The following is a 114,187-nucleotide window of genomic DNA, read 5'->3' on the forward strand; positions in this document are numbered from 1 at the left end:
GGCCGCCTCAAGCAATGGCGCGGCATCGCCACCCGCTACGACAAACTCGCCCGCAACTACCGCGCAGCGATCGTCCTGGTCACAGCCCTGCTCTGGATCAACACATGATCCACCGGACAGAACCTAGCCCGCCGGATGCCGGGGCGGGGCCGGCTCGGGCTCCGCCTCCTGGGCGCGGGCGTGCCTCGGGACGTAGGACGGCGCCTCGGCGGCGGCGCGCTTGCGGGACCGGTTGCGGCGCGCGCCGTAGGGCGCCACGAGCATCCGGTAGAACGGCCGCCTGACCAGCGTCGGGACGAGGCGGTACCCGCCCCGGACGACGACGTTGCGCCAGTACTGCGGGCGCGTGATGAAGCCCTCGACGCGCATCGCGCGCTGGAGCCGCAGCTCCGAGCGCAGCAGGTCGCGGCCGCCGCGGCGCGCGTACGCGCCGTCCCCGACCCGGTAGTAGACGAGCGGCTCGGCGAGGTTCACCACCCGCGCGCCCTGCGCGATCATCCGCGCGAACAGCCAGTAGTCCTCCATCAGCGGCAGGTCGCCGTAGCCGCCGACGGCCATCACGGCGCTGCGCCGGTACACGACCGTCGGATGGTTGAACGGGTCGTGCAGCCGCGAGTACCGCGCGATGTCGGTGGGGTCGCTCGGCGGGATGCGCCGCCCGACGATGTCGGAGATGTCGGAGCCGAACTCCAGCAGGCCCGCGCCGACCAGGTCGGCGCCCGCCCGCACCAGCGGCACCTGCTCCTGGAAGCGGTGCGGCATCGCGACGTCGTCGGCGTCCATGCGGGCGACGATGTCGTGCCAGGCGGCGTTCAGGCCCGCGTCCAGCGCCGGGCCGAGGCCGCGGTTGTGCTCCAGCGCGACGAACGTCACCTCCGAGGGGCTGTCCAGGACGAGCCCCCGCAGGCAGTCGGCCAGCTCCGGCGCGACGGGGCCGTCCCGCACCAGCACGACCTGGTCGGGACGCAGCGTCTGGTGGTGGACGGCGCTGTGGAACGCCTCCCGGACATACTCCACCCGATCACCGCCGTAGACGGTCATCAACAGGGTGAAGGGCTCGGGCTGCATCGGTCCCTATCGGTCCGTTCCGGGTGGGGCGCTTTCGCCCGGCAGAGCCCGTGGCGGGGGGGCGGCTCCTGGGGCAGGGGGCTGGTTCTGTTAGGCGGTCCTGATTGGGGCGCTCTGAAGCGATCGGTGGGCCAGGGGGTGCGTCATGGGGTGGCGCGCCGCCAACATACCGGGATGTGGTGGCGACTACGTCCTGGTTGACCGGTTCTCCACGTCCGCGAAACCTGGGCGATGCGTGATGCCGTCATCACGTCCGATCGCAGATGTTCCGGTCGGCCCTGATCTCCCCGGAGACCTGGGGCATCGGCCGCTTCGCCCCGGACAGTACCGCCCCGTCCTTGCCGATGACGAGATAGACGTAGCCGGGCCTGCCGCCGGGCCACGGGCGCGGCGGATGCCCCGGCAGCGCGATCGCGAGCCGCGCCGCCTGCCGCTCGGCCCCGGCGCCGTAGAGGATCTGTGTGGGGGCGCCGGCGGGCACCGCGCGCGTGCCGACCCTGACGACCTGGAAGCCGCGTCCGGTGAGCTGGTCGGCGGTCCGCCGGCCGAGCCCCTTCAGCCTCGTCGCGTTGTAGATGGCGACGTTGACCTGCGCGGGCGGGACGGGCGGCACCGGCGGGACGCCGCTCGGCCGCTGCGCCGGGACGGGCGCGGGCGCCGCCGGCTCGGCGGGCGGCGCGTTGTCCTCGCGGATCGACCTGAACAGCGGCTCCGCCAGCGCCTGGTTGAACTGGACGCGGTTCCTGTCCGCCGGATACGGCTGCACGGGGACGGTCACGAACCGCACCTTGCCCGCGCTCATCCCGCGCAGGCTGCCCGCGAGCTTCTGCATGACCGACAGCGTGAACCGGTCGTCCGCCTTGATGGACCTGGTCGCGGCGGACAGGAACGAGAAAGTGCGCCCGGGATCGGTGAGCATGCCCTTGTCGGTGGCCTTCTTCACGACCGAGGCCATGAACGCCTGCTGCCGCTTGATCCGGTCGAGGTCGGAGCCGTCGCCGAGCACGTACCGGGTGCGGACGTAGCCGAGCGCCTGGTCGCCGCGCACGGTCTGCGGCCCGGCGCGCAGGTGCAGTTCGGCCTTCGGGTCGTCGATGCGGCGGGGCACGCAGATCTCGACGCCGTTGAGCGCGTCCACGACCCGCTTGAACCCGGCGAAGTCCACCTCGACGAAGTGGTCGATGTGGATGCGGGTGAGCGACTCGATCGTCCGCCACGTGCAGGCCGGGCCGCCGGTCGAGAACGCGGCGTTGATCATCGCGAGCTGCGGCGGCGACGACCCGCCGCCCGTCCTGCGGCAGGAGGGGAGGTTCACCATCGAGTCGCGCGGGAAGCTGATCCCGAGCGCCTGCTCGCCGCCCGGCGAGATGTGCAGCAGGATCGTGGTGTCCGAGCGCTGCCCGACCTCCTGGCCGTAGCGCGCGTTCTCCCCCGCGCGGCTGTCGGACCCGATCATCAGGATGTTCATCGAGTTGTTGAGCTTGGCCGGACGGTTCGCGCCGAGCTTGTCGTCCACGTGCTCGCGGTCGATCTGGCCGTCCAGCCGCCGCCAGAACCCGTAGGCGCTGAGGCTGCCCGCGACCAGCACCGCCGACATCGCGATCGACACCCAGCCGAGCACGCGCCACAGCCGCCCCCGCGCCGGCGGTTCCGGCGGCCGGGGGGCGTCGTCGGTGTAGTACACGTCCCGGTAGTGCGCCCGCCTGGAGGGCGCGCGGGACGGCGCGGCTCGCTGCATCCGTAACATTTCAGCACACAATGGACAAGAGCCACCGGAGTCACGGCAAAGTCATCCAGGCAAGGTCATCTCGACCTCGGATCCCCGCGACCGCCCACTAGACTCCCCCGAAGATGAGCACCGTAGACGCGCTGACCGACCAGGCGATGGTCGTGTTGCAGGACCGGCCGGTCATCCCGCTCAGCGGCTGGCTGACCAGGGCCGTCGCCGACTGCGCCGAGAGCGGCCGCACGCTGCAGCTCCTCACCCCCCTCGACTCGCGGCTGTCGCTGCCGCTGCGCACGGTCGCCGCCGGAGCCGACCTCCAGTGGGTCGTCCGCCACGGCGACGGCTACTACGAGGGCCTCACCGGACGGCCGCTCAAGTGGGACGGCGCGACGTTCGTCCCCGTCCCGGAGGCGCGCGACTACGCGCCCGGGTTCACGACCCGCCCCACCGCCGCGATCGGCTCGCAGCTCACGCTCGTCTACCGGATCAGGCACGGCGCGCAGGGTGACCTCGGCGGACCCGTCGAGCGCCTCCTGCAACTGCTCACCGGCAAGCAGCCCGCCGGGCTCGGGCCCGCCGAGCCGCTGGAGCACCCCTGGCGCGGCGACCGGCTCACCGAGTACGCGCGCGGCCGCTCCACCGCGCGGCTGCTGGTCGTCGGCGACGGCCCGCGCCCCGCCCAGGCGATCTGCGACTTCGCCACCACCGAGGGCGGCGGCGCCGCCGAGGTCACCACCGTCACCGTCGGCTACGCGCCCACCGACCCGCCGCCGCTGCGGCACCTGCCCTCGCTGGTCGGGGCGCTCGCCGCCGACCAGCCGCTGGCCTCGCTGTTCGTCCAGCTCTGCCCCGGCCGCGCCGACCTCACCACCGAGCCGCGCTGGACGGGCGCGCCCGCCCCGGTCGCGCTGGCCGTCACCGGCACCGTCACCGGCCCCGCCGACCTCCCCGGGCAGCAGGTCGGCCCGGCGCGCACCCCGATGACGCTGTTCCCGCTCGGCGACGGCCGCTCCCCCGACGGCTGGCAGCGCCACGGCCTGCTCATGCGGCACCTCCAGGCGGGCTGAGCCTCCCCCACTCGTGGTGATCACCCCGATCGGGCGATGGGGTACGGTCCTGCCCATGGAACAGGCCCCCCGGCTCGACGCGTTGGAGCGGGCCGTCGAGGGAACCCTCGCCGAGGCGGCGCTGGAGATCGACGACGACGCGGCCGTCGTGCGGATCGAGATCTCGCTCCAACTCGCCACCGCCTGGTTCGTGGCCTGCGGCATCGGCGGGATCGCCCTGCTGCTCGCGGGCGCCGTCCTGTCCCTCACCGGCATGCAGGACGCGGCGCGCTGGCCCCTCGCCCCCGGCACGGCGCTGCTCGCGCTCGTCGCCGGCTACGTGGCCGTCGTCCGCTTCACCCCGCTGGTGAGGCTGTGGCCCGTGACCGAACTGCGCTTCGCCGAGCGCGAGCTGGTGCACCGCCACACCCGCGTCCCGTTCGGCGAGCTGCGCCCCGAGCACCTCGTGTGGAAGAACGGCCGCTTCTTCCGGCGCCTGTTCGTCCGGCACCCGGCCCTGCGCACGCAGCTCGCCGGGTTCTTCGAGAGCGAGCGGCGCAAGGCCGCCGAGTTCCACGACCGGCTCTGGAAGCTGATCTCCGGCCCCGCCCTCGCCTCCGGCGACGACCTCACTCCCGTGCAGCGCTGGATCATCGGCGCGGCCGCCCCCTACGGCGCGATCAACGGCTTCCGCCTCGACCGGCTCGGCGCCGCCCCCGGCGACCCCGCCGCGGCCGCCGACCGCCGCACCGCCCTGGAGCTCCTCCAGGACCCGTGGGGCGCCTACGACCTGGAGCAGCTCCTCGGCGCCGTGAACTGGCTCGTCCAGGACGGGCACCGCGCCGACTTCACCCAGGACGCCGACCTCGCCGCCCGCGCCCCCGCCGAACGCGACGCCTACACCGCGCTGCTCCGCGAGGTCGACGGCCTCATCGCCCGCGACGCCCTGGAGCCGCCGTTCGTGGAGCGGCTGATCGAGCTGGTCCGCGTCCGCTACGGGACGGAGGGCGCCGCGTACGCGCGGCTCGTCCCGCCCCTGCTGCGCGACGAGCCGGGCGCCGACGCCAGCGAGGAGGGCGCCGGGCTCGCCCAGTTCCTGCACCGGCTGTTCAACGACCGCGACCACGCCGCCGAGGAGCTGCACCGCCTGGAGACCCTGGCGGACCCGGCGCTGCGCGCCAACGTCGGCCGCTTCCTGATCTGGGACTACGGCCGCGCGCTCATGCTCTACCGGTGGGGGCACATGGTCGGCTGGCTCACCGAGGAGTACTGCTGGGAGCGCATGCTCCCGCTCGCGCTCGACATCCAGCGCCGCTACACGTCCTGGGAGGACATGGCCACCTGCTACCTCCAGGGCCGGCTGCTGTGGTCGGGCGGCGGCGGCAGCGCGCAGCAGGAGTACGAGCGCCTCGTCGCCCGGCTCGCCGAGGACGGCGGCAGCCCCTGGAACCTCGTCCCCTGGGGCCAGGACCTCACCCGCGACTGGAACTGACGGGCGGGATCAGCCGCCGATGACGCCGTCGTGGAAGGCGGCGCCGGCGGAGGTGTCCCCGGCGGGGTCGCTCGCCTTCCAGCTCAGGGCCGGGGGCTCGATCGTCCCGTCCGGATACACCGTGCCGCCGAGCCAGTGGACGAGCGAGTCGGCGAACCTGCGCGCCACCCGCGTCGCCTCCGGGAGGTCGGCGACGGCGCGGACGTCCACCCACCAGACCGGCACCGCGACCCGCGCGGCGAACTCCGCGCCGAGCAGCCGCCCGATCTCACCCTGGACCTCGACCTGGACCGCGCCCTCGATCGAGACGAGCAGCCGGCCCTCGGCGTCGTACAGCCGGGTCGCCTCCGGCTCGCCGCCGCGCAGCTCCAGCGGCTCGCCCATCGCGATCATCCCGTCGGCGACGGCGTGCACGTCGGGACGCCGCCGCACCAGCGCGACCAGGTCACTGCTCATCAGGACATCCCAGCGGAGAGCGAACGCGAGAAGACCTCGTGCACGACCCGGATCACGGCCGCCCGCGCGGCGGCGGAGATCTTGGACATGTCCAGCGAGCCGCCGGTCGCGAGGTGCCGATCATACGGCACGGACACGACGGGCAGCCCCCACGCGGTGAGCATCTGGTGCGCCCGCTCCAGGTCGGCGCCGACCTGCGGGGCGTGCGAGACCATCGCGATCACGGTGCGCGGCAGCACGGCCTGCTGGTCGTTGCCCGCGAACCACTCCAGCGCGCCCCGCGCGCTCAGCGCCCCGTCCACCGTCCCCGGCGTCACCAGCACGAGGCCGTGCGAACCGGCGATCACGCCCCGGTTCAGCTCGGTGAGGATGCCCGCGCCGCAGTCCACCACCGTCGCGGCGACATACCGGCCGACCGCGTTGAGCGCGCTCTGGAACGTCTCCAGCGTGAACTCGCCCGCGATCCGCCCGTCCCGCGTCGAGGACAGCACGAACAGCCCGTCGGGCGTCCGCGACAGGAACTGCGCGGCCTCCTCGAACGTGCGCGGATTCTGCCCGGCCAACTCGAACAGCGAAAGCTGGGAGCGGACCCCGAGCCGCAGCGGCAGCGACCCCAACTCGGCGTCGGCGTCGGCGGCCAGCACCCGGTCGGCCCGGTGCCTCGCCAACTCGGTGGCGACCAGCGCCGCCATCGTCGTCTTCCCCGCACCGCCCCGCACGCTGGCGACCGCGATCTGCCGCGCGCCCGGGACCGAATGCCGCATCAGCTCGGCGAACGCCGCCATCTCCCGCGCGGCGCCGCCGCCACCGCCGACCACCCGGCGGACGTTCTGCCGCACCCGCCGTCCGAGGGGATCGCCGTGCTGGTTCCGCCGGACGAGGTCCTCCGCCGGCATCTGGGACGGAGGCTGCCGCGGCCCGGGCTCCGGCGCCCGGGGCTGGACGGGTCGCGGCGGCACCGGCGGCGCGTGACCGGCCCCGTCCTGCACCTCGTTCGAGGAGACCCCGGGCATCGGACTGACGGCCGACGCCCAGTCGAAGTCGGGATGCATGAGCGGCTCAACGGCCGGCTGCTCAGGCGGCTCGGCCGGCTGCCAAGCCTCAACGGCCGGCTGCTCAAAGGAAGGGGGCACGGGCGCCGGCGGCAACTCCGCACCCCCACCCGGGAACACAGGCGCTGAGGGAATCTCCTCCGGAGCAACCGGCGGAGGCTGAGGCGCCGCAGGCGCGGGATCCGCGACCGTATGCGACAGAGAAGGCGAAGACGGCGCCGACTCACCCACCGGTTCCTCAAAAGAAGGCGGCACAGGCGCCGGCGGCAACTCCGCACCCTCCGCCGCAGGCGCAGGATCCGCGACCGTATGCGACAGAGAAGGCGAAGACGGCGCCGACTCACCCACCGGTTCCTCAAAAGAAGGCGGCACAGGCGCCGGAGGCAACTCCGCACCCTCCGCCGCAGGCGCAGGATCCGCAACCGTATGCGACAGAGAAGGCGAAGACGGCTGCGACTCACCCACCGGCCGCTCAAAAGAAGGCGGCACAGGAGGCGGAGGCAGCTCCGCGCCCCCACCATCCGCAGCGGGCGCGGGATCCGCAACCGTATGCGGCAAAGAGGGCGAGGGCGGGTGCGAGACGGGTTGCACGGGAGCGGGCGGCGCGGGTGCGGGCGGCGCCGGAGCCGCCGCCTCGACCTCGGGAGCCCGCGGGACGGCCTCCACCACAGGCGGCTCGACGGGCGGCTGCTCAGGGGCGGGCAGCGGTGGCGCCTCGGCCCCCCACCCTCCCTGGGGCGGGGCGGGCTCGGCCTCCAGCGTCTGGAATCCCCGCTGCGGAACGCCGATCTCTCGCAGGACGGCCTGCTGCCAACTGGAGTCGGACACCTGCCTCCCCTCTTCCTTTAAAGCGTACGAGACACCGGTCGCCCCGTGCACCGTCGATGGGTCTCCAGAACGATTCCGGAAGCGAGAAGGGCGCTCCACAACGGCCCGACCGGCGCAGACGTGCCATACCCGATGAAATCAACACGGGACGCCCGCTAGTCTGGCCGGATCTCAATCGGCACCCCGCACGCGAACAGCCCGGAGCTCTTATGAACCCCCCTGAATGGCCTGGTCAGCCGCCCGGCCAGCCGGGATACCCGCCTCCTGCCGCCCCCGCCGGACCGCCTCCCGCGCCCCCGCGGGCCCCGATCGGCGGGCCGATGCCCGGCCCCCCGATGCCCGGCCCGCCCATGCCGGGACCGCCCATGCCCGGCGGTTTCCCGCCCCCGCCCCGCCGTAGCGGCGGCGGCGCGGCGGTCCCGCTGCTCATCGTCGGCGGGATGGTCCTGCTGGCCCTCATCGGCGTCGGCGCCTTCGTCGTGCTGAACAGCGGCGACGACAAGGACGACCCTCCCGCGATCACGTTCCCCTCGGCCCGGCCGACCTACACGCCTCCCTCCACCGGCTCGATCGAGCCGAGCCCGACGACCTCCCTCGGCGGTGGCGGCTCCGACCCGACGAGCCTGCTCTCGGCGACCGTCCGCACGGCGAAGGGCAACACCTTCACCCGCGCCGGAACCCGCACGGAGTCCTGCATCACCCGCGCCAACACCAAGCTGCTGTCGAGGCTGCGCACCGACCCGTGCATCGGAAGCATGTACTCGGCCGTCTACGCCAACCCGTCCCGGACGATCATCACGTCGGTCTCGATCGCGAAGTTCGCCACCCCCTCGGCGGCGAGCCGCATCGGCAACGCGACCGACGCCCAGGGCTGGCCGAAGCTGCTCACCCCGTCCGACGCCAGCGGCCTCCCGCAGCCCCGCGCCAACCCGGCGTACTGGACCCGCACCTGGACCCGCGGATCCAGCGTGATCTACGCCCAGTCCTACTGGACGCACGGCGGCGCCACCGGCGGCCGCACCGGCTCGGTGTTCGCCACCGCCGGAGAACTCGGCGTCGAGATCACCAACGCCCTCCTCTTCACCAACTGACGCCTCCCCACGGGCATGGGCGGCAACCCGCCCATGCCCGAACGGCGCATCAGCGAGGCGTCGGCGGCCCACCACCCTGAGGCGGCCCCGGCGGCTGGTACTGGCCGGGGGGCTGACCAGGTTGAACCGGCGGCTGGAAACCGGGTCGCCCAGACTGGCCGAACCCCGGAGGCACACCCGGTCCGGCACCGGGGCCGAACGGAGGCGGGCCGGGCGGCGGGCCGCCCTTCCCCCTCCGGCGCCGCGCGATGACGAACACGATCACCAGCACCACGAGCCAGAAGGCGCCGATGGCGCCGAAGCCGATGATGGTGCCGGTGCTCATCCCGTCGTCCGAGTCCTTTTCGGCCTTCGGCCGGGCGCTGGGCCTGTGCCGCTTGGCCCACCGGTCGTAGTCCTCGAAGACGGGATTCGCCGAGCCCTGCGGCGCCTTCTGGGCGAGCAGGCGATAGGGCCGGACCATTCCGTATCCCGTTCGGTCGTCCTGCCCTTTGTCGGAGACGTCCTTCGCGGAGGCGATGAGCTGCCGAACCAGCTCCCGGTTCTTCATCTCGGGGAACTTGGCGCGCACCAGGGCGATCGCCCCTGACGTCAGCGCGGACGCGGCGCTCGTGCCGCTGCCGCTGATCAACTTCCCGCTCTTGACGACGACGGGGGCCCTGACGCCGGGGCCCGCCACGGTCACATACGGCTGGCGTTGCGTCTTCTCCCAGGGCCGCAGTTGCGCGTCAACGGCCCCTACCGCGAGAACGCCCTTGCAGTTGGCCGGAGAGTTGGAAGCGTTGCCTCCGGCACCGTCATTGCCCGCGCCCGCGACGATCACGACGTCCTTGTCCAGCGCATAGGCGATGGATTCCTGCAGGTTCGCCGGACAGGCGCCGGGCACGGCCTGGGACAGATTGACTACTTTCGCGCCATGGTCGGTCGCGTAGCGGATTCCCTTGGCGTAGGCGTCCGTGCTCTGCCCCACGATGGGGAGGATCTTCGCCTCGGGCGCGACACCGACGAGTCCGGTCCCGGTGCCCTGTGCGGCGATCAGCGACGCCATGGCCGTACCGTGGCCGTGGAGTTCACCGGTATCGCCATCGGTGCGGCCGTCGCCGCTTCCGCTCTCGGCGTCCATGCCGGGAAGAACCGCGTTCCGCAGATCCGGCACATTCGACTGAACGCCGGTATCGATGACCGCGACCGTCACACCGGCGCCCTTGGAGATCGGCCACAGGAGGTCGTCCACTCCCCAAGCCGGAAACCACCATTCCTGGGCGAGCGGTTTCGGTGCCGCCGCAGCGGATCCTGGCAAAACGACCGCTGCCGACAGGAGCAGCGCCAAGACCAAGCCGACCAGTTTTCGACCTCGCTGCAGCATCGGTACTCCTCGTCTACAGCAACTGAATTATAAAAGGATAGGTAGATCAGGTTGGACCTGATCTACCTATCCCATCGCCTCTGTCACCACTATGGCACGAACATCAGCCGATCACGGGCGGGGCGGTGTCGTCGTTGCCGCCCCAGATGTCCTCGTCCTCGGTGAGCCACGTGCTGCGCTCGCGCTCCTCGCCGTCGCCGCCGCCGTGGCCGCCGGCTCCCATGGGCATTCCCATGCCGGACATGCCGCCCTTGCCGAGCGCGCCGGCGCCCATCAGGCCGCCGGGTCCGCCGAGTCCGCCGCCGGGGCCGCCACCGGGACCACCGCCGAGAGCGCCGGGGCCGCCGCCGAGACCGCCGGGGCCCAGACCACCGCCGCCGGGACCACCTCCGGGGCCGCCACCGGGCATGCCGCCGAGACCGGTGTCCGGTCCACCGCCGCCCGGCAGGCTCGCCAGGTCGGTGCCGGGGCCGCCACCGGGGCCGTTGCCGATGCCGCCGGGACCGCCGCCAGGGCCGCCGCCGGGGCCTCCGCCCGGGAGGTCGGGACCGCCCCCGGGGCCACCGCCCGGCATGTGCGGCGGTCCTCCCGGGCCTCCGCCGGGACCGCCACCGGGCCCACCGGGGTTGTCGGGAGGCTTGGGCAGGTCGGGACCGCCACCGGGCCCCTTGGGCAGGTCGGGACCACCGCCGGGGCCGCCCCCGGGGCCGCCGCCCGGCATCTTGGGCGACTTGGGGCCACCGCCGGGGGGAGTGCCCGGCGGGTCGGTGTCCAGGACGTTGGGATCGGCCTCGGGCATGTCCTGGCGGATATCGGCCGGGAAGTTGTTGTAGGTGCCCTTGGTGCCGTTGTTGATGGCATTCATGGCGTCTTTGGCGCCGAAGTTGTTGCCGATCAGGCCCGTGATGGCGGCCGGGGCGGTGGCGGGGTTGATCGCCATCGCGCGCTGGCCCCAGTTCACGACGTCCTTGACCCAGCTGTCGTTCGCGCTGCCGGAGCCGTAGGAGTGCTTCCACTGCCGCTGCTGCTTGGCGTGCGCCGTCAGGGCGGTGCCCGTGGTGGACGCCTTGGTCTTGATCTCCTGGGCCTGCCGGTAGGCCTTGTTCATCTGCTCCATGGCCTTTTCGGCGTCGTCACCGCCCCAGGCCTCGACCAGCCGCTGCGCCTGCTTGTAGATGAGATCGACGGAGTCGTTCATCCGGGTCGACAGGTTGGTGTAGGTGGTCGCACCCGTGTCGATCTGCTCCGGGTGCATGCTGTCGACGACCTTTTTGACCTTGTCGAACTGGTCTTCCCAGACCTTGAGCATCCCCCAGCCGCCGGTGCCCTCACCGCCGGTCTGGAAGCCCTCCTGCCTGATCTTCTGCGTGCTCTTCGTCACCTACGATCACCCTCCTCGTCGCGTGCGTTCCGCTCACACGCTGCTGTGCGGACTGGCGGCATTCTGAACGCCTTGCTTGGACTTGTCGTCGGCGTTGCGATGGGTCTGCTCGGAGGCCCGGAGGGCTTTGATCACGTTTTCGTACGCGGTGACGAACTGCGTGTAGGTGTTGCCGATCTGCGTCTGCGCGGCCGAAACGGTGTTGTAAAGGCTGCGGCCCGCCGTGTAGTTGCCGAGTGAGGACTCGGTCGGCGAGTCGTCCTCAAGCTTGTTGTCATAGCGCAGGCTTTTGAGGGCCCGCAGGTCCTTTTCGAGCTTGTCCGCGATGTCCTTGACGGTGTCGTGGTGAATGCCGATTTCTTTGCCGCCGGCCGTCGGCAGGCTCTTCGGGGGTTCTGGGGGTGCCATCTCTGCTTACCTCCTGTCAGCCTCTTGCCCCCTGAGCGGCTGTCTGGGAGACAAGACGGAACAGACCTGGGTTCGGTACGGGCGAAGTGGGCCCCGGCCGTTCGCACGGCCAGGGCCACTTCACAGCTGCGTCCAGCGGACGGGGGTTGAACCTGCGGTCAGCCCCAGATCCCGGAGTTGGACCGCTCGGCCTGCTGGTAGTTGTCGTGCGCGTCGCGGATCGCGAGACCGAGCTGCGCCACGACGTTCTGCATGTCCTTGGCGGCGCCGTCCCACTGCTTCTGGAAGACCCAGTAGGCCTCCTGGGCGGAGCCCTCCCACTGGTTGAGCTTCGTCCGGAGCTTGCCCTCCAGGTCGTTCAGCTCGTCCATCAGGGCGCGCGCGGCCTGGCTGAACTGCGCCTCACCCTCGGTCAGGCCGCCGAAATTGGCCCTCGTGTAGCTCATGATTCTCCTTTTCCAGCCGTCGTCACCTGGTTGTGAGGTTCGCTCAGGTAGAGCCGTTGAGCAGGGCCTGAACCTTGTTCACGGCCTGCTCGGACATCTCTTCCTTGGACTCATAGGTGATCTTGGTCTGGACGAGGCTCTGGTGCATGCCCTCCAGGGCCCGCAGCACCTTGCCGAAGTCCTCGTTGAACCGGTTGAAGACCGTCTCGAAGGCCATGGAGGCGTTGCCCTCCCAGGCCCCGCGGACCTGCTGCTTGTGGCCCTCAAGCTGCGTCTGCAGCCCCTTGATGATGTTCGCGGACGCGTCGATGTCATCCGCGGCCTGCTTCATGGATGCTCTGTCGACTGCCGACTGCTGCCCCATGAGTCACCTCCAGTGATTCGTACCGTGACCCGCGATCGTGAACTGGGCATAGACGCCGGGCCAACGCCGTAAGCCCCCGTTTCGGCAGCGCAAAGGACCCTGAGGCCGGTGATGGCGGGGGGTTGCACCGCAGAGTGATCATTACTTTAGGTGCTTTACTCCATGCTGTCCATCCGCTTCACATGATGTTTAGACGCATTGGCCCCCTTTACGGTTCGGGTCGTGGCCGAAGTCCGCACAATCAGTTCCCCGGCGGGGTGTTGGCCGGAGGCGTGGTGGAGACGGCGGCCGGGTCGAGCACCGGCCCCTGGGCGATCAGGTCCAGGACGCCCGCCGGAACCTTCGAGGCATCGCCCGGCAGAGAGTAGCCGAGCTTCTCGGCCGTCTCATTGTCTTTGATGGGGAATCTCTTTCCCTCGGCCACAAGGTAATAAGTGCTGACCTCATTCGCCTTTCCCGGGCTTGGTACCCGGCCCGCGAGCGCCGCGCTCCCAGGTGGGAAGGCCAATTGGTCCGCGCCGTTCGGCTGCGGGCCGCCGGGCGGCGCGGGCAGCCTCCCGTCGAGGGTGAGGGTCGCGTCGGAGTTGCCGCTCGGGTCGGCGTAGACCGCGCACAGCGGGCTCGTCTCCCGGTAGGCGACGATGCTCGGCGCCTTGCCTTCGAGCTGCTGGGCGCGGACCGTCCGCGCGGACTGCCGGGTCGAGTTCACCCGTCCGGCGTCCACCGGGAGGGGACGGACGGGCTGGTTCCCGTACGCCTGCCGGGTCAGCGGGTCGGCGACCAGCAGGTCCCGCTGGAGCGCGGAGATCGGCGCCAGGCCGTCCGCGAGCAGCACGAACGAGGACGAGGATCCGGAGGCGGTGTCGACGCCGAAGATCTGGCCGACCTTCGCCGGCCCGAGCGGCCCGGTGACCGCACGTCCGAGGCCCGGGATCTGCGGCGCGGCGAAGTCGGGGCCCTGGGTGACGGAGTTGAGCCACTTGCCGGCGATCGGGACGGCGCTCGCGCCGAGCGTCGTCAGCGCGTAGGGCGGCATCCGCATGCGGGTGTTGCGCCAGAGCAGCCAGTTCTGCCCGTCCGCCTTGACGACCACGGCCTGGTCGGGACGCAGCGCGGTGCCCCCGACCTCGCGTCCGGCGGTGAGCGTGACCAGCGACCGGCGGCCGAGCGAGGTGCTCTCGGACGCCCGCACGCACACCGCCCACGGCGCCTTGGTCAGCTTCTTGGCGTCGGGGAGCGTGTTCGGCGCGCCCGGGATGCCGATCGCCGGTCCGCGCTCGTACTTGGTGAGCGAGTTGCTGGAGACCGTCCGGCGGCTCTTGGAGTCCGCCCCGGCGACGAGCCGCGCCGAGACGTAGTTGGCGACCGGGCAGAGCTTGCCGTTCTCGCACCACACGTAGCGGGCGCCGGTGTCCTTCTCCACGAGCAGCATCCCGGCCTTCTCCAGGCCGGTGGCGCCGCCGGGGCGGATGACGCCGAAGATGCCGAACGCCGCCATGACGAGGATGCCGATCATGATTCCGCTGAACGCGCTGATGTTCATCCGGCGCAGCGGCAGCTCGGGGTTGTCGGGCTCGCCCGAGACCAGCGCGAGCGAGGCGCGCTGGCTCATCAGGCGGTGTGCCTGCAGCAGGTCCTTGCGCGTCTGCATGCGGCGCTCCTAACCGGCGAGCCCGCGCATGTACGCGAACAGCCCGCATTCTCCGAGGGCCATCGGGATGAGGGCGATCAGCAGGAACATCTCCAGGATGTCGCCCGCGCGGTTCCAGAACGGCGAGGGCCGGTGGCCCGGGAGCCACAGCCCCACCCCGACCACGACCGAGGTCGCCACGACCAGCGGGAGGAGCGCTCCGGCGGCCATCGTCAGCGGCGAGGCGTCCCAGGAGATGGCGATCGCCAGCGTCCCGAGGCCGAGCATGCCGGGCACCAGCATCGCCAGCCGCTGCACCCGGCCGCGGAACAGCCGGGAGCGCAGCAGGAGGAGGACGGAGATGACGGCGGCGGTGACCGGGCCGAGCCATCCGTCGCGGAACGCCGACGGGATCAGCCCGAGGATGCCCACGAGCCCGAGGCCGACCGTGAAGCCGGTGATGAAGCGGTCGGCCCGGCCGGTGCGGGTCAGCACCTGCTGGCCGTCCACCATGATCGTGTCGCGCCGCAGGTCGTCGGCGCTCTGCGGCACCGGCGGCAGCGTGACCTTGGAGAAGCGGAAGGCGAGCGTGGGGGTCAGCGGGGTCAGCATCATCGCGACCACGACCGTGATCGCCGCGATCCCGGCCGCCGACAGGTCCTCGAAGGCCAGCGCGGCCCCGGAGCCCGCGGCGCCGAGGACGCCGCCGATGACCGAGCCCCAGAAGATCGAGGCGCCGTCGGTGACGCCCACGGCCGCGATCACCGCGACCAGGACCAGGACGCCGAACCCGGCCAGCGTGTTCAGCGCGTCCAGCTCGCCGAAGCCGTGGTCGCGGGCGGGGCCGAGCAGGCCCGCGAGGAAGGCGTGCGGGAGCGCGGCGAAGGCGAGCACCGTGCCCGCCCTGGCGTCGCCCGCGGCGCGCGAGGCGACCACCGCGCCGATGACGAGCAGCAGGGCGACCACCCCGGCGGCCGCGGCCGGGACGACCCAGGACGGTCCGGCGAGCAGCACCACGACGGCGGCGACCGCCGAGCCGCCCGCGCCGACCCCGAGGGAGAAGGCGCGGGTCCATTCGGGCCGCCAGCGGTCGCGCCGGTCCTTGACCGCGGTCGCGACGACGTCGGCGACGTCGTCGAAGGCCAGTTCGGGAAGCTGCGACATCCCCGGACGCAGGTAGAGGATCTCGCCGTCGCGCAGCCCCGCCTGCGCGGGGGTGGCCCCGCCGTCGAAGGGCGCCTCGTCCAGCCGCTGCAGGACCCAGCCGCCGTGGGCGAGCCCGGCGTCGGCCATCTGGCTGCCGGAGTAGTGCAGGATCGCCGGGAAGAACTGGGCGAAGGGGACGTGGGCGGGGAGCGAGATGTCGATGCGGCGCTTGGGGGCCACCACCGTGACCCTGCACAGCTCCGCCCCGGTGACTGAAGCCACTGAACTTCCTCACATGTAGGCACGGCCCCACAGGGAGCACCCGAACACCGGCGAGAACCGTAACAACATAGACCTCCCGGCCCGCCCTCTGCGACCGGCTGAGATGCCCCACTTCGATGCGGTAACGCCCGCCCCGGTTCCGTCCGGCGCGGACCTTGGACGTCCGCGATGCCTTGCCCGCATGGCTTTTTCGCGCCTGCCGCTTTCGTTCCCCCTTCGTGACCGGCGGCGCAGATGAATCCTGGTGGAATGTTTCGCTTTCCCCCGAATCGAAGGCGGCGCCCGCCGAGCGCCTGTCGCAGGCCGCACTCCGTTACCGAGCGCATCCGGATGATCAAAGGATTATGCGGACCCGTACCCGTATGATGCTGGGCTGCGACATTGATGCCCAGAAGGGGGAGCCAGTCCAGTGAGCACCGTTCTGGTCCGGCGGAAGGAACGCCGCAAGCCCCCCGAGATGCCGCGGGGCGAGGTCCTGCTGGAGTCGCCGCCCGAGCTTCCCGAGGTCACCACCGACGGCTTCCGCAACGTGCTGACGTTCCTGCCGATGGCGGCCGGGTCCGGCTCGATGGCGTTCATGTTCCTGAACCCCAACTCCAACCCGCTCCAGATGGTGGCGGGCGGGATGATGGGCCTGTCGATGTTCGGCATGATGTTCAGCCAGGTCGGGCAGCGCAGCGGCGAGCGCAAGTCCAAGCTGAACGGCGAGCGCCGCGACTACCTGCGCTACCTCGGCCAGGTCCGGGCGAAGGTCCGCAAGGCCGCCGCCCAGCAGCGCGAGGCGCTGGAGTGGTACAACCCCGACCCGACCCGGCTGTGGTCGATCGCGATGAGCTCGCGGCTGTGGGAGCGGCGCGCCGACGACTCCGACTTCGGCCAGGTGCGGGTGGGCACCGGGCCGCAGAAGCTGGCCGTCCAGCTGATCGCGCCGGAGACCAAGCCGGTCGAGGACCTGGAACCGATGAGCGCGGGCGCGCTGCGCCGGTTCGTCCGGACGCACTCGACCGTCCCCGCCCTGCCGGTCGCCATCAACCTCCGCTCGTTCTCACGGATCTTCCTGCTCGGGGACGTGGAGGCCGCGCGGGCGATGCTGCGCGCCATGCTCATGCAGGCGGCCTCGTTCCACACCCCCGACGACGTGCGCATCAGCGTCTGCACCTCGCAGGAGCGGCTGCCCTACTGGGACTGGGTGAAGTGGCTGCCGCACGCCCTGCACCCCACCGAGCACGACGCCGCCGGGCAGGTCCGGCTGATCGCGCCGACGATGACCGAGCTGGAGGTGCTGCTCGGCCAGGAGATCAAGGACCGCGCCCGGTTCGTCTCCGGCCGCCCGTCCGGCGACCTGCCGCTGCACGTGATCGTGGTGGACGGCGGCATGGCCGCCTACGACTCGCAGATCGCCGCCGACGGCATCGAGGGCGTCTGCGTCATCGACCTCTCCCAGACCGTCGGCTACACGACCGAGGCCGGGACGCTGCGGCTGAACGTCACGCCCGACAAGGTCCACATGCTGCGCAAGGACCGGGCGGGCAAGGACGTCCCGACCCCGATCGGCGCGCCCGACAAGGTCACCGTCCCGCAGGCCGAGAGCCTGGCCCGCCAGCTCGCGCCGTTCCGGTCCAGCGCGAACGACGCCGTGGACGAGGAGGACGTGCTGGCGAACAACATGACGCTGACGTCCCTGCTCGGCGTCGAGAACGCCTACGCGGTGGACCCCGCGCGGGTGTGGCGGCCGCGCGCCCAGCGCAACCGGTTCCGGGTGCCGATCGGCCTGGACGCCGACGGCCGTCCGATCGAACTCGACATCAAGGAGTCCGCCCAGGGCGGCATGGGCCCGCACGGCCTGTGCATCGGCGCGACCGGGTCCGGCAAGTCCGAGCTGCTGCGCACGCTCGTCCTCGGCCTGGCGATGACGCACGCGCCGGACATCCTCAACTTCGTCCTGGTCGACTTCAAGGGCGGCGCGACGTTCCTCGGGATGGACGGCCTGGAGCACGTCTCGGCCATCATCACCAACCTGGAGGACGAGCTCCCGCTGGTCGACCGCATGTACGACGCGCTGCACGGCGAGATGGTGCGCCGCCAGGAGTACCTGCGGGCCATGGGCAACTACGCCTCGCTGCGCGACTACGAGAAGGCCCGGCTGGACGGCGCGAACCTGCCGCCGATGCCGACGCTGTTCCTCGTCCTGGACGAGTTCTCCGAGCTGCTGTCCGCCAAGCCCGACTTCGCCGAGCTCTTCGTCATGATCGGACGGCTCGGCCGGTCGCTGGGCGTCCACCTCCTGCTGGCCTCGCAGCGCCTGGAGGAGGGCAAGCTGCGCGGCCTGGACACCCACCTGTCCTACCGGATCGGCCTCCGCACGTTCTCCGCGATGGAGTCGCGCGTCGTCCTCGGCGTCCCGGACGCATACGAACTGCCTCCCGCCCCCGGTAACGGATACCTGAAGTTCGCCACCGAACCGATGGTCCGCTTCAAGGCGGCCTACGTCTCGGGGCCCGTGGACGAGCAGCCGAAGCAGAACGACGACAGGCAGGGCAGCCAGATCGCGGCCCAGATCGTCCCGTACCTGCCGGGCTACATACGCCCGCAGGTCATCGAGGACCGGTCCGAGGAGGAGCCCGAGCCCGAGGAGAAGAAGAACCAGGCGTCCCTGTTCGACGTCGTGGTCGGGCAGCTCGCCGGGCACGGCGCGCAGGCGCACCAGATCTGGCTCCCCCCGCTGGACGAGCCGCCCGCGCTGAACGAGATGCTCCCCCCGCTCCAGGTCACCCAGGAACACGGCCTCACCACCGCGGGCTGGGACGGCCGCGGCAAGCTGTACGCGATGGCGGGCATCGTCGACAAGCCGTTCCACCAGCGGCGCGACCCGTACTGGCTGGAGCTGTCGGGCGCCGCGGGCCACGTCGGCATCGCGGGCGGCCCGCAGAGCGGCAAGTCGACCCTGATCAGGACGCTGATCGCCTCCCTCGCGCTCACCCACACCCCCGCCGAGGTGCAGTTCTACTGCCTGGACTTCGGCGGCGGCGCCCTCGCCGCGCTGGCCGACCTGCCGCACATCGGCGGCATCGCCACCCGCCTGGACGCCGACCGCGTCCGGCGGACGGTCGCCGAGGTCAGCGGCCTGCTGGAGCAGCGCGAACGCGAGTTCGCCGAGCGGGGCATCGACGGCATCGCGACCTACCGCCGCATGCGCGCGTCCGGCGAGCACCCCGGCGACGGCTACGGCGACGTCTTCCTCGTCGTGGACAACTGGCTGACCCTGCGCCAGGACTACGAGGCGATCCAGGACACCATCACCCAACTCGCCGCGCGCGGCCTCGGCTACGGCATCCACGTCATCGCCGCGACCAACAAGTGGACGGAGTTCCGCACCAACGTCCGCGACCTGCTGGGCACCAAGCTGGAACTGCGCCTCGGCGACCCCTACGAATCGGAGATCGACCGCAAGCTCGCCGACAACGTCCCCGAGGGCCGCCCCGGCCGCGGGCTCTCCCGCGACGGATTCCACTTCCTCACCGCCGTCCCCCGCATCGACGGCGGCGGCGCCGACGAGTCGCTGAACGACGGCGTCCTCAAAATGGTCCGGGCGGCGTCCGAGGCGTGGCACGGCCAGCGCGCCCCGCAGGTCCGCATGCTGCCCGACGTCCTGCCGCTCTCCTCGCTGCCGACCCCCGCCGAGACCGGCATGCGCATCCCGATCGGAATCGACGAGGAGTCGCTCTCCCCGGTCTACCTGGATTTCGCCCAGGACCCGCACTTCCTGATGCTCGGCGACGCCGAATGCGGCAAGTCCAACCTGCTCCGGCACATCACCACCGGCATCACCTCCCGCTACACCCCCGAGCAGGCCCGGATCATCTTCATCGACTACAGCCGCTCGCTGCTGGACGTCGCCGACACCGAGCACCAGATCGGCTTCGGCGCCTCGGCCCCGGCCGCGACGTCCCTGGTCAACGACATCCGCGGCGCGATGATGCAGCGCCTCCCCCCGGCCGACCTCACCCCCGACCAACTCCGCTCCCGCTCCTGGTGGACGGGCTCGGACCTCTTCCTCATCGTCGACGACTACGAGATGGTCGCCACCTCCGACAACCCGCTGCGCCCCCTTGTCGAACTGCTCCCCCAGGCCCGCGACATCGGCCTCCACCTCATCGTCGCCCGCGCCATGGGCGGCGCGGGCCGCGGCATGTTCGACCCGGCCATCACCCGCATCAAGGAAATGGCCTCCCCCGGCCTCCTGATGTCCGGCAACAAGGACGAGGGCATCCTGCTGGGCAACGTGAAACCCCACAAACTCCCCCCGGGCCGGGGCTACCACATCGACCGCCGCACCGGCACGCGCCTGATCCAGACCGTCATCCGCGAAGACACCCCCCAGTGATGACCGCAGCCGGGCCGGCCGCCGCCGTCGCGGGCGCCCGGATCCACTGAGGAGAAGCAGTGGCCAAGAATCAACCCGTGCCCATTCACAACGCGCTCCCCGAGACGCGTGCCCACGCCATGAAACTGGTCGCCGACGGCAAGCCGGTGGCGGCGGTCCGCCTCGTCCGCAAGGCCACCGGCGCCGACCTGCTGTCCGCGAAGGTGTACGTCGACGGGCTCAAGGTGGAGTTCCTGGCGGGGCGCGTCCCCGCCGAGGTCGAGGCGCGGGCGCGCGCGCTGGTGGCGGAGGGCAAGCCGAGAGAGGCGGTCAAACACCTCGTCCGGACCGCGGGGCTCGGCCTCAAGGACGGCAAGCAGTATGTGGACGCCCTGAGGGACGGCCGACTGCCCGGAGCGGCCGCCGCCGGCCCGCTCTCAGAACGGGTACGCGCCTTCGTGGCCTCCGGCGACCGCCGCTCGGCCGTCGCCCTGGTCAGCGCCGAAACGGGGATGACCCCCGAAGAGGCCGACCGCTTCGTGGACGCTCTGGACTGACGTGGTCAGGCGCCGGGGCGCCAGTTGCGGCGGCGGCCGGCGGGGGTGATCAGCGCGGCCGTGCCGATGGCCGCGGCGGCCGTGAGGGCCGCGGCGGTGAAGGACAGGGCCAGCACCTTGCCCAGGTGGTCTTCGGGCGGGGGCTGGTCGATCGATACCCGGTGGGCGCCGGCGGGGGCCGCCGGCGCCGCGCCGGTCGAGACCGTGGTCACCGCGCGGAGCGGATTCACCACGCCCGACCCCGTGCCCTGGACCTGGGCGCCGTCGGCGGTCCTCTCGATGCGCTCCTTGACCTGGAGGTAGGTGAGCCTCGGGTTGAAGGAGCGGATCAGCGCCGCGGTGCCGGCGACGTAGGGGGCGGCGAGGCTGGTGCCGTCGTCGGCCTTGTAGGCGTCGCGCGGCCAGGTGCTGACGACCGCCTGGCCGGGCGCGGTCACGGTGACCGGCGTGACGGTGTTGGAGAAGCCCGCCAGCTTGCCGTCCTTGGAGAGCGCGCCGACCGAGATCACGCCCGGGTAGCTCGCCGGATAGGACTTCTCGGGGGTCTGCTTCTGCTCGTCGGTGAGGTTGCCGGCGACCGAGACGATCACGACGTCGTGCCGCTGGGCGTAGGCCACGGCCCGGCGCAGGTCGGGCAGGTCCGGGGACTGGGACGAGATGTTGATGACCTTGGCGCCCAGGTCGACGGCCTTGCGGATCGCCAGCGGCGTCCAGCGGGAGTCGTTGCCCTGCGACTTCACGGCCATCTTCACCGAGATGAGCTGCGCCTCGGGGGCGACGCCGAAGAACGAGATGCCCTGGGCGCGCAGGTCCCGGCCGCCGATGATGCCCGCGACCTGGGTGCCGTGGCCCACGCAGTCCTGGAGGCCGGACCTGGTCACGTCGTAGGGGGCGACGCGTCCGCGCAGCTGGGGGTGCGAGGTGTCCACGCCGCTGTCGACGATGGCGACCTTCACCCCCTTGCCGCGGGTGTGGGTCCAGGCGTCCACGTAGTTCAGCCTCTCCTCCGGCCAGAGCTGCCGGGGGAGCTGGTTCGCGGGGCTGCCGTAGACCAGGGGCTCCTCGCAGGGCGCGGCCAGGGCGGGGGACGCGAAAAGGGGAGGCGCGAGCACGCCGCCGAACGCGGTGGCCGCCATGAGCGCGATCGCTTTGCGTCGTCGCACCAGCCCTCCCGGCGATGACCGAACCATGAGCAGTGAGCACATTACCGAGATTCGGGCGGACGTCGATCCGCGCCGCTCCTATTCGGCCGGTGGCTCGACTTGCGCGTCGTCCCATTCCCAGCCGAGTGTGCGGGCGGCCGCGGCGAGGGCGTCGCGGGTCCTGGCGCTGATGGTCACCGGGAAGTCGCAGGCGTTCTCGCGGTCGTGGTGCACGATCACGTCGGGGCCGCCGTAGGCCAGGCTGTGGACGCCGAGTTCGCGCCAGGGCTCGAATCCCATCGGACGGTACGCCGCGTCCAGGCGCTCGCCCACCGGGGCGCCCGGGAAGTCGCCGGCGTCCAGGCGCAGGCACCAGCCGAGGCTCGCCGGGAGGCGCTGCACGGCGAGCTGGACGAAGAACTCCGAGATCGACCGGGCCTGCGGAACCCATTCGTCATCGGAGATCGTGACGAGCACGCGGGGGTCGTCCTGGCCCGCCTCGGCGGCGAGGTAGCCCCATTCGTTGCAGTACTCGTATTCGGCCTTGAAGACGCAGACGCGCAGGTCGTCGTCCGGGCCGACGTACGGGTTGTCCTTGGGCAGCCCCTCGGCGACGCCGTACCCGGACGGGTCGGGCCGGACGGTCGGCGGGTAGACGGGATTGGTCCAGTACAGGCGCGGCGAGTGGGTGAAGGAATTGAAGGGGAGTTCCCACCACTCGTCCAGGGCCTGGGGGACGGCGAGGGAGAAGTCGACGCCCTCGAACTCGTCGTCCTCCTCGCCCGTCCATTCTCCTTTGAGGCGCCGTATATACGTCTGGTGCTCGTCCTCCGACCATTTGGCCCAGGGGGTCGCGTCGGCGGGCACCGCGTATCCCCACTCCTCCTGGAACTCGCGCAGCAGGTCCCAGCGGGGGCGGGGCGGGGCGAGCCGGTCGGCGAAACGCCCGTAGTCGATCATCTCCGTCACGGGGTGAAGGGTAATGGCGTATTACCATCTGGCGGGTGCAATCCACCGCACCGGTCCCTCCGAGTCCCGGCGAGCGCGCGTCGCGGCGCCGGCTGGTGCCCGTGTGCGCGCTCGCGGTGGCCGCCGTCCTGGTTCCCGTGCTGTGGACGGCGGGCGGGTTCGCGGCGCGGCCGCGCGAGCCCGCGACCGCGCCGGGGAAGGCGGTCGACCTCGGCCTGTTCAAGGTCGTCGTGCGGGACGCGCGGATCGGCACGGCGAACGCCGACCTCGGCTCCGGACGGCAGCGGTTCGTGATCGTCCGGCTGTGGGTGCTCAACCAGGGCGAGGAGACCGTCTCGCTGGGCTTCGGCGGGCTGCGCGACGGCCTCGCCGCCCGCACCAAGGCGGGCAAATGGGTCAAGCCCGACCAGGTGGAGGGCATCGCCGGGGGCGCGAAGACCGGCACGACGCAGCCGGGGCTGCCGGTCGAGGTCTCGGCGATGTGGAAGACGGGCCCGGCGGACGCGCCCCGCCGGTTCACCGTGGGCCTGCGCGAATGGGAGTACGACCACGGGTTCACCGATGACACCTACGCCTGGCGGGTCGATCTGGAGGACGGCTCGCTCGCCGGGCGGCTGACCCTCCCCGTCGCCGCCCCGAGGGTGCGGCCGCGGTGAACGTCCGGAGACTGCTGACGCAGGGCGGCGCGGGGGTCGGCGGGACGGCCCTGCTCGCCGGAGCGATGTGGCTGCATTCGATCGGCCCGCACGTCCGGGCGCGGGCGCTCGAACCGATCCGCGACGGCGGCGGAATCGGGCAGGTGGTCGGCAACCGCGTGTTCAGCGTGCGGGTCGACCGGGTGGAGGCGGCGCGGTCGCTGGCGCCGGGCCTGTCGCTGGGCGATCCGCCGCCCGTGGGCACCGAGGGCGTCTACCTGGTCGTGCGGCTGTGGGCGAAAGCCGAACGCGAGCCGCTGAAGCTGGCGGCGGCGAAGCTGGAGACGTCCGGGGGCCTGTCGTTCCGGGACGGTCCGCGGCCGGGCGCGGGCGAGGTCGTCCAGCCGCTGTTCCAGCCGATGATCTGGACGCCGACCGCGTTCGTGTTCGAGCTGCCCAAGGAGCGGGTGGCGGGCGCGCACCTGGTGGTGGGGACCGGCGGGCTGCTGCCGCAGCTGTCCGCCGAGGCCGACATCGACCTCGGGCTCACCAGGGCCCGCGCCGCCGAGCTGATCCGCGCCGCGCCCGAACGCTACGACGTGCGGGGACGCCGATGACCGGCGACCCGGCGCAGACCCGGCCCGACCTCCCGGCCCAGACCGGGGCGGGGCCGCGGATGCGGCCCCGCGACCGGCGGGTCGTGCAGGCGATCGCGCTCGCCACCCTGCTGCCCGCGCTGCTCACCGTCCACTGGCTGGACGAGACCCGCGACGTCCGCAGCAATCTGAAGCCGGAAGAGAAGGTCACGACGGTCCCGCGCGGGGCGGCCGGGGAACTGGCCGGAGCGCGCTGGCAGGTCGTCGACCGGCGGACCGCCGCGCCCCTGCTCAGGCCCGCGTCCGGCGCCCCGCCGGGGTCGGCCGAGGTGGCCGAGGTCCGGGTGACGCTCGCCGTCGTCGCGAAGGACGCGGCGGCCGCCAAGGCCGTCGGCGCGTACGGGATCGTCTACCGGCTCCGCGACGGCGACGGCCGCGCGTGGGCCGCGACCGGCCTCGGCACCGGCGCGGCCCGGCCGGGCGTCCCGGTCCGGATCACGGTCCGGGGGACGGTGCCCCGGGCCAAGGCCGACCTGCTGGTGCTGGAGGTGCGGCCCCCGGCGTACTCACGGCCGAAGGGACCACTGCCTTCGCTGCGGTTCGCGCCGTGACCCGCGCCATGACCAGGTTGAACGCCGCCGCGAGCAGGCAGATCCGCAGGATCTGGAAGACCAGCGCCGTCCCGAACCCGACGAGCGGCAGCCTCGGCATCCACCACGTGACCTCGTGCGGGCCGAGCAGTTCGTAGACCAGCCGCCGCGAGGCGTCCTCCGCGACGTCCAGGCCGGTGAACAGCAGGCAGAACGTCGCGAACGGCAGCACCCCCGACCGGCGGACGAGCCGCAGCCCGTACCAGGCGGGCAGCCACATCTCGCGGAAGCCCCGGGTCAGGATCTCGCGCGGGCTGTTGACGCGGTCCAGGCCGCCGGCGCGTGCCAGCCGCTCCGCCGCCCGGCTCCGGCCGAGCACGACCTGCTCGTCGCGCGCGTCCAGGCCGAGGATGACCCCGGCGATGACGAGCCAGATCAGCGCGCCGAGCACCGCGTCCTTGAACGGCGGCCACTGGTCGAGGACGGGCCCGGCCACGTCGGTGACCCACCCCCACGCCCGCCGCCGGGTGAACCAGTCGACGCCCTCGCCCCGCAGGTGGTCGATCGTGAAGATGCCGAACAGCGCGAAGTTGATCTCCAGGAAGGCGATGAGCGCGCCGAACGAGCGCTGCGACCGCTCCTCCAGCAGCCACTCGACCAGGAGCCGGACGACGAAGAACCCGACGGTCAGCCCGATCGCCAGCGGAACGTGCTCCTCCAGCGAGACGAGCATGCCGACGCCCTTGATCTGCCCCTCGAACCCGTTCTCGGCGAAGCCGCGGCTCGCCGCCTCGTCCGCGAACGCGCGGGCGTCCTCGCTCTGGAGCCCCCAGCCGAGGTAGAAGATCACGAAGGGGAGCGCGGCGCGGCCCATCGCACCGGCGACCGGCTCCTCGTTGCCGACGGCCCAGGCCGTCAGGCCGCCGCCGGACTCGCGGGCGTGCACGACGTCCAGCCCCTCGCGGACGCAGTGCACCATCGCGACCGCGACCGCCAGCGTGACCATCACGAGGACGCCGACGGTCAGCAGCGGCGCCACGGCCGCCGCCGTGCCCTTCATCTCGCCGAGCCGGTACCCGCCGTACATCGCGCCGTACCGCAGCAGCTCGCCCAGCGTGAACCACAGGCTCAGCGGCAGCGCGAACCGCCCCGCGAGCCGGAGTGCGGCCCAGGGCAGGATCAGCGGCGAGCGCGCGGACGGTCGGGACATCGCGCCGATGCTATCCAGCCCACCGGACCGGGCGCGGACACGACCGGGCCCCGCCGTCCCGCGTGCGGCGGAACGGCGGGGCCCGAAGGATTGCCCGCGAAGGCTCTGCTCAGATCGCGACCTCAAGCGCGGCGACCTCGCCGATCTTGGCCGTGACGGCGTTGTCGACGCTCACGCCGCCCGCGGCGAGAACGCGCACGGTCCAGTCGCCGTCGGCGGCGAAGAACCGGAACACGCCCTCGTCGCCGGTGACCACCTCGGCGGTGAACTCGCCGGTCGAGTCGAGAAGGCGCGCGTAGGCGCTGGACACCGGGGCGCCGTCACGGGTGACGGTCCCCTGGATGACGGCCTCGTTGTCGAGGTCGACGGTCGCCGGAAGGTGCGCCGTCTGCGCGGGCGCTGCGCAGCCCTGGGTCATTGCTCCTCCATCTCCGTGCACACGGGAAGGTCTACGGAAGGTCTGGCTGGACTTACTTGGGCTCGCCGAGCTCGATCGGGACGCCGACGAGCGAGCCGTACTCGGTCCAGGAGCCGTCGTAGTTCTTGACGTCCTGGAGGCCGAGCAGCTCGCGGAGCGCGAACCAGGTGTGGGACGAGCGCTCGCCGATGCGGCAGTAGGCGATGGTGGACTTGCTCAGGTCCACCCCGGCCGCGCCGTAGATCTCGCGGAGCTCCTCGTCGGACTTGAACGTGCCGTCGTCGTTGGCCGCCTTCGACCACGGGATGCTGCGCGCGGTCGGGACGTGCCCGGCCCGCTGCGCCTGCTCCTGCGGCAGGTGCGCCGGGGCGAGCAGCTTGCCGCTGAACTCGTCCGGCGAGCGGACGTCGATCAGGTTCTTGGTGCCGATCGCGTCCACGACCTCCTCGCGGAAGGCGCGGATCGACAGGTCCTGGTCCTTGGCCTTGTACTCGGTGGCCGGACGGGACGGGACGTCGGTGACCAGCTCGCGGGAGTCCAGCTCCCACTTCTTGCGGCCGCCGTCGAGAAGCTGCACCTTCTCGTGCCCGTACAGCTTGAAGTACCAGTACGCGTACGCGGCGAACCAGTTGTTGTTGCCGCCGTAGAGGATCACCAGGTCGTCGTTGGCGATGCCCTTGGAGGACAGCAGCTGCTCGAAGCCGGTCTTGTCGACGAAGTCGCGGCGGACCGGGTCCTGCAGCTCCGTCTTCCAGTCGATCTTGACAGCGCCACGGATGTGGCCCTTGTCATAGGCGGACACGTCCTCGTCGACCTCGACGAGAACGAGACCGGGCGAGTCGAGGTTGGACTCGACCCATTCGGCGTCCACCAGGACGTCGGAACGGCTCATGCGGGTACCTCCCTGTCGGAGCGAATCTTCGCGGTTGTGCTGTGGTGCCGGGTCTTGCGGTGGTGCGGGTGGTGCTGATGGTGCGGGTGCCGCGCGGATCAGTGCCGCTGGGGCGAGGGCGCCCCCTCACCTCCTCCGAGCCGCGCGGCGACGCGCCGGACGAGCAGATACATCTCGCAGCCGAGGCAGAACCCGAACGCGGCGTTCAGGAAGGCCGCTCCCAGCGCGAGGGCGGTGGCACCGATACCGAGCCATGTGGTCCCCGTCGCGTATCCGACGGTTCCGACCAGGGCGAACACGAGGCCGACGCCCTGCGCGAAGCGGGGCGGCGCCGCGTCCTCAAGCTCCCTGGGCGGGGCCAGACGGGGACGGATCAGCACTGCGAAGAGCAGTCCGTACGGGGCGTACCGAAGGCCGAGGATGGTCGCGAGCGCGAACACGACGGCCTGGGCGGCGAGCAGGGCCCCGCTTCCCCATACCAGGACCGCGACCAGTACCACCGTCGTGGCGGCCGCCGCGAAGCGCTGCCCACGAGGATCGACCTGCATCGGGGTGCTCCAGAGTGGAGGAAACGTGCGTACGAGCTGGAAACGGAGTGCTCGGGGCGAACGGGCTCGATGCCTCAGGCCATGCGACAGAGCGAGGCGGCCACGCGGCAGAAATCCACCGCGCGGCGCTTCGTGAGCATCTGCTCTGTCCAGTAACGCACGGACACGATGGTAAGCCGACAATCGACGCCCTGTCACATCCGTCTCGCCTTGCGAGACAGTTACATTCGTCTTCCCGCAGGTCAACAACGGGGACGGCGGAGCCCGGAGGGGGCTCACGCGTCGGGTATCGCCAGGCCCAGCGCGGCGATGACGTCGGCCTTGCGGGGGGTTCCGGACGCGCGCCGGACGACGCGCCCGGCCGCGTCCAGAACCAGGATGGTGGGGGTCCGAATCACGTTGAGCCTGCGGACCAGCTCCAGGTGCGACTCCGCGTCCAGCTCGACGTGGGAGACGCCCTCGACCATGCCCGCGACGTCCCCGAGGACGCGGCGGGTCGCGCGGCAGGGCGCGCAGAACGCGCTGGAGAACTGGACGAGGGTGGCCTTCGCCCCAAGGTCGGCGCCCAGCTCGTCCGGGTTCAGGGTGTGCACGCCGCCGCCCTCCCGCACGCGGGAGGACGCGCGCAGCACTCCGTCGCGGCGCCGCCTGAGCAGGCCGAACAACGTGGCCGCCGCGAGGACCGCGGCGGCGACCAGTACGCCTTCCATCCCCGTGGACAACCCGCGCGTGCCCGGGATTCTTCCGGGGGACGCGGGATCAGGTGGGGATCGTGAGGAGAGGCGTGCCGTCCAGGCCCACGATCTCCAGGGAGAACAGCGCGCCCCGGGGGAACATCGTCGAGCCGTAGTAGCGGCCGTAGCCCTTGTCGTAGGGGACGTACCAGCTCCCGAGCGCGTCCCGCCGGCCGTCGCGGGCGATCACCAGCAGCCGGCACCGCGACCCCTTCGGGACGCCCGACACATACAGCTCGACCTCGGTGCCCCACTTCTTCTTGCGGAGCATCACGAAGCCCTTGACCTTGCTGTTGGGGCTCTCGGCCGCGATCCGCTCCCCCGTACTGGTCGGCGACGGCGGGCCCGGCGACACCGAGGTGCCGGGCGGCGCGGCCCGCTGGTCTCCGCCGGAGGAGGGGAACACCATGCCGCCGAACAGCGCACCGGCGAGCACCAGCAGGCACGCGGCGACGGCGAGCGGAGCCCACGCGAGACGCGGGCCCCGCTCGCCCGACCACCGCCGTAGCGGGCCGAGCCATCCCCTCCGTCGCTCGGCCGCGCGGGCCAGCAGGCCGTCCAGGAGTTCGGGTGGCGGGCCGGTGATCTGGCTGAGCTGCGCCTCGTCCACCCGGCCGAGCAGCGCGGGCATCCCGGCGAGCCCGGCCAGCTCGTCCCGGCAGGCGGGGCAGCGCTCCAGGTGCGCCTCCACCTGGCCGCGCTCGACCGGGTCGATCGCGCCCAGCACGTACACCCCCAGGGAGGTGCGGACCTCCGTGCAGTCGTTCATGGCGCGAGCCCCCGCTCCTCCAACGCGAGCTTGAGCGCCCGCAGCGCGTAGTACGTGCGGGACTTCACCGTGCCGGGCGGGATGCCCAGCGTCTTGGACGCCTCGGCCACCGACCGGCCCCGGTAGTAGGTCTCCACCAGCACGGCGCGGTGCGGCGGCGACAGCTGGGCCAGCGCCTCGGCCACCGTCCAGGACTCCAGCGCCCGGTCGATGTCGTCCGAACCCGACTCCGTCATCAGGACCTGCTCGTCGATGCCGGTCTCGGGCGGCCGCGCGCGCCTGGCCCGGTGCGCGTCCACCACGAGGTTGCGCGCGACGGTGAACAGCCACGGCCGCACCGGACGTCCCGCGAGCGCCTCAGGATGCTTCCAGGCGCGCAGGAGCGTCTCCTGCACGACGTCCTCCGCCTGGGTGCGGTCCCCGCCGGTCAGGCGCAGGACGTAGCCGAGTAGGGGACCGCCGTGCTCGCTGTACAGGACGCGCAGCAAACGCTCATCCGCGGTTGGACCCACACCACTGACACGTACGCCCTCCCCGCCCGGTTCACAACCCGGCGGGCCTATTTCAGCCGCTGCGACCGCTCCGGGTCGTTCAGCCGGACGTCGGTCGCGGTCGCCTCGACCCGCAGCCCCGCCTCGGTGGGCTCCAGCTTGCTGATCCGCGATCCGACGGGCAGCTCCGGGATCGGGACGACCCAGGTCAGCGGCCCGCGCACCAGCGCCATCGGCACCTGCGCGCCCGCCCTCGACGTGAAGGAGACCGGGGTGACGGCGATGCCCTTGGCCGTCGGCTTCGCCGAGACGACCGCGGTGCCCGCGACCGGGATGCCCGACATCGTCCCGGTCATCTCCAGCTCCAGGTCGTCGCCCTTCGGCTTGATGCTCTTGACCTGCCTCGGCGCCTGCTTCTGGACGGCCTCGTAGGGGACGACGGCGGACGCGGTGGCCTTGCCAGCGACCACGTTGGCCGTGCCGCCCGACAGGACGTCGGGGAGCGGCGCCTTCACGTCCCGCATGTCGACCTTGACGTCGTTGACGGTGACGCCCTCGCTCGTCCAGACGCCGATCTTCACGTCGATGTGGCCGTAGTCACCGCCGATCGCCTGGGTCAGGAACGGGATGCCGTGGATCGTGACGTCCGGCCGCTCGGGGAGGTTGTACTCGGCGGCGACCTGCTTGCCGATCTCGTCCTGCGCGACGCGGACGCCGATCCGGTCGGCGGCGGCCACGCCGACGACCAGCAGGATCAGCAGCACCAGCAGTACTTTCCGCATGTCACTCCTTCAGGCGACGGCACGCGATCGGCCCACACGATAGTGCGCGGACCACACCAAAAGGGTCGCGCCGCAGAATGAGATCGCCGGGGCCGCCCGTAGGTTCGGAGCATGACCCGCGTAGTCCCGTGAGCTGGGCGCGGGGCGCGCGCGGCCCGGCGGTCAGCCGCCCGCTCAGCCGCCCGCTCAGCCGCCCGCTCAGCCGCCCCCTCAGCCGCCCGCTCAGCCGCCCGCTCAGCCGCCCCCTCAGCCGCCCGCGAAGGGCGGCAGCACCTCGACGACGCCGCCCTCGGGCAGCGCCACGGACGCGTGCGGGCGGGTGCCGACCGGGTCGCCGTCCACGAGGAACGAGCTGCGGCCGACGACGCGGCGGAACTCCTCGCCGCGGCCGTCCCGCGCGAGCGCCGCCGACACGGCGTCCGCGAGCGTCACCGCGTCGTAGGGCTCCTCGTGGACGCCCGCCGCGGCCTTCGCCGCCGCCCAGTACCGGATCGTTCCCGTGGCCATGAGGACAGCGTCTCATCCCGGTTCCGGCACCGCCGCTCCGCCTGCCGTGAGACCGCCTCGGATATGCTCACCGGGAGGGATCCGGGCGACGAGGCCATGGAGTTCATCAGAGCCTTCATGGTCACCTCGTCTTCGAGCCGCCGACCGTGCCGGGGCTCAGACGATGAGCCGCCTGGGTCCTACGCCTTTTGGGACGAGGAGGCGGCACGTGAGCAGCTTGCTCCTGCTGACCAGCGCACTGGAGCCCTCCGAGGAGATCCTGCCCGCGCTCGGGCTGCTGCTGCACCCGGTGCGCGTCGCGCCCGCCGAGGCGTCCGCGCTCATCGACGCGCCGCCCGCCGACGTCGTCCTGGTGGACGCGCGGCGCGACCTCGTCCAGGCCAAGAGCCTGTGCCGGCTGCTGCGCACCACGGGCCTGGACGCCCCGCTGTTCGGCGTCGTGACCGAGGGCGGCCTCGCGGCGCTCAGCAGCGAGTGGGGCCTGGACGACCTGCTCCTGCAGACCGCCGGGCCCGCCGAGGTCGAGGCCCGCCTCCGCCTCGCCGCCGGACGCGCCGCCGCCGCCGGCGAGGACGACGACGCCCCCGGCGAGATCCGCAGCGGCGAGCTGACCATCGACGAGGCCACCTACACCGCCCGGCTGCGCCGCCGCGTCCTCGACCTCACGTTCAAGGAGTTCGAGCTGCTGAAGTACCTCGCCCAGCACCCCGGGCGGGTCTTCACCCGCGCCCAGCTCCTCCAGGAGGTGTGGGGCTACGACTACTTCGGCGGCACCCGCACCGTCGACGTCCACGTCCGCCGCCTCCGCGCGAAGCTGGGCGCCGAGTACGAGTCCCTCATCGGGACCGTCCGCAACGTCGGCTACCGCTTCGTCCCCGAACACGACCCGGGCGACACCGAGGAGAACACCCACGCCCCCGCCTGACCCCGGCAACTCCCGCGGCCGCCGAGGACCCCGGCACCGCGATCGCGTCCGAAGGCGGATGCGAGCGAAGCAGGCATCTGATCGCGAAGCGAGCCGCCAGGCGAGTTCGGAGCGATGCCGGCGATCGCCGCGGTGCCCGCCGAAGGAGGGCGCCCAGCGCCCGACGCCAAGGGCGATGCCATGAACGCAGCTATCCGAACCTGCCCGTGATGTAGTCCTCGGTGGCCTTCTGCTCCGGGTTGGTGAAGATCTTGCTGGTGTCGTCGATCTCGATGAGCTTGCCGGGTTGGCCCGTTCCCGCGATGTTGAAGAAGGCGGTGCGGTCGCTGACGCGGGCCGCCTGCTGCATGTTGTGGGTGACGATGACGATCGTGTACTGGCTCTTCAGCTTGCCGATGAGGTCCTCGATGGCCAGCGTGGAGATGGGGTCGAGCGCCGAGCAGGGCTCGTCCATCAGCATGACCTGCGGCTGGACGGCAATGGCGCGGGCGATGCACAGGCGCTGCTGCTGACCGCCCGACAGGCCCGCCCCGGGCTTGCCCAGCCGGTCCTTGACCTCGTTCCACAGGTTGGCGCCCTGCAGCGACTCCTCGACGATCTCGTCGAGCTGGCTCTTGCGGCGGACGCCGTTGAGCTTCAGCCCGGCGGCGACGTTGTCGTAGATCGACATGGTCGGGAACGGGTTCGGGCGCTGGAAGACCATGCCGACGACGCGGCGCACGGCGACCGGGTCGACCGAGGACGCGTACAGGTCCTCGTCGTCCAGCATGACCTTGCCCTCGACGCGGGCGCCCGGGATGACCTCGTGCATCCGGTTGAGGGTGCGCAGGAACGTCGACTTGCCGCAGCCCGACGGCCCGATGAACGCCGTCACCGAGCGCGGCTCGATCGTCATCGAGATGTCCTCGATGGCGTGGACGCCGCCGTAGTAGGCGTGCAGTCCGGACACTTCGATCCGCTTGGCCATGGGGTGAATGCTCCTTGTCGGGTGGGTCAGGCCAGGTCGTGCCAGTTGTGCTGGGGGGGGTCAGCGGCCGGTGGGGGCGCGCCGTCCGGCGATGATGCGGGCGACCAGGTTCAGCAGCATGATGATGAGGATCAGGACGAGGGCGCCGGTCCAGGCGCGGTCGATCGAGTTCTGGCTCGGGTCCTTCGCCTGCTCCCAGATGAAGGTGGGCAGCGAGCCCTGCGGCCCGGAGAGCGGGTCGGTGTTGATCGCCTTGGTGAAGAAGATCGTGAGCAGCAGCGGGGCGGTCTCGCCCATGACCCGCGCCACCGCCAGCATGATGCCGGTGATCATGCCGGTGAGCGCGGTCGGGACGACGACGAACAGGATCGTCCGCCAGCGCGGGACGCCCAGCGCGTAGGACGCCTCGCGCAGCTCGTTCGGCACCAGCTTGAGCATCTCCTCCGTCGCCCGGACCACCGTCGGGATCATCAGGATCGTCAGCGACAGCGCGCCCGCGAGGCCGGAGAAGCCGAAGTCGAGCGTGAGCAGCCACAGCGCGAGGACGAACAGGCCCGCGACGATCGAGGGGATGCCGGTCATGACGTCGACGAAGAAGCTGACCACGCGGGCCAGCCGCCCGTTCGCGCCGTACTCGACCAGGTAGATCGCCGTCAGCACCGCGATCGGCACCGCGATCAGGCTGGCGATCGCGACCTGTTCGAGGGTGCCGATGATGGCGTGGTAGGCGCCGCCGCCGGTGTCGCGCCCGCTCACCCCGTTCATGGAGTGGTTGAGGAAGTCGGCGTCCAGGCGCTTGGCGCCGTTGCCGACGACCGTCCACAGCACCGACACCAGCGGGATCAGCGCGAGCGCGAAGGCCAGGTAGACCAGGCCCTGGACGGCCCTGTCCTTGATCTTGCGGCCGAGCGAGACCGAGCCGAGCGAGGCCGCGCGGGAGGGGGTGGTCAGGGAACTCACACGAACTCCTTGCGCCGGGCGACGACGGCCCGGGCGACCATGTTGATGACGAGCGTGATCGCGAACAGCACGAGACCGGAGGCGATCAGCGCGCCGCGTCCGGTGGCCGTGGCCTCGTCGAAGCTGTTGGCGATGTTGGAGGCGAACGTCGCGCCGCCGTTCTCCAGCAGGTGGATGTTGATGCCGGGCACGTAGGTCAGCACCATCGCGACCGCGATCGTCTCGCCCATCGCGCGGCCGAGGCCGAGCATCGAGGCGCCGATCATGCCGGAGCGGCCGTAGGGCAGCACCGCGAGCCGGATCGTCTCCCAGCGGGTGGCGCCGAGCGCGAGCGCGGCCTCCACGTTGGCCCGCGGGACCTGGAGGAACACCTCGCGGGTGATCGAGGAGATGATCGGCAGGATCATGATCGCCAGCACCACCGAGGCGGTGAAGATCGAGTTCTTGCCGGGCGAGTCGCCGCCGAACAGCGGGATCCAGCCGAGCACGTCGTTGAGGAACGTGCTGATGCCGTCCATGTGCTTGGACAGGAAGGCGAGGCCCCACAGCCCGTACACGATGCTCGGCACGGCGGCGAGCAGGTCGACGACGTAGCCGAGCGCGGAGGCCAGCCTGCGCGGCGAGTAGAACGAGATGAACAGCGCGATGCCGATCGCGATCGGCGTCGCGATGAGCATCGCCAGCAGCGACGACACGATCGTGCCGAACGCGAGCTGCGCGATGCCGAACCTCGGCTCGGTCGCGTTGGGGTTCCACTCCTCGGCGGTGAGGAAGTTCGCCTTGTTGTCCTGAAGCGCCGGGATCGCCTTCCAGACGAGGAAGACCGCGATCGCGGCCATGATCGCCAGCACGACGATGCCCGAGCCCCGGGCCGCCGAGACGAAGATCTTGTCACCGGCGCGGCCGGTGCTCATCCGCAGGCTTGTGGCGCCGCGGTGCCTTGCGCCGGCGGTCGCCTCGACGCCGGTCTCGCTGGTCACGGGGGGTCCTCCCTGGATCACATCGGCGGAACCCAGACCGGCCCCGCCGCCGAGCTCCTCGGCGGCGGGGCTGCTGGTGTCGTCATCGGTCGTCAGGACGGCTGCCTCAGGCCAGGGCCTTCACGGACGCCTGGACCTTGGTCAGGACGCTGTCCGGGACGGGGGCGTAGCCGAGGCCCGTCAGGACCTTCTGGCCGTCGGCGCTGGAGGTGTAGGTGAGGAAGGACTTGACGAACTTGGACTGCTCGGCCGGCAGGCCCTTCTCGCACGCGATCTCGTAGGTCACCAGGACGATCGGGTAGGCCCCGGGCTCCTTGGTGGTGTAGTCGATCTTCAGCGCGACGTCGTTGCCGGTGCCGACGACCTTGGCGCCGGTGACGGCCTTGGACGCGCTCTCCGGCGACAGCGTGGTGTACTCACCGGCGCCGTTCTTCACCTGCGCGGTCTGGAGCTTGTTGTTGGTCGCGTACGACAGCTCGACGTAGGAGATCGCGCCGGCGGTGTTCTTGACCTGGCTGGTCACGCCGTCGGACTTCGGCGCGCCCTGGCCGACCGAGTTCGGCCACTTCTTGGCCTTCTCCCACGTCCAGATCTTCGGCGCGGTGGTGTGCAGGTAGTTCGTGAAGTTGTCGGTGGTGCCCGACTCGTCCGAGCGGTAGATCGTCTTGATGTCCGAGGAGGGGAGCTTGGCGCCCCCGTTCTCCTTGGCGATGCCCGGGTCGTTCCACTTCTTGATCTTGCCGGCGAAGATGTTCGCGATCGTCTCGGGCGACAGCTTCAGCCCGTCCACGCCCTGGACGTTGTAGACGACGGCGACCGGGCCGACGACCATCGGCAGGTTGAGGGCGTTGGAGCCCTGGCAGCGCTGCTTGGCCGGGCCGACCTCCTCGGGCTTGAGCGCCGAGTCGGAGCCGGCGAAGGCCACCTGGCCCGCGGTGAACGCCTGGATGCCGGAGCCCGAACCGTTCGGGTTGTAGTTGAGGTTGGCACCCTTGCACTGCTGTGCGTAGATCTTGGTCCATTCCTCGATGGCGTTCTTCTGGGCGCTGGACCCGGCCGCGTTCGCGCTGCTCTTCGCACAGTCGATCTGGCTGGACGGCGCGTTGCTGCTGCTGGCCTCGGTCGTGTTGTCGTCACTTCCGCAGGCCGACAGGGCCAGCGCCCCCGCGACGACCACACCGCCAAGGGCGGCGAGTCGAGAACCGTTCTTCACCGGAGGGTCTCCTCATCAGATTTCGTCGGGCAGGTTCCCCCGACCGTCACGCTGGCGCGGTTCGGCCAGGTGGCGGGGTTGCCGTCGGAAGTGACGCTAAGCAGGGCAGGTGACCAGCCACCCCGATCCAGGTGAACGAATCATGAACGCCGCCGGGCAGAGCTACGAAGAATGTCCCGATTTGCCGTGACCAGGGGGTTAACACCGCAGCTCACGGGCTCCAAAGGGTCGCCCGGATTCGGCAAACCAGGTTTGACTGGCCGCCGTCGTGGGGAACGCGCACGCGCCCGACGATCGTTCCGCAAGCAGGAGTCTGACCTGCGTCGGAACGGCGGCCGCCGCCGGGCGGAGCCCTGTCAGGCGTCCTTGACCGCGGTCAGGCCGGTGTGATCAGGTCAGGCGTACATGACATCGACGGTGTGGGGCGTGAAGCCCAGCGACTCGTACATGCGGACGGCGGCGGTGTTCGACTCGTCCACATAGAGCATGAAGCGGGGCAGACCTTGGGCGCGCAGATGGTGCAGGCCGGTGAGCGTGAGGGCGCGGCCCAGCCCGAGCCCCTGCGCGGACGGGTCGACGCCCACGACGTAGACCTCGCCGAGGCCGTCCGGCTGCACCTTCGTCCAGTGGAAGCCGACGAGGTCGCCGTCGCGCTCGGCGAGGAAGAATCCGGCCGGGTCGAACCACGGCTCGGACTCGCGCTCGCGGAGGTCGTCGATCGTCCAGGCGCCCTGTTCGGGGTGGGACGCGAACGCGCGGGCGTTCACCCGGAGCCAGGCGTCCTCGTCCTGGCCGGGCCGGAAGGTGCGGAGGGTGACGCCGTCCGCGACCCGGGGCTCGGGAAGCGGTCCCCCGGCGGGGCGGCGCATCTGGAACAGGGCCCGCGCGCGGGCCATGCCCTCGGCGGACGCCAGCGCGGCGGCGGCGGGCAGGTCACCGTGCGCCCAGACGCGCAGGGGCCCGCCGGCCCGCTCGCGGAGCGCGCGCAGCAGCCCGCGCCCGTGCCCCCGGCGCCGGTGGTCGGGATGGACGAACAGCTCCGCCGACGCGGGCTCGTCGCCGGTCGCCGGGTCGAGGCGGCCGTAGCCGACGACGGCGCCGCCCTCGGCCACGACCAGGCCGGGACGCCCGGCGCGCACCGCGAGCAGCGCGTGCTCCGACAGCGGGGCGACGCCGTCGGCGCCGGCCGCGGCCCTGGCTGCGGCGAGCACGCCGTCGGTCTCGTTCACGGCCACCAGCCTAGGCGTCCGGCGGGGGCGGACCGTCCGCCTGATCCTGATGAAAACGTCACAAAACTGTCATTGGGTCGCCGGGGCGCGTATGCCGGGCCGTCCTAGCGTGCGGAAAATGACTCGACGACGCACCATCCTGGCCTGCGCCGCCGCCACCGTGACGGTCGTCGCGGTGGCGGCGCAGCCGGCCGCCGCGCGGCCCGCGCCCACCGCGGCAGTGCGGCTGCTCTCGCTGAACGACTTCCACGGCAACCTGGAGGCGCCGACCGGAAGCTCGGGCACCGCGATCGACGAGAACGGCAACGCCGTTCCAGCGGGTGGCGCCACCTACGTGGCGACCCACCTCAAGCGCCTGGCCGACCGGCACACGCTGACGGTCGCGCAGGGCGACCTGATCGGCGCGTCGCCGCTGATCTCCGCCGCCTACCACGACGAGCCCTCGGTGCGGTTCCTCGGGGACGTCGGCGTGACGGCCTCCGCCGTCGGCAACCACGAGTTCGACGAGGGCTACCAGGAGCTCCAGCGCATCCAGGACGGCGGCTGCCACCCCACCGACGGGTGCTCGCCCGCCGGGCGCTGGCGCGGCGCGGAGTACGACTACCTCGCCGCCAACGTGATCCTGGAGAAGCGGAACAAGCCCGTCCTGAAGCCCTGGACGATCCGCCGGGTCAACGGCGTGAAGGTCGGCTTCATCGGCGTCGTCACCAAGACCACCCCGTCCATCGTCACCGCCGACGGCATCAAGGGCCTGCGGTTCGACGACGAGGTCGCGGCGGCCGACCGGTCGGCGCGCGAGCTGAAGCGGCGCGGCGTCCGGGCGATCGTGCTGCTCGTGCACGAGGGCGACCAGGTCAAATCGGGTTCGCGGCCGGACGAGTGCGGCGTCGTCCCCGGCGCCGGCACCCGCATCGCGCGCGACGCCGACCCCGAGATCGACGTCGTGCTGTCCGGCCACACCCACCAGCAGTACGTGTGCTCGGTCCCGGACCCGAAGGGTCAGCCCCGGCTGTACTCCTCCGGCTCCTCGTTCGGACGGGTGATCACGCAGGTCGACTTCCAGGTGAACAAGCGGACGGGCGACATCGTCCGCTCCTCGCTCAGGGGCGACAACCACGTGGTGACGCGGGACGTCCCGGAGGACCCGGCGACGGTGAGGTTCGTCCAGACTTGGAAGGACCGCGTCTCCGCGATCGCGAACAAGCCGATCGGCAAGATCACCGCCGACCTGACCCGCGCCCCCTCCCCCGCCGGTGAGACCGCCCTCGGCGACGTCGTCGCCGACGCGCAGCTCGCCTCGATGAAGGACAAGGGCGCCCAGGTCGCGCTGATGAACCCCGGAGGCGTCCGGACCGACCTCACCTACAAGGCGAGCGGCTCGGAGGGCGACGGCGTCGTGACCTACGGGGAGGCGTTCGCCGTCCAGCCGTTCAGCAACGTGATGGGCCAGACCTCGCTGACCGGCGCGCAGCTCGACGCGCTGCTGGAGCAGCAGTGGACGCCCACGACCGAGAAGATCCTCCAGCCCTCGTCCGGCCTGCACTTCACGATCGACCGCTCGAAGCCGATCGGCGACCGCGTCTCGGCCATCACGATCGACGGGAAGCCGGTCGACCCGGCCGCCGCCTACAAGGTGTCGGCGAACAACTTCCTGCTCGGCGGCGGCGACGGCTTCAGCGTCTTCACCCAGGGCAAGGACCAGGTCCTCGGCCCGATCGACCTGGACGGCCTCGTCTCCTACCTGGGCGCCCAGGGCACCATCGCGCCCCCGCCCCTGAACCGCATCTCCGGGAAGTAGGCGACCCGGGTGGGCCCGCCGTTCCCCGTGGGGGGCGGCGGGCCACCAGGGGTCAGGCGCCGAAGAAGTGGACGATGCCGTAGACGAGGGCGGCGACGGCGGCGGCCGCGGGCATCGTGAGGACCCAGGCGAGGACGATGTTGCCCGCCATGCCCCACCGCACCGCCGACAGCCGCTTGGTCGCGCCGGCGCCCATGATGGCCGAGGTGATCGTGTGGGTGGTCGAGATTGGAGCGTGCCAGAAATACGCGGTCACGTACAGGACGACGGAGGCGGTCGCTTCCGCGGCGAAGCCCTTCGGCGGATCCACCTCGATGACCTTGCGGCCGAGCGTCCGCATGATCCGCCAGCCGCCCGCGTAGGTGCCGAGCGACAGCGCGCCGGCGCACGACACGATCACCCAGGTCGGGACCGAGTTCCCGTCGGAGTGGTCGGTGACGACCAGGGCGAGCACGATGATGCCCATGGTCTTCTGCGCGTCCTGGAGGCCGTGCCCGAGCGCGAGGGACGCCGCCGACAGCGTCTGCGCGATGCGGAAGCGGCGGCCGACCCGTCCCGGGTGCGCGTGCCGGAAGATCCACAGGATCGCGATCATCACCAGGTAGGCGAGCAGGAAGCCGACGACCGGCGACACCACCATCGGGATCGCGACCTTGTCGACGACGCTCGACCAGTTCACCGTCGAGGCGGAGGCGATGCCCGCCCCGACGACCCCGCCGATCAGCGCGTGCGAGGACGAGGACGGCAGCCCGAAGTACCAGGTGATCAGGTTCCAGGTGATCGCGCCGAGCACGCCGGCCGCGATGACCGTGAGGCCGTGCAGGTCGTCCGGCGGGGTGATGACCTCGCTGATCGTCTTGGCGACCTCCACGCCGAGCAGCGCGCCCAGCATGTTCATCACCGCGGCCATCAGCAGCGCGACCCGCGGGGTCAGCGCGCGGGTGGAGACGGCGGTGGCGATCGCGTTGGCGGCGTCGTGGAAGCCGTTGGTGTAGTCGAAGACGAGGGAGACCACGACGACCAGGACGAGCACCGCCGCCTGCGCGTCCGAGCGCAGCCCGACCGCCCCCGCGGCCGTGACCAGCGCGACGCCCGCGAGCAGCAGCAGCCAGGCGCGGCCGGAGACCCGCCGGGTGGCCTGCTCGCCGAGCGTGGCGCCCTCCCCGGCCGACGGCTCCCGCACGAGCGTCGAGCCGTCCCCCGGCGTGCTCATGATTCCTTGACCGCGATGGTCTCGACCGTGTTGGCGACGTGCTCGAAGGCGTCGGCCGCCTCCTCCAACCGGTCGATGACCTGCTTCATCTTCAGCACGGTGAGGGTGTCGTACTCGCCGCTGAACAGGTGCGCCAGCAGCTTGCGGTACACCTGGTCGCCCTGGTTCTCCAGGCGGTTGATCTCGATCCAGTACTCGTTGAGCTCCTTCATCGACCGCAGCCTCGGCATCGCCTCGGCGGTGAGTTCGGCCGCGCGCTCCAGCACCTCCACCATGTGGACGATGCCCTTCGGAAACTCCTCGATCTTGTAGAGAACGACGAGGTCGGCCGCCTCCTCCATCTCGTCCATCACGTCGTCGATCGTCGAGGCCAGCCGGTAGATGTCCTCCCGGTCGAACGGCGTGATGAACGTTTCGTTCAGCCGCCGCATGATCGCATGAGTGCATTCGTCGCCCGCGTGCTCGCAGGCGCGCATCTTCTCGGCGATCGCGGGCCGGTCGGCGCCGTCGCTGATGAGCTCCACGAGCAGCCTGGCGCCGGTGACCAGGTTGTTCGCCGAGTCGGCGAACATGTCGTAGAAGCTGTCCTCACGCGGCGTGAGACGCAAGCGCACGTCGTTCTCCTGATGTGCCGGAACAGTCCGCAGAGGATCGTAGGCGCAACCAGCCGTAAAAAGAACCTTTGCCCCAGCTTCGGCCGGTGTCCTCCATCCTCTCACCTACAAGATTGCCCTAGATCACCAGGTACATACCTGTGAGAGGGCCCCCTATCTGCGGCGATGGCGGGGATCCGGCGGCCGCGTGGGCATGCCACGGAGAGTGACCGCGATGGCGAGTGAGATTACTAACAGCCCGGCGGGCGGTGGCGCGGGGGCGGCGTCCCGTCCGAGGTCGCGGGGGTGGCGGCCTCCGTTTCACCGGGCCGGGGACCCCCGATCGGATGATCACTGTGCGTGGCAATGGCCCCGGAGCCGGGGCGCGCGGGACCGAACGCGGCCGGGCCGGTGGTGGGGTGGCGGGCCGCGGCCGCCTTTCCACGCGCCGTGGAACGGGCCAACCGAACGTTGCGGAAGCGGTCGAGGCCGATGTCGGACTTTCCGAAAAGCGGGCTGAGGGGTGGGCCCTAACGCGAACCGGGGACGCCCGTAATTCGGCGTCCCCGGTGCTCTCGCTGCCTGCTGCCTGCGCGGCGTCGGCCGGGGGGCTAGCCCGTTGCTAGTCCCATGGCTAGTCTTGCGGCGTCAGCTCGCGACGACCGGATTCGTCGGACCGTACTCCGAGCACCATGTCGATCTCCGCGACGGACAGCGGCTCCTTGGCCGCCGCCACGGCGCTGAGCATCTCGGCATAGAGTTCGATCTCGTCCAGCGCAACACGGTCGTGGACGCGCAGGTCGAGGTATTGGCGCACCGCGTCCACCTCCGTTCGTTCCCCCCACACCCGGGTTCGAGGCTACGCGTCCCGCCCCGACGGGCACATGACCCAAGAGGGCCATTCGGGGGCCACTCTCCTTGCTGGTCTTCCCGGGTGGGCCGGGAATGATGCGAAAGTCCCGGCCATGAAAGGACACGCGGGCATGATCGCCCTCCCGCGGGGCCGGGCCGCCGACCTGCGACGGAGGGGCAAAATCCCAGGTCAGCCGCCTGGACGGAAGTCGCCGAGCATCTGCTCCAGCGCCGACTCGGGCAGGTCGCGCGGGGTGAGGCGGGCGACGGTCGCGGCGTTGACGTCGGCGCCCGCGAGCCGCGCGGCCTGCCGCGCGACCGTCTGCTCGAACAGCGCGCGGACGGTGCGCGCGTAGGCGAACGCCGGGTCCTCGCGCAGCCGCGCGAAGCGGTTCAGCAGTTCGACGCGCAGTTCCTCGTCGAGCATGTAGAGGTCGCGTTCCGCATAGTTCTGAAAGAGCTGCACCAGTTCCCTGTCGGCCATTCCGGTGAACTCGACGACGCGTCCGAACTCGCCCCGGAACCCGGGGTTGCCCGCGAGGAACCCCTCCATCTCCGGTCCCTGGCTCGAACAGATCACGACGAACCGTCCGCCGCGGTCGTGCATGGCCCGCCGCAGCTCGCTCACCACGGCCGGGCTCCGGTCGAGCCGGTGCGCCTCCTGGATCAGCAGCACGCCGCCGAGCGCCTGCTCGATCATGCTCGCGACCCGGTTCTCGGTGTCGACCTGGTCGCGTCCGGCCAGGTGGACGGGACGGCACGCCACCACGTGCCCGGCCTCCAGCAGCCCGAGCGCCGCGTAGATGCCGCCGACCAGGCCCGCGACCGTCGTCTTGCCCGTCCCGGCCGGGCCGGTGAAGATCAGGTGCCGGCCGGTCTCGGAGGTCACGCCGTAGCGCGCCCGGTCGGCCGCGAGCCCCGCCTCCTCGGCCAGTTCGCGGACGGTCTCCTTCACCGCGTCCAGCCCCATGAGCTGGTCGAGGCGGCGCAGGTAGCCGCCGATGTCGCCGGGCGGGCGCAGCGCGGGCTCGATGCCCTCGGCGACGCCCGCGAGGTCGTCGGGGGTCAGCACGAGCCGGTCGCGGGAGGCCCCGGCGCGCTCCAGGTGCCGCTGGCACGCCTGGTCGAGGTAGGTCTCCACGAGGCGGGCGTTGACGAGGTCGCCGGGGCCGCGCAGGCGCTCCAGGTCCTCGCGGGCGACCTCCAGCGCGGACGCCCCGATCGTGACGCGGCGCTCCTCGGCGAGCAGGTGCAGCAGCGTCATGCGGTTGTCGAGGTCGCCGAGGTCGGGCATCCGGTGGACGCGGAACACCTGCACCAGCTTGGGATGGTCCTGGACGAGCCGCTTGTAGGCGCGCGGCTCGCACGTCGCGATCACCGGGGTCGCGTTGACCGGGTCGCGGCGGGCCCTGCGGACCGCGCCGACGACGGCCGCGGGGTCGAGCGCCGAGGTGATCGCCACGTCCAGCCGCTCGAACAGGATCGCCGGGCCCGGCTGCGTGAGCAGGCGCGCCATCCGCTCGGCCGGGGCGTCGCGGACGTCCTCGGCGTCGTGCGCGCGGATCGCCCCGTCGCCGACGCCCGCGTCGGCGAGCATCAGCGCGATCATCCGGGCCAGCCGGCGCTGCCCCGAGTGGGGCTGCCCGACCAGCAGCACGCCGGGGACCCCGGGCCGGATCGAGCTGGGCGCGCCGTCCACCCGCGTCCGCTCGGCGCCCGAGTCGGACGGCGCGTTCCACTCCTCGACCTGCGCGCGCAGGTCGTCCAGGAGCTTGGCCGCGTCGTGCTCGCCGGAGACGTAGCCGATCCCGAACCGCTCCAGCGTGCGGCGCCGGCCGCGGTCCTCCGGCGGCGGGATCTCGTGGACGGGCCGCTCCGGTGAGGGCGTGTCGTCCAGGAAGCCGAAGTCGCCGACCATCGTCTCGGACATGACGCGCGTCCCCGGGCCGACACCGGGGGCCTCGCCGCCCTGCCCGCCGCCCTGCCCGCCGTCCGGGTCGCCGCCCTGCCCGCCCCCCAGGTCGGTGGGGCCGAGCACGCGCGTGCCGGGCGGGCCGGCGGGCGGCCCTGCCTGGGCGGGCTGGGGGGCGGGGCCCTCCAGGCGGGTGGCGTACGGGTCGAACGTCCCCTGAGGCTGCGCCTGCGGCTGCGGAGGTCGGGGTTGTCGCTGAGGCTGGGGCGGCGGCGGGCTCGCCATCGCGGCCGCCGGGACGTTCGCGCCCGGAGGAAGGCCCTGCGCGGGCGGCCCCTCGCCCGGCCGCTGGTAGCCCAGCTGCGTGTAGGGCGGCGCGAAGTTCTCCTCTGGGTGGTCGGGCTCCTGCTCCGGCGGCTGGTAGAGGTTCTGCGGCGGCTCGGGGGGCGGCGCGTACGACGGCCGCGGCGGCTCGGGCGCGTTGTAGGGCGCCGGAGGCTGGACCTGGTTCTGCCCCGGCACGGGTGCCCCGGGCATGCCGAAGGCGGCCTGCGCCCCCGGCATCGGTGCGCCCGGCATGGGATTCGGTACCTGGTTCGGCATGGGCGCGGCAGGCGCGCCGGGGCGCTGGAAGCCGAGTTCGGTGTAGGGCGGCGCGACGCTCGCCTCGTCCTGCTCCTCCTCCCCGGGCATGGGCGAGGCCGCCATCGGGTCAGGCGGAGCGAACGCGGCCTGCTGCCCGCCGTGCGCCATGGGCCCGGGGGCGTTCTCCCATCCCGGCTGCGCGGGCGGCTGGACGAACGGGCGGTCGGGCTGCGCGGGCACGCCGGGAGGCTGCGGGGACGCGCCGGGCGCGAGCCCGGGTTGGCTCTGCATGCCGAACGGCGACGGCTGCGAGGGCGCCGGGCTGGGCGGGGGCGTGGCCGGCGCCTGCGTCGGGGACGCGGCCGTGGCGCGGGCGCGGTTGCGTCCGATGATGCCCGCGACGATCGCCGTCGGGACGGGGAATCCGCGCGGCCGCGCGGGCATGCCGCCGAGGCGGCACCAGGCGAGGTCCACCTCGTACATCGCGGCCAGCAGCGTCTCCGCGCCGGGCCCGGACCCGGCGGCGGACCGCAGCGGCTCGGGCAGCCGCATGTCGACGGGCCACAGGCGGCGCAGCGGGTGCCCCTTCTGCTCGGAGACCGCCTGCACGGTGTAGCGGATCTCCGGGTCGAGCCAGGGGACGATGGAGCCCGCCATGTCCTTGCGGACGACCTCCAGGTCGGCGGCCAGCAGCGCGGCGGCGACCAGGCGCGGTTCCACGTACGCGGGGTCGGCGGGGTCACCGGACAGGTCGGCGATGGCCTCGCTCAGCGTGTAGAAGGCGTGCCGGAAGTTGTCTCCGGGGGAGCTCTCGTTCCGCAGCGCGGGCACCAGGTTGGGCGGGCACCGCGTCAGCCACTGCTGGACGAGGGCCTGGTCTCCGTACGGGAGCGCCCCGTAGTCGACGGTCGGGTTGCTCAGCGTCGTCCCGAGGATGGCGAGCAGCGCGTCCGCGCGGGTCTGGAAGCGGGGGTCGTCGCGGAGCGCGCTCGCGACCGCCCACATCGTCCGCAGGACGACCACCGCCGCGTCCACCCGGCTCGCGCGCAGGCGCTCGGAGTAGAGCCCGACGAGCGTCTCCAGCGCGGGCGGGGTGAGCCAGCGCGGGCCGTCGACGTCCGGGAGGGGCTTGGCGCGGTAGGGCTTCCAGAGGTCGAGCATCTGCGCGTCCAGCCGCGCGTCGAAGGCGGGCGCGGACGCGCACCACAGCATCACGCCCCACGCGACCGCCACGGTGGACGGCGTCTCCGGCGTGAACTGCGACCACCAGTGCGGATACTCGGGCGCGGCCAGCGCGGCGGCCGACTCCACCGTCGCGCGGACGCGCGCGGTCAACTCCGTCGCGAACCCGTGCCCGAAGAACGGCAGCCCGGCGGGCGGCGCGAAGGAGAAGTCGGGCCCGGCCGGGACCACGTGCGGCGGCAGGTTCGGGACCTGCGCGACCCCCTGCCCGGGACGGGCGGCCATGCGGACCGCGGGCGTGCGCGGCGGCGGGCACAGGTACCACTGGCCGTCGGAGGGGTGCAGCCGGTACCAGCGCGCCCACGCTCCGAACAGCCACCAGGTGCCGTCGGGGAGGACGAGCACGCGTCCGCCGATGGCGTGCTGGCGCTGCTGAGGAGGCGCCGACGGCCACCACGCCGCGGACACCATCGCCCTCGTGTCGCGCTCTGCCTCCGCGAACGGATCCTGCCCCATCTGGGGGCTGGGCGGCGGAGCGCTGCCATAGCCCGGTCCCCACACCACGCACGTCATGGTAGTCAGCCGATTGCGGCAGGGGATCCGCCGACAGCGGCGAACCCGCGTCCCCGCAGGTCACAGGCTCAGCATTCGCCGGAGCCGGACAGCGCCGGCCCCCGGCACACTACTCCCAGTCGGCCGCGCGGTGCCGCGCCGCCTTCGCCGTGTAGATCGGCGGGGTCTGCTCCAGGACGAGCCGGTCGCCGTCCCGCAGCTCCCGGACGATCTTCGCGGGCGTCCCGGCGACGAGCACCCCGGAGGGGATCTTCTTGCCCGGCGGCACCAGCGCGCCCGCCGCGACCAGCGTGCCCGCGCCGATCCGCGCGCCGTTCAGCACGATCGCGCCGATGCCGATCAGCGAGCCGGTCTCGACGTGCGCGCCGTGCACCATCGCCTTGTGGCCGAGGCTGACCCGGTCCTCCAGGACGGCGGGCATCCCCGGGTCGCAGTGCAGGCAGCACAGGTCCTGGATGTTGCACTCCTCGCCGACGACGACCTCCTCGTCCTCGCCGCGCAGCACCGAGCCGTACCAGACGCTGGACGCGCGGCCCAGGCTCACGCGGCCCACCACGACCGCGCCGGGCGCCACCCACGCCTCCGGATGGATCTTCGGCCGGTCCTCGCCCAACGCACCCACGTAGTTCATGCGCCGATGCTAGGACGGCACCGGGACGCCCCCGCCCGCCGGGTCCGGGCGGGTGGGGTTCGGGTGGGGTTCGGGCGAGGTTCGGGTGGGCCGGACTCCGCGACACAGCCGCCCGGATAGCGCGAATTTTCCTGACTTTGGATAGTTTGTCGGACCAGCCGGATGAAGAAACCGATGAAGAAACCGCAGCGAGAAGCGCGTTCCGGTTGCGCGAATGGGGTGGACCGGACAAGAGTCGTCCTGACGTTTCTAATGTGGGCCCGCTCACAGGCGGGTGAGGATCGCATCCGACCCTGACGGGGTGATGACCCCCGCCAACGACCCCCCAAGGCACCATGAGCAACGAAGCCGAAATCCTGCCGAACCTCCTCCAAGAAGAGTCCTTCGAGATCGTCATGCGCGGCTACAACCGCCGCCAGGTCGACGACTACATCGCCCGCGCGCAGCAGAAGCACCGCGAACTGGAGGCCCGGCTCGCCCGCGCCCAGGACGACGCCGAGCGCATCCGCCGCGAGATGGCCGAGGTCCGGGAGGCCCGCAAGCCGACCGGGGACGACCTGAGCGACCGGCTCCGCCAGATCATCAACCTCGCCGAGGACGAGGCCAGCGACAAGGTCGCCGAGGCCGAGGCGGCGGGCGCGGAGATCCGCGAGGACGCCGAGCGCGAGTCCAAGCGCATCATCGACGACGCGCGCTCGCACGCCGAGAAGAACCTGGCCCAGGCCCAGGAGAAGGCCGAGAACGTGCTCGCCTCGGCCAAGAAGGAGTCCGACAGCGTGCTGTCCGCCGCCAAGCAGGAGGCGGAGCAGACGGTGACCAGCGCCAGGATCGAGGCCGAGCGCACGCTCACCGCGTCCGAGCGCCGCGCCAGCGTGATCAACGAGGGCGCGACGCAGCGGCTGACCTCGCTCACCAAGAACCACACCCAGGCCCTCCAGCGCCTCACCGAGATCAGCGAGACGCTGCACCGGCTGCTGACCGCCGAGAACGAGGCGGGGCCGCTGGAGAAGATGGTCGAGGACGCCGTCCGGCAGTCGCCGCCGCGCAAGCAGCCGGCCGCCGCGCCCCCGGCGTCCCCTTCGGCGTCCCACTCCGCCTCGGCGCCGAAGCCGGTGAGCGCCGTCCCGGCGACGCCCGCGACGCCGGTGGCACCGGCCGCCCCGGCGAAGCCCGCCCCGGCGCCGGTCGCCGCCAAGCCGTCGTCCCCGCCGTCCTCGTCGACGTCGGCGACGCCGCTGCCGTCCGGCCCGTCCGGCCCGTCGCTGAGCAAGGCCGACCCGGAGCCGGCGTCCGCCGACGCCCCGGCCGCGCAGGTGCCCCCGCAGGCCCCGCGCTCGCCGCAGCCGCCGCGCCCGCAGGAGGACGACGGCCCGCTGTCGCCGCGCGGCCCCGCCGACCTGGGCTGATTTCGGCTCCGCCGCACGCACGCGGGCGGCGCGTCCCCGGCCTCCGGCCCGGGGCGCGCCGCCCGCCGCGTTCCGGCGGTTCCGAGGTCTCGTAGGATCTCGGGGTGAGCAAGAAGACCGCCGCGCACGCCGACCGCCGGGGACGGCGCCGCGGGACCCCCCGTCCGATCAGGCTCCTCGGGGACCCCGTCCTGCGCACCGGGTGCGACCCCGTGACCAGGTTCGACGAGTCGCTGGAACGCCTGGTCGACGACATGTTCATCACCATGTACGACGAGGACGGCGCGGGCGTGGCCGCCAACCAGGTCGGCGTCCCGCTCCGCGCGTTCGTCTACGACTGCAAGGACGACCGCGACCGCCGCCACGTCGGCCACGTCGTCAACCCGGTGCTGGTCGCCGCCGACGGCGAGCCGCTCGTCGAGCGCGAGGGCTGCCTGTCGCTGCCCGGCATGAACTTCCCGACCCCCCGCTTCCCCCACGCGGTCGTCGAGGGCGTGGACGTGAAGGGCAGGCCCGTCCGCGTCGAGGGCACCGGCTACTTCGCGCGGTGCCTCCAGCACGAGTGCGGCCACCTCGACGGCGAGGTCTACGTGGACGTCCTGTCCGGCGACACGCGCCGCGAGGCGATGCGCGCGATCCGCGCGCTCAACCGCTGAATTCCGCGCGCCCGCCGCCGATCCTCCGCGCGCGGACGGGTGACGTTCAGGTCGCTTTCAGGTTCGGATGCCACCCTCTGCCATGATTGGTGGAGGGGGGCCACACGTGTCACTGGTTGAGCGGACGGCGAACGGCGGCGGCAGGGCGGCCGAGGCGACGCTGCTCGTCGTCGAGGACGAGCCGAACATCCTGGAGCTGCTCTCGGGCAGCCTGCGCTTCACCGGCTTCGAGGTCGTCACCGCGACCAACGGCGCCGACGCCGTGCAGGCCGCCCGGCGGCACCGCCCCGACCTGATCGTGCTGGACGTGATGCTGCCCGACATCGACGGGTTCGACGTCGCGCGGCGGCTGCGGTCGGGCGGCGACCACACGCCGGTGCTGTTCCTCACCGCGCGCGACGCCGTCCAGGACCGCGTCAAGGGCCTGACGATCGGCGGCGACGACTACGTCACCAAGCCGTTCAGCCTGGAGGAGGTCATCGCCCGCATCCGCGCCGTGCTCCGCCGGTTCCGCGGCGGGGTGGCCGAGGCGACGCCGCGGATGGTCTTCGCCGACGTCGAGCTCGACGAGGACAGCCACGAGGTCTGGCGCGACGGCCGGCCCGTCCAGCTCTCGCCGACCGAGTTCAAGCTGCTGCGCTACTTCATGGCCAACGCGGGGCGCGTGCTGTCGAAGGCGCAGATCCTCGACCACGTGTGGAACTACGACTTCCGGGGCGACGCGGGGATCGTCGAGTCCTACGTCTCCGCGCTGCGCCGCAAGGTCGACAACGTCGAGCCGCGGCTGATCCACACGTTGCGCGGCGTGGGATACGTGCTGCGCGAGCCCCCCGCCCCGGGCTGATGGCCACGCGGGCCCCCGCGCTCGATCCCGCCGGTCCCGGCACCGCGCGGCCCACCTGGCGGCTCGGCTCCTTCTGGGGGCGGACGACGCTGCGCGTGAAGCTGGTGGCGGGGATGCTCGTCCTCGTCACGCTCGGGATGACCGCGATGAGCGCGGCGAGCACGTCCGTCCTGCGCGAGTACCTGGTGACGCGGGCCGACGACCAGCTGCGGGGCTGGGTGCAGCGCTCGCTGACGCAGGTCGTCCCGCAGTTGCAGACCGGACGCGCGCAGATCGACGTGCGCATCCCGAGCGAGATGAACGTGCAGATCCGCGACGAGGCCGGACGGCCCGTCCAGCAGAACAGCCCGTGGGGCGTGGAGGGCTACCCGAGGCTCCCGAAGAACCTCGACCGGCACCTCTACGAGCCGTTCACGGTGAGCGGCGGCGGCCCCGGCTCGCCGTGGCGCGTGCTCGCCGAGCCGATCCCGGGCGGCGGCGTGATCATCCTCGGGCTCAGCATGGACGAGATCGAGCGCACGGTCGGGCGGCTCGTCGCGATCGACGTGATCGTGGGGCTGCTCGTGCTCGCGGTGCTGGTCGTCCTCGGCGTGTGGGTGGTGCGGGCCTCGCTGCGCCCGCTGCGGGCGGTGGAGGAGACCGCCGGGGCGATCGCGGCCGGCGACCTGTCCAGACGCGTGCCCGAGGACGATCCGGCCACCGAGATGGGACGGCTCGGCCGCTCGCTGAACGTGATGCTCAGCCAGATCGAGTCGGCGTTCGGCGCCCGCGCGCAGTCCGAGGCCGCCGCGCGCCGGTCGGAGGACGCGGCCCGCCACTCCGAGGAGCGCATGCGGCGGTTCGTCGCCGACGCGGGCCACGAGCTGCGCACCCCGCTCACCGCGATCCGCGGTTTCGCCGAGTTCTACCGGCAGGGCGCCGCCCGGGACCCGGCCGACGTCGCCCGGCTCATCGGGCGCATCGAGGAGACCGCGTCCCGGATGGGCCTGCTCGTCGAGGACCTGCTGCTGCTCGCCCGCCTCGACCGCGAGCGCCCGATCGAGCGGCGCCCGGTGGACCTGCTCGCGGTCGCCGCCGACTCCGTCCAGGAGGCGCGGGTCCTCGCGCCCGCGCGGACGGTCGAGCTGTCGGTCGAGGGCGGCATGGCCTACCAGGTGCGCGGGGACGAGCCGCGGCTGCGGCAGGTGCTCGGCAACCTGCTGACCAACGCGATCCGGCACACCCCCGAGGGCACGCCGGTCGAGGTGCGGCTGTCGCCCGGCACGCTGCGCGGCGCGCCCGCCGCGATCGTCGAGGTCGCCGACGAGGGGCCGGGGCTGTCCCCCGAGCAGGCCGAGCGCGTCTTCGAGCGGTTCTACCGCGCCGACCCGTCCCGCTCCCGGGAGGACGGCGGCACCGGCCTCGGCCTCGCCATCGTCGCCGCGCTCGTCGCCGCGCACAACGGGCTCGTGGAGGCCGACTCCACCCCGGGCGAGGGCGCGCTGTTCCGGGTCGTCCTCCCCCTGGATCCGGACTGATCTTTTTCCCGGGTGATCTTCAGGCTCCTTTCAGGAAGGTGCGCTTGGGTGAGTGATCACAGGGCGCGGCCCGATCCCGGCGGGACCGGGGGAGACGCGCCCTGGCCAACGTCACGGCACCGTGGCCGAGGGGGCGCACGCCGCACACCCCCTCGGCCACGGTTTTTTGTGGCGTCTCCCCGTTCAGCACACTTTCAGGTTGGCTCCAGGCGGGATGCAGGCCCGGGACGCAGGCTCATGGGTGACGAGACAGGGAGAAGACATGAGCGCCGACCAACCGCGGCAGCCTTGGGAGCCGCAACGACCGGACCTCGCTCCGCACGGCCCGACCTGGCAGCGGCCCGGTGGACCCGGAGCGCCGTCCCACCCGACAGCCCCGACCGACCCGCCCTTCCACACCGACCCGCCCGCCCCGCCCTACCAGGCCGGGCCACAGGGCGGCCCGCACTTCCCGCCCTACCAGACCGTCACCGACCCGATCGCGCCGCAGCGGCCCGGGTTGTGGACGGCCCGCCGCAAGCTCGCCGCGTTCGGCGCCGCCGCGCTGATCGCGGTGGGCGCGGGCGGCACCGGAGCGGCCCTGGCGATGGCCGTGACGGACGGCACGACCGCCTCCTCCAGCCCCACGGCCGTCGCCGGGGCGTCCACGAAGGCGGGCACGATCGCGCAGGTCGCCAAGGCGGTGCAGCCGAGCGTGGTGTCGATCCAGGCGCAGACCGCGCAGGGCACCTCGGGCGGCTCCGGCGTGATCCTGCGCGCGGACGGCATGATCATGACGAACGCGCACGTCGTCTCCGGCGTCCGCCAGGCGCAGGTCAAGCTCAGCGACGGCCGCACCGCTCCCGCGCGCGTGCTGGGCGCCGACACCCGCAACGACATCGCCGTGATCAAGGCCGAGGGCCTGTCCGGCCTGAAGCCCGCCACGCTCGGCGACAGCGCGGCGCTCGCGGTCGGCGACCAGGTCCTCGCCGTCGGCAGCCCGCTCGGCCTGGACGGCTCGGTCACCTCCGGCATCGTCAGCGCCCTCGGCCGCCAGATCCAGGAGGGCGGCGGAGGTGGTGAGCAGAACCTGCCGCCCGGCATGCGCGGGCAGCTGTCCCAGCAGCAGCAGACGGTGATCGAGAACGCGATCCAGACCGACGCCGCGATCAACCCCGGCAACTCCGGCGGCGCGCTCGTCAACGCGGCCGGGCAGGTGATCGGCGTCAACACCGCCATCGCGACCTCCGGCGGCAGCGGCGGCAACATCGGCGTCGGCTTCGCGATCCCCTCCAACACCGCCAAGAAGGTGGTGCAGCAGATCATCGACGGTCCGCAGACCTGACCTGGGACGGCCGCCCGTTCAAGCTCTGGGGGGAGCGGGAGGACGGACGGCCGCCCCAGGTCAACAGGGCCTCTCCCGGGCCGGGGAGAGGCCCGAGAACGGCCGCGTGCCCTGGGGACACGCGGCCGTTCTCGCATTCCCGGCAGGAAAACCGGACGACAAGCCTTCGCCCGTCCGGGGATAATCGACGACATGTCCGAGGAGCTGCACGTCCGCGGCTCGGTCTCCGTGCCGGAGTCCGAGCTGCGCTGGCGCTTCTCCCGGTCCTCCGGCCCCGGCGGGCAGCACGTCAACACCAGCGCGACCGCCGCCGAGCTCTCCTACGACGTCGCCGCCTCGTCCCTGCCCGAGCCCTACAAGGCCCGCGCGCTGGAGCGGCTGGCCGGGCGCCTCGTCCGCGGCGTCCTCACGATCCGCGCCGAGGAGTTCCGCTCCCAGCTCCGCAACCGCGACGCCGCCCGCGCGCGGCTGGCCGCGATCCTCGCCGAGGCCATCGCCCCGCCGCCGAAGAAGCGCGTGCCCAAGAAGATCCCGCGCGGCATCAACGAGCGCCGCCTGGAGAACAAGAAGCGCCGCTCCAACGTGAAGCGCTCCCGCTCCCGCCGCTGGGACTAGCCGGGGGGGTTCATTTCGATCCTGTACGGGCGCGGAATCGCTTCGCGGTCTTCGCGGTGGCTGAGGTCGCTGCCCTAAGCGGCCGCGCGTTCGGCCACGGGCTGCGCGTCCACCGCTTCTTCATGGGACGGCCCGGTGGGGCGCGTCGCCCGGATCAGGAGCGCGAGGGCCGCGAAGATCACGGCGGAGACGGCGCCGGTGATGTTCAGCCCGACGGTGAACGCGTCGTGGGCGGTGCGCAGCAGCGCCTCGGCCTGGTCGCCCGGCAGGTCGCGGGCGGCCGCGTCGGCGCCCGCGAGCGTCTGGCGCGCGGCGGCGGGCGCGTCCGCCATCCGGGACCGGTAGACGGCGGCGCCGACCACCCCGAGCGCCGCCATGCCGAGCGAGGAGCCGAAGTAGTTGCTGGTCTCCGACATCGCGGCCGCCGCGCCCGCGCGCCGCGGCGGCACCGAGCCGACGACCAGGCCGGTGCCGAGCGCGAACAGCGGCCCGGTGCCGAGCGCGAGCACGGTGACCCCGGCGATCAGCCACGGGAGGCCGTCCGCGCCGTCCACCCGGGTCAGCAGGACGCAGCCGGCGACCGACAGGCAGAGCCCGGCGGCGATCGCCGAGGCCGGACGCGTCCGCCGCGCCAGCAGGGGTGCGGTCATCGTCCCGGCCGCGACGCCCAGGCCCATCGGCGCGAACAGCACCGCCGAGGCCAGCGGCGAGTGCCCCAGCACGCCCTGGAGGTACTGCGTGGCCATCAGCCCCGTCCCGGCCATGGCGACCCCCGCGAACACCAGACCCACCAGGACGGCGGCGAACGAGCGGTTCCGCAGCAACCGCAGATCCAGCAGCGGCTCCCCCAGCGTGAGCTGCCGCCGGACGAACACCACGCCCACGACCACGCCGCCCACGATCGCGGCGACCGGAACGGGCGTCCCGGCCGAGGCGTCGACGGCGAGCCGCTTGAGCCCGTAGACGACGGGCAGCACCGCCGCCAGCGACAGCCCGACGCTGAGCAGGTCGAGCCGTCCGCGCGCGGGGGCGCGGAACTCGGGCAGCAGCACCGGCCCGAGCACCAGCAGGCCGACCATGACCGGCACCGCGACCAGGAACACCGACCCCCACCAGAACCACCGCAGCAGCAGCCCCGCCAGCACGGGCCCGAGGGCTCCCCCGGCGAACTGGCAGGTCGCCCAGATCGCGATGGCCCGGCCGCGCCGCCGCTCGTCGCGGAACATGTTGGTGATCAGCGCGAGCGTCGAGGGCATCAGCGTCGCCCCCGCGACCCCGAGCAGCGCCCTGGCGGCGATCAGCATCTGCGGGTTCACCGCGTACGCGGACACCACCGACAGGACCGCGAACGCCGTGCCGCCGACCAGCAGCAGCCGGCGGCGCCCGATCCGGTCACCGAGCGTCCCCATCGTGATCACGAACCCGGCCATCAGGAACCCGTAGCCGTCGGTGATCCACAACTGCTCGGTGCCGCTCGCGCCGAGATCCTCGCTGATCTGCGGCAACGCCAGGAACAGCGACGTGATGTCCATCGCGACCAGCAGCGTCGGCAGGACGAGCACCGCCAGCCCGAGCCATGCGCGCCGGGGCGCGATCTCCTGTGTCATGTCGGTCTCCTCTTCCGGAGGGGGCACGTTCACGACTGGGTCGGAGCCGCGGACCGGATCTCGACAACACCTTGACGTGAAGATCGCGTCAGGATCTCCTTGACGCATGAGCGAATCCGCGGAGTTGAACCGCGCGTCCCGGATCCGGGTGGCGCTGAGCGAGGCCGCCGCCCAACTGGCCGACCGCGCCGCCGTCCTCGTCCGCACCGGGTCCGACGGGCTCCCGGGCGACCTCACCGACGAGGCGCGGCGGCTCCTCGCGCAGGCCGAGCAGGTCCTGGAGCTGGCGGTGCTGTGCGACCGCAGGCGCGGCGCGCCGTGGGCGGCCATCGGCGAGGCCCTCGGCGACGTCTCGAAGCAGACCGCGCACGAACGCTACGCCGAGGCCGACCGGCGGCTCGACGAGGCGCTCATCGAGCACTGGCTGACCGGCGAGTCCCCCGCCGCCGACCTGCCGCCCGGCGCCGACGCGTCCGTCCGCACCCTCGTCCGGCTGGACGAGTGGGCCGCGACCCGCAACCGCGTCGCCACCGTCCCCGACGAGGACCCCGAACGCCAGGTGACCTCCGGCCTCGCACCGATGACGACCGCCGAGCACGGCGCCCTGCTCACCGCCGCCGAGGCCCTGATCGGCACGATCACCGACACCGTCCGCCGCCACGCCCTGGAGGAGGGCCACGCCAACCGCGCCGTCCAGTGGCACGAACGCCGCCTCGCGGACGAGCTGGCCGCCCCCGGCAGCACCGGAACCCCGGTAGAGGAACTCCGCGAACACCTGACCAAGGCCCGCACCCGCCTAACCGACCTCTAGCCCGGAAAGCACGCGGCGACCCCGCACCTCCCCGCGACACCCGCGGCCGTTACGGGTGTGCGGAAGGTAGGCCTCACCGTTGCGTGCGGTGCGTCCCCTCACTCGCCAGTGTAACTTTTAGTAGTCGATTGAGTTCGAGGAGTAGTTGTGAAAGATGTTCCGGTCGCCCTGCGCGTTCTCGCCGCCGCGCCGGATGCGGTCCGGCGTGCGGGGGCGGCGTGAGAGGGATTCCTCGCCGTTCGGTTACGGGGTGATCTATCTCAGGAAATGAGTCGCATTGGTGAGGGGCCGCGTCGAGGGTCCGCGCATATCGCCGTGCCGGGTTTCATTGGGGTCCCCTTCGCGAGAAGAGCTCGTCCGGTGAACTCTGCTCTTGTGGACGGGGCCTCGACGCATGGGTGCCGGCCTTGCCGTGGCGTCCGTTCGGGCCGGGCCGAGCGATAAGTGCCGCTGCCGCGTGCCCGCGGTGTGACACTCATAGGTGCCTGGCGGCGTCCTCACGGGCGCTCGCGCCCGGACGCCCGGGCACCGGCGAGGTTCGTCTAGCTGAAAGTTAGTCCTCGTCACACAGGGCGACAAGAACCGGGGGCAGAGGGCGCTTCTCACCGGGCGGCCATGGCACCCTCACCACCTGGGCCATGGACGCGCCCCGTCGAGCGGGAGTGACCTTCTTGATCGAGAAAGCACGGAACAGGAGAGGGAGCGATGGTGCGCACGAACCCCGAGCGTCGGGAGGCCCTGCTGGACGCGGCGATCGAACTGCTCGCCCAGCGCGGAGCCCGCGGGGTCACCTACCGCGCACTCGACACCCAGGCCGGGGTCCCCACCGGCACCTCTCTGCACTACTTCCGCAACCGCGAAGAGCTGCTCAAACAGCTCGCCTACCGCGTCCTGAAACGCTACAAGCAGCGTGAGGACAGGAACCGCGACGCCGTCGCCGCCCCGCTCGACCGCGAGGCCCTCACGACGTTGTTCCAGCAGAGCGTCCGCCAGGCCATCGCCGACTCCACCCTCCAGACCGCCTCGATCGAGCTGGCGCTGGAGGCGTCCCGCAGCCCCGACCTTCAGCCGATCATGGTCGAGATGACCCGCACCGGGATCAGCGACGACTTCTCCGACCTGGCCGCCCGCCAGGGGGCGGACGGCACCAACGACCTCACCATGCTCTACATGGCCCTGCACTCGCTGGTCACCCACATGGTGCTCATTCCGGGCGCCCTACCGGTGACCGACATCGACGAACTCGTCGCCCATTTCATCCACCGCCTGCTCCCAGAACAGGAACCCGACACCTCCTGACCCCGAGCACCCCTCCTCCCGGGCCGGGACCGGCGCCGTCGCGCTTGCAGCATATTGCTCATGATATATACCATCAGCGATATGTTCGCGATCGAGTTGGAACCCGAGGTCGTCACCTGGCTCGACGCCCTGACCTTCACGCAGTACCAGCGCGTCATGCGCAACGTGGACGACTATCTCGTCGAACGCGGTGACATCCTGGACGGGAACCACACCAGGGCGCTCCGTGAGGGGGTTCGGGAGTTACGTCTCTTCTTGCGGGAAACCACATGGAGGATCACCTATTGGCTCCCCACCGGGCGCGGACGCGTGGTCGTCCTGCTGACCGTGTTTCAGAAAGTCCGTAACGATATGCAGATCCGGGACATTGAACGGGCGGTCAAGATGCGGCATGTCTGCGAAGCGTCTCACACCGGCCCGGCAGGCCATGTCTACGAGAGGAACGGATGATGGCCGGTCACAGCAGCTGGAAGGTCTACCGCGAGCAGCGGCTGCGCGAAGGGGTGGACGCGCATCCGGAGTACGACCAGGCCGGGCTGGATCTGCGGCTCGGCGACATGGTTCGCGAACGGCGCTTGGAATTGGGGCTCACGCAGCGGGAGGTGGCGGAACGGACCGGCATCAGCCAGCCCGCGTTGTCCCGCATCGAGGGCGGCGGAGGAATCCCCACCCTGGCGATGCTGGATCGAATCGCCAAGGCCATGAAGACCACTTTCACCATCACCGTTGGCGATATCGCGGCGGGTTGAGCTCCGCGGTGCGTGTGGTTCGAGCGGGGCCGGCCCCGGTGGTCGAGCGGGCGGGGGTTGCGCGCTCGGGGCCGGCCTCCGCGCAGGGGTGGCGCCGCGGTGCTCTGGGGAGAGCAGAGCACCGCGGCGTCGGGGAGGGGGGCTCGGGTCAGGCGACCTGCTCCCAGAGGGCCGGGACGGCGGCGGGCGTCCAGCCCGGCTGGGCGGTGTGGGGCTGGAGGCAGCGGTACTTCACGCCTTCGAAGGTGACGACGTCACCGGCCTTGTAGTCGGTGCCGGCGGCCCAGCTGGTGTCGCCCGGGTTGCCGGGGCCCGGGTCGTCGGGGCCGGAGCGCGCACCGACCTTGACGCCGGCCCACGCGTCGGCCACCGCCTTGTACTCGGGGCTGTCCGCGCCGTACAGCTTGGAGGCCGCCGCGAGCGTGCCGCGGCGCGCGTCCTTGTAGTCGGTGTTCGCGCGGAACTCCTCGGTGAGGGCCTTGTACCAGATGGCCGTGGCCTTCTCGCGCCCGATGCCGGTGACCGGCTTGTTGTCGGCGGTCGGGGAGTTGTAGCTGACGCCGTTGATGACCTTCGACCCGCTGCCCTCGGAGAGCAGGTAGTAGAAGTGGTTGGCGATGCCGGAGGAGTAGTGGACGTCCACGCCGCCCGCGTTCGGCCCCCAGTTGTCCAGCGACGAGCCGTCCTTGCTCGGACGGTCCATGTACCGCAGCGGCGACCCGTTGCCGGAGATGTTGATCTTCTCGCCGATGAGGTAGTCGCCGACGTCGCTGGAGTTGTTGGCCCAGAACTCGATGGCCGTGGCCATGATGTCGGAGGTGGCCTCGTTCAGCCCGCCGGACTCGCCCTCGTAGATGAGGCCCGCCGTGTTGGCGGTGACGCCGTGGGTCATCTCGTGGCCCGCGACGTCCAGCTCGGTCAGCGGCTTGCTGTTGCCCTGGCCGTCGCCGTAGGTCATGCAGAAGCAGCTGTCCTCCCAGAAGGCGTTGACGTAGCTCCTGCCGTAGTGGACGCGGGAGTACGCGCCGACGCCGTCGCCGCGGATGCCCGCGCGGCCGAAGACGGTCTTGTAGAAGTCCCAGGTCTCGCCCGCGCCGTAGGCGGCGTCCACGGCGGCGGTCTGGGCGTTGCTCGGCGTGCCGTCGCCCCACTGGTCGTCGGCGTCGGTGAACAGCGTGCCCCGGCCGGAGGTGCCGCCGTTCAGGTTGGTCGTGTCGTGGTTGCCGCGGCCGGTGTCGCGCAGGGAGTAGCTGCCCCCGGAGCCGCTCGTGCCGAGCTGGACCGTCCCGGAGTACTGGCTGCGGCCGGTGCCGGTCTGGACGCCCTGCCACTGGATGATCTTCTTGCCGGTGGTGGCGTCGGTGAGGACGTGCAGGCGGTTCGGCGTGCCGTCCCGCTGCGTCCCGCCGACGACGGTCTCCCAGGCCAGCACGGCCTCGCCGTCGCGTCCCATCCAGACGACCTTGCGCGGCGCGACGCTGCCCTCGGCCTTCGGGGTGGCGGGCTTGGTGGAGGCCAGGGCCGAGGGGGCGGTGTTCAGCTTGAGCTGGTGGGTGTCGGCGCGCGAGACCCGCTCCAGCTTGCCGGACGCGGCGCGGTGCACGATGAGGTCGCCGCCGATGACGGGCAGGCCGTCATAGGTGCGCGTGTAGTGGGTGTGGGTGGTGCCGTCCTGGTCCTTGACGACGGTCTTGGTCTGCAACGCGACCTTGTCGCCGAGGTTCAGCTCGGACGCGGTCGCGCCCTGCTGGGACTGCGCCTTGCCGATGAGCGCCCGGTACTCCTGGGGGCTCACCTTGGCGGGCATCTGGCCGGCACCGGCGGCGGGCTTGGCGGGTGTGGCGGCGGCGGGTCCCGCCTGCATGCCGATGGCCGCCATGGCGGCGACGGCGACCAGCGCACTGCTCGTGCTGACGCGCCGGCGGGCGCGTCCGGGGGTAGTGGATGTCACGCGGAACTCCTTGTCTGAGACCGCCTCGGGGGGACGACCGAGGGGGGAGCGTTCCAGGGCGCTGGTGAGTACCCGGGAACTTCGGAGTGTCGAAGGGGTGGTTGACGGGGGAACAATCCCACGCATTTAGGTGCATGTCACCGGAAAGTTCGGCGCTGGACGCATCCATAGGGAGATCGGTTCCGCCGCAAGGGGAATCCCTACGCGCCCGAGGGTCTAACGAGGGTCTCCTAATCAATAGGAAGGTTTCCTAAGCAAGGGAAACGCCCTAGCCGGAAGGGGTCCGGACGGCGGGCGCCGAACCGGGGACAGTCCCGGGTTCGAGGGCCCGCGGACCCGCCGCGAGCGCACGGCAGCGTATCGAGACGATCAGCCGGACGGGCCGCCGTGCCCGATCGGCGGCGGGGGGTCAGCCGGGGAGGGAGGCGCCGGGGCCGTCCAGGCCGCCGCCCAGGAAGGAGCCCAGTTGCGCGCGGGAGCGTATGCCGAGCTTGCGGTAGATGCGAGTGAGGGACGCCTCGACGGTCTTCACGCTGAGGAACAGCCGGTTCGCGACCTGCTGGTTGGTGGCGCCCTGCCCGACCAGCAGCGCGATCCGCTGCTCGCCCTCGGTCAGGGACGCGCGGGCCGTCGCGCCGAGCGGCGCCGATCCGTCCCGCAGGCCCATGTCCAGGCGCGCGAGCCGGTGCCGCGCCTGCTCGGCCCAGGGGCGCGCCCCGCAGCGCAGGAAGATCTCCAGCGCGTCGGACGCGGCGTGGCGGGCGGGCCCGGCGCGCCGTCTTCGGCGTTCGATGCGGGCCTGTTCGAGCAGGCAGTGGCCGACTTCGAGGGGCTGGCCCAGCCGTTCGAACAGCGCGGCGGCCTTCAGCAGCTGCGCGACCGCCGCGTCGTGCTCGCCGCGCGCGGCGAGCACGGCGGCCTCGGCGCGGTCGAGCCGTCCGGTGACGCCGATGCCCCGGGCGCGGTCGCCGACGGCGGCGCGGGTCGCGGTGATGACGCCCTCCGCCAGTTCGACGTCGCCGAGCTGCGCGAGGCCCTGCGCGAGGTCACCGTGCCAGCGCAGCACCAGCGGGGACGGGACGCCGCGTCCCTCGCCGAGCGCGTCGATGCGCCACAGCGTCTCGACCCCGGCGCGGATGTCGCCGCCGCGCATCCGGGCGAGGCCCAGCACGTGCAGCAGCCGGCTCTGGAAGATGACGTCGTTCTCCTGCTCGGACGCCCGCAGCCCGCGCTCGGCGAGCGCGATCGCGCGGCGGACGCTGCCGCCCGCGAGTTCGGCGAGCGCCCCGTGGTACCAGGCCGGCCCCGGGCTGAGCGCCGCCTCCTCGGTGATGCGCATGGCGCGGTCGGCGAAGTCGAGGGCCTCCCGGCAGCGCCCCGTCCGGACGGCGACCTCGGACAGGTTGCGCAGCACGTGCACGACCTCCTCGCCCGACCCGCGCTCCACCAGGGCCAGCATCCGCAGGAGTTCGTCGCGGGCCTCCGCCAGCCGGTCCTCGACGACGGCGCAGTACGCCGCGATGTAGCGGGGCGTGGTGTGCATCTGGCCGTCGAGCGGAAGCTCCGGCAGCCGCCGCGCGCGCCTGAGGTCGCTGGCGTAGTCGCCGCGTCCCTCGATCAGCGAGATGTTGGCCCGGACGGCGAGCACCTTCGCCTCCAGCGCGGTGTCGCCGGTCTCGCGCGCGTGCGCGAGCGCGAGGTCGGCCTCCTGCTCGGCGCGCTCGGACGCGCCGTTCAGCAGTGCGCCGAGCGCCATCCGCAACCGCAGCGGGCCGAGCAGGGACGGGTCTCCCTCCGCGTCCACCAGGGCGGCGGCGAACACCTCGCCCATCTCGGCGAGCCCCTGCCCGGACAGGTCCAGGATCGCGAGCCTGACCCGCACCCGCTGCGCGCGGGTCGCGTCGGCGGCGAGGACGGCCTCGGCCGAGCGGTGCACGAGGTCGGGCAGCCCTCCGTTCGCGCCGGTCTCGGCCGCCGCGACCAGCCATTCCAGGCGTTCGGCGGCGGGCTCGGCGGGCGAGCGGTCGGCGGCGAGCCGGTACAGCTCGGCGGCCATCCGGTGCGAGCCCTGCCGGACGGCCTGCTCGGCGGCCGTGACCAGCGAGTGCGCCAGCTCGGCGTTCGGGCCCGGGTCGGCGAGGGCGCGGTGCCGGGCGCGGCCCGCCGCGTCCGGCACGACGGCGGCCAGCGCCCGGTGCACCCGCGCGAGGTGCGCGGCCTCGGCGGACTCGGCGAGGACGGTGCCGACGGCGGGCGGAGTGAACCGGATCCCGCCGCCCTCGGTGATCAGCAGCCCGAGCACCGCCGCCTCCCGGATCTCGCGCGCGGCCTCGGCGCGCCCGGCGCGGCGCAGCAGGTCGGTCGTCGGACGGATCGCCAGCGCCGCCATCAGCAGCGTCTCGCGCGCCTCCGCCGACAGCCGCGCCAGCCGCTCGACGATCACCGCCTGGACGCGCTGCGGCAGCGGGGCCGGACGCCAGTGCCGGGGGATCCGGTCGGTGAACGCGCCGCCGAGCGCGAGCGCGAGGAACGGGTTGCCGCCGGAGTCGGAGTGCAGCGTGTTCACCACGCGGACGGGCAGCCCGTAGCTGTCGAACAGCTCGGCCAGCTCGTCGGGCTCCAGGGGCGGGACGGGGAGGTGGAGCGCGTCGGGCGCGGGGCTCCAGGTCGCCCCGGCGGCCTCGCCCGGGGCGAACCCGTCCGGCCAGCGTCCCGCGACCACGGCCCGCACGCCCCGGGCGCCGAGCCGCCGCACCGTGTAGCGGATGGCGTTGACCGACTCGGTGTCGAGCCACTGGGCGTCGTCGATGAGCAGCAGCACCGGCCGTTCCTCCGCGCACCGGGCGAGCAGCCCGCGGAACGTCAGCCTGCATGCGAGGTGGTCCATGGGAGACCGGTCGGTGGAGGAGCGTCCGATCGGGCCCGCGTCGTCGTGCTCGTCGCCGGACGCCGCGCCGGACGCCTCTCCGGACGCCGCGCCGCCGCCCTCCTCGCCCGCGGCGGCGAGGTCGCCGGGCGCGGCCGAGTGCGGCTCGGGCAGCCCGGTCAGCCGCTCGCGCGGAAGCTGCGCGGTCAGCGTGCCGGGGAGCTGGTCGAGGAGTTCGGCGAGCCCCGAGCAGGGCACCCAGCGCTCGGTCTCGGTCCCGGCGACGCGCAGGACGAGTTCGCCCCGGGCGGCGGCCGCGGCGCCGACGGCTTCGAGCAGCGCCGTCTTCCCGATGCCGCTCGGACCCGTCAGCACGGCGCTGCCGTCCGCGGCGAGGCGGGCCTCCACGGACGTGAGCAGTGCGGATCGGCCCACCAGCGAGGGCGGCGTTCCCTTCCGGACAGCCGGCTGCGCGGCCCGAACGTCCATGGCTCGTTCCCTTCAGGAGGAATCCGGCGCCGCGCCGACAATAACCACGAGCCGGGACACTCACAACGCCCCTGACCGGCCCGAGCGCCGCCGGTTCGGACGGCGCCGCCCGTCGGCGCAGGTCACCGCCTCGGGCGCGACCGTATACGATCTTGATTCCGTCCCCTGACAGATCGCGGGCGGCGCCGAGTCAGGGCCCGTGCCGCAGCCCGCCCGCGCCCGGTGATCATTTCCCGGGCGAACCCGGAAGCAGCAAATCCCGGCGCCGTGCGTGTAAGAGGCGTGAGAACCACAGCGGCAAGAGCGACGCGCCCTCCCAGCGCGGACGATCCCGTCGAGGACGCCATCACGGAGAGAACGGCGCACACTATGGAGGACGCCGTCGAGGACACCGCCGGAGCCTGGCAGCGGGAGGCGGCGGGAGAGGCGGCGGGAGAGGCGGCGGGAGAGGCGGCGAAGGACACGGCACGCGAGGAGACCCGTGTCGCGGAGGCCAAGCTGGCGCTGGTGACGCTGTTCCGCGAGCACCAGTTGAGCCTCACCCGGACCGCGCTGATGATCGTCGGTGACCGGCCCACCGCCGAGGACGTCGTGCAGGACGCCTTCGTCGAGATGCACCGCCGGATCGACAGGATCACCGACCACGACCGGATGCTGCCCTACGTCCGCGCCGCCGTGGTGAACCGGTGCCGGTCGGTGCTGCGCCGCCGCAGGCTCGCGCCGCGGCTGTGGCGGACCTACGAGCCGCCGGTCTGGTCGGCCGAGTCGGCGGCGCTGATCGGCGAGGACCGCGCCGCCGTCTTCCACGCGCTGCGCCGGCTGCCGGAGCGGCAGCGCGAGGCGCTGGTGCTGCGCTACTACCTGGACCTGGACGAGCCCGAGATCGCCGAGGTGATGGGGATCAGCCGCAGCACCGTCCGGTCCGCCACCTCGCGGGCGCTCGCCGCGCTCGCCCGTGACCTGGGGGAGGAATCATGACCGGGACGGAACGGCGGCTGCGGGAGGCCTTCGGCTCCGCCGCCGACACCATCGACGCCGACTCGCTGAAGCCGCTCGTCCTGCCCACGCGCGGGCGAGGCTGGGCCGTCCCGTCGCTGATGGCGGGGGCGCTGGCGGTGACGCTGGTCGGCGGCGCCGCCGTCGGCGGGCAGCTCTTCCGGTCCCCGTCCTCCTCCTCGCCGGCGCTCGCGGGCGGCGGGGAGCGCCTCGTCGCGATCCGCGGCGGAGGGGCGGTGGTCGAGGACGGCTCGGGGCGCCTCGTCGCGAGGATCCCCGGCCGCTACGTCGCCGTGGCAGCCGCCGCGGACGCGCCGTCCGCCTCCGCCCCGCCTTCCTCCTCCGCGCCGAACGAGGCGTTGAGCAGCCTGGCCACCGCCACCTCGGCCGCCGCCAGCGGCACCTTCACCGACCCCACCAGCCCGGCTCCGAGCGGGAAGCCCGATCCGGTGTCGAGCGAGGGGCGCGTGTTCTTCCTGGCCTCGGAGGCGGGCCGCGGCGCCCTCGCCTTCTACCGGGTCACGCTGGACGACCCGTCCGCCCCGAAGCGGGTGCCCGGCGGGACGGTGCGGACCTCCGGGGCGGACGGCGCGGCGAACCGGTTCGCCGTCAGCGACGACGGCTCGAAGCTCGCCGTCGTCGGCAACACCGGCGACCGCGCCGAGGTGGTCGTGCTCGACGTCCGCACCGGCGCCCGCCGGACGTGGACCGCCCGCGGCGACCGTCCCGTCACGAGCGCTACCTGGTCCCCCGACAACCGCACGCTCGGTTTCATCTGGCCGGACAAGGACGGCGAACCCGGCCTGCGCGCCCTCGACACCGGCGGCGCCTCGTCCGACCTGGCCTCCGCGCGGCCGATCGGCGCGGCCGCGTTCCCCTCGAACGCCGTGGTGAACGCCTTCGCCTACGACCCGGACGGGCGGACGCTCACGGCGGCGGTCCAGGGCGAGAAGCACGGCGACGACGACGAGGCCGAGTACACCATGACCCGCCTGGACGCGCGGACGGGCAGGCCGGCGGGCTGGAGGGTCGTCCTGCCCACCGACTCCTTCTCGTTCAGGCCCGACGCGTCCGGCGGCCACTTCCTCCACGTCATCGACGGCCGCCTCGGCCGCGTGGACGGCGGCGCCTTCACCTGGGTGACGCGGCGCTACTCCGAATACCGGGACGCCGCCTGGTAAGCGGTGCTCCGCGGTGAGCGCGGCGGCCGCATGTGGACGGTGGACGCCCGGGGCCCGCGGGTCCCGGGCGTCCGGCGCTACTCGCCCGTCCAGACCGGCTTGCGCTTCTCGGCGAACGCGGCCGGGCCCTCCTGCGCGTCCTTGGACGCGTAGACGGGCAGGGTCACCTCGCCCTGCTTCGCCCACGCCTCCTCGGCCGTCCAGTCGGCGGACTCGACGATGACCCGCTTGGTGGCCGCGAGCGCGAGCGGCGCGTTCTCGGCGACCTTGAGCGCCAGCTCCCTGGCGGCGCCGAGGGCGCCGCCCGGCTCGGCGAGCCGGTTGACGAAGCCCAGCTCGGCCATCCGCTCGGCCGGGTACTTGTCGCCGGTGAGCGCGATCTCCATCGCGATGTGGAACGGGATGCGGCGCGGCAGCCGCAGCAGCGCGCCGCCCGCCGCGACCAGGCCGCGCTTCGGCTCGGGCAGCCCGAACAGCGCGTCCCGCGCGGCGACGACCATGTCGCACGACAGCGCGACCTCGCAGCCGCCGGCGAGCGCGTAGCCCTCGACGGCGGCGATCAGCGGCTTGGCGGGCGGCCGCTCCACGATGCCGGCGAACCCGCGCCCGTCCACGACGGGGTTGTCGCCGGTCAGGAAGCCCTTGAGGTCCATGCCCGCGCAGAACGTGCCGCCCGCGCCGGTGATGACGCCGACCGACAGGTCCTTGCGCGCGTCCAGCTCGTCCAGCGCCGCCGCGATCCCCTGCGCCACCGCGCCGTTGACGGCGTTGCGCGAGGCCGGACGGTTGATCGTGATGGTGAGGACGGCGCCGTCCTCCTCGGTGAGAACTTCGGTCATCGCTGGTGCCTCACTTCGGCTGGAAGCGGATGCCGCCGTCGAAGCGGATCGTCTCGCCGTTCATGTAGTCGTTCTCGATGAGGGCCTTGACCAGGTGCGCGAACTCCGACGCGCGGCCCATCCGCTTCGGGAACGGGACGGGCGCGTACAGCTTCGCCTTGAACTCCTCGGCGGCCTCGCCCTCGCCGTAGATGGGGGTGTCGATGATCCCCGGGCAGATCGTGTTGACCCGGACGCCGATCGCGGCGAGGTCGCGGGCGGCGGGCAGCGTCATGCCGATGATGCCGCCCTTGGACGCGGAGTAGGCGACCTGCCCGGTCTGCCCCTCGATGCCGGCGACGGAGGCGGTGTTGACGACGACGCCGCGCAGGCCGTCCTCGTCGACGGGCTCGGTCCTGGCGATCGCGGCGGCGCCGATGCGCATCAGGTTGAAGGTGCCGATGAGGTTGACCCGGATGACGGTCTCGTACTGGCCGAGGTCGTGCGGGCTGCCGTCGCGGTTGACGGTGCGCGACGCCCAGCCGATGCCCGCGCTGTTGACGATGACGCGCAGCGGCGCGCCGGTGTCGACGGCGGCCTGGACGGCGGCGGCCACCTGCGCCTCGTCCGACACGTCGGTCTTGGCGAAGGCGCCGCCGACCTCGTCGGCGACGGCCTTGCCCTTGTCCTCGTTCAGGTCGGCGACGACCACCGTGGCGCCCTCGGCGGCCAGCGCGCGGACGGTGGCCTCGCCGAGGCCGCTCGCGCCGCCGGATACGACGGCGGAAACTCCGTTCAGGTCCATGGACAGCACCTTACGTGAGGGACCGAATGTGGTTCGGGACGATGGTATCCAGACGCGACCGCGCCATCCCGCACCTACCCGCCGAGGGGGTGCCGCCCCGGGCCCTCGCCGGATGGCCTGCGGCGGGTCGCGGTCATGGGACGCCGCACGACCACGACCCGCCGCAGGCGGACCTCACCCTGTGATGGTCAGCAGTCGACCAGCTCCGGCGACTGGTTGAGGAGCTGGGCGCGCGGCGAGACGAACCGCTCGTGCCGCTCGGCGACGCCGTCGACGGCGAGGTCGAACGCGGCGACGCGATGGCAGTTCTGGAACGCCAGCCGGACGCCGAAGTGCCGCTCCAGCGCCCCGCGCATCGAGTCGCTGGCGAGGACGCGCAGCAACTGGCCGCGGGCCTGCTCGTCCGGCGGCGGGGTCTGGTTGTCGGCGAACCCGGCACCGCCGTCGCGCATCCGGGTGATGACGTCGCTGATGACCTGCCACGCGTACGGCAGCGAGTCGCGGACGCACGCCACGAACGACGCGTCGTCCACCTCGCCCTGCCGCGCCTTCTCCAGCAGCCGATCGTCGACAGTCAGGGACATGACCGAACTCCCCTCTCACCGTGTCTGGGACAGGGTTCAGCGTCGCATGGAAATGATTTTCGTTCCATACCCTGGAAGCGGGAGTGTTCTCTCATCCCGGACATCAACCAGTGATCGCGGAGGCACCGGACGGGGTGCGATACGGCACGCTCGAAGATCCCTGACGCGGGCGTGACGCGTCCGTGATGGGCGTTGCACCGGGCGCCGTCCGGATGTGGACGGCCCGCCCCCGCGGCTGTGGCACATATCACGCCCGAATAAAGAACAACTCGCTCGCCGGGGTCGCCATTCACCTCTCACCGGCCGGTCACATTTCCTTGATCGAGCGCCCGCGCACCCTCCCCCGGACGGTTGATCGCGACACCTTCCCGCCCCCGCCAACCCCGTGATCTGGGCACGCATTTCTCAAGAATGGCTCGTCACGCGACGCGCCGGACACTTCACGATCCGTTCGCGACCGGACTTGCGAATCGGTTTCGCCAGCAGGTGTGACTCACCTCACAATGGACGAAATTCGGGCGCGGTAACCCCTGGCAGCACGGTGATCGCCACTCTCCGTCAAGATCTGTTCCAATGTGTGAATCGTCCAGGCATTTGCCACGGCGGCCGGAATCTGGCTACGTTCCTGCCCGGTTCATGCGGCACAGACGCCGCCCAGATAACAGAACACGCAAACCGACGAGCGGTTGCGGTACCGCCTCGGGCCTTTCCCCCCCTCAGGTCCGAGGACCGTCCTCCCGGCGGCGCGGGTCCATGCCAGGGCCCGGCGCGCGTCCCGGGGACGGGGTCGCCGCAGTGGAGCCGCCGTCGAGAGCCGAGTCCGTGCAGCCATGAGGCACGGAGCCGGAATGCGGCCACGTCCGCGGCGATCAGACGACGCCCGGAACCCCCTCACGACGTCGAGCGACGTCCGGAAGGCGGAGTGGCCGCGGCAGCCCGAGACCCCCAGCGGTAGCACCGCCGAGGGTGACGGCTGCCCGGTAGGCATGGTCCGCGAAATCTGGAGTCATCCTGCATACCCCCCGATTCCCCCTGAAGTCCGCCATCACCCGCAGGTCGCTCACCGGCGGCCTGGTCCTCACCTCGGCGACCGCGCTCGGCGCGTCGCTGCTGGTGGCGGCACCGGCGGAGGCCGCGAACGCGCGGACGGCGTCATCCACCACGTCGGCGCGCACGGCGGCCGCCGCGAGCGTCTCGGCGGCCAGGATCTCCGCCTCGCGGAAGGCCCGGCAGAAGAAGCGCGCCGACTACGCCGTCAAATACGCTTACAAGCAGATCGGCGACCGGTACCGCTACGGTGGCACCGGCCCCGGCTCGTGGGACTGCTCCGGGCTGGCGGGAGGCTCGTGGCGCAAGGCCGGGGTGAAGCTGCCCCGCACCACGCAGCAGATCTACCGCGCGGTGAAGTACAAGGTCTCGTGGAAGGGCGCGGTCAAGGGCGACCTGCTCTTCTTCTACGGCGGCAGGTCCCACATGGGCATCTACGTCGGCAAGGGATACATGATCCACGCGCCCAGCTCGGGCAAGCGGGTCAAGAAGGTCAAGCTCAACGGCTACTACAAGCGCAACTTCCACGGCGCGGTCCGTCCCGGCTACTGATCCGGGTCATCCTCTGACGACATTCCGGGGTCCACCTGTGCCCTCGGTCTGTCCAGGGACGGCCATGGAAGCGCGGCAGGCCCCGCACCGTCCCGGTGCGGGGCCTCCGCCGCTTCCACAGGTCAGGACGTCAGGGCCGGGTAGTCGGTGTAGCCGCGGTGGTCGCCGCCGTAGAAGGTCTCCGGGTCGGCCGCGTTGTAGGGCCCTCCGGCCCTGATGCGCACGGGCAGGTCCGGGTTGGCGAGCCACATCTCCCCGAACGCGACCGCGTCGGCCACGCCCTCGCGCAGCGCCTCCAGGCCGTGCTCCGGCGTGGACGGGAAGGACTCGGGCGTGGGGTGCGCGTTGAGGATCAGCGCGCCCGGCCAGGCGGCGCGGAGCTTGCGCGTCGTCCCCCGGTCCCCCAGTTCCAGAATGTGCAGGTAGGCCGGGCCGAGCGGCGCCAGGGCGGCGAGCAGCCCGGTGTACAGCTCGATGGTGTCGCTCTCGCTGACGCCGTTGGACGTGCTCCCCGGCGAGATCCGGAAGCCCAGGCGCTCCGCGCCGATCGCGTCCGCGACCGCCCGCGCGACCTCCACGCCGAACCTGATGCGGTTCTCCACCGTGCCGCCGTAGGAGTCGGTGCGCTCGTTGCTGCCGTCGGTGAGGAACTGGTGGATCAGGTAGCCGTTCGCGCCGTGCAGCTCCACCCCGTCGAAACCGGCGTCGATCGCGTTGCGCGCCGCGTCCGCGAACTCCTGGACGGCCTGGGCGATGTCGTCCCGCGTCATCTCGCGCGGCTCGGGGTGGTCGAGCATCCCGTCGGGCGTGAAGAGCTGCTCGCCGCTGGCGAGCGGCGACGGGGCGAGCGGCAGCGCGCCGTCCGGGTACAGGTAGGGATGCCCCACGCGGCCCGTGTGCATGAGCTGCGCGAAGATCCGTCCACCCTCGGCGTGCACCGCGCCCGTGACGGCCCGCCACGCCTCCACCTGGTCGCCCGCGTGCAGGCCCGGCGTCCAGATGTAGCCCTGCCCGAGGACGCTCGGCTGCGTGCCCTCGGTGATGATCAGCCCGGCGCCGGCGCGCTGGGTGTAGTACTCGGCGGTCAACTCGGTCACCTTGCCGTCCCGCACGGCCCTGCTCCGCGTCATCGGCGACATCACCAGCCGGTTGGGCAGTTCCAGGTTCCCGACCGACAGCGGCTCGAACAGTTCCTTCATGACATCCTCCGCAGTGCGTTCTCGATGCCCTGAAGCTAGGGACGGCCGGGTACCGGGCGAATCCGTACGGTTTCGGTAGTCAAGCCCGTAGTTTGGATGCGTGCTCTACGGGCGGAACACCGAACAGGCGCGGATCGCCGCGCTGCTCTCCGAGGCGCGCGACGGCAGGGACGCCGCGACGGGGAGCGGCGGCGGTCGGCGCAGCGGCGCGCTCGTCCTGCGCGGCGAGGCCGGAATAGGCAAGTCGGCCCTGCTGGAGGACGCGGCGGACGGCGTCCCCCGCGTCCTGCGCGCGGTCGGGATCGAGGCGGAGTCGGAGATCGCGTTCGCCGGACTCAACCAGCTCCTGTGGCCGGTCCGCGACCGCGTCGACTCGCTGCCCGGCCCGCAGGCCAGGGCGCTGCGCGCGGCGCTCGCCGGTTCCGGCGAGCACCCGGGCGACCCCGACTCCCGCGACCGCTTCACCACGGGCCTGGCGCTGCTGACACTGCTGGCCGACCTGGCCGAGGCCGACGCCCCCATGCCCGGTGAGGGGACGATCCCCCACACCCCCCGGAACGATCAGCCTCCCGGTGGGGGGGCGACCCCCCACACCCCCCGGAACGGCCCTTTGCTCTGCCTGCTGGACGACGCGCAATGGTTCGACGTCGAGACCTCCGAGGCGCTGCTGTTCGCGGCGCGGCGGCTCGCGGCCGAGGGCGTGGTGATGCTCTTCGCCGCGCGGGACGAGGCGTTCGCCGGGACCGGCCTGCCCGAACTGCACCTCGACCGGCTCGACCGCGACGCCGCCGAGCGGCTGCTCTCGACGCGGCGCCTGCCGCCGCTGACGCGCGCGCGGATCGTCCGGGAGTCGGAGGGCAACCCGCTCGCCCTGCTGGAGTTCGGCTCCGTGCGGTTCCCGGTGCCGGACGGCGCGCGGCCCCTGCCGGTCACCGACCGGGTCATCGCCGCGTTCCGCGACCAGATCGGCGGGCTCCCGGAAGCGACTCAGACGATGCTGCTCATCGCGGCGGCCGAGGGGCGCGGGCACATGCCGAGCCAGCTCGCGGCGGCGCGCGCTCTGGGCGTCGGCCTGGCCGACCTGGAGGAGGCCGAGCGCGCCCGCCTCGTCGAGGTGACCGGGCGGACGATCGTGTTCCGCCATCCCCTCATCCGCGCCGCGTCCTACCACGGGGCGGTGGCGGCGCAGCGGCTCGCCGTCCACCGCGCCCTCGCGGACGCGGCGGACGACCTGGACTGCCGCGCACGCCACCTCGCGTCCGCCGCGATGGCCCCGGACGAGGACGTCGCCAGCGAACTCCAGCAGGCGGCGGAGCGCGCGCGGGGCCGATGCGGTTACGCGACCGCCGCGGCCCTTTACCGGCAGGCGGCGGAACTGACGCCTGTTCCGCATGCGCGGGCGGTCCGGTTGAGGTCGGCGGCGGAGCTGACCCTCCAGGCGGGGCAGCCCGACGAGGCCGAGTCCCTCGCGGCGGACGCCGAGAAGTTCACCGCGGACACCGCCGAGCACGCGCGCCTCGGCCGCGTCCGCGCGTCCGTCGAGTTCGAGCGCGGCGACCCGGCGACCGCCGCGCGGATGATGGTGGAGCACGCCGAGCACGCCGCCCCGGACGACCGGGCCGAGATGCTGCGCACCGGCGCCACCTACGCGTGGAGGTCCGGCGAGGCCCCCGCCGTACTGCGCGCCGCCCGCCTCCTGCCCGCCGACCGGACGATCCAGGGCCTCGCGCACCTGGTCGAGGGCGATGTCGGGCGGGGGCTCCCCGTCCTGGCGGCGCTGGTGTCGCAGGCCCGCGCCACCGAGCCGGCCGGACGGCTCCGGGCGGCGCGGCTCGCGCTCATCGTCGGCGACGACGCGGCGGCGCTCGACCTCACCACCGCCGAGACGGCGTTCTCCCGGGGGCACGGCCTGATCGGCTCGCTCCCCGACGTCCTGCGGACGCAGGCGCAGGCCAGGATCGCGGCGGGCCTGCACGGCGACGCGGAGCACAGCGTCGCGGAGGCGGTCGCGCTCGCCCGCGACATCGGCCTGCCGGTCCGCGAGGGACGGTTCCGCGCCGTCCTCGCGCGGATCCCGGCGATCGAGGGCGACGAGGCGCGGCTGACCGAACTGATGGACGACACACCGCAAAGCGGACTCACGGGCCTGCTCCACCTCGGTCTCGGACGCTACGACGACGCGCTCCGCCACCTGGAAGGCGCCGCGCACGGCCCACGCCGATACAGCGCGGGCGTCATGGTGTCTTCCGCGGACCTGGTGGAAGCAGCGGTCCGTTCCGGCGATCCCGACCGCGCGCGCCCAGCGTTCGACCGTTTTCATGCATGGGCGCACGCAGGAGGACAGCCCTGGGCACTCGCCGTGGCGTCCCGCTGCAAGGCTCTCCTAGAGGACGCGGAAGAGCATTACGCTCAGGCCATTTCCCTGCACGAACGATCAACGCGACCGTTCGAGCGGGCCCGCACAGAACTTCTGTATGGCGAATGGCTTCGGCGCGCCCGCCGCCGCTCGGACGCCCGCCACCCGCTCCGCTCGGCGGTGGAGATCTTCGAACGCCTCCGCGCGGCACCCTGGCTCGACCGCGCACGCGCCGAACTGCGGGCGACCGGCGTGCCCGGCGCCGCGTCCGTTCCCACGGCCCCGGACCTCTTCGACCGCCTCACCCCGCAGGAACTCCAGGTCGTCCGCCTGGCGGCCGAGGGCACGAGCAGCCGCGACATCGCCGCACAACTGTTCCTCAGCCCGCGAACGGTCGAATACCACCTTTACAAGGCGTATCCCAAGCTCGGCATCTCCTCGCGCAAGGAACTGTCGCGGCTCACCCTTGAGCCGGCTCATTCCTGAGAGTGCGCGCGAGGAACTCCTCCGCGAGCCGCCACGCCTTTTCCGCCGGTTCGGGCTGGTGGAACATGGGCGCCTTGCGGTTGTGGAACGCGTGCCCGCCGTCCTCCTGGACGTGGATCTCCATGTTCTCCCGCCCCTCGACCGCGCGCTCGACGGCCGCCACGTCCTCGCGGGGGATGTAGGGGTCGGAACCACCGAAGTGGAACTGCGCGGGCGCCTTGATTCGCTCGATCTCCCCGAGCGCTCCCGGAACCCCGGGACCCATAGAACGACACCAGGGCATCAACGTCCGCCCGCGCGGCCAGCAGATAGGCCAGCGTCCCGCCGAAACAGAACCCGAGCACGCCCACCGGCCCCGACACCTCCGGAAGCCCCCGCACATGTCCGAGCGCGGCCTCCAGATCCTCCGGCCCCTTCTCCCAGTCGAACCGCGAGACCATCGACGCCGCCTTCGGCAACGCCTTCTCGTCATGCCGGACGGACCATTCCGGCTCGATCCGCCAGAACATGTCGGGCGCCGCCACGACATATCCCAGCGCCACGAGATCCCGCGCCACGGCCTCCATGTAGTCGCCGACCCCGAAGATCTCCTGGACCAGCAGGATTCCCGGCCCCGGTTTCTCCGGGGCCCACACGTGCAGGGCGAACTCGCCGTCCGCGACACGCACTCGCTCGATACGCATCAGCCCATGATCGCGTAGACGGCACTCGCGTGCGCGACCACGGCGGAGTCCCCGTCCAGGGTCAGGGTCACATCGGCGAACGCGAGCGTCCGCCCGAGCTTGCTCAACCGCACGGCGACGAGCACGTCCCGCCCGACCACGGGCCGCTGGAAGGACGTGTTGAGCTGGACGGTCGTCATCGGCGCATAGCCGCCCTTGGCCCCCGCGACCGCCACCACGACCCCGGTGTCGGCCGCCGCCATCATCGCCTGCCCCGACAGCGCGCCGCCCTCCCGGGCGAGCCGCTCCGACCACGGCAGCCGCAGCACCGCCGTCCCGTCCCCCACCTCCTCCACGACGAGCCCCAGGTCGAGCACCCAGGGCGCGAAGTTCTCACGCAGGATCTTGTCGCCGTCCACGGGCTGCAACGTCACACCGCCATGATGCACTCTGAAGGCATGCACGAGGAGATCTTCCTGCCCTCGACCTACGCGGCCGGGGTCCCCTACGCCGCCTTCCGGAAGCTGCGCGCCGAGTCACCCGTCGCCTGGATACCGGAACCCGCCGTCGGCCCCTGGCCCCCCGGCACCGGATACTGGGCGGTCTTCTCCCACGCCGACGTGAAACACGTCCTGCGCTCCCCCGACCTCTTCTCCTCCCACCTCGGCGCCACCCAGATCCGCGACCCCGACACACCCGAGGACCTCGACTTCGTCCGCGCGATGATGCTCAACCAGGACCCCCCGTCCCACTCCCGCCTCCGCCGCATCGTCGCCGCCGCGTTCACCCCCCGCGCCGTCCGCGCGCTGGAGCAGACAATAGAAACGCGGGCGCGTACCCTCATCGCCTCCGCCGTCGGCCACGACACCGACTTCGTCGAGCTCGCCGCCGACCTCCCCGTCTGGACGCTCGCGCACATCATGGGCGTCCCCGAGACCGACCGCCGCCTCCTCTACGACTGGGCGTCCCGCGTCATCGGCTACCAGGACGACGAGTACGCCGACCTCTCCACCACCACGTCCATGAGCCCCATGGCCCGCGAGGCGACGCGCCGCAAACCGTCCACCACCACCCACCCGGACGGCCGCCCGGTCAACCCCCGCTCCGCCGCCGCCCTCGCCGACATGTTCGCCTACGCCCACGCCCTGGCGGCCGTCAAGAAGAAGCGCCCGACCGACGACATCATGTCCCGCATGCTCGAAGGCGGCCTCACCGGCCACGAGTTCGAGAACATGTTCTTCCTGTTCGCCGTCGCCGGAAACGAGACCCTGCGCAACGGCATCCCCGGCGGCCTGCTCACCCTCCTCGACCACCCTGCCGAACTGGCCCGCCTCCGCGCCGACCCGTCCCTCCTCCCGTCCGCCGTCGAGGAGATGCTCCGCTTCTGGCCCCCGGTCATGGACTTCCGCCGCACCGCCACCACCGACCTCACCCTCTCCGGCCGCCCCATCCGCGCGGGCCAGAAGGTCGTCGTCTACCACGCCTCCGCCAACCGGGACGAAACCGTCTTCCCCGACCCGGACCGCTTCGACATCACCCGCGCCCCCAACGACCACGTCAGCTTCGGCTTCGGCCCCCACTACTGCCTGGGCGCCCACCTGGCCCGCGCCCAGATGCGCGCCCTCTTCCGCGCCCTCCTCCCCCACCCCGTCGAACGCACCGGCACCCCCGTCCGCCTGGCCTCCAACTTCCAGAACGGCCTGAAGCACCTCCCCGTCCGCCTGACCCCCACCCCCTAACCCCGTCGCGAACCCGTCCCCGATCTCGGTACGCTTGCAACGAGGGTCGCTAGCTCAATTGGCAGAGCTCCGGACTTTTAATCCGTAGGTTGTGGGTTCGAGTCCCACGCGACCCACCCAGCTTGACCAGGGCAAACACGAGATTGCCCGGCTTGTCCATCGCCCGACATGCCCCGGTTCGTCCCCGTGGCGGCTCGATGGCGGCTCGGCGGCTCGATCCGGGCTCCGCGTCCACCCTGGTAGCGCCTCGAAAGCCGGTACTCTTCGCGCGCTCAAGCCGATCATGTCGCCCACAGAACCGGCCGCGATGGCAGTTGCCAACGTACTTTCGCAGGCGTAAATCCGCAGGCCCGTATCCCAGCGGCCGCGCTAGGGTTTGTGTGGTTTCAAGGTGCACTCTGAGTAAGGATAGTGGTTGTGGCATTCAAGCAGGTCGGGGTAGAGAAGGCGTCGTATGAGACGCCAGAGGCGCTCTACCGTGATCTTCCGCGGACACCTGACGCCGTCCCGGGCCTCCTGACCCACCAGGGTGATCTGCTGCGTCTCTATGCCGCCCGAAGCACCTCGGGGCGCGGGACATTGCCCTGGAGTTGCCGACTGGGACGGGCAAAACCATCCCGGCGCTATTGATCAGCGAGTGGTGGCGGCAGACGAAGCGCGCGCGGGTTGCATACGCCTGCCCGACCGATCAGCTCGCCCGGCAGGTCGCCGCGACCGCGAGCCGGGAAGGCGTCCCGGCGGTGGTCCTCACCGGCGACCACAAGAAGTGGCTGCTGGATGACCTGACCCGCTACGACTCGGGTGAGGTGATCGTCATCACGACCTACAGCACCATCTTTAACAGCTCTCCCAAGCTCGATCCGCACCCGGACTTGCTGGTCTTCGACGACGCCCACAACGGCGAGCAGTACGTAGCCGAGCAGTACTGCGTGAAGGTGAACCGGACCGGCGACGAGTTCTCCGACATCGAGCTGTTCAACGAACTCCTCGACATCCTGGCGCCCGGGCTGAACGACCTGTCGCTACGGCGGCTGCGGGAAACCGACGCTGAGGTCGGCGCGCACGAGAAGGTCGAGTTGGTGATCCCCGCGCAGCACAACGGGATGGCCGAGCGGCTCGCCGCCCTCCTGTCCGGTTTGGATCGGCCGTGGGTGTTCCGCTACGCGATGATCAGCAAGGTGCTGGCGTCCTGCCTCGTCTACCTCACCCACTCGGGCATCCAGATCCGACCGCTCATCCCACACACCGAAGACAACCGGGCCTTCACCGACGCGAAACAGCGCCTCTACCTGTCGGCGACCCTCGGCGACGCCGGTGACCTTGAGCGTTCCTTCGGACGTTCCGGAATCCTGCGGATCTCGCTGCCCGAGCCCCGCTCTGGCCAGCGGTTCATGGTGTTCCCCGACCTCATCTCCCAAGACAACGCCGACGACCTCACCGAGGAGATCACCCGCCGGGCGGGCAAGGCCTTGGTCCTGGCCCCCGACACGGCGACCGCGCGGGCCACCGCCGACGCGATTGCCCAGCCCGGATGGCCCGTGCTCACCAAGGACGATGTGAAGCATGGAATGGACCCCTTTTCCGCCCTCCCCGAGGGAGTGTGCGCGCTGGCCAGCCGCTACGACGGCCTCGACCTGCCGCACGACGCGTGCAGGCTCGTTGTCATCGAAAGCGTCCCCGATCGCGACCAACTCCAAGAGCGGTTTCTGTCCCGACAAGTCCGCGCCGGCGCCGCCCTCAGCGAGCGCGTCCGCACACGCGTCGTCCAAGGACTGGGCCGCTGCACCCGCGCCGCCAACGACTGGGCGCTCGTCGTCGTCCGCGGCCAGGAGCTGACCCGCTACCTGCTCCGCCCAGAGATCCAATCTGCGCTGTCTCCCGACCTGCAAGCCGAGATCCGCTTCGGGACAGAGAACAGCCGACAGACCACCACCGACATCCTGGAGAACGTCCAAGTATTCCTCGATCAAGAGTCCTCCCCGGTCTGGCGCGAGCAGGCTGTCCCGAACCTCAACACCCTACGCGCCTCCCTCCAGCGGACGCCGCCAGCCGGGAGCGACGCACTGGCCGCCTCGGCCGCCGCCGAGATCGAAGCATGCGCCCTGGCCGGGCACAGCAAGTGGTCCGAGGCCAGTTCGCAGGCCAACCGGGTCGCAAACCTGCTGTCCCAAGGCGGCGACGCCACCGTCGGCTACCGGGCCTTCTGGATCCTGCTCGCCGGAATGTGGGCCTACCGGGCCGCGGCCGAGGGCGACACCTCGATGCTCGCTACCGCCCACCAGTTGGTGTTCAACGCCGACCGCACCGCGCGTGGCTCGTGGGTTCGGGCGCTACCGTCCCTGCCCCAAGCACCGCCCACCGACATGCCGCCTCAGGACGACGTCGCCGTTGCCGAGGCGGCCCGCCAGATCCTCAACCAGTCGCCCGGCAAGCTCGGCAAGCGGCTCACCGCGATGGTTGCTGGCCTCACCGAGGTCTCCCACACGAAGTACGAGCCCGCGCTGACCGAGCTCGGGTTCTTCCTCGGCGCCGAGGCCGCCAAGCCCCAGGGCAGCGGACGTTCGGACTCCAACTGGTGCTGGGGCAGCCACATGTGGTTCGCGCTTGAGGCCAAGAGCGAGCACACTAAGCCCGAAGGCCTTGTTCCGCACAACGACATACGTCAGGTCAACGATCAGCTCAAGCTCCTGGCCTCCGACCGCGACCACGACGGCATCCCGGCTGGCAGCATCACCGCGATCATTTCACCGCGGGTAGCCGTCGACCCCACCGGCGCAATCGGCGCCGCCGAGCACTCTCACCTCGTCCACCCCGACACCATCCTCGGCCTAGCCCGCGAGGTCGACCACGCCTGGACCGACCTCATCGGCAAGCGCACCGGCCAAGCCCCCGCCCAGTTCCAGCGGCTCGTCGCCACTGTCTTCGCCCAGCACGGCATCCTCCCCAGCCAAGTCCGCGACCGCCTCACCGAACACCACGTCACTAACCTGAGAACGACCTGAACACCGGGCAGAGGACTGCACGCAAGGAGCGGGACCGTTCAGGTGTGGCCGGCCGTGATGTAATCTTGATGCGTCTGGCCTGGAGGAGTTGTCGCGTGATGAGCTGATCGCTCTCGCGCGGGGTCTACTGGCCGAGAACGCCGAGTTACGGGATGAGCAACCACGCGACCCTCGCCCGGACGGCGTCGCGCACGACATCGCAGGCGAAGCTGATCGGTTCGCTCACGCTCGATAATCAAAGGCGGGCTGTCGGCACAGAGGTTATCCTGATCGGCAGAGTAAATAGGACCCCGGACGCGGCCCGCCGTCCCTGTCGTACGTCCGGCGTAGCGTTGCGCACGGAGGCTGATATGCCGCGAAAGGTCACCCCGGCCCAGTACAAACGCATGGTCGACGCCTACAACCGTAAGCAGAAGCAGGCCGTAGACAAGTACAACCGCGAAGTAAAGGCGCACAACCGCAAGGTGGACCGCGCTATCAACGACTACAACCGCGAGGAACGCACGCACAACGCGCGCGTGCGTTCCAATCAAAAGCGACTCAACGCCGAGATCGCGCGACTCAACCGCCAGCGTTCGACAACCCGCTACGTCACGGTGCAGACCTCCACCATCGCGCTGCACACCGCGTACTCCCACGTCGACGAACAGTCCGAATTGTGGAACGAGCGCGGGCAAGAGCTAGCCGAGTTGGCGGAAGCCGAGACGGCCAACAGCGCCCACGTCGCCAACACCCTCCTAGGCGAGACATCCGCTGCGGAGGAGATCGAGGAAACGTCGCTCACCGACGAGCTGTCCGCTCTGTCACTAGACCTGCACAACCGCTGGGAGGGCGCCCTCTTCGCGATCAATCCGCGAAATCCGGACGCTGCGCGACATTTCTGCACCAGTGCCCGCGAGGTCATCGTAGAACTGATTAACATGAAGGCTCCCGATGCCGCGGTGCTGCAAGCCAAGCCGAACTGCAAGCGAGGACCGGACGGCAAGGCGGTCGCGCGGCGGGAAAAGATCGGCTACCTGCTCGATTTGAACGGTGCCGACTACGAGGCTCTGGGCGACTTCGTAGAGACCAACGTCAACGACGTGATGAACCTGTTCTCCCAGTTCAACAGGGGCACACATGGCACGGCAGGACGCTTCGACGTCCCCACCCTCCGCACGATCAAGCATCGTGTCGAGGACTCGATTCGATTCCTATCCACGCTCGTCCAAGGCTCCAGCCGCTGACCCAGGCCGCTCAACGGTAATGCTGGTCGAAAAGAGCTCGAAGAGCTGGCCCGCTGGGAGAGCGTGACCGCGCCGAGCTGATTCAGGGCGAGCTGCGTGTCCTTCACCTCGCGCGTCGCGTCGTCGTAGCGGTCGTGATGCCAGAGCGACTTGGCGAGGATCACCCGGGCGCGGTGCGCGTCCACCGTCATCCCGGCCGCCGTCAGGCTGGACACCGCCCGCTCCGCGCTCGGCAGCGCCGCCTCCGGCTCGGTCGCGAGCAGCGCCTCGGCCTGCGCGAGCATGGCCAGACCGTTCCGGCCCTGCTGGTCGAGGAGCGTGGCGGCGCTCGTCGCCGCCTCGGCCCACTTGGTCGCGGCCTCCGCCCGGCCGAGTGCCAGCTCCGCCCGGGTGAGCAGCTCATACCAGGCCATCCGGGAACAGGCGTCGGTTGCGGGCAGCTCGGCGCCGCCGACCGCGGGCAGCAGGGCCAGGCACCCCTCGGGGTCACCCGCCAGCAGCTTGGCCTCGGCGAGCATCCGCAGCGCCAGCGCCTCGAACCCGCCGACCTCGCCGCGGACGTGGTCGGTGGCGACCAGGATGCTCTCCAGCCCCCGGTCCATGCGTCCCATGATGACGTCCGTCCACGCGAGCATGGAGTAGGCGCTGATCATCTGATCGGGACTGCGGGACTGCTGCGCGAGATACACCGCGTTCTCCGCGGCGGCCTGGGCCTCCGCGAGCCTGCCGGTGTTGTAGAGGGCGAACACCTGTCCGACGAGCAGGTGCGGCAGGGCGAGCTGGCGGCCCGTCCGCGTCGCGAACTCGACGGCCTTGCCGAAATGCCGGAGCGCGTCGTCCCAGCGCTCCAGCAGCGCGTCGCTCCAGCCGACCCACACGACGGCGTCCAGGCTGTAGGTGAAGTCACCGTCGAGCATGCCGTCGAGAATCGCCGTGGCCCGCCCGAGATGATCGGCCGCGGCCTCCAGCATCCCGCCGCTGACGCACGCCTTGGCCAGGAGCCCATGACAGGCGAGCTGCCGGGAGCGGCTGCCGCACTCCTCGGCGAGCCGCAGTGCCTGCCGCGCGACCCTGGAGCAGGCCGACCAGCCGCCACCGCCGTGGAGTTCGCGCGCGGCGAGCTCGAACATCAGCGCGGCGCGGCCCGCGGGGTCGTTGTCGCCGAGCGTCTCGATCTCGGCGCGGAGCAGCGCCGCCGTCTCGGCGTGCGAGCCCAGCAGCCGCTGCACCGTCGCGGTGAAGGCCACCGCCTTCGCATGCTCGCCCAACGGTTCGCGGGGCAGGACGCGCAGCACCTCGTGCATGAGATCGCGGCACTCGCGCAGCTCCCCGGCCGCCCCCCGCGCCTTCGCGAGGCGCAGCAGCAACCGGGTCTGGCGCGCCTCGTGGCAGGGCTGGTGCGGCAGCAGCCGCCACGCCGCCGACAGCCAGGACGCGGCCGTCACCGGCTGCGTCCCGCTGACCGCCTGCGACGCCTCCTCAAGCACGTCCACCGCGGCGAGGTCTCCATGGCCGGCCCACTGCTCGACGTGCGGCGCCCGGACCACGGCGGCCGCGCCGCGCTCCGCGAGGACTTCGTCGGCCCTGACGTGCAGGCACACCCGCACGCTCAGTTCGCTTCCGTAGTAGACGGCTCGGTGGACCACCGGATGGCGGAACGCGAAATAGGGGCCGCGCGCCACCGAGCGGACCAGATCGCGGCCCAGGAGATCCCCGATGGCGTCGAAGATCTCTGACTCCGGACGGTCCAGCATCCGGGCGACCAGCTCGGCGTCGAAGTCGGCGCCGACGACGGCCGCCGCCTCGGCGACCGTCCTCGCCCACTCGCTCATGCCGTCGAGTTCGCGCAGAAAGACGGCGTAGCTCCCGGCCCGCGCGAGCGGCTCCATCCCCGTCTCGGCCGGTGGATCATGTGTTGGGCTGCGACCAGAACGATCGCCGCGCGGCAGTCGCGGACGAGTTCGTCGTAGCGGGTGGCGATGCCGCGCCCCTGCTTGAGGCGCCCGATGCAGCGCTCGACCACGTCGCGGCGCTTGTAGAGGGTCGGATCGAAGGCCGGCGGCCGACCACCGCGCGAGCCGCGCCGGCCCCTCCCGGCCTTTTGCTCAAGGCGTTCGGAGATGGTCGCGGCGACCCCCCGCACCCGCAACGACCGGCGGATCGCCGCCGGGCCGGCACCGAGGCCGACCCGAACCGTGCCGCAGCACGGCGAAGGCGGTCCAGTCATTGACGTTCCCGGCGGTGACCACGATCGACAGCGGCAGGCCGCGCCCGTCCACGGCCAAGTGGACCTTGGTGGTCAACCCGCCCAACGCCTGACCGGATGCCCGGTTCGTCCCACCCGGTTCCTCTTTTCGCGGGCCCCGGCGGCGTGCTGATGAGCGCGCCCGATGGTGGAATCGACGCTCCCGGTCCAACCGATGCGCCCCTCCGACACGGACTCCGGGCGACCTGTCCGCCGACGCGGCGTTCCCCGCGGACGCCGAGCGCCGCCTCGGCCGGCTGAACGGCGTCCGGGCCGCCGGGGTCTTCTGGACGGTCGGGACGGGCGATGTCATGGTGCGGCGCACACCCGAACGGCACGCGCGCGGCGACAACGAGGAGGGCGTCAGCCTGGTCGCCTCCCGGCTCGGCATTACCAGCGCCCGGAACCAGCCCGCCGTGTTCATCGGCGACACCGCATTCACGGTCATCGGCATCATCGACGATGCACCGGAGCGGCCAGCACATCAGACCTGCTGTAACCCCCCGCATTATCCCTTGGTGGACACGATCGTCCTATGCCAATCCTCTGAGGGGACAGCATGCGGAAAAGAACGATTCCCTTCCTGGCACTGGCCGCCGCGGGCCTGCTTCTGGCGAATACCGCCGCAGCGGACGCGAGCGCCTCGATCTTCCGGGTGGTGCCCAGTGTTGACACCGCCACGGCGCCGATCTCCAACGACCTCCTGACCTCGACGGCGAGCATTTCGCCGCAGGACGGATGGGCGGTCGGTTTCGTCTCGCACCCCGACACCACCGAACACACCCTGGCGGAGCACTGGAACGGGACACGCTGGTCGGCCACGCCATCCCCGGACGGCACGTCGGGAAGTCAGCTCGCCGCCGTCGCGGCCGTGTCGTCGAAGGACGTCTGGGCGGTCGGCCGCCAGAACTCCAACCTGTCCATCGAGGCCAGCACCACGCTGATCGAGCACTGGAACGGCACCGCGTGGTCGATAGTGCCGAGTCCGAACGCGGGCACGGAGGGCGCCCAGTTGACCGGCGTCGCCGCGGTGTCGACCAGTGACGTGTGGGCGACCGGCTATTTCTCGACCACCACCCAGATCCTTCCGCTGTTCGAGCACTGGAACGGTACGGCGTGGAGCGTCGTTTCGGTGCCGGACGTCCCGAACGGAGTGAACTTCGTCAGGGCTATTTCGGCGGCGTCCACGAAGGACGTATGGGCCGTCGGCTCCGACGTCGACTCGCACAGCGGCAACACCGACGAACTGATCCTGCACTGGAACGGCACCCAGTGGTCCGTCCTGCCGACCCTGCCCATCGGGCAGAACTCTCTGGAAGCGGTACACGCCGTGTCCTCCAGCGACGTCTGGGCCGTGGGCCGGTCACTCGGCGACAAGGGCGGAGAGTCGCGCAATCTCGCACTGCACTGGAACGGCACGGCGTGGAGCAAGGTGCCGGTGCCCAATGTCGGCAACAGCGTCAATCCCAATTTCCTTACCGGCATCACCGCGCTGTCCTCGCATGACGTGTGGGCGGTGGGCGCGGCCACCGGGGGCGCCGACGGCGTCAACCAGTCGCTGATCGAGCACTGGAACGGCAGCGCATGGAGCATCGTGCCCAGCCCCAGCAACCCGAACGGCTCGAACTCCACCACCCTGGGCGGGGTCGCCGCGATCGCACCTGGAAACGTCACGGCGGTCGGCAGCTGGAACAGCACGCAGCAGGGCAATCCCGGCCTGCGCACCCTCGTCGTCACGACGTCGCGCGGCTAAGGATCAGCGCCAACAAGTGATCGTGCCACTCCGGAAGACGTCCCTTAGAGCAACGACTCCCGGAGTGGCACTGATCGCGGCGAGAGCACGATCGAAGCCCGCCTCTCTCGTGTGCCTCTGGGAGACGATTGCCACCAAGGCCGCATGGGCGACTGGCCAGGTCTGGTCGCCGATGCCGCAGAAGAGCGCCGCGACCGTGAGCAGAAGCCCCTTCTGCTCACGGTCGTTGACGATCGTGGCCGGCATCCGCACGACACCAGCAGCGGCTCCGGATATCGACTCAATGATCGGCACAGCTCCTCTTCGGAAATGGCGGCGAGGGACGGCGCTAGAGCAGTTAATCAAGCTGCTTCGTCGCCGCGAGTCTCGTCCTCTTCGGAGGCGCCCCGGCGATGCTCCGAGCGATAGGTGCTACCGGCAGGAAGGTCCTCCCCCGTCGCTTCCCTGTACGCCGCCCTGCGCTGCTCGCTAGCTTGCTGTCCAGCGGGGAGCTTCACCACGCTCGCGGGTACGTTGTGTCCCTTGCGTTTCGGAGTGGCCGAGAGTTCAGAGGTAGGGGGCGGCGCGGAATCTTCGGCGTCCCACGCCTTGGTATTGCTCCTTTCGGCGAGGTGGGCGATCACCCCCAAGCCCGCGATCAGAGTCACTGCGCCGACTGCGCGGATCTTCGTTTTGTGCTTCTGGTACCAGTTCTTCGCGTTCTCCGCAAAGGAGGTGGGCTCGCTATCCTCGGGGGGCGTGGGATCGGTCACGCGCTCACATCTATCGGACCCTCCCCTCAGCTGTCAGGCAATCGCCGGACATCATCTGATCGGGCTCTGGGAGGCAGCGGCGGTACCGGGCTCATGCCGGGCAGGGCGGCGGTAGGGTGCACAATGCTCTGCACGATCATCTCGTTCCGGCCGGCCGGTACTCGTCATTCCCGTGGGTGTGAACATGGACGCTGAGAAGCAAGGGGCCCCGGTTCAGCCTGGCCAGCTGGCGAACCTCCGTTCGAGGCTCCGCGACGGGCAGGACCGTCCGCCTACCTCGGTGTTCGTCGTCGGCACGCTGTTCTCGGGCTCGACCCTGCTCGGGCGCGACATGACCACTCGGATCCGGAGCGCCCACTACGTCGGTGAGCTGAACAACTTCACGCAGATGCCCGGGTACAGCCACAAGGACGCCGGTCAAGAGTGCGGGCCCTGCTCACTGCTCGGCAAGGAGTGCCGACACTTCACGGCCGCGCTCCGGGAGCGGGCTTCCTATGACGACATCCTCGGCATGCACCGGCACTTCGCCCGGTCACTGGGCGTTTCGGTGGTCGTCGACGGAAGCAAGTACGTCACCTGGCTCCGGCGGGCCATCGAGCAGCAGTCCGCCGACCCGACGCACCGTGCACCGGTGAACGTGATCGTCACGGCGCGGAACCCGATCGCCTTCGCGATCAGCCACCGGAACCGGACGGGGGAGCCGCTGTGGCGGGGCGCGGGCATCTGGCGGGACACGTACGTGGACGCGCTCCGCACCGTCAACACGTACGGTCTGCCGCACATGGTCGTCCGCTACGAGGATTACATGGCGCGCCCGGAACGGTCATTGGAGCGGCTGGCCGGCTTCCTGCACCTTCCGCTTGACTCGCAATCCGATACCACGAGGATCCACGACACCGGCGGCAATTGGAGCTCTTTCGTCCCGTACGTGGGGAAGGAGCAACTGGAGGGGTACATCCGGCGCCTCGACGGCCCCGGGCGTGCGGAGGCGGAGGACTTCATAAGGCATGCCCGGGCATATTGGAACGACGAGAAGCCCCGGGAGGACACCCGCTGGCGAGGCGGCTTGGAGGCCGGTGAGGTCAACGCGGTCCTCAGCACTCCGGGGCTGACCGACCTGGCCAGCGTCCTCGGCTACAACGTCGCGGAGGTCGTCCATGCCGCCGTCCGGGACGAACCGGCGAAGCCCCGCGAACCCATGCCCGCCACCGAGCAGTGATACTCGCCGCCGCGACGGCCATGTCGGCTCGTTGCCTGCTCGGCGGCCCCGGCACTGCAGTGAGCAGCACTCTCACCCTGTTCGACGGAGCCTCCCATTACGATCACACCCGTGACAGTTGGTAGTCGACGATTGCGTTGGCTGGAAAGCTGCTCCGAGCGATTCTTGCTCGCAACAACCGCAGGGCAGTCGACGCCTCGATGGGTATGAAGCTGGATCGTCTCGATTGCCAGTGGCTGGTTCGAGGCGGCTGTGAGTGCTGTGTCGCTTTGCTGGTGTTCAGTCTCTCCAGGCCCAGACCTGTTTCTTCTCGATGAAGTCGATCTGGACTGTCCGGCGCTCAATGTGCCAGAAGCCGCCCTCCCGGCGGTAGGCGTCGCTGTAGCGGAGATGCCAGGCGAAGTCGGTGGGCTTTCCCGGCTCCTCTTCGTTGAGATGGTGCGCGACGCAGGCGATCTGTCCTGTCGCCGTCGCGTTCTCGCGTCCCGGATCGAATACCTGGCCCACGATCTCGTGCGACGTGCGCGGGAACCTCTCCAGGGATCGGAACGCCTTGCCGATCTCGTCTCGTCCCGTGAGGGTACGGACGGGTTCGAGCTGCTCCGGAGGGTCCGGCAGGACCAGCACGGCGTCGTCGGCGAAGAGACCCACGAGACCGGTGTACCTGAGGTGGTCGGCGTAGAGCGCGTACCTGGCGACGAGGTCGGCGAGCGCGATCCGGTCGCGGTGGTCGAGCACCCTCATGAGAGCCCCATGCGTTCGGCGCCGAGCCTCTCCGGCGGCCAGGGAATCTCGTCGTAGCGCGACCTGAAAAGCCCAAGATCCAGCGACATGTCCGGAGCATACAGCGGGCCCGAGAGGCGCTCTGCGACCAACGAGCGTGGAGGTGGGCTCGACCAGCCCTTGTGAGACGCACCGCGCTCGTCCCCCCTTGGAGCATTTCGCTTTCAAGGGCAGAGCGAAACGGCGGGGGGCGGGATGGCGCTGGTGGGTGGGGTGGGTGGGGGTAGCTGTTTGCCTGGTGTTAGGCGGCGGCCGCTTGGTGGTTGGTTTCGGGCAAGCTGCGGACCCTTTGATGATCGCGCCGATTCTGTTTTGCCTGATCAGAGAGGTTCTCATGCGTCCCAAACCCCTCCCGGCCCTGGCAGCGGTCGTGACCGTGCTGGCCGTGAGCATGCCCGTCGCGGCGTCCGCTCGGACCGCGCCCATTCCAGAGGGGGCTCAGGCCGCGCCCGGGTCCTTCTTCGGGGGCAGGCTTCCGCTGAGCGGGCGGCCGGTGACCACCGAGGTGGCGCGTGGAGTGACGCTGACCACGATGTCGCTCGGCGCCAAGGACGCCGACGACTACTGGACCGTCCACGTGTACCTGCCGGCCACGATCGACGGGCCGCTGAACAAGGCCGGGACGGCGCTGGGGTCGGAGGAGATCGCGCGCCGGGTGGCCGAGGCGGTGCGGGGCAAGGGGTTCGAGCCGCGGTTGGAGCGGGTCTCCTCGCCCGCGTTCGCCGACCGTCCCGCGGGGACACTCGGGTGGACGGTGCGGGTCGGCCGGTACGCCACCGACGCCGAGGCGTCGGCCGCGCTCGCCACGGTCAGGGCGGCGGGGTTCGCGGGCGGTACGCGCTACACCGCTCAGGACGGCACCGACCCGGGCGCGCCCCAGAAGGTGCACATGATCAGCGTCGACTTCCGCAAGTTCCGCGGGTCGGTCGGCACCGACTTCGGTCCGACCCTGAACGGCACCGAGAAGCTGACCGACCTGGTCGCCGCGAACCGCGCGGTCGCGGGGATCAACGCGCAGTGGTTCTACAACAGCGCGCCCGGCGGCATGTACGTCAAGGACGGCAAGCTGATCGGCGGGGCCACGCAGGGCCGCGGCGGCATCAAGCTCACCAAGGACGGGCGGCGGGCCGAGGTGGACGCCTACACCGCCCACGTCACGATGCGGGTCGGCAAGACCACCGTCGAACTCGACGGCGTCAACCGGGTGCCGGGTGAGATCTGGAACTGCGGCGGGGTGGGCGGCGACCAGCCGACCGAGAAGCCGCAGCACGACCTGAAGTGCACCGACGACAGCGAGCTGGTGCGGTTCACGCCCGAGTGGGGCGTCCCGCCGAAGGGCGCGGGTGCCGAGGCCGTCCTGGACGAGCGCGGCAGGGTGACGGCGGTGAACGGCTCGCGCGGCGCGGCCGTGCCCGCCGGGGGTTCCACCATCCAGGCGACGGGCGAGAGCGCTTCCTGGCTGCTCGACCGGGTCAAGGCCGGCGACCGGCTGAAGGTGCGCGAGCGGGTCGAGGACGGCCGGGGCCACCGCGTGTCGCTGAAGCGCGGCACCACGATCCTCCAGGTCGGCCCCACCCTGGTCAGGGACGGGCGCGTCTCGGTGAACGCCCAGGCCGACGGGCTGATCCGCGAGGGCGACGACCAGACCTTCACCTACAACTGGACGCTGCGCGCCAACCCGCGCTCGATGATCGGGATGGACCGGGACGGACGGCTCATGCTGGTCGTCGTCGACGGCCGCCGGGACGGCTACAGCGAGGGGCTCGGGATCGCCCAGACCGGCGAGCTCATGAAGCTGCTCGGCGCCGAGGAGGCGATGAACCTCGACGGCGGCGGCTCCAGCGTCCTCGTCACGCGGGACGGCGGCATCGTGAACCGGCCGTCCGACGCGACGGGCCAGCGCTCGCTCGGCAACGTCATCCTCGTCCGCCCGTAGCCATGGGCATGCCCACCGTGCGGCGGGGGCCGCACGGTGGGAGACCCCGCGCACCAAGATCCTCGACAGGTGATCATTTTCGCCTCCGTCGTATAGCGTCCGAGTCGTTCGGACATCTGATCTTCTGGAGGCGGGCATGACGGCAGTGAGCCGGCGGGACTTCGGACGGGTGGCGGGGCTGGCGGGCCTCGGCGTCGGCGCGGCCGCGCTGCCGGCGGGCCGCGCGTCGGCACGGGCGGCCGCCCGTTCCTGGCAGGCGACCGGACCGCTGCCGGCGGCTCTCGCGGGATTCGACTCGACGATGAAGGGCTTCATGCAGGCCCGCGACATCCCGGCGGGCCAGCTCGCCGTGGTCAAGGACGGCAGGCTGGTCCTCGCCCGCGGCTACACCTGGAGCGCGGACACGGCCTCCCCCACCCAGCCGACCTCGCTGTTCCGCATCGCCAGCATCAGCAAGCCGCTGACGGCGACGGCGGTGCTGCGGCTCGTCCAGGACGGGCGGCTGAAGCTCACCGACCGCGCCGCCTCCCTGCTCGGGCTCTCGACGGCCGCCGACTCCCGGCTCGCGGACGTCACCGTGCTGCGCCTGCTCCAGCATCTCGGCGGCTGGGACGGCTCCGTCTCACCGGATCCCATGTTCCAGGACGCGACGATCGCCAAGGCGCTCGGCGTTCCCCTGCCGGTCTCGCAGGCCGCCATCATGAAGTACGTATCGGACCGCAGGCTCGACCACGCGCCGGGCACGAAATACGCGTACTCCAATTACGGGTTCCTGCTGCTCGGGCGCATCATCGAGAAGGTCACCGGGCAGAGTTACGGCTCCTATGTCCAGCAGGCCGTCCTCACCCCGCGTGCCATCAAGCGGCTGAAGCTCGGGCACTCCCGCACCAGTGAGAGCGGCGAGGTCCGCTACTACTCCGGTTACACCGGCCCGACCGTGTTCGACAACAGCGGGACGACGGTCGCCTATCCGTATGGCGCGTTCAACCTGGAGAACATGGACTCGCACGGCGGCTGGCTCGCCACCGCCCTGGACCTGACCCGGTTCGCGGGCATCTACGACGGCGGGACGACCGTGCTGAACTCCGCGTCGATCCAGCGCGCGTTCGCCGAGCCGGAGACCGGGATCAGTGACGGCTACTACTACGGCTGCGGGTGGCAGGTCCGTCCCGTCGGCGGCGGGACCGGCATGAACACCTGGCACACCGGTTCCCTGGCCGGGACGTTCACCCTCCTCGTCCGCCGGTACGACGGGCTCGCCTGGGCGGCCCTGTTCGACCAGCGGCAGGAGGGAGACGCGCCCGGCTACGGCGACATCGACCCGGCCTTGCACGACGCCGCCGACGCCGTGAAGACCTGGCCGACGGGAGACCTCTCGTCCCGCTACTTCTGAGACGCGCCGCAGCTCGGATGGCGGAGGCCGGCTTCAGCCCAGGACCGCGAGGACGGCCTCGGCCACGCCGCGGGCCGAGGCGGGGTTCTGTCCGGTGACCAGGCGCCCGTCGACGACCACCTGGGAGGTGAAGTTCTCGGCCGGCACGTGCGCGGCGCCCTGCGCCACCAGGCGGTCGGCCAGCAGGAACGGCACCACCTCGGCCAGGCCGACCGCGGTCTCCTCGGCGTTGGTGAACGCGGCGACCTTCTTGCCCGCCACCAGGTAGGTGCCGTCGGAGAGGGTGAGGCCGACCAGGGCGGCCGGGCCGTGGCAGACGGCGGCGACCACGCCGCCCCGCTCGAACAGCGTGCGGGCCAGCCGCGCCAGGCCCGGGTTGTCGGGGAAGTCCCACATGCTGCCGTGCCCGCCGGCGAACAGGATCGCGTCGTAGCCGTCGGCGTCGATCCGGTCGGGGGTGGTGGTGTCGGCCAGTTGCGCGGCGATGTGCTCGTCCGCCAGGAAGCGGCGCTGGACCGGGTCGGAGCGGTCCTCGCCGTCGCGCGGCGGGACGCCTCCGGCGACGCTGACCAGGTCCACCCGGTGGCCGGCGGCGGTGAACACCTCCCACGGCACCGCCGCCTCGTCGACGTAGAAGCCGGTCTTGCGCCCGGTCGAGCCGAGGGCGGCGTGGCTGGTCAGGGCGATGAGGATCCGCTTGGACATGGCGATGGTTCTCCCTACGGGATCGAGTGGCCGTCGAGACGCCCCGGTCCCCGTGCGGGGCCGAGGCGGCGACGACTTGATCATCAGCCGTCCCCGGCATCGAAATCCAATAGGACGTCACGCGTGCTGCTATCGGTTTTCTGATACAAGGGGCGGGTGCGCGACGTCTCGTTCGATCTCTTGCGGACCTTCGTGGCGGTCTACCGGACCGGTTCGGTGTCCCGTGCGGCCGACCTGCGGGGCCTGTCCCAGCCGACCGTCACCGCCCACGTCAAGACGCTGGAGTCCGACCTGGACCGGCCGCTGTTCGACCGCGTCCCGCGCGGCATGGCCCCCACCCCGGCCGCCGACCACCTGGCCGCGCGGATCGCCCCGGCGATCGACAGCCTTGAGGACTGGGCCCACACCGACCTGGATCGCTCCGCCGACCCCTTCGGGCGCGCCGTCCACCTCGGCGGGCCGGCCGAACTGCTGTGCGCGCGCGTGCTGCCGTCGCTGGCCCACCTGATCGCCCGGGGACTACAGGTGCGGACCCGGTTCGGGATGCCCGACGACCTGCTGGCCGATCTCTCCGGGGGCGGGCTGGACCTGGTCGTCTCCACCGTCCGTCCACGGCGGCGGGGGCTGGACGTCGAGGTGCTGACCGACGAGGAGTTCGTCCTGGTCGCCGCCCCCGTCTGGGCCGCCGAGGACATCGACCGCGCCCCGCTGATCACCTACGCCGAGAACCTGCCGATCCTGCGGCGCTACTGGCGCACCGTCTTCGACACCCGCCTCACCCGCAGCCCCGCCGTCGTCGTCCCCGACCTGCGCGGCGTGCTGGCCACGGTGATCGCGGGCGCCGGAATCACCGTCCTGCCGGCCTACCTGTGCGCCGCCGAGCTGGCGGACGGCCGCCTGCGCCTGCTCCACCAGCCCGAGGTGCCGCCGATCAACACGCTGTTCCTGGCCGGACGCGCCGGAGCCGCCCACCCGGCCGCCACCGCCGTCCGCGGCCGGCTGCTCCACCAGGGCCGCGTATGGACGGCGGAGGTCACCTGACCGGCGAACCCCGGTTCACCTGCGCAGTGCGGCGAGCACCCGCAGCGTCACCGGCACGAGGGCGTACACGACGCTGGGCACGACGATGGCCGTCACCACGAGGGTTCTGACCGGCAGGGCCAGCGCTCCGAGCAGGGGCCCGAGCAGCACCTGGGTGACCATGATCATGGCGTAGACGGCCAGCCACGTGATCACCGCCCGCAGGTGGATCGACGGGGCGACCGGGTTGGTGGACCGAGTGCGTACCGATGCCATGACGTCTCCCTGATACCTCTGGACGCGAGGGAAATTCCAACTCGCTGGTTGGAGTTTGGCACGGCGATCCCCAGATGTCCAACCAGCGAGTTGGAGTTGGCGGTATGCTCGACTCATGGCTTGGGACACAGAGCGGACCAAACGGCTCATCCTGGACGCCGCGATCGGCGAGTTCGCCACCCACGGCCCCGAGGCGGCGCGCATGGATCGCATCGCCGCCACGGCCGGGGTGAACAAGGAGCGCATCTACTCCTACTTCGGCAACAAGCAGCGCGTGTTCGCCGTCGTCCTCACCGCGGAGCTGGAACGCCTGGCCGAGGCCGTCCCCATGGACTCCGAGGCGGCCGCCGACCTCGGCGAGTACGCCGGGCGCGTCTTCGACTACCACCGCGCCCACCCGCACTTCATCCGCCTGCTGCACTGGGAGGGCCTCCACTCCGGCAAGGACGAACCGGTGGCGGCGCAGGCCGAGCGGACCGCGCACTACGCTCAGAAGATCGCCGCCCTCGCGGACGCCCAGCGATCCGGGCATCTCAACCCCGACGTGCCGCCCGAAGAGCTGATGTACGCCGTCATCGCCCTGGCGGGCTGGTGGTTCGCGACCCCCCAGTTCCAGCGCATGCTCATGCCGGACCTCAACGACGACCCGGACGGCCAGCGCCTCGCCCTCGTCCGCCTCGTCCGCCTCCTCGGCAAGCAAACCTGAGGGGAGATACGGCGTTGACAGGGGTGTCGCTTGACCGCAGAGTCTTGGCGGGAAGGGCTACCACGGCGGTAGGGGGCGCGGGTGGACGTCAGGACGGGGCTCATCGGGACGGGTTCGGACGCCGATCCCTATCCGGCGTACGCGCGGCTTCGTGAGGAGCGGCCGGTCTGCCGGGTGCGTCTGCGCGACAATGTGCATTGCTGGGTCGTGTCACGTTATGAGGACGCGCGGTCCGCGTTCGCCGATCCGCGGCTCAGCCGGGACCCCCGGGCGGCCGGGCCAGCGTGGCGCGAGGCCGACCGCGGCCGTCCGCTGGAGGACGGCGCGGGCCTGGGCGTGCACCTTCTGACCCGGGAGCCGCCGGACCACGAGCGGTTGCGCCGCCTGGTCTCCGCCGTCTTCACCAAGGCCCGGACCGAGGCCCTGCGCGAGCGGGTGGAGCAGGTCGCCGACTCGCTCATCGACGCCTTCGAGGAACGCGGTGAGGCCGAACTCATCGCCGAGTTCGCCTATCCGCTGCCCATCACCGTCATCTGCGAAATCCTCGGTATACCGGCGGAGGACCGGAGCCTTTTCCGGCAGTGGACCTCCAATGCCGTCGCGACCGAATCCGGGGACGTCGACGGGCGCGTGAACGGCGTCCAGCCTCCGGGCGAGTATCTTCGAGCGCTCGTCGCGGCCAAGCGGGACGCCCCGGGCGACGATCTGATCAGCGCGCTCGTCGCCGACCAGGGGCAGGGCCGGCTCAGCGAGTCCGAGCTGCTTTCGATGATCTTCCTGCTGGTGATCGCCGGGCACGAGAACACCGCCGGGCTCATCGGCAACGGCCTCGTCGCGCTGCTGCGCTCCCCCGAGCAGTTGGCGCTTCTGCGGGAACGGCCCGAACTGGCGGACGCCGTCGTGGAGGAGGTCCTGCGGTACGACGGGCCGATGGAGCTGGCGGCGTGGCGCTGGACCACCGAGCCGGTGGAGATCGGCGGAACGCTGATCCCGGCCGGTGAACCGGTGCTCATCGCGCTGGCCGGCGCCCACCGCGACCCCGCGCGGTTCACCGAGCCCGACCGGTTCGACGTGGAACGCCCCGACAACGCCCACCTGGGGTTCGGGCACGGGCGGCACCACTGCCTCGGGGCTCCGCTCGGCCGGTTGGAGGGCGCGGTGGGGCTGCGTGCGCTCGTCCGGCGTCTCCCCGACCTGGCGCTGGCCGTGCCGCAGGAGCGGCTTCGCCGCCAGCCGAGTTCCATCGTTCGCGCGCTGCATGAGCTCCCGGTCGTGTTCACTCCCGTGCGCGGGCCGGGCGAGGCCGCCGGTCCGCCGGCACGGCGACGATAGGCGCGGATGTCGCGTCCGACGCTCTTGCGAATGCGTAAGCGACTTACGGTTGTGCAGCGACTTACTTTTCCTTAGTATCGGCGTGTGGACATCACCGACACCGCGTTCTGCCCGCGCTACCACCGCGCCGTCGAGGTCATCGGCAAGCGGTGGACCGGTGCGATCGTGCGGGCCCTGCTCCTCGACGTCAACCGGTTCGCCGACCTGCGGGTGGTCGTTCCCGGGCTGAGCGACCGCATGCTGACCGAGCGCCTGAAGGAACTCCAGGACGAGGGCATCGTGGAGCGGATCGTCCACGACGAGACCCCCGTGCGGATCGAGTACAAGCTCACCCAGAAGGGCCTGGAGCTGCACGACGCGGTCTACGCGCTGAGCCGCTGGGCCGATCGCTGGGTCCCCCTCGACGCGACCACCTGACCCCGGCGCACGCCGGACACCAACCCCATAGCGACCTCCCCCGACGAGCCGAGCAGGGCCCGCCGCGGGACGCCCCTTCCCTTTTGTTCGCCGGGCCTCCCGCCCGCTCGCGACGCGACGCGCGCTGCCCGGACTCCCCCCACCTGGAGGTCACCGTGCCCTTGCCCGACTCGCCACCGCGGGACGCCGAGCGGACGACACCGCGGATGTGGCTCGGCGTGCTCACCGTCTCGCTGGGCATCTTCTCGATGATCACCGCGGAGCAGCTCCCGGTCGGGCTGCTCCCCTCGATGTCCGAGCAGCTCGGCGTCGCGGTGGGGACGGCGGGCCTCACGGTCACGGTGCCCGGCGTCGTCGCGGCGTTCTCCTCGATCGGGCTGCCGCTCGCGGTGGGCAGGCTCGACCGGCGGGCGCTGCTGGCCGTGCTGCTCGCCGTGATGGCCGTGGCCAGCACCGTCTCGGCGCTGGCCACGAACTTCGGGGTGCTGCTCGCGTCCCGGCTGCTGGTCGGGGTCACGATCGGCGGGTTCTGGGCGATCGCCGGCAGCCTCGCGGTGCGGCTCGTGCCCGGGCCGTCCGTCCCCCGCGCGCTGGTGCTGATCTTCGGCGGGGTCGGCGCCGCCGCCGTGCTCGGCGTGCCGGTCGGGACGATGATCGGCGAGCTGCTGGGGTGGCGCGGCGCGTTCTGGTCGCTCACCGGGCTGAGCCTCGCCGTCCTGGCCGCCGCGCTCGTCCTCCTCCCCCCGCTTCCGGCGGCCGAGCCGGTGCGCCTGCGGGCCCTTCGCGCGCAGACGCGCAACCCCGTCCTGATGGCCGGGATCGCCGCGACCGCCCTGCTGATCGCCGGGCACTACGGCGCCTACATCTTCGTCAGCCCGGCGCTCCGGGACGTCGCAGGAGTCGGCGCCGCCGCCGTCGGGCCGCTGCTGCTCGGCTACGGGATCCTCGGCATGATCGGCAACGCGGCCGCCGGAAGCCGCGCGTCCCGGGCCCCGGGCCGCACGCTGGCCTCCATCGTCGTCGTGCTCGCCGCCGCGCTCGTCCTGTTCCCGCTGCTGGGCACGACGCCCTGGACCGGCGCCGCGCTGCTGCTCCTCTGGGGCCTGGCCTACGGCGCGGCGCCCGTCGCGCTCCAGACCTGGATCCTCGGCGCCGCGCCGGACGAGGCGGAGGCGGCGACGGCGATCTACTGCTTCGTGTTCAACCTCGCCATCGCGCTCGGCGCGCTCGCCAGCGGCCTGGTGGTCGACGCCACCGGCGTCCGGAGCGTGTTCTGGATCGCCGCCGCGCTCGTCCTCCTCGTCCTGCTGACGGTGCGCCGCGCCCCGGCGACCCGCCCGTCGGCCGACTCGCGGTCGCCTGTGGTGGAAGCACCGGCCCAGGAGCGGACAGCGCGCCAGTAGCGGGCTCGATCCGCCGCCGCGGAACGGCCCCGGCCGTTCCGCGGCGGCTCACCCGTGCACGGGCTTGACCTTGTCGTCGGTGTCAGGCCCTACGGTGGACCGCCTATGACCCAGGACGCCCTGCTCCAGCACGACCGGCTCTTCTTCCAAGCGCTGATGAAGGGCGACGCCGCCCGCCTGGACGCGCTCCTCGCCGAGGACTTCCTCCTGGTGGGCGTCGAGGACGGCGCGGTCGTCGGCAAGGCCGCCCTGCTCGCCCTGGTCTCCGGCGGCGACCTGCGCTTCCCGGCGATCGACTCCTTTCCTGAGGAGGCCGTCGTCCGCAGGGTCGGTGACGTCGGTCTGGTCGTCGGCCGGACCAGCATGACCTTCGAGAACCCGGACGGGACGGCGTTCAGCGCGGGCAGCCGCTACACCCACGTTTTCGCCGCCGAGTCCCCCGGTGAGTGGCGCCTGCTCTCGGCCCAGGGCACGACCATCAAGCCCTGAGGCGTGAAGTGGGCGGGGCGCGGATGGCAATACACAGGTGACAGGAATCCGCACCCGCTCGAAGGGCCGGAGATGACCACGAAAGTGCCGCCGTACCGCCTGTGGCGGCGGCGATGACGTCCGAGCCGGTGACCACGGCCGGGCGGAGACCGCGTGAGGGCGACGAGAGGATCGTCGCGGTGTCGCTCACGGAGCCGGAGACGTTCGGTGTGCTGTTCGACCGGTACTACGACGCGCTGCGGCGGTACGTCGCGCGCCGGCTCGGTCCGGAGGCCGCCGACGACGTCGCCGGTGAGACGTTCCTGGTCGCGTTCCGGGAGCGCGGCCGCTACGACCCCGCGCGAGGCGGGGTCCGGCCGTGGCTCTTCGGTATCGCGACCCATCTGATATCGCGGCACCGCAGGTTGGAGGCCACCCGCTACAGGACGCTCGCCCGGACGCCGGTGGAGGCCGACGACGACGCCCTCGGCCGGGTGGACGACAAGGTGAGCGCCGAGGCGGCCCGGCCCGCGCTGGCCGGGGCGCTGGCCGCGCTGGCGCGGCGCGACCGGCATGCCCTGCTGCTGGTGGTGTGGGCCGGGCTCTCCTACCAGGAGGCGGGCGAGGCGCTCGGCGTCCCCACCGGCACGGTGGCCTCCCGCGTGAACCGCGCCCGCCGCAAGGTCCGCCAGGCACTCGGCGGACGCGACCCCCTGCGTGATGACCGACTCGACGCGGAAGGTGATCGAGATGAATGACCTGACCGAGCTGGGCCGAAGCCTGGACGAGCCCGTCGACCCCATCGCCCGGCAACGCCGGCGCGTGGCGTTGATGCGCGAGGCCGAGGCCGGGACGCGGGTCCGCGCGGCATGGAGCCGCCGGTGGGCGGGCCGGCGGCTCGCGCTGGCGGCCGCCGCGGGAAGCGTTGTCGCCGCCGGTGCCGTGTTCACCATGGTGGCGACCGAGTCCCAGGGCAGCCCCGCCTATGCCGCCGAAAGGCTCCCGGACGGCACGATCAAGGTCACCATCCGCGAGTTCCGGGACGCCCCCGGGCTCGAACGACGGCTCCGGAAACTCGGCGTGCGAGCCGTGATCACGTATCTGCCGCCCGAGAAGCGGTGCGTGCACGGGCCGGGATGGGAAAAGCGGCTCATCAGCCAACGGCGACAGGTGTTCGAGCTCGTCAACGTGCTCAACAAGGACCGTGTACCGGTGGACTACAAAGAGGCGATCGTCCACCCCGACCGCATTCCCGCCGGATACACCATCTATGTCGACGTCCTCTACAGCCCGGCGCAGAAGGGCGACAAGAGCCTTTGGAGGGGCGAGGTCATCGGAACGATGGAGGCGCTCGCCTCGGGGCCGGCGGATCGCTGCGTTCCCACCCCATGGCCGCCGCCGCACAAGCCCGGTACCGGAGGACCCGCCAACTGAACCGGTCCGATCCGCGATGCGGGGCCGCCGCCCGGGGGAGGCGGCGGACCCGCATCGTCCGCCTAGGCCGTGGGCGGGTAGCGCACGGGGGTCTCGGAGGTGATCTTTCCGTTGGTGACGGTCATCAGGCGGGTCGCCGCCGCGATCCGCTCCGGCGGCATCGTCAGCGGGTTCTCCTTGAGGACGACGAGGTCGGCGTACCTGCCGGGCGACACCGTGCCGCGCTGCCGCTCCTCATACGAGGCGAAGGCCGCCTTCGAGGTGATCAGGCGCAGCGCGGCGGGGACGTCGAGGCGCTGGTCCGGCATCCAGCCGCCGGGCGGCGTGCCGTCGAACTCGGTGCGGGTCACCACGCGTTGCAGGCCCCACAGCGGGTCGAGGACCTCGTTGCCGAAGTCGCTGCCGCCGACCATCGGCATCCTCGCCCTCAGCATGTCGCGCCAGCGGTAGGCGTACCGGAGCCGCTTCTCTCCCAGGGCGTCCCCGGCGAAGCGCTGGTCGGTCGTCGCGAAGCTCAGCTGGATGCTCGCGATCACGCCGCGCCGGATCATCCGCTCCAGCAGGTCGTCCTCGGCGACCTGCACGTGCTCGACCGCCCAGCGGTCGCGCGGTGAGACCCCCGCGCGCTCGTAGGCGTTCAGCGTCACCTTCAGCCCGCGGTCGCCGATGGCGTGCGTGGTGACGTTGAAGCCCAGTTCCCGGGCGCGGGCGACGTCGCGGTCGGCGCGTTCCTGTTCCAGGAAGAGGACTCCCTCGCGCGGGAAGCCGTAGGGGTCGTCGGTGTAGGGACGGCGCAGCGCGGCGGTGCGCGGGCCCAGCCAACCGTCCGAATACAGCTTCACTCCCAGGACTTTCACCCACTCGTTGCCGACACCGGTTCGCAGCCCCATCCGGGCCGCCTCCTCCAGGCAGCCCCACCCCACCCGCACCAGGAAGCGGACCTTCAGCCTGCCCTCGTCGGCGAGCTGGAACAGGGCGTCCAGCGCGCCGAGATCCCGCAGCCCCGCCTCCACCACCGTGCTGATGCCCTGCCTGGCCACCTCCTCCTGCATGACCAGCAGGTCGTTCTTCATCTTCTCGGTGACCGGGCTGCGGGTGCAGTTGTCCACGGGCGTTTCGCCGCGCGCGTGGATCTCCAGGTGCCGCTTCCCGTTCCGCCTGCGCGACTCGAACGCCTCGCCCTCGTCGTAGGGCTTCCACACCGGACGGTAGGTCTCCGCTCCCGCGCCGGTCAGCGCCGTCTGGACGAGGTGCGTGTGCTGGTCGCGGAATCCAGGGCCGACGAAGGCGCCCCGCAGGTCCACCCGGCGCGTGCGGTCCCCCGCCCATTCGAGGACGTGCTCGTCGGAGCCGACGGCCACGATCCGCATTCCCTTCACGGCCACCGCCCGGGCCGTGCCGTTCCCGGTCCACACGGTTCCCGAATGGAGCACCAGGTCGGCGTGCTCCCGGGGGCGGCCCGCGGCCACGCCTCCCACGGCCGCGCCGGTCAGGACGAGAGCCGATCGACGCGATACCGAAGACTCCATGGCGCACTCCTCACATGATCAGGTACATCCTGATCGCTTGGCTCGCCACCAATCTGACCGGAATCACATCAGAGCGCAAGCCATGGAGAAAATCGACAATCAAATTCCTTCGATCTCGACCATTCAAAACGCCCCAGAATATCCCTTGCCAACCCTTATTGATTCGCACGGAACAGGGAGGATGCGGCTTACCGGCGTCGTTTCAGGCGACGGCGGATCCCATGGCATCCCCGGCCGATGGCCCCAGCTCGCGGCCGTGGGACGGTCGGCGCCGCGCCGCATCCCGGGACTCCGCCGGGTGACCACCTCATTGCGACGTTCCACTGACCGCCGCCCAGCCAGGTCCACAGCCCCCGGACCTATTCAGTCGGCCACGGAATTGATATGATAAATGAATCTCAGAAAGGATCACCATGACTTCTGCCGCGCCTTCGGCTGCCGACGTCTACGCGTCCTGGATCGACGGATCATGGCGCGAAAGCGACACCCGTTACCCCGCGATCAACCCGACCACAGGACGGCCGTTCGCCGATGTGGCGGCGGCCTCGACGGGCGATGTGGACGCCGCGGTCGCCAGTGCCGAGGCGGCCTTCCGCAAGACACGTTCCGCACGTCCCGCCACCCGCGCCGCGTGGTGCCGGTCAGCCGCCCAAGTGCTGCTCGCCTCGCATGAGGAACTCGCCGAGGTGCTCTCCACCGAGCACGGCAAGCCGGTCGCCGAGGCCCGCGGCGAGATATTGTTCGCGGTTCGCGGGCTGGAGATGGCCGCGGAATCCGTTCTCGCGATGAGCGGGGAAACGCCGCACGTGGAGGACCCGAACAAGCGGGTGATCGTACGCCGTGAAGGGCTCGGCGTATGGGCGGTCATCACCCCGTGGAACTTCCCGGTGAACATTCCGGTCGAATATCTCGGCCCGGCCCTCGCGTCCGGTAACGCCGTGGTGTGGAAGCCGGCCCCCACCACCGCCGTCGTGGCGGCGAAGTTCCGGGAGATCCTGCTCGCCGCGGACTTCCCGCAGGAACTGCTGCAATTGGTGGTCACGAACGAGGTCGCGGTCGCCGAGCATCTGGTCACGCACCCGGGAATCGTCGCCGTCGGTTTCACCGGTGGCAGCGGGACCGGTCAGTCCATCGCGAAATCCGCCTGGGACAAAAAGCTCCTGCTCGAACTGGGCGGGAACTCCCCCATCGTGGTGCTCGGTGACGCCGATCTCGACATCGCCACGGCGGCCATCTCGAACGCGGCGTTCTGGAACGCCGGCCAGGTGTGCAGCGCCGCGGGCAAGGTGCTGGTGGCGGCGTCGTGCGCGGACGAGTTCACCCGGCTGCTCGCGAAACGAGCCGAGGACACGGTGCTGGGGTCCCCGCTGGATCCGGAGGTCACGATGGGACCGGTCCACCTGGAATCGGGCATCGCCCGGTACGACCGGTTGATCGCGGACGCCCGGGCGCACGGCGCCGACGTCGTGACCGGCGGTGAGCGCGTCCAGGACAAGGACGGGTTCTTCTTCCCCCCGACGGTCGTCACCTCCGTCGGTTCCGACGCCGCCCTCTTCACCGAGGAGACGTTCGGCCCGATCGCCTCGCTGTCGGTCTTCGACGACGAGGAGGACATCGTCGCGGCCGCGAACTCCGGCGACTTCGGGCTCGTCGGCGCGCTGTTCACCTCCGACGTCTCGAAGGCGTTCCGGATCGGCGAGCGCATCGACTGCGGGCTGGTGGTGGTCAACGACTCCTCCAACTACTGGGAGTACAGCCTGCCCTTCGGCGGCGCGGCCGGGCGGCGGTCCGGCCGGGGCCGGCTCGGCGGCCACTGGGTGATCGACGAGTTCAGCCAGATCAAGACCCTGGCGATCGACGTCCGGTGACCCGGTCGGCGAGCGGGGCGGCGGCCGGTCCGGCCGGGCCCCGCTCGCCGTCGTCCACCCGAAGGGCCGGCGAGCGTTTCGTGATTCACCGATTCACGCGAATGCCCGGGGGCGGAGGATCCGCCCCCCGATTCTCATGAAGACGGATTTCCGCTGGTGAGGCTCGGGCCCGCGAGCACCGTCTCCTGGTGCTCCCCGAGGCCCGGTGCCGGAGCCGGGTCCGGCGGGGTGTGGCCGTGCAGCGTGAGCGGGAATCCCTTGCGGCGGGTCGCGCCGTCCCCCAGGAAGACCCTCCGCTCGCTGAAGCGCGGTTCGCGCCCGCGTTCGGACGCCGTGAGCACCGGCGCGCCGGCCACTCCCGCCCCGGCCAGGGCGTCGAGGCATTCCGCCCGCGAACGGGCGCGGGTCCATGCCCCGATCAGCTCGTCCACGCGCCCCTCGTGCGCCCACCACCACTTCTCGGACCGCTCCGCCAGCTCCTCCGGCGCGACGAGGGCTGCGAGCGCGTCCCGTTCGGCCTGGGTGTGGCAGGCGATCGCGACCCACCGGCCCTCACCCGCGCAGGGGTAGACGTCGTGGGGCGTGGCGCCGGGGCGCCGGTTGCCGGTGGGCGCGGGAAGCGCGCCCGTGCAGGTGTGCTCGGCGATGCGGTCGGCGAGGGTCCAGCTGATGAGCTCGCGCTGCGAGACGTCCAGGTGGACGCCCCGGACGTCGCGCTCCAGGCAGTACGCGACGAGGCCCGCGCCGAAGAGGGACGCCACCTGGTCGGGGTAGTTGACCTCGGCGGAGGACCACATCGGCCCGCCGTCCAGGTAGCCCGTCACCGAGGCCAGCCCCGACAGCAGGTCGAGCGTCGAGCCGTAGGACCTGCGGCCGGACTCCGGGCCGTCCTGCCCCTGGCTCGACAACGACAGGTAGACCAGCCGCGGGTTGACCGCGCGCAGGGTCTCGAAGTCGGCCCCGAGCCGCCGGGTCACGCCCACGGTGAAGTTCTCGATCACGACGTCCGCGCGGGCGGCCAGCCGGTACAGCTCCGCGCGACCGGTCTCGGTCTTGAGGTCCAGCACCACGCCCAGCTTGCCCGCGTTGTTGGACTCGAACATGGGCGAGAGGGTGCCCTCGGCCGGGGGGCTGCCCGCCACCGGCCACTGCCGGAACGGGTCCGGGTGGCTCGCCGACTCGACCTTGATCACCGTGGCGCCGTAGTCGGCGAGCAGCCGTCCGGTGGCCGCGCCCGCCGTGATCGTCCCGAGGTCCAGGACGGTCACGCCCGCGAGCGGCGCCTCCCCCTCACCGGACGACCCCCGGGGCGCCGGGACGGGCGCCCCCGCGGCCTGGGCGCCGTCGCCGGGTTCCGGCGGCGGGCCCGAGCGCCACGGCAGTCCCGCGGCGCGGGCCGGAGGGCCGACGGGCGCGATCGTCCTGCCGTCCCGCCGCGGCCCGCGGAAGAAGCCGCGCGCCTCGTACTGCGGGTCGCCGAGGAGGTCGCCCAGGTCGGCGCTGAAGCCGACGGCCAGGCCGAGCGCCTGCGCGCGCTCGTAGACCGTCCGCTTGGGCAGTCGCGCCGCCCACCGCTCGATCAGCGCCCACCCCCGCTCCGGGTCGTCGGACGGCGCCGGCGCGGTCCCGCCGGCGAGTTCGACCAGCAGGTCCCACTGCGCGGGCTGGAAGATCACGCCGACCCAGCCGTCGGCCGCGCGGACGATCCGCCACTGCCCCGCCGTGGCCCCTGTGCGCGTCGGGGCGGTGGCGGCGACGTGGGTCTCGATGTCGCTCTTCCAGTCGATGTACGCCGCGACGTCGCACAGGGCCACGTCGACGACGTCGCCCGTCGCGGCGTGCGCGCGGCGGCGCAGCGCGAGCATGCCCCCGAGGAAGCCCGCGAACGCGGCGGCGTGCGCCGCCTGCTCCCCGCCGAGGCTCAGCGGGGCGCGGTCCGGCTCGCCGATCATCGAGGCGAGGCCGCCGTGGGCCTCGGCGAGCAGGCTGTCGCCGGGGTGGTCCGAGCGCGGGTCGTCCAGGCCCGCCGCCGTGACGCTCACGGCGACGAGGCCCGGCCAGGCGCGGCGGATCTCCGCCGCGGTCAGGCCGAGCGCCCGCGCCCGGGTGGGGCCGAGGTCGGTGATCAGGACGTCGGCACGTTCCAACAGGTGGTGCAGCGCCGCCCGGCCGTCCGCCGAGTCCAGGTCGAGGACCACGCTGCGCTTGTCGGCGTCGAGGCTGGAGAAGGTGAGGCCGACGCCGTGCCCGTCCAGCGGGGCCCGCGTCCGCAGCGGGTCCCCGCCGGGCGGCTCGCACAGGAGCACGTCGTGTCCCAGCCCGGCCAGCAGGCGCCCGCAGACCTTCGCGGCCACCCCGCCGGACAGTTCCACGACCCGCAGCACCGCGCCGGCGTCGCCGTCCCGCTTCTCCTCTGAAGGTGCCACCGGCTCAGCGCGCCGTGTCGGCGGCACCCGGTCCGGTGCGCTCCCACTCCCAGCCCTCCGCGGGACGGGGCCAGTTCAGCACCGTGGCCGCCGTCCGGCCGAGCATCCAGACCTTGTCCTCCTCGCTGAGGAAGTCGAGCGTGTAGCGGACGTGGTCGAGGTTCTCCCGCCACGTCGCGCCGCGCACGCGCGTGGTGTCCGAGGCCCACATGAGCCGCTGGGGCCCGTAGGCGTCGTAGACGCGCTTCAGCGTCGGGGTCAGCGACGGGTAGGGGTAGGGCTCGTTCGTGTAGTCGGGGATCGCGGAGTACTTCATGTAGACGTTCGGGTACTTCACGAGCGGGAAGATGTCGTCGATGTGCGCCCAGAGGTCCTGGGTGTCCGGGTCGCCGATGATCAGGCCCATGTGGTCGACGATCAGCTTGAGGTCCGGGTGCCGCTCGGCGATCGCGGCGACCTTGCGGACCTCGGGGCCGTAGATCAGCAGCATCAGCGGGATGCCGAGCCGTTCCGCGGCCTCCCAGAACCACGGGAACGTGTCGACGTCGATCCACTCGCGTCCGCGGAAGTCCGGGTAGCTCATCCGGATGCCGCGCATGTACGGGTTGTCGAACCACCGCTCGATGCGCTCGCGGTCGGGGTCCCAGAGGTTGAACCGGCCCATCACGCCGAACCGGCCGGGATGCTCCGCGGCCCAGCCGAGCGCGGGCCCGTTGTCGTCGCCCGCCCAGATCGCCGGGACGATCGCCACGGCGTCGATGCCGAGCTCGTCCATCCTCGGCAGGATCTGCTTCGGCGTCGACTCCGGCTTGCCGGAGTAGCTCTCACCGATGTCCGGCCAGGGCCGTTCCGGTGTGTTGGGCAGGAACATGTGGATCTGGGTGTCGAGAATGAACACGCCTCCCCCTCCTCAAGGTTGCCGGACGGTCGCTTGGTCCGGCGACGTCGCCCGTGGAATGACCGCGATGTGCCGGTACCAGAGCCGCCACGGCGTCGTCTTCCTGGTCCAGGACGCGGGGCCCGGCGTCCAGCCGTCCGAGTCGATCAAGGTGCGCAGCGTCGCGCGGGCCTGCTCGTCGCTGCCGTCCGCCTGCTCGTAGACCGCGAGGAAGCGCGGGCAGCCGGGGGCCGGGTGCTCCAGCTCGCGCCGCAGCGTGTACCTGCTCCCCCGGCTGAAGCCCCCGATGGCCACCGCCTCGGGCAGGTGGACGCCGGTGTAGAACTCGTCGAACTCGGCCAGCTCGTCACCGACGTCCGCGGGCGGCTCGATCCCGATGATGTAGATCGAGCCGGGGTCGCCCGTCGAGGGCCCGGTCTCCGAGACCTTCTCGTAGACGACGCGCCAGCGGTGGGTGAGCAGATCCGGCCAGAGCGGCGGGTCGTCGCTGTAGGGGGGACGGGTGCCCCCCGGGGCCGTCGTTCCCGCGATGTACTTCTCGACCGCCTGCTCGTCCTCGACCTCGTAGGCCGCCAGGTACCCCCCGCCGAAGTCGCCCCGCGGGTCGGGGATCTGGAGGGAGAAGCGGTGCGCGACCCGGAAGCCCGGGTACCGCGAGAGGACCTCCGGGACGTGCGTCTCGTTGTAGAAGCGCTCGAAGCGCGCGAGGTCCGCCGGTTCCGAGCCGGCGAAGTCGAGCGAGATCCAGTACAGGAACTCGCTGGTGAAGGGCGGCGGCGCCGCGCCGGCCGGCGCCGTCATCGCTCGCCGTTCCCGCCCGCGGCTCCGATCTCGCCCGCCGCCTCGTTCCTGCCCGCGGCCTCGTTCTTGCCCACGGCCCGGCGGTAGGTCTTCGCGCCGTCGGACAGGACGTCGCTGCGGGCCTGGATCTGCGCGCGGACGTCCTCGCCGTAGCGCAGCGCCGTCGTCCAGTCGGAGATGTGCTGGGGGATCTCGTGCAGCGCCCGCTTCGACCAGTCGAGGCTGACCGGGTCGAACCGCGCGATGTCGCGGGCCAGTTCCAGGGCGGCGTCGGCGAGGTCGGCGAGCGGGACCGCCTCGTTGACCAGGCCCCACTCGGCGGCGGTGGTGCCGCTGATGCGCTTGGTGGTCAGCACCATCCAGGCCGCCCGCTTCGGCGAGAGCCGCAGCTGGGTCGAGGGCCCGGCGAGCCCCGGGTACAGGCCGAACCCCAGCTCGGGCATGCCGAGCCGGGCCTCGTGCGCGGCGATGGCGAGGTCGGCGGAGTTGGCCAGCGTGACGCCGCCGCCGAGCGCGAACCCGTTGACCGCCGCGATGACGATCGCGGGGTGGCGCCGGATCTTCTCCTGGACGGTGTGCCAGCTCGTCCGCCTGCCCTCGACGGTGTCGTCGGCGCCGGGGCCCTCCTCGCCGGCCTCCTTGAGGTCGACGCCGGAGCAGAACGCGGTGCCGGCGCCGGTCAGGATGATGACCCTCGCCGTCCCGTGGCAGCGGTCCAGGGCCTCCAGCAGCGCCGACCGCGCGGCGCGGCTCATCGCGTTGCGCTTCTCCGGCCGGTTGAGGGTGATCCGGGCGACGCCGTCGCCGAGGTCCTCGTGCAGGACGAGCTGCTCACTCGACTGGGCGCTCACGCCGCGTCCTCCGGGGTCTCGATCGCGAACTTGAGGATCGTGCGCTCGCTCAGGCCGGGCTCGAACACGGCCCGGACGGGCAGGTCGAATTCGAGGTCGTCCGGCACGTCCACGAGCGTGCTGATGATGGGCGGGCCCTCGTCGAGCTTGATGTAGGCCACCAGGTACGGCCTGACCTCGTCGAAGGCGCTGAGGTAGCGCTGGTGCATCCGGATCCAGGACCACAGCCGTCCCTTGCCGCTGACCGCGCGCCAGCCGAACGAGCCGGACAGGCAGCGCGGGCACACCTCGCTGTCGGGGAAGCGGTACTCGCCGCACGCGTCGCAGCACTGGAGCCGCAGCTCGCCTTCGGCGAGGCCGTCCCAGTACGGGCGGTTCTCCGGGGTGATCTCCGGCAGCAGCCGGTCGTAGCTCTCGGCGATGCTCTGGGTGTCGTTCTGGACGCTCATCGGGTGACCGCCTCGTCATTGGTGAGGATGTGCGAGGTGACGATCGGCGACGCGCACATGTACTGCACCGTCGAACATCCGGGCACCTGCCTGCCGCCCGCCTCGCCGCGCAGCTGGCGCACCGCCTCGACGTGGTGCGCCCAGCCCTGCATGTAGCTCTCGCTGGTGTGCCCGCCCGCCGTGTTCAGCGGCCGCGGGCCGTCGTGGCGGATCTTCTCCTCGTCCACCCAGCGCCATGCCTCGCCCTGCGGCGCGTGGTTGAAGCCCTCAAGGGTGAACAGGATCGTGGGCGTGAAGTTGTCGTAGATCTGCAAGCAGTCGACCTCCTCCGGCGCGATGCCGGTCTGCTCGTAGAGCCGGCTCGCCACGTCCTGGCAGGCGGAGTAGAAGAAGTCCTCCGCCGTGTAGTAGTTGCCGATGTGCCCCAGGCCCGCCGTCCCGGCGACGCGGACCGGCGCCTTGCGCAGCGACCGCGCGCGGTCCATCGAGGTGACGATGAAGGCGACGGCGCCGTCGTTGATGAGGCAGTAGTCGAGCAGCCGCAGCGGTTCGGCGATGTACCGGGAGCTCAGGTACTCCTCGCGGGTGAACTCCTTCTGGAGGACGGCGACCGGGTTGAGCGCGGCGTGCCGGCGGTTGTTGATCGCCAGCGGCGCCAGCGCGTCCTCGCCCGCCCCGTACATGCCCCGGTAGCGCTGGTACATCATGCCGACGTAGGCGCCCGGCGAGGTCATGCCGTACATCTCGTCGTAGGCGGTGGTCGGCCCCGCGCCCTCGCCGCCGTACTTCACCTTCGCCGACCGGCCGTTGTTGCCGTAGACGCAGGCGACGACGTCGGCCACGCCGCTGGAGATCAGCGCGGCGGCCTCCTGGAGGGCGATGCCGCTCATCCGGCCCGTCCCCTCCAGGTCGTGGACGAAGCGGGGGCTGCTCAGGCCGGTCACGGTGGCCAGCCGGTCGTAGGGCACACGGCAACTGAGCAGGCCGTCGATCTCGTCCTTGTCGATCCCGCAGTCCTCGATCGCCTCCCGGAGGGCGGCGGCGGCCAGCCCGAAGGCGTCCCTGGGCCGGTCGGTGGGGGCGTAGAGCGCGCGGAAGTCCGACTGCCCCACGCCCACGATCGCGATATCAGCTAGCTCATGCTGCATGAGTCTCTCCGGTCGGTAGGCCATTGCTCGCCCGTCCGAGTCGGGCACGACTTTCTCCGGGCACGCCGCCTTCAGGGGCATGCCGCTGTTTCCGTGTACGCCGTTGTCACGGGGTGAACCGCTCTTCTCGGTTACGCCGCCGCGCGGTCCGGGGTCTCGGAGTCGCCGCCGCGCGGTCGGGGCGGGCGCGCGGTGGAACCGGCGCCCGGCGCGGTCACGCTCCCGAGGCTCGTTCTTCTTCCAGCTTCGCGATGGCCGCCAGTGCCGCCTCCTTCGCGGCGTCCACGTGGACACGGGCGAGTTGGGCGGCGCGGTCGGCGGCCCGGTCGGTGATCGCGGCGACGAGGTCGCGGTACTCCTGGTCGGATTTCTCCCGGCGCCCGGGGGTGCTGAGCGACAGGCGACGTAGCGCGTGGATGCGAGCGTGCAGCGGCGCGAGGGTGGACTCCAGGAGGGCGTTGCGCGCCCCCGCCATCAGCAGCTCGTCGAAGTGGTATATCGCCGTGAGCTGGTCGTCGTCGCTCTTGCCCGGTCGGGTGAGCTTGACCAGCTCCAGGACCTCGCTGTCGGTGGCGCGCTGGACGAAGAGCGAGGCGGCCTCGGACTCCAGCGCCGCGCGCACCTCGTAGACCTGCCGTATGTCGTCGCTGCTGAGCACCGCCACCCGGACGCCCCTGCCGCCCGACGTCTCGACGAGGCCCAGCGTCTGGAGATGGAGGACGGCCTCGCGGATCGAGGTGCGGCTCACGCCGGTGAGCTCCATGAGCTCACGCTCGGTGAGCCGGCGCCCCGGCAGCAGCGCGCCTTCCAGGATGGCCTGCCGAACCCTGCGCACGACCAACTGCGGGACCGTCTCCGCAGGACGGTCGATCCGCAGGTCCGGTCCGGTCTCTGGCATCCCATCTCCTCACACTTTGTATGACGTAATATAGTCGTACCCAAAGACAAGGTCAACCTCCAGCGGGCGCCCCCGCGCGGGACCTGGGCGGCAGCCCTCCAGCCCGACCTTGACCGCTTGTCAGCAGCGACAACGCCATCTTGTCGGCAAACTTCATGTGATTTTCGATGTTGACGCCACCTGGGGTGTCTGATTTAGTACGTCATACAAAGTGCCAAGTAGCCAGACTCGGTCGGACAGGATGACCTCTTGTTCGCGCACGTTTGCGGAGCACGGCAGCCAAGGACACCGACCGATCTCGTTCCGGGCAAGAGCTCCCATCGCACCCACAGCGTCTTTCTAAGGAGGAAGGATGTTGAGTCGAATGGTCGGCAAGGGGTACAGGAGACATCCCCGGATGCTCGCGCCCATGGTGGCCTCCGCCATGGCCCTCAGCCTCGCGGCCGCATGCTCTTCAGACTCGTCGGAGGGGCAGGGGGGTGCGTCAGGGGGGATGCTCCGCGTTGGCGTGGTCGCCAGCACGATCTCCACTATCGACGCGTACTCCAACCTGCGATCACAGGACTTCTACGTCCGCAACGCCTCGTTGTTCGAGCCGCTCGCCCACCGGACCAAGGACGGCGGCTTCCAGTGGGCACTCGCCACCGGCATCACGCACAACAAGGACAACACCGAGTGGACGGTCAAGCTCCGTCCGAACGTCAAGTTCCACGACGGCAGCGCGTTCAGCGCGGACGACGTGATCGCGGTGTTCCAGCGGATCCTCGACAAGAAGAACACGCTCATCGAGCGCAACTACATCGACTTCATGGACCCCAAGGGGATCGAGAAGGTCGATGACCTGACCGTGAAGTTCAAGCTGGCCAAGCCCTACGGGCCGTTCGACTTCGCCGTCACCAACAGCAACATCATCTTCTACAAGAAGGGCTCCAAGCCCGAGCAGGCGATGGGGACGGGCCCGTTCAGCCTCGTCTCCTTCACCCCCGGGCGGGAGACCGTCGTCAAGCGGAACGACACCTACTGGGGCACCAAGCCCAAGCTCGACAAGGTCAAGCTGATCAGCTTCAAGACCGCGGAGGCATCGACCAACGCGCTGATCGGCGGGCAGATCGACGCGAGCTCCAACATCCTCCAGACCTCGCTTCCGACGATCGAGAAGACGCCGGGCAAGAAGGTCATGAAGAGCGATGTGAACCTGAAGGTCAGCATCGGCATGCGCGCCGACGTCGCGCCCTTCAACGACGTGCGCGTCCGCCAGGCGATGCGGCTGATCATCAACCGCAAGCTCGCGCTCACCAACGCCTTCGACGGCCTCGGGGAGCTGGCGAACGACTACTCGGGCTTCGACAAGTGCGTCCCGGAGGTCCCCCAGCGAGACCAGGACCTCAACCAGGCGAAGAAGCTGCTCGCGGACGCCGGCAAGTCGAACCTCAGCATCGACCTGGAGACCGCCGCGAACAAGCCGGGTATGCTCCAGCTCACCCAGATCCTCGCCGAGGACGCCAAGAAGATCGGCGTCAACATCAAGGTGCAGAAGATGGAGCTGGGCGCCTACCTCGAAAAGTGGGGTAAGCGGACGTTCTACACCGGGTACGACACGCGCCCCTACCTGGAGGGCGTGCCGGAAATGATCAGCAAGGACGACACGCTCAACCACACGCACTGGCACGACCCGGAGTTCGAGTCGCTTTCCAAGAAGCTCTACGAGACCTCCGACCCGCAGCAGCAGTGCGATATCTCCAAGCAGATGAAGAAGATCGAGTACGAGCGGGGAGCGTCCATTCTCGCCGCGACCAACCCCACGGTGAGCGTGTACTCCTCGAAGGTGCACGGCCTCGTTCCGGACTACCCCTCGGGGAACCTGTACGACTTCACCAAGGTCAGCATCAACAACTGAGCAGGTAGGGCGGTGTCGCGCGAACCGGAGTTCGCCCTCCTCGGGTCCAGGCCTTCGTGGGCCTGGGCCCGGCGAGGGGGCGGCTCCGTGTTCCGCAAGCACGGAGTCGTGGCCAGGAGGTGTCCGCTTGTGGCGTTCCGACCCGAGCGGTGCCAAGGCTACAAGCCGACCGCGCCGGCGGAGGCGATCGCAGAAGGCTTTCTCGTGAACATCGCGGAAGATTCTCCCGCGAGCGTCGCGGAGGGCTTTACCGCGAACATCTCGGGGGCCATTCTCCCGAACAGCCCGGGGGAATTCCTCCCGAACGCCGACAACGGCGCCAGCGCCTGCCCTGGGCACCGCTCGGACCGGAAGGTCACCAGCGGACGCCCCCTGGCCCAAACGACGACCGGACACGTTGAACGGGATTGTTGCAATGGCTATTGAGACGACGACCGCCATCGCGGTCAAGGCCGCCCCGCCCCGGCGCCGTTCCCGAAAGGCCACGCTCGCGTGGCAGATCGGGGTACGCGTGCTGATGGGCCTGGTGACCTTGTGGTGCATCTCCGTCATCGTCTTCGTGGCGACGCAGGCGATGCCCGGCGACGTCGCGAAGATCATCCTCGGCCCGAGCGCGACCAGCGAGCAGGTCGCCCAGATGAACGAGAACCTGGGCCTCAACCAGCCGCTGATCAGCCAGTACTGGGACTGGCTGAGCAACGTCCTCACCGGGAACATGGGCGACTCGCTGGTCAGCGGCCAGCCCGTGTCGGAGCTGCTGTCCGAACGGATCTTCAACTCCGCGACGCTGACCGTGATCGCGATGGTGCTGATCCTCCCGCTGTCGCTCCTGGTCGGCCTGATCGCGGCCGTCTTCCGCGACAAGTTCGTCGACCGCTCCTACCTCGGCGCCTCGCTCGTCGTGACGGCCACCCCGGACTTCGTCCTCGGCAGCCTCGTGATCGCGCTGTTCGGCACCGTCGTGTTCAAGGTCCTCCCGCCGGTGTCGCTGATCCCCCCGGGTGAGGCGCCCTGGGAGCACCCGCGGCAGCTGATCATGCCGCTCGCCGTCATGACGGTCGTCGGGGTCACCTACCTCTCGCGCCTCGTGCGCGTGTCCTTCATCGACGTGCTGGAGAGCGAGTACGTGCAGCTCGCGACGATCAAGGGCCTGTCCACGCGGCGGATCCTGTTCCGGCACGCGCTGCCGAACGCGCTCGCGCCCAGCATCCCCGCGGCGAGCATCATGGCCGCCTACACCATCGCGGGCTCGGTCGTGATCGAGTACCTGTTCGCCTACCCGGGCATCGGCTCCGCGCTCGTGGACTCGGTCGCCGGCCACGACCTGCCGATGATCCAGGCGATCATCATGCTGATGGCGACCGCGTTCTTCTGCTTCAACCAACTCGCCGACGTACTCGGAACCCTGAACAAGTCCCGCTGACAGACGAAGGAGCGTGCGGCCATGATCCGAACGCGACCCAAGGAGCAGGGGGACCAGGCTCCGCCCAGGACTCTCACCCACCGCGTCCTGACCGCCCGGCAGACCCGGCTCGGCCTGATCATGATGCTCGTCATGATCGTCTTCGCGCTCGCCGGCCCGTTCTTCGCGCCGCACTCGCCGACCGCGGTCCTCGCCAAGCCCTACGCCGACCCCGGCGACGGCCTGGTGCTCGGCGCCGACTCGCTCGGCCGGGACATCCTCTCGCGCATCCTCAGCGGTGGCGCCAACCTGACCTGGATGGCCTTCGCCGCCACCTTCATCGGCGTGACGCTCGGGACCACGATCGGGCTGGTCGCGGCCTTCAAGGGCGGGATCGTCGAGGCGCTGCTCATGCGGCTCGTCGACATCATGCTGACGTTCCCGACGATCATCATGGCGATCCTGTTCATCTCGATGGTCGGGCCGAGCCGGGTGATCCTCGTGGTCCTCGTGGCGATCGGCCTCACCCCCGGGATGGCGCGCGTGATGCGCGGCGCGGCGCGTCCGGTGATGCGGCGCGAGCACGTCATGTGGGCCCGGACGATCGGACTCTCCTCCCGCCACATCCTCATGCGCGAGGTGCTGCCGAGCGTCACCTCCCCGCTCATGGTGGAGATCGGGCTCCGGCTCATGTGGTCGGTCGTCGGCCTCGCCTCGCTGAGCTTCCTCGGCTTCGGCGTCCAGCCGCCCGCCTCCGACTGGGGCCTCATGGTCAGCGAGAACAAGGACGGCCTCGCGATCCAGCCGCTCGCCGTCATCATCCCCGCCGTCTGCGTCGCCCTGTTCACGATCGGCGGCAACCTCTTCGCCGAAGGCGCCGCGCGTGTGATCGGCCGCACCGAAGGGACCCGTTCATGAAGGCGGTCGAAGTCACCGGCCTCACCGTCACGCTCGACGACGGCAGCGTGATCGCCAACGACGTCTCGTTCAGCCTGGACACCGGCCAGGTCATGGGCCTGGTCGGCGAGTCGGGCTCGGGCAAGAGCACGGTCGGGCTCGCGCTGCTCGGCTTCGCCAAGTCCGGCGCGAACATCACCGGCGGCAAGGTCGTGGTGGGCGGGGTCGACCTGCTGGCGCTCGGCCCGAAGGAGCTGCGCGAGGCGCGCAAGAAGCTCATCGGCTTCGTGCCCCAGGACCCCGCGACGGCGCTCAACCCGGCGATGCGGATCGGCACCCAGCTGACCGAGGGACTGCTCGGCGGCAAGAAGGAGAACCTGCCGAGGATCCGCAAGGTCCTGGAGGACGTCGGCCTTCCCTCGGACGACGCGTTCCTGCGGCGGCACCCCCAGGAGCTCTCGGGCGGCCAGCAGCAGCGCGTCGCGATCGCCATGGCCGTCGCGAAGGGCCCGAAGCTGATCGTCTTCGACGAGCCCACGACCGGCCTGGACGTCTCCACGCAGGCGAGGGTCCTGGAGATGGTCGCCGGCCTCTGCTGCGACAACGGCATGGCCGCCGTCTTCGTCTCGCACGACCTCGCGGTCGTCGGCACGGTCGGCGACCTGGTGACCGTGATGTACGCCGGGCAGATCCTGGAGACCGGATCGCGCGAGGAGGTCCTGCTCTCCGCCGCGCACCCCTACTCCATCGCGCTGCTTGAATCGGTGCCGTCCACGCGCCAGCGGCTGCCGCTGGTCGCCATCCCCGGCCGGGCGCCGGCGGCGGGGGCCAAGTTCGAGGGCTGCGTGTTCGCCGACCGCTGCGCGTTCGTCGAGGACCGCTGCCGCGAGGCCGCGCCCGAGATGGTCACGACGTCCACGGGCAGCCAGGCGCGCTGCATCCGGGTCGAGCACGTCCTGCAGAACCAGAAGCTTCTGGTCAAGGAGCCCCTGCACCACACCGAGAACAAGGGCGGGGACAGGCAGGCCGTCCTCAGCGTGCGGAACCTGAACGCCTCCTACAACCGCACCCAGGTGCTCTACGACCTCTCCTTCGACGTCGCCCCCGGCGAATGCCTGGCGGTCGTGGGCGAGTCGGGCAGCGGCAAGACGACCATGTCCCGATGTCTGATCGGTCTCCACGAAGAGCAGACCGGCGACTTCGAAATGGACGGCAAGCCGCTTCCCTCCCGGTTGCGGGACCGCCCCAAGGCCGTCAAGCAGCAGATGCAGTACGTCTTCCAGAACCCCTACGGTTCGCTGAACCCCCGCGAGACGGTCGCGACCGCGGTGACCGTTCCGCTGAGGCACTTCTACGGCGAACGCGGAAAGGCGGCCCGCACCAAGGCCCAGGAGGCCCTTGAGCGCGTGGAGATCCCGTGGCGGCTCGCGGACCGCTACCCCGCCGAACTGTCGGGCGGCCAGCGCCAGCGGGTGGCGATCGCCCGCGCCCTCGCCTGCAACCCCTCGCTGCTGATCTGCGACGAGGTCACCTCGGGCCTCGACGTCTCCGTCCAGGCCTCGGTCGTCGAACTGCTCCGCACCCTGCAGGACGACGGGCTGAGCATGGTCTTCATCACCCATAACCTCGCGGTCGTGCGCAGCATCGGCGACCAGGTCGTCGTGCTGAGCAAGGGACGCGTCGTCGAGTCGGGCGCGGTCGAGTCGGTGCTCACCGACCCGCAGCACCCCTACACCCAGGGGCTGCTCGCCGACACGCTGGAGGTCGACCGCTCCGACGCGGAGACGAGCGACCTCACCGGATGAGAAACGTCCTCCCACGGGTGCCCCCGGCCCGTGGGAGGATCCCGCCATCGCGAACTACGGCGGCTCCCCAAGACGCGTAATTCACGACGAA

100 protein-coding genes, 1 tRNA gene and 3 pseudogenes are annotated in these 114,187 nt (G+C 71.6%); 46 read left to right on the forward strand and 58 right to left on the reverse strand.

Annotation, left to right across the window (positions count from 1 at the left end; translation table 11 throughout):
• Window positions 1–123 precede the first annotated feature (123 nt).
• Both GNZ18_RS00010 and GNZ18_RS00015 read right to left on the reverse strand, forming a co-directional pair.
• Complete coding sequence (locus GNZ18_RS00010; protein ID WP_156214003.1) at window positions 124–1,068, reverse strand: glycosyltransferase; 945 nt, start codon at window positions 1,066–1,068, stop codon at window positions 124–126.
• Between the two features lie 247 nt (window positions 1,069–1,315).
• Complete coding sequence (locus tag GNZ18_RS00015) at window positions 1,316–2,806, reverse strand: LCP family protein (RefSeq protein WP_156214004.1); 1,491 nt, start codon at window positions 2,804–2,806, stop codon at window positions 1,316–1,318.
• A gap of 113 nt (window positions 2,807–2,919) precedes the next feature.
• On the opposite strand from GNZ18_RS00015, the gene GNZ18_RS00020 reads away from it, so the two are divergent.
• Both GNZ18_RS00020 and GNZ18_RS00025 read left to right on the forward strand, forming a co-directional pair.
• Window positions 2,920–3,861 (forward strand): DUF6177 family protein, encoded by a 942-nt coding sequence (locus tag GNZ18_RS00020; protein WP_246249324.1) that lies wholly within the window; start codon window positions 2,920–2,922, stop codon window positions 3,859–3,861.
• Between the two features lie 55 nt (window positions 3,862–3,916).
• Complete coding sequence (locus GNZ18_RS00025; RefSeq protein WP_156214005.1) at window positions 3,917–5,332, forward strand: DUF1266 domain-containing protein; 1,416 nt, start codon at window positions 3,917–3,919, stop codon at window positions 5,330–5,332.
• Window positions 5,333–5,341: 9 nt separating this feature from the next.
• Here the strand turns inward: GNZ18_RS00025 and GNZ18_RS00030 are convergent, their stop codons facing one another.
• Both GNZ18_RS00030 and GNZ18_RS00035 read right to left on the reverse strand, forming a co-directional pair.
• Window positions 5,342–5,788: a hypothetical protein gene (locus GNZ18_RS00030; protein ID WP_156214006.1), complete on the reverse strand. Its 447-nt coding sequence runs from the start codon at window positions 5,786–5,788 to the stop codon at window positions 5,342–5,344.
• Entirely contained in the window at window positions 5,788–6,840 is a 1,053-nt protein-coding gene (locus GNZ18_RS00035; protein WP_156214007.1) for a CpaE/TadZ family protein, read from the reverse strand. Before GNZ18_RS00035 ends, GNZ18_RS00030 begins: the two co-directional genes overlap by 1 nt.
• A gap of 1,193 nt (window positions 6,841–8,033) precedes the next feature.
• Here GNZ18_RS00035 and GNZ18_RS00040 point away from each other — a divergent pair.
• Window positions 8,034–8,759, forward strand: a complete 726-nt coding sequence (locus GNZ18_RS00040) for a hypothetical protein (protein ID WP_156214008.1) — start codon at window positions 8,034–8,036, stop codon at window positions 8,757–8,759.
• 49 nt (window positions 8,760–8,808) lie between these two features.
• Here the strand turns inward: GNZ18_RS00040 and GNZ18_RS00045 are convergent, their stop codons facing one another.
• The 7 genes from GNZ18_RS00045 to eccD form a co-directional block, all read right to left on the reverse strand.
• The gene (locus tag GNZ18_RS00045; RefSeq protein WP_156214009.1) at window positions 8,809–10,125 is read right to left on the reverse strand and encodes a S8 family serine peptidase; all 1,317 of its coding nucleotides are present in this window, start codon (window positions 10,123–10,125) and stop codon (window positions 8,809–8,811) included.
• 103 nt (window positions 10,126–10,228) lie between these two features.
• Window positions 10,229–11,506 (reverse strand): WXG100 family type VII secretion target, encoded by a 1,278-nt coding sequence (locus GNZ18_RS00050; RefSeq protein WP_156214010.1) that lies wholly within the window; start codon window positions 11,504–11,506, stop codon window positions 10,229–10,231.
• A gap of 33 nt (window positions 11,507–11,539) precedes the next feature.
• On the reverse strand, window positions 11,540–11,914 hold the full coding sequence (locus GNZ18_RS00055; protein ID WP_156214011.1) for a hypothetical protein: 375 nt from the start codon (window positions 11,912–11,914) through the stop codon (window positions 11,540–11,542).
• A gap of 158 nt (window positions 11,915–12,072) precedes the next feature.
• Window positions 12,073–12,360: a WXG100 family type VII secretion target gene (locus GNZ18_RS00060; RefSeq protein WP_156214012.1), complete on the reverse strand. Its 288-nt coding sequence runs from the start codon at window positions 12,358–12,360 to the stop codon at window positions 12,073–12,075.
• Between the two features lie 43 nt (window positions 12,361–12,403).
• Window positions 12,404–12,724 (reverse strand): WXG100 family type VII secretion target, encoded by a 321-nt coding sequence (locus GNZ18_RS00065; RefSeq protein WP_156214013.1) that lies wholly within the window; start codon window positions 12,722–12,724, stop codon window positions 12,404–12,406.
• 241 nt (window positions 12,725–12,965) lie between these two features.
• Window positions 12,966–14,375 (reverse strand): type VII secretion protein EccB, encoded by a 1,410-nt coding sequence (gene eccB, locus GNZ18_RS00070; protein WP_156214014.1) that lies wholly within the window; start codon window positions 14,373–14,375, stop codon window positions 12,966–12,968.
• Window positions 14,376–14,384: 9 nt separating this feature from the next.
• Window positions 14,385–15,782, reverse strand: a complete 1,398-nt coding sequence (gene eccD, locus GNZ18_RS00075; RefSeq protein WP_312874219.1) for a type VII secretion integral membrane protein EccD — start codon at window positions 15,780–15,782, stop codon at window positions 14,385–14,387.
• A gap of 409 nt (window positions 15,783–16,191) precedes the next feature.
• On the opposite strand from eccD, the gene eccCa reads away from it, so the two are divergent.
• Together eccCa and GNZ18_RS00085 are read left to right on the forward strand one after the other, a co-directional pair.
• Window positions 16,192–20,166 (forward strand): type VII secretion protein EccCa, encoded by a 3,975-nt coding sequence (gene eccCa, locus GNZ18_RS00080; protein WP_214616455.1) that lies wholly within the window; start codon window positions 16,192–16,194, stop codon window positions 20,164–20,166.
• A gap of 77 nt (window positions 20,167–20,243) precedes the next feature.
• Complete coding sequence (locus GNZ18_RS00085) at window positions 20,244–20,702, forward strand: hypothetical protein (RefSeq protein ID WP_156214015.1); 459 nt, start codon at window positions 20,244–20,246, stop codon at window positions 20,700–20,702.
• A gap of 5 nt (window positions 20,703–20,707) precedes the next feature.
• Here the strand turns inward: GNZ18_RS00085 and GNZ18_RS00090 are convergent, their stop codons facing one another.
• Window positions 20,708–21,865: a S8 family peptidase gene (locus GNZ18_RS00090; RefSeq protein WP_173390577.1), complete on the reverse strand. Its 1,158-nt coding sequence runs from the start codon at window positions 21,863–21,865 to the stop codon at window positions 20,708–20,710.
• A 78-nt stretch (window positions 21,866–21,943) separates the two neighbouring features.
• Window positions 21,944–22,813 carry a hypothetical protein gene (locus GNZ18_RS00095; protein WP_156214017.1) on the reverse strand — a complete coding sequence of 290 codons (870 nt, stop codon included), beginning with the start codon at window positions 22,811–22,813 and terminating at the stop codon, window positions 21,944–21,946.
• A 35-nt stretch (window positions 22,814–22,848) separates the two neighbouring features.
• Between GNZ18_RS00095 and GNZ18_RS00100 the strand changes: the two genes are divergently transcribed.
• From GNZ18_RS00100 to GNZ18_RS00110, 3 genes are read left to right on the forward strand one after another with little or no spacing between them, the layout of a single operon-like run.
• Window positions 22,849–23,469, forward strand: a complete 621-nt coding sequence (locus GNZ18_RS00100; RefSeq protein ID WP_156214018.1) for a hypothetical protein — start codon at window positions 22,849–22,851, stop codon at window positions 23,467–23,469.
• A complete protein-coding gene (locus tag GNZ18_RS00105; RefSeq protein WP_156214019.1) occupies window positions 23,466–24,065 on the forward strand; it encodes a hypothetical protein in 600 nt (199 codons plus the stop codon). The genes GNZ18_RS00100 and GNZ18_RS00105 overlap by 4 nt, the downstream gene beginning before the upstream one ends.
• Window positions 24,062–24,655 carry a hypothetical protein gene (locus GNZ18_RS00110; RefSeq protein WP_156214020.1) on the forward strand — a complete coding sequence of 198 codons (594 nt, stop codon included), beginning with the start codon at window positions 24,062–24,064 and terminating at the stop codon, window positions 24,653–24,655. Before GNZ18_RS00105 ends, GNZ18_RS00110 begins: the two co-directional genes overlap by 4 nt.
• Here GNZ18_RS00110 and GNZ18_RS00115 read toward each other — a convergent pair.
• The 10 genes from GNZ18_RS00115 to GNZ18_RS00155 all read right to left on the reverse strand — a co-directional run bounded on the left by GNZ18_RS00115 (window position 24,540) and on the right by GNZ18_RS00155 (window position 30,985).
• A complete protein-coding gene (locus GNZ18_RS00115) occupies window positions 24,540–25,844 on the reverse strand; it encodes a hypothetical protein (protein ID WP_156214021.1) in 1,305 nt (434 codons plus the stop codon). The genes GNZ18_RS00110 and GNZ18_RS00115 overlap by 116 nt on opposite strands.
• Window positions 25,845–25,953: 109 nt before the next feature.
• The gene (locus tag GNZ18_RS00120) at window positions 25,954–26,262 is read right to left on the reverse strand and encodes a DUF1416 domain-containing protein (RefSeq protein WP_156214022.1); all 309 of its coding nucleotides are present in this window, start codon (window positions 26,260–26,262) and stop codon (window positions 25,954–25,956) included.
• 52 nt (window positions 26,263–26,314) lie between these two features.
• Window positions 26,315–27,154: a sulfurtransferase gene (locus GNZ18_RS00125; protein ID WP_156214023.1), complete on the reverse strand. Its 840-nt coding sequence runs from the start codon at window positions 27,152–27,154 to the stop codon at window positions 26,315–26,317.
• A gap of 98 nt (window positions 27,155–27,252) precedes the next feature.
• Complete coding sequence (locus GNZ18_RS00130; protein ID WP_156214024.1) at window positions 27,253–27,702, reverse strand: DUF4395 domain-containing protein; 450 nt, start codon at window positions 27,700–27,702, stop codon at window positions 27,253–27,255.
• Between the two features lie 74 nt (window positions 27,703–27,776).
• Window positions 27,777–27,842, reverse strand: a complete 66-nt coding sequence (locus tag GNZ18_RS43950; RefSeq protein ID WP_353819285.1) for a putative leader peptide — start codon at window positions 27,840–27,842, stop codon at window positions 27,777–27,779.
• 135 nt (window positions 27,843–27,977) lie between these two features.
• Entirely contained in the window at window positions 27,978–28,412 is a 435-nt protein-coding gene (locus tag GNZ18_RS00135; RefSeq protein ID WP_156214025.1) for a TlpA family protein disulfide reductase, read from the reverse strand.
• Window positions 28,413–28,461: 49 nt separating this feature from the next.
• Window positions 28,462–29,205 (reverse strand): anti-sigma factor family protein, encoded by a 744-nt coding sequence (locus tag GNZ18_RS00140; RefSeq protein WP_156214026.1) that lies wholly within the window; start codon window positions 29,203–29,205, stop codon window positions 28,462–28,464.
• Complete coding sequence (locus GNZ18_RS00145; RefSeq protein ID WP_173390578.1) at window positions 29,202–29,693, reverse strand: sigma-70 family RNA polymerase sigma factor; 492 nt, start codon at window positions 29,691–29,693, stop codon at window positions 29,202–29,204. Before GNZ18_RS00145 ends, GNZ18_RS00140 begins: the two co-directional genes overlap by 4 nt.
• A 71-nt stretch (window positions 29,694–29,764) precedes the next feature.
• Window positions 29,765–30,478 carry an LmeA family phospholipid-binding protein gene (locus GNZ18_RS00150; protein WP_156214028.1) on the reverse strand — a complete coding sequence of 238 codons (714 nt, stop codon included), beginning with the start codon at window positions 30,476–30,478 and terminating at the stop codon, window positions 29,765–29,767.
• A 246-nt stretch (window positions 30,479–30,724) separates the two neighbouring features.
• Window positions 30,725–30,985, reverse strand: coding sequence for a MoaD/ThiS family protein (locus GNZ18_RS00155; protein ID WP_156214029.1), 261 nt, complete (start codon window positions 30,983–30,985; stop codon window positions 30,725–30,727).
• A 208-nt stretch (window positions 30,986–31,193) separates the two neighbouring features.
• Here GNZ18_RS00155 and GNZ18_RS00160 point away from each other — a divergent pair, with 208 nt between their 5' ends.
• On the forward strand, window positions 31,194–31,910 hold the full coding sequence (locus GNZ18_RS00160) for a winged helix-turn-helix transcriptional regulator (RefSeq protein WP_214616448.1): 717 nt from the start codon (window positions 31,194–31,196) through the stop codon (window positions 31,908–31,910).
• A 190-nt stretch (window positions 31,911–32,100) separates the two neighbouring features.
• Here GNZ18_RS00160 and pstB read toward each other — a convergent pair whose 3' ends face one another.
• The 5 genes from pstB to mshD all read right to left on the reverse strand — a co-directional run bounded on the left by pstB (window position 32,101) and on the right by mshD (window position 37,268).
• Window positions 32,101–32,877 (reverse strand): phosphate ABC transporter ATP-binding protein PstB, encoded by a 777-nt coding sequence (gene pstB, locus GNZ18_RS00165; protein WP_156214031.1) that lies wholly within the window; start codon window positions 32,875–32,877, stop codon window positions 32,101–32,103.
• 60 nt (window positions 32,878–32,937) lie between these two features.
• Window positions 32,938–33,837, reverse strand: coding sequence for a phosphate ABC transporter permease PstA (pstA, locus tag GNZ18_RS00170; protein ID WP_308165902.1), 900 nt, complete (start codon window positions 33,835–33,837; stop codon window positions 32,938–32,940).
• Window positions 33,834–34,817, reverse strand: a complete 984-nt coding sequence (gene pstC, locus GNZ18_RS00175; protein ID WP_242891195.1) for a phosphate ABC transporter permease subunit PstC — start codon at window positions 34,815–34,817, stop codon at window positions 33,834–33,836. Before pstC ends, pstA begins: the two co-directional genes overlap by 4 nt.
• Window positions 34,818–34,923: 106 nt before the next feature.
• Window positions 34,924–36,030 carry a phosphate ABC transporter substrate-binding protein PstS gene (pstS, locus tag GNZ18_RS00180; protein WP_312874220.1) on the reverse strand — a complete coding sequence of 369 codons (1,107 nt, stop codon included), beginning with the start codon at window positions 36,028–36,030 and terminating at the stop codon, window positions 34,924–34,926.
• Window positions 36,031–36,425: 395 nt separating this feature from the next.
• Window positions 36,426–37,268, reverse strand: coding sequence for a mycothiol synthase (mshD, locus tag GNZ18_RS00185; RefSeq protein WP_156214032.1), 843 nt, complete (start codon window positions 37,266–37,268; stop codon window positions 36,426–36,428).
• Window positions 37,269–37,377: 109 nt separating this feature from the next.
• Here mshD and GNZ18_RS00190 point away from each other — a divergent pair, with 109 nt between their 5' ends.
• A complete protein-coding gene (locus GNZ18_RS00190) occupies window positions 37,378–39,057 on the forward strand; it encodes a bifunctional metallophosphatase/5'-nucleotidase (RefSeq protein WP_156214033.1) in 1,680 nt (559 codons plus the stop codon).
• 52 nt (window positions 39,058–39,109) lie between these two features.
• Here the strand turns inward: GNZ18_RS00190 and GNZ18_RS00195 are convergent, their stop codons facing one another.
• From GNZ18_RS00195 to GNZ18_RS00215, 5 genes are all read right to left on the reverse strand, one after another.
• The gene (locus GNZ18_RS00195; RefSeq protein ID WP_156214034.1) at window positions 39,110–40,270 is read right to left on the reverse strand and encodes an inorganic phosphate transporter; all 1,161 of its coding nucleotides are present in this window, start codon (window positions 40,268–40,270) and stop codon (window positions 39,110–39,112) included.
• Window positions 40,267–40,884, reverse strand: coding sequence for a DUF47 domain-containing protein (locus GNZ18_RS00200; RefSeq protein ID WP_214616445.1), 618 nt, complete (start codon window positions 40,882–40,884; stop codon window positions 40,267–40,269). The genes GNZ18_RS00195 and GNZ18_RS00200 overlap by 4 nt, the downstream gene beginning before the upstream one ends.
• A 613-nt stretch (window positions 40,885–41,497) precedes the next feature.
• Window positions 41,498–41,689 carry a hypothetical protein gene (locus tag GNZ18_RS00205; RefSeq protein ID WP_156214035.1) on the reverse strand — a complete coding sequence of 64 codons (192 nt, stop codon included), beginning with the start codon at window positions 41,687–41,689 and terminating at the stop codon, window positions 41,498–41,500.
• A gap of 216 nt (window positions 41,690–41,905) precedes the next feature.
• On the reverse strand, window positions 41,906–45,958 hold the full coding sequence (locus GNZ18_RS43490; RefSeq protein WP_156214036.1) for an AAA family ATPase: 4,053 nt from the start codon (window positions 45,956–45,958) through the stop codon (window positions 41,906–41,908).
• A 118-nt stretch (window positions 45,959–46,076) separates the two neighbouring features.
• Complete coding sequence (locus GNZ18_RS00215; protein ID WP_156214037.1) at window positions 46,077–46,598, reverse strand: gamma carbonic anhydrase family protein; 522 nt, start codon at window positions 46,596–46,598, stop codon at window positions 46,077–46,079.
• 335 nt (window positions 46,599–46,933) lie between these two features.
• Between GNZ18_RS00215 and GNZ18_RS00220 the strand changes: the two genes are divergently transcribed.
• The 6 genes from GNZ18_RS00220 to arfB all read left to right on the forward strand — a co-directional run bounded on the left by GNZ18_RS00220 (window position 46,934) and on the right by arfB (window position 52,960).
• A complete protein-coding gene (locus GNZ18_RS00220) occupies window positions 46,934–48,004 on the forward strand; it encodes a DivIVA domain-containing protein (protein ID WP_156214038.1) in 1,071 nt (356 codons plus the stop codon).
• Between the two features lie 104 nt (window positions 48,005–48,108).
• On the forward strand, window positions 48,109–48,660 hold the full coding sequence (gene def, locus GNZ18_RS00225; RefSeq protein WP_242891186.1) for a peptide deformylase: 552 nt from the start codon (window positions 48,109–48,111) through the stop codon (window positions 48,658–48,660).
• A gap of 106 nt (window positions 48,661–48,766) precedes the next feature.
• Window positions 48,767–49,504: a response regulator transcription factor gene (locus tag GNZ18_RS00230; protein WP_374225426.1), complete on the forward strand. Its 738-nt coding sequence runs from the start codon at window positions 48,767–48,769 to the stop codon at window positions 49,502–49,504.
• On the forward strand, window positions 49,504–51,021 hold the full coding sequence (locus GNZ18_RS00235) for a sensor histidine kinase (protein WP_156214039.1): 1,518 nt from the start codon (window positions 49,504–49,506) through the stop codon (window positions 51,019–51,021). The genes GNZ18_RS00230 and GNZ18_RS00235 overlap by 1 nt, the downstream gene beginning before the upstream one ends.
• 262 nt (window positions 51,022–51,283) lie before the next feature.
• Complete coding sequence (locus GNZ18_RS00240; RefSeq protein ID WP_156214040.1) at window positions 51,284–52,345, forward strand: S1C family serine protease; 1,062 nt, start codon at window positions 51,284–51,286, stop codon at window positions 52,343–52,345.
• Window positions 52,346–52,537: 192 nt separating this feature from the next.
• The gene (gene arfB / locus GNZ18_RS00245) at window positions 52,538–52,960 is read left to right on the forward strand and encodes an alternative ribosome rescue aminoacyl-tRNA hydrolase ArfB (RefSeq protein WP_156214041.1); all 423 of its coding nucleotides are present in this window, start codon (window positions 52,538–52,540) and stop codon (window positions 52,958–52,960) included.
• 74 nt (window positions 52,961–53,034) lie between these two features.
• Here arfB and GNZ18_RS00250 read toward each other — a convergent pair whose 3' ends face one another.
• A complete protein-coding gene (locus tag GNZ18_RS00250; protein WP_156214042.1) occupies window positions 53,035–54,567 on the reverse strand; it encodes an MFS transporter in 1,533 nt (510 codons plus the stop codon).
• Between the two features lie 106 nt (window positions 54,568–54,673).
• Here GNZ18_RS00250 and GNZ18_RS00255 point away from each other — a divergent pair, with 106 nt between their 5' ends.
• From GNZ18_RS00255 to GNZ18_RS00270, 4 genes are all read left to right on the forward strand, one after another.
• Window positions 54,674–55,378, forward strand: a complete 705-nt coding sequence (locus GNZ18_RS00255) for a hypothetical protein (RefSeq protein WP_156214043.1) — start codon at window positions 54,674–54,676, stop codon at window positions 55,376–55,378.
• A 705-nt stretch (window positions 55,379–56,083) separates the two neighbouring features.
• Window positions 56,084–56,677 (forward strand): TetR/AcrR family transcriptional regulator, encoded by a 594-nt coding sequence (locus tag GNZ18_RS00260; RefSeq protein WP_156214044.1) that lies wholly within the window; start codon window positions 56,084–56,086, stop codon window positions 56,675–56,677.
• A gap of 81 nt (window positions 56,678–56,758) precedes the next feature.
• Entirely contained in the window at window positions 56,759–57,127 is a 369-nt protein-coding gene (locus tag GNZ18_RS00265) for a type II toxin-antitoxin system RelE/ParE family toxin (protein ID WP_156214045.1), read from the forward strand.
• A complete protein-coding gene (locus GNZ18_RS00270) occupies window positions 57,127–57,426 on the forward strand; it encodes a helix-turn-helix domain-containing protein (protein ID WP_156214046.1) in 300 nt (99 codons plus the stop codon). The genes GNZ18_RS00265 and GNZ18_RS00270 overlap by 1 nt, the downstream gene beginning before the upstream one ends.
• A gap of 148 nt (window positions 57,427–57,574) precedes the next feature.
• On the opposite strand, the gene GNZ18_RS00275 is transcribed toward GNZ18_RS00270, so the two are convergent.
• On the reverse strand, window positions 57,575–59,377 hold the full coding sequence (locus GNZ18_RS00275; RefSeq protein WP_214616437.1) for a M4 family metallopeptidase: 1,803 nt from the start codon (window positions 59,375–59,377) through the stop codon (window positions 57,575–57,577).
• Between the two features lie 409 nt (window positions 59,378–59,786).
• A complete protein-coding gene (locus tag GNZ18_RS00280; RefSeq protein WP_173390579.1) occupies window positions 59,787–62,678 on the reverse strand; it encodes a helix-turn-helix transcriptional regulator in 2,892 nt (963 codons plus the stop codon).
• 423 nt (window positions 62,679–63,101) lie between these two features.
• Between GNZ18_RS00280 and GNZ18_RS00285 the strand changes: the two genes are divergently transcribed.
• The gene (locus GNZ18_RS00285) at window positions 63,102–63,710 is read left to right on the forward strand and encodes a SigE family RNA polymerase sigma factor (RefSeq protein WP_156214049.1); all 609 of its coding nucleotides are present in this window, start codon (window positions 63,102–63,104) and stop codon (window positions 63,708–63,710) included.
• A complete protein-coding gene (locus GNZ18_RS00290; protein WP_156214050.1) occupies window positions 63,707–64,909 on the forward strand; it encodes a TolB family protein in 1,203 nt (400 codons plus the stop codon). Before GNZ18_RS00285 ends, GNZ18_RS00290 begins: the two co-directional genes overlap by 4 nt.
• A gap of 77 nt (window positions 64,910–64,986) precedes the next feature.
• Here the strand turns inward: GNZ18_RS00290 and GNZ18_RS00295 are convergent, their stop codons facing one another.
• The 3 genes from GNZ18_RS00295 to GNZ18_RS00305 form a co-directional block, all read right to left on the reverse strand.
• Window positions 64,987–65,748: a crotonase/enoyl-CoA hydratase family protein gene (locus GNZ18_RS00295; RefSeq protein WP_156214051.1), complete on the reverse strand. Its 762-nt coding sequence runs from the start codon at window positions 65,746–65,748 to the stop codon at window positions 64,987–64,989.
• A 10-nt stretch (window positions 65,749–65,758) separates the two neighbouring features.
• Window positions 65,759–66,532: an SDR family NAD(P)-dependent oxidoreductase gene (locus tag GNZ18_RS00300; RefSeq protein ID WP_156214052.1), complete on the reverse strand. Its 774-nt coding sequence runs from the start codon at window positions 66,530–66,532 to the stop codon at window positions 65,759–65,761.
• A gap of 188 nt (window positions 66,533–66,720) precedes the next feature.
• Window positions 66,721–67,116: an SCO5389 family protein gene (locus tag GNZ18_RS00305; RefSeq protein ID WP_156214053.1), complete on the reverse strand. Its 396-nt coding sequence runs from the start codon at window positions 67,114–67,116 to the stop codon at window positions 66,721–66,723.
• A gap of 1,113 nt (window positions 67,117–68,229) precedes the next feature.
• Between GNZ18_RS00305 and GNZ18_RS00310 the strand changes: the two genes are divergently transcribed.
• Window positions 68,230–68,715 (forward strand): C40 family peptidase, encoded by a 486-nt coding sequence (locus GNZ18_RS00310; protein WP_242891159.1) that lies wholly within the window; start codon window positions 68,230–68,232, stop codon window positions 68,713–68,715.
• Window positions 68,716–68,837: 122 nt separating this feature from the next.
• On the opposite strand, the gene GNZ18_RS00315 is transcribed toward GNZ18_RS00310, so the two are convergent.
• Entirely contained in the window at window positions 68,838–69,914 is a 1,077-nt protein-coding gene (locus GNZ18_RS00315) for an alkene reductase (protein WP_156214055.1), read from the reverse strand.
• Window positions 69,915–70,014: 100 nt separating this feature from the next.
• Between GNZ18_RS00315 and GNZ18_RS43495 the strand changes: the two genes are divergently transcribed.
• The gene (locus GNZ18_RS43495; RefSeq protein WP_312874221.1) at window positions 70,015–72,756 is read left to right on the forward strand and encodes a helix-turn-helix transcriptional regulator; all 2,742 of its coding nucleotides are present in this window, start codon (window positions 70,015–70,017) and stop codon (window positions 72,754–72,756) included.
• Here the strand turns inward: GNZ18_RS43495 and GNZ18_RS42945 are convergent.
• From GNZ18_RS42945 to GNZ18_RS00330, 3 genes and pseudogenes are all read right to left on the reverse strand, one after another.
• A complete protein-coding gene (locus GNZ18_RS42945; protein ID WP_281377843.1) occupies window positions 72,731–73,021 on the reverse strand; it encodes a dienelactone hydrolase family protein in 291 nt (96 codons plus the stop codon). The two genes, GNZ18_RS43495 and GNZ18_RS42945, sit on opposite strands and share 26 nt — an antisense overlap.
• Before the next feature lie 49 nt (window positions 73,022–73,070).
• Window positions 73,071–73,439, reverse strand: a pseudogene (locus GNZ18_RS42950) (dienelactone hydrolase family protein); the annotation flags it as partial.
• The gene (locus GNZ18_RS00330) at window positions 73,439–73,852 is read right to left on the reverse strand and encodes a PaaI family thioesterase (protein ID WP_214616433.1); all 414 of its coding nucleotides are present in this window, start codon (window positions 73,850–73,852) and stop codon (window positions 73,439–73,441) included. The gene GNZ18_RS00330 and the pseudogene GNZ18_RS42950, both read right to left, overlap by 1 nt.
• A gap of 6 nt (window positions 73,853–73,858) precedes the next feature.
• Here GNZ18_RS00330 and GNZ18_RS00335 point away from each other — a divergent pair, with 6 nt between their 5' ends.
• The 4 genes and pseudogenes from GNZ18_RS00335 to GNZ18_RS40645 all read left to right on the forward strand — a co-directional run bounded on the left by GNZ18_RS00335 (window position 73,859) and on the right by GNZ18_RS40645 (window position 79,385).
• Window positions 73,859–75,157: a cytochrome P450 gene (locus tag GNZ18_RS00335; RefSeq protein ID WP_246249325.1), complete on the forward strand. Its 1,299-nt coding sequence runs from the start codon at window positions 73,859–73,861 to the stop codon at window positions 75,155–75,157.
• A 43-nt stretch (window positions 75,158–75,200) separates the two neighbouring features.
• Window positions 75,201–75,273: transfer RNA gene (locus tag GNZ18_RS00340), tRNA-Lys, on the forward strand.
• A gap of 456 nt (window positions 75,274–75,729) precedes the next feature.
• Window positions 75,730–78,159: pseudogene (locus GNZ18_RS00345) on the forward strand (DEAD/DEAH box helicase); the annotation flags it as partial.
• Window positions 78,160–78,311: 152 nt separating this feature from the next.
• Entirely contained in the window at window positions 78,312–79,385 is a 1,074-nt protein-coding gene (locus GNZ18_RS40645; protein ID WP_173390581.1) for a pPIWI-associating nuclease domain-containing protein, read from the forward strand.
• Window positions 79,386–81,213: 1,828 nt separating this feature from the next.
• Here GNZ18_RS40645 and GNZ18_RS00355 read toward each other — a convergent pair.
• Together GNZ18_RS00355 and GNZ18_RS43955 are read right to left on the reverse strand one after the other, a co-directional pair.
• Window positions 81,214–81,612, reverse strand: a complete 399-nt coding sequence (locus GNZ18_RS00355; protein ID WP_156214059.1) for a transposase — start codon at window positions 81,610–81,612, stop codon at window positions 81,214–81,216.
• A 25-nt stretch (window positions 81,613–81,637) separates the two neighbouring features.
• Window positions 81,638–82,087, reverse strand: a pseudogene (locus GNZ18_RS43955) (hypothetical protein); the annotation flags it as partial.
• Between the two features lie 102 nt (window positions 82,088–82,189).
• Between GNZ18_RS43955 and GNZ18_RS00365 the strand changes: the two are divergent.
• A complete protein-coding gene (locus GNZ18_RS00365; protein ID WP_156214061.1) occupies window positions 82,190–83,383 on the forward strand; it encodes a hypothetical protein in 1,194 nt (397 codons plus the stop codon).
• A gap of 3 nt (window positions 83,384–83,386) precedes the next feature.
• Here GNZ18_RS00365 and GNZ18_RS00370 read toward each other — a convergent pair whose 3' ends face one another.
• Both GNZ18_RS00370 and GNZ18_RS00375 read right to left on the reverse strand, forming a co-directional pair.
• On the reverse strand, window positions 83,387–83,677 hold the full coding sequence (locus GNZ18_RS00370) for a hypothetical protein (protein ID WP_156214062.1): 291 nt from the start codon (window positions 83,675–83,677) through the stop codon (window positions 83,387–83,389).
• A gap of 47 nt (window positions 83,678–83,724) precedes the next feature.
• The gene (locus GNZ18_RS00375) at window positions 83,725–84,135 is read right to left on the reverse strand and encodes a hypothetical protein (protein WP_156214063.1); all 411 of its coding nucleotides are present in this window, start codon (window positions 84,133–84,135) and stop codon (window positions 83,725–83,727) included.
• A 184-nt stretch (window positions 84,136–84,319) separates the two neighbouring features.
• Here GNZ18_RS00375 and GNZ18_RS00380 point away from each other — a divergent pair, with 184 nt between their 5' ends.
• Window positions 84,320–85,354, forward strand: coding sequence for a sulfotransferase family protein (locus GNZ18_RS00380; RefSeq protein WP_156214064.1), 1,035 nt, complete (start codon window positions 84,320–84,322; stop codon window positions 85,352–85,354).
• 279 nt (window positions 85,355–85,633) lie between these two features.
• On the opposite strand, the gene GNZ18_RS40655 is transcribed toward GNZ18_RS00380, so the two are convergent.
• Window positions 85,634–86,098 (reverse strand): nuclear transport factor 2 family protein, encoded by a 465-nt coding sequence (locus tag GNZ18_RS40655; protein ID WP_173390584.1) that lies wholly within the window; start codon window positions 86,096–86,098, stop codon window positions 85,634–85,636.
• 373 nt (window positions 86,099–86,471) lie between these two features.
• Between GNZ18_RS40655 and GNZ18_RS00390 the strand changes: the two genes are divergently transcribed.
• Together GNZ18_RS00390 and GNZ18_RS00395 are read left to right on the forward strand one after the other, a co-directional pair.
• On the forward strand, window positions 86,472–88,073 hold the full coding sequence (locus tag GNZ18_RS00390) for a phosphodiester glycosidase family protein (protein ID WP_173390585.1): 1,602 nt from the start codon (window positions 86,472–86,474) through the stop codon (window positions 88,071–88,073).
• A gap of 136 nt (window positions 88,074–88,209) precedes the next feature.
• Window positions 88,210–89,466: a serine hydrolase domain-containing protein gene (locus GNZ18_RS00395; RefSeq protein WP_156214067.1), complete on the forward strand. Its 1,257-nt coding sequence runs from the start codon at window positions 88,210–88,212 to the stop codon at window positions 89,464–89,466.
• 33 nt (window positions 89,467–89,499) lie between these two features.
• Here the strand turns inward: GNZ18_RS00395 and GNZ18_RS00400 are convergent, their stop codons facing one another.
• Window positions 89,500–90,171 (reverse strand): type 1 glutamine amidotransferase domain-containing protein, encoded by a 672-nt coding sequence (locus tag GNZ18_RS00400; protein ID WP_156214068.1) that lies wholly within the window; start codon window positions 90,169–90,171, stop codon window positions 89,500–89,502.
• 156 nt (window positions 90,172–90,327) lie between these two features.
• Here GNZ18_RS00400 and GNZ18_RS00405 point away from each other — a divergent pair, with 156 nt between their 5' ends.
• Window positions 90,328–91,212, forward strand: a complete 885-nt coding sequence (locus tag GNZ18_RS00405) for a LysR family transcriptional regulator (protein WP_312874222.1) — start codon at window positions 90,328–90,330, stop codon at window positions 91,210–91,212.
• Window positions 91,213–91,227: 15 nt separating this feature from the next.
• Here GNZ18_RS00405 and GNZ18_RS00410 read toward each other — a convergent pair whose 3' ends face one another.
• On the reverse strand, window positions 91,228–91,467 hold the full coding sequence (locus GNZ18_RS00410) for a putative antibiotic biosynthesis monooxygenase (RefSeq protein ID WP_156214069.1): 240 nt from the start codon (window positions 91,465–91,467) through the stop codon (window positions 91,228–91,230).
• Between the two features lie 115 nt (window positions 91,468–91,582).
• On the opposite strand from GNZ18_RS00410, the gene GNZ18_RS00415 reads away from it, so the two are divergent.
• The 7 genes from GNZ18_RS00415 (at window position 91,583) to GNZ18_RS00445 (ending at window position 97,227) form a co-directional block, all read left to right on the forward strand.
• Window positions 91,583–92,173: a TetR/AcrR family transcriptional regulator gene (locus GNZ18_RS00415; protein ID WP_156214070.1), complete on the forward strand. Its 591-nt coding sequence runs from the start codon at window positions 91,583–91,585 to the stop codon at window positions 92,171–92,173.
• A 207-nt stretch (window positions 92,174–92,380) separates the two neighbouring features.
• A complete protein-coding gene (locus tag GNZ18_RS00420; RefSeq protein WP_216651105.1) occupies window positions 92,381–93,505 on the forward strand; it encodes a cytochrome P450 family protein in 1,125 nt (374 codons plus the stop codon).
• 84 nt (window positions 93,506–93,589) lie between these two features.
• Window positions 93,590–93,922 carry a winged helix-turn-helix transcriptional regulator gene (locus GNZ18_RS00425; protein WP_216651106.1) on the forward strand — a complete coding sequence of 111 codons (333 nt, stop codon included), beginning with the start codon at window positions 93,590–93,592 and terminating at the stop codon, window positions 93,920–93,922.
• A gap of 155 nt (window positions 93,923–94,077) precedes the next feature.
• Window positions 94,078–95,325 carry an MFS transporter gene (locus GNZ18_RS00430; RefSeq protein WP_216651107.1) on the forward strand — a complete coding sequence of 416 codons (1,248 nt, stop codon included), beginning with the start codon at window positions 94,078–94,080 and terminating at the stop codon, window positions 95,323–95,325.
• Between the two features lie 105 nt (window positions 95,326–95,430).
• On the forward strand, window positions 95,431–95,814 hold the full coding sequence (locus GNZ18_RS00435) for a YybH family protein (protein ID WP_156214071.1): 384 nt from the start codon (window positions 95,431–95,433) through the stop codon (window positions 95,812–95,814).
• Between the two features lie 113 nt (window positions 95,815–95,927).
• Window positions 95,928–96,551: an RNA polymerase sigma factor gene (locus GNZ18_RS00440; RefSeq protein WP_156214072.1), complete on the forward strand. Its 624-nt coding sequence runs from the start codon at window positions 95,928–95,930 to the stop codon at window positions 96,549–96,551.
• On the forward strand, window positions 96,514–97,227 hold the full coding sequence (locus tag GNZ18_RS00445) for a hypothetical protein (protein WP_156214073.1): 714 nt from the start codon (window positions 96,514–96,516) through the stop codon (window positions 97,225–97,227). The genes GNZ18_RS00440 and GNZ18_RS00445 overlap by 38 nt, the downstream gene beginning before the upstream one ends.
• 62 nt (window positions 97,228–97,289) lie before the next feature.
• On the opposite strand, the gene GNZ18_RS00450 is transcribed toward GNZ18_RS00445, so the two are convergent.
• Window positions 97,290–98,756 carry an amidohydrolase gene (locus GNZ18_RS00450; RefSeq protein WP_156214074.1) on the reverse strand — a complete coding sequence of 489 codons (1,467 nt, stop codon included), beginning with the start codon at window positions 98,754–98,756 and terminating at the stop codon, window positions 97,290–97,292.
• A gap of 413 nt (window positions 98,757–99,169) precedes the next feature.
• On the opposite strand from GNZ18_RS00450, the gene GNZ18_RS00455 reads away from it, so the two are divergent.
• A complete protein-coding gene (locus GNZ18_RS00455) occupies window positions 99,170–100,624 on the forward strand; it encodes an aldehyde dehydrogenase family protein (RefSeq protein ID WP_156214075.1) in 1,455 nt (484 codons plus the stop codon).
• 134 nt (window positions 100,625–100,758) lie between these two features.
• Here GNZ18_RS00455 and GNZ18_RS00460 read toward each other — a convergent pair whose 3' ends face one another.
• The 7 genes from GNZ18_RS00460 to GNZ18_RS00490 all read right to left on the reverse strand — a co-directional run bounded on the left by GNZ18_RS00460 (window position 100,759) and on the right by GNZ18_RS00490 (window position 108,095).
• Complete coding sequence (locus tag GNZ18_RS00460) at window positions 100,759–103,050, reverse strand: CaiB/BaiF CoA-transferase family protein (RefSeq protein WP_156214076.1); 2,292 nt, start codon at window positions 103,048–103,050, stop codon at window positions 100,759–100,761.
• 4 nt (window positions 103,051–103,054) lie between these two features.
• Window positions 103,055–103,948 carry an amidohydrolase family protein gene (locus GNZ18_RS00465; RefSeq protein ID WP_156214077.1) on the reverse strand — a complete coding sequence of 298 codons (894 nt, stop codon included), beginning with the start codon at window positions 103,946–103,948 and terminating at the stop codon, window positions 103,055–103,057.
• A gap of 12 nt (window positions 103,949–103,960) precedes the next feature.
• Window positions 103,961–104,749, reverse strand: coding sequence for a DUF4286 family protein (locus GNZ18_RS00470; protein WP_156214078.1), 789 nt, complete (start codon window positions 104,747–104,749; stop codon window positions 103,961–103,963).
• Window positions 104,746–105,600, reverse strand: a complete 855-nt coding sequence (locus GNZ18_RS00475) for an enoyl-CoA hydratase/isomerase family protein (RefSeq protein WP_156214079.1) — start codon at window positions 105,598–105,600, stop codon at window positions 104,746–104,748. The genes GNZ18_RS00470 and GNZ18_RS00475 overlap by 4 nt, the downstream gene beginning before the upstream one ends.
• A complete protein-coding gene (locus GNZ18_RS00480) occupies window positions 105,597–106,049 on the reverse strand; it encodes a Zn-ribbon domain-containing OB-fold protein (RefSeq protein ID WP_156214080.1) in 453 nt (150 codons plus the stop codon). The genes GNZ18_RS00475 and GNZ18_RS00480 overlap by 4 nt, the downstream gene beginning before the upstream one ends.
• On the reverse strand, window positions 106,046–107,197 hold the full coding sequence (locus GNZ18_RS00485) for a thiolase family protein (protein ID WP_156214081.1): 1,152 nt from the start codon (window positions 107,195–107,197) through the stop codon (window positions 106,046–106,048). Before GNZ18_RS00485 ends, GNZ18_RS00480 begins: the two co-directional genes overlap by 4 nt.
• 214 nt (window positions 107,198–107,411) lie before the next feature.
• Window positions 107,412–108,095, reverse strand: coding sequence for a GntR family transcriptional regulator (locus GNZ18_RS00490; protein WP_156214082.1), 684 nt, complete (start codon window positions 108,093–108,095; stop codon window positions 107,412–107,414).
• Window positions 108,096–108,588: 493 nt separating this feature from the next.
• Between GNZ18_RS00490 and GNZ18_RS00495 the strand changes: the two genes are divergently transcribed.
• From GNZ18_RS00495 to GNZ18_RS00515, 5 genes are all read left to right on the forward strand, one after another.
• Entirely contained in the window at window positions 108,589–109,992 is a 1,404-nt protein-coding gene (locus GNZ18_RS00495; protein WP_173390586.1) for an ABC transporter substrate-binding protein, read from the forward strand.
• A gap of 129 nt (window positions 109,993–110,121) precedes the next feature.
• On the forward strand, window positions 110,122–110,418 hold the full coding sequence (locus GNZ18_RS00500) for a hypothetical protein (protein ID WP_156214084.1): 297 nt from the start codon (window positions 110,122–110,124) through the stop codon (window positions 110,416–110,418).
• Window positions 110,408–111,415 carry an ABC transporter permease gene (locus GNZ18_RS00505; RefSeq protein WP_156214085.1) on the forward strand — a complete coding sequence of 336 codons (1,008 nt, stop codon included), beginning with the start codon at window positions 110,408–110,410 and terminating at the stop codon, window positions 111,413–111,415. The genes GNZ18_RS00500 and GNZ18_RS00505 overlap by 11 nt, the downstream gene beginning before the upstream one ends.
• 21 nt (window positions 111,416–111,436) lie before the next feature.
• Window positions 111,437–112,312, forward strand: coding sequence for an ABC transporter permease (locus GNZ18_RS00510; protein ID WP_156214086.1), 876 nt, complete (start codon window positions 111,437–111,439; stop codon window positions 112,310–112,312).
• Entirely contained in the window at window positions 112,309–114,096 is a 1,788-nt protein-coding gene (locus GNZ18_RS00515) for an ABC transporter ATP-binding protein (RefSeq protein WP_156214087.1), read from the forward strand. The genes GNZ18_RS00510 and GNZ18_RS00515 overlap by 4 nt, the downstream gene beginning before the upstream one ends.
• Window positions 114,097–114,187 lie beyond the last annotated feature (91 nt).

The organism is Actinomadura litoris, assembly GCF_009733595.1.
Lineage (GTDB): Bacteria > Actinomycetota > Actinomycetes > Streptosporangiales > Streptosporangiaceae > Spirillospora > Spirillospora litoris.

Bases quoted from the DNA above. Each gene is read 5' to 3' on its own strand.
- GNZ18_RS00030 (WP_156214006.1), bottom strand. From the start codon at position 5,788: ATGAGCAGTGACCTGGTCGCGCTGGTGCGGCGGCGTCCCGACGTGCAC.
- GNZ18_RS00510 (WP_156214086.1), top strand. From the start codon at position 111,437: ATGATCCGAACGCGACCCAAGGAGCAGGGGGACCAGGCTCCGCCCAGG.
- GNZ18_RS00495 (WP_173390586.1), top strand. From the start codon at position 108,589: ATGCTCCGCGTTGGCGTGGTCGCCAGCACGATCTCCACTATCGACGCG.
- GNZ18_RS00130 (WP_156214024.1), bottom strand. From the start codon at position 27,702: ATGCAGGTCGATCCTCGTGGGCAGCGCTTCGCGGCGGCCGCCACGACG.
- GNZ18_RS00505 (WP_156214085.1), top strand. From the start codon at position 110,408: ATGGCTATTGAGACGACGACCGCCATCGCGGTCAAGGCCGCCCCGCCC.
- GNZ18_RS00410 (WP_156214069.1), bottom strand. From the start codon at position 91,467: ATGGCATCGGTACGCACTCGGTCCACCAACCCGGTCGCCCCGTCGATC.
- GNZ18_RS00305 (WP_156214053.1), bottom strand. From the start codon at position 67,116: ATGTCCCTGACTGTCGACGATCGGCTGCTGGAGAAGGCGCGGCAGGGC.
- GNZ18_RS00060 (WP_156214012.1), bottom strand. From the start codon at position 12,360: ATGAGCTACACGAGGGCCAATTTCGGCGGCCTGACCGAGGGTGAGGCG.
- GNZ18_RS00120 (WP_156214022.1), bottom strand. From the start codon at position 26,262: ATGACCCAGGGCTGCGCAGCGCCCGCGCAGACGGCGCACCTTCCGGCG.
- GNZ18_RS00355 (WP_156214059.1), bottom strand. From the start codon at position 81,612: ATGACTGGACCGCCTTCGCCGTGCTGCGGCACGGTTCGGGTCGGCCTC.
- GNZ18_RS00235 (WP_156214039.1), top strand. From the start codon at position 49,504: ATGGCCACGCGGGCCCCCGCGCTCGATCCCGCCGGTCCCGGCACCGCG.
- pstB (WP_156214031.1), bottom strand. From the start codon at position 32,877: ATGGCCAAGCGGATCGAAGTGTCCGGACTGCACGCCTACTACGGCGGC.
- GNZ18_RS00390 (WP_173390585.1), top strand. From the start codon at position 86,472: ATGCGTCCCAAACCCCTCCCGGCCCTGGCAGCGGTCGTGACCGTGCTG.
- GNZ18_RS00290 (WP_156214050.1), top strand. From the start codon at position 63,707: ATGACCGGGACGGAACGGCGGCTGCGGGAGGCCTTCGGCTCCGCCGCC.
- GNZ18_RS00135 (WP_156214025.1), bottom strand. From the start codon at position 28,412: ATGGAAGGCGTACTGGTCGCCGCCGCGGTCCTCGCGGCGGCCACGTTG.
- GNZ18_RS40645 (WP_173390581.1), top strand. From the start codon at position 78,312: ATGAGCAACCACGCGACCCTCGCCCGGACGGCGTCGCGCACGACATCG.
- GNZ18_RS00215 (WP_156214037.1), bottom strand. From the start codon at position 46,598: ATGAACTACGTGGGTGCGTTGGGCGAGGACCGGCCGAAGATCCATCCG.
- GNZ18_RS00020 (WP_246249324.1), top strand. From the start codon at position 2,920: ATGAGCACCGTAGACGCGCTGACCGACCAGGCGATGGTCGTGTTGCAG.
- GNZ18_RS00270 (WP_156214046.1), top strand. From the start codon at position 57,127: ATGGCCGGTCACAGCAGCTGGAAGGTCTACCGCGAGCAGCGGCTGCGC.
- GNZ18_RS42945 (WP_281377843.1), bottom strand. From the start codon at position 73,021: ATGGGTCCCGGGGTTCCGGGAGCGCTCGGGGAGATCGAGCGAATCAAG.
- GNZ18_RS00455 (WP_156214075.1), top strand. From the start codon at position 99,170: ATGACTTCTGCCGCGCCTTCGGCTGCCGACGTCTACGCGTCCTGGATC.
- GNZ18_RS00415 (WP_156214070.1), top strand. From the start codon at position 91,583: ATGGCTTGGGACACAGAGCGGACCAAACGGCTCATCCTGGACGCCGCG.
- GNZ18_RS00150 (WP_156214028.1), bottom strand. From the start codon at position 30,478: ATGCGGAAAGTACTGCTGGTGCTGCTGATCCTGCTGGTCGTCGGCGTG.
- GNZ18_RS00480 (WP_156214080.1), bottom strand. From the start codon at position 106,049: ATGAGCGTCCAGAACGACACCCAGAGCATCGCCGAGAGCTACGACCGG.
- GNZ18_RS00155 (WP_156214029.1), bottom strand. From the start codon at position 30,985: ATGGCCACGGGAACGATCCGGTACTGGGCGGCGGCGAAGGCCGCGGCG.
- GNZ18_RS00010 (WP_156214003.1), bottom strand. From the start codon at position 1,068: ATGCAGCCCGAGCCCTTCACCCTGTTGATGACCGTCTACGGCGGTGAT.
- GNZ18_RS00265 (WP_156214045.1), top strand. From the start codon at position 56,759: ATGTTCGCGATCGAGTTGGAACCCGAGGTCGTCACCTGGCTCGACGCC.
- GNZ18_RS00260 (WP_156214044.1), top strand. From the start codon at position 56,084: ATGGTGCGCACGAACCCCGAGCGTCGGGAGGCCCTGCTGGACGCGGCG.
- GNZ18_RS00295 (WP_156214051.1), bottom strand. From the start codon at position 65,748: ATGACCGAAGTTCTCACCGAGGAGGACGGCGCCGTCCTCACCATCACG.
- GNZ18_RS00395 (WP_156214067.1), top strand. From the start codon at position 88,210: ATGACGGCAGTGAGCCGGCGGGACTTCGGACGGGTGGCGGGGCTGGCG.
- GNZ18_RS00440 (WP_156214072.1), top strand. From the start codon at position 95,928: ATGACGTCCGAGCCGGTGACCACGGCCGGGCGGAGACCGCGTGAGGGC.
- GNZ18_RS00240 (WP_156214040.1), top strand. From the start codon at position 51,284: ATGAGCGCCGACCAACCGCGGCAGCCTTGGGAGCCGCAACGACCGGAC.
- GNZ18_RS00300 (WP_156214052.1), bottom strand. From the start codon at position 66,532: ATGGACCTGAACGGAGTTTCCGCCGTCGTATCCGGCGGCGCGAGCGGC.
- GNZ18_RS00470 (WP_156214078.1), bottom strand. From the start codon at position 104,749: ATGACGGCGCCGGCCGGCGCGGCGCCGCCGCCCTTCACCAGCGAGTTC.
- GNZ18_RS00450 (WP_156214074.1), bottom strand. From the start codon at position 98,756: ATGGAGTCTTCGGTATCGCGTCGATCGGCTCTCGTCCTGACCGGCGCG.
- GNZ18_RS00190 (WP_156214033.1), top strand. From the start codon at position 37,378: ATGACTCGACGACGCACCATCCTGGCCTGCGCCGCCGCCACCGTGACG.
- GNZ18_RS00055 (WP_156214011.1), bottom strand. From the start codon at position 11,914: ATGGCACCCCCAGAACCCCCGAAGAGCCTGCCGACGGCCGGCGGCAAA.
- GNZ18_RS00015 (WP_156214004.1), bottom strand. From the start codon at position 2,806: ATGCAGCGAGCCGCGCCGTCCCGCGCGCCCTCCAGGCGGGCGCACTAC.
- GNZ18_RS00140 (WP_156214026.1), bottom strand. From the start codon at position 29,205: ATGAACGACTGCACGGAGGTCCGCACCTCCCTGGGGGTGTACGTGCTG.
- GNZ18_RS00335 (WP_246249325.1), top strand. From the start codon at position 73,859: ATGATGCACTCTGAAGGCATGCACGAGGAGATCTTCCTGCCCTCGACC.
- GNZ18_RS00195 (WP_156214034.1), bottom strand. From the start codon at position 40,270: ATGAGCACGCCGGGGGACGGCTCGACGCTCGTGCGGGAGCCGTCGGCC.
- GNZ18_RS00255 (WP_156214043.1), top strand. From the start codon at position 54,674: ATGAGCGAATCCGCGGAGTTGAACCGCGCGTCCCGGATCCGGGTGGCG.
- eccB (WP_156214014.1), bottom strand. From the start codon at position 14,375: ATGCAGACGCGCAAGGACCTGCTGCAGGCACACCGCCTGATGAGCCAG.
- arfB (WP_156214041.1), top strand. From the start codon at position 52,538: ATGTCCGAGGAGCTGCACGTCCGCGGCTCGGTCTCCGTGCCGGAGTCC.
- GNZ18_RS00065 (WP_156214013.1), bottom strand. From the start codon at position 12,724: ATGGGGCAGCAGTCGGCAGTCGACAGAGCATCCATGAAGCAGGCCGCG.
- GNZ18_RS00250 (WP_156214042.1), bottom strand. From the start codon at position 54,567: ATGACACAGGAGATCGCGCCCCGGCGCGCATGGCTCGGGCTGGCGGTG.
- GNZ18_RS00380 (WP_156214064.1), top strand. From the start codon at position 84,320: ATGGACGCTGAGAAGCAAGGGGCCCCGGTTCAGCCTGGCCAGCTGGCG.
- GNZ18_RS00515 (WP_156214087.1), top strand. From the start codon at position 112,309: ATGAAGGCGGTCGAAGTCACCGGCCTCACCGTCACGCTCGACGACGGC.
- GNZ18_RS00485 (WP_156214081.1), bottom strand. From the start codon at position 107,197: ATGCAGCATGAGCTAGCTGATATCGCGATCGTGGGCGTGGGGCAGTCG.
- GNZ18_RS00400 (WP_156214068.1), bottom strand. From the start codon at position 90,171: ATGTCCAAGCGGATCCTCATCGCCCTGACCAGCCACGCCGCCCTCGGC.
- GNZ18_RS00115 (WP_156214021.1), bottom strand. From the start codon at position 25,844: ATGTCCCGACCGTCCGCGCGCTCGCCGCTGATCCTGCCCTGGGCCGCA.
- GNZ18_RS00365 (WP_156214061.1), top strand. From the start codon at position 82,190: ATGCGGAAAAGAACGATTCCCTTCCTGGCACTGGCCGCCGCGGGCCTG.
- GNZ18_RS00315 (WP_156214055.1), bottom strand. From the start codon at position 69,914: ATGAAGGAACTGTTCGAGCCGCTGTCGGTCGGGAACCTGGAACTGCCC.
- GNZ18_RS00110 (WP_156214020.1), top strand. From the start codon at position 24,062: ATGACCGGCGACCCGGCGCAGACCCGGCCCGACCTCCCGGCCCAGACC.
- GNZ18_RS00285 (WP_156214049.1), top strand. From the start codon at position 63,102: ATGGAGGACGCCGTCGAGGACACCGCCGGAGCCTGGCAGCGGGAGGCG.
- GNZ18_RS40655 (WP_173390584.1), bottom strand. From the start codon at position 86,098: ATGAGGGTGCTCGACCACCGCGACCGGATCGCGCTCGCCGACCTCGTC.
- GNZ18_RS00490 (WP_156214082.1), bottom strand. From the start codon at position 108,095: ATGCCAGAGACCGGACCGGACCTGCGGATCGACCGTCCTGCGGAGACG.
- GNZ18_RS00125 (WP_156214023.1), bottom strand. From the start codon at position 27,154: ATGAGCCGTTCCGACGTCCTGGTGGACGCCGAATGGGTCGAGTCCAAC.
- GNZ18_RS00220 (WP_156214038.1), top strand. From the start codon at position 46,934: ATGAGCAACGAAGCCGAAATCCTGCCGAACCTCCTCCAAGAAGAGTCC.
- GNZ18_RS00435 (WP_156214071.1), top strand. From the start codon at position 95,431: ATGACCCAGGACGCCCTGCTCCAGCACGACCGGCTCTTCTTCCAAGCG.
- GNZ18_RS00025 (WP_156214005.1), top strand. From the start codon at position 3,917: ATGGAACAGGCCCCCCGGCTCGACGCGTTGGAGCGGGCCGTCGAGGGA.
- GNZ18_RS00040 (WP_156214008.1), top strand. From the start codon at position 8,034: ATGCCCGGCGGTTTCCCGCCCCCGCCCCGCCGTAGCGGCGGCGGCGCG.
- GNZ18_RS00045 (WP_156214009.1), bottom strand. From the start codon at position 10,125: ATGCTGCAGCGAGGTCGAAAACTGGTCGGCTTGGTCTTGGCGCTGCTC.
- GNZ18_RS00445 (WP_156214073.1), top strand. From the start codon at position 96,514: ATGACCGACTCGACGCGGAAGGTGATCGAGATGAATGACCTGACCGAG.
- GNZ18_RS00035 (WP_156214007.1), bottom strand. From the start codon at position 6,840: ATGCATCCCGACTTCGACTGGGCGTCGGCCGTCAGTCCGATGCCCGGG.